We start from the raw sequence: 115,343 nt of genomic DNA on the forward strand, positions 1-115,343 counted from the left end.
GTAATGTTGCACTTGACACAAATAACTAAGTGGCACTTCTTCTCCTTCCCATTCTTTGCTAAAAAATTGATTCGCTGTTTTACATTCAAGAATGGCATTTTCTCCTACTACATCACGATCGATATTTGCTCTTAAGAATGGATGTAACGGATGTTCAAACACTTGGTTTCTTCTACGGACCTTTTTGCCTGTTCGTTCTTGAAATTCTTTGGCAACAACTTCTTCTAAAACATTGCCCCAATAAGCTGGTTCGCTCTCTGAATCTTTTAATTCAATTTGACCCGTTTTCTCAAGCCATAATTGATAAGGGGATTTGTATTTATTCAATCCAAGTACTGTTGCGACATCAGAACCACCAATACCTCTTTTGCGGTCTTCGAGCCATTCTTGATGGCTCATGTCTAAAGTTGATTTACTCATCTTAATCCTCCTCAGTTTGTGGTCTTCCCCAATCTGGAGTATTTAGGTATTGATCTAACGATGAGGCAAAGTCATTCATTAAACATCATCTCCTTTGTAGCCTTACATGCAGGACAATCGCAATCATTAGTTCGTATACATTCTTTAAACTTATCGTTCATTAGTGTTAGTACAATTGTTTGCAAAGCAAATGTTCCACCAAATACAACAGTTGCTTCATCTACACTTGGATCAATCGCCCCAAGAGTGATGGCTACATCACTTTCGTTACACTCATGTATTAGTTCTTCAATTAAATTTTTAATTTTTGGATTCATATGGTAAAATCTCCTTAGTTATGTTTTTTTATGTTACCGATTAGCGACGGCCATCGCTGGTCGGTCTTTTTTGTGTTGGCATTTTGAAACTTTCTCTTACAGCAGTAACAACTACTAAAGTTCCCCAATAAATCAGCGCATATGCCGGGTTGATACTTGTCAGTATGATTGCTACAAGACACATAAGCAAAGCGCTTTTGACAGTCATTTTAAAAACCGTTCTCATTGCTTCACATTCCTTTCTAATTAGTATTGCGTTCTTCCCATTCCTTCACTAACTCGAAGTCATACTGCAAAACACCTCGAACCCTTCGAGAAGGTAACGGATCATTTTTTGAATTCGTCCATTTAGAAATAGTAGCTAATGAGACACCGAAATATTCAGCAATATCTTTAGCTTTCTTCCAAACTCTTTCTTTTGGTTGCTTTTTTTGAACTAAAGGGACCACTCTTTCCATTTGTGAAATCTTCATTTTAATTCTCCTTTCATGTATCCTTGACTGATCCAATAAGTTAAACGCTGCTCGCTTAGTTGACGAATATCAATTCCAAGAATTTCGCATAGTACACTGATCAGAGTCATTTCAATCATGATCTCGTCTAAAAACTCATATGCATATGAAATGATTTGCTGACGATCCTCAGCGGTTAAATAATCCTCATTTTTGAGAAGAATTTTCTCAACTTCTTGTTTCTTTTGTTTTCGCTCATCGGATTCTATCATTTGAAGCTTATCTAGTGACGAGGGGTCTCTTCTATAAACATCTCCATCAATTGATTTAAATAATCCAAAAAATTTATGGATTACATGGAGAGTAAAATCTGAATCTCGAAAATGATCAGTTAAAGCTTGAGCATTTTCTAACGTCACAGGCTTAGTATTATGTGGCGTTGTCCAATCACTCAATGACTGTTGAGATACATTAACTTGCTTTGCTATTTCTTTCTTCGTTTTGCCACTCTTATTTATCACCTTGATTAATGATTCTCGAATGACAGCTGATTGTTTTAACAGTTTAAACACCTCAATTTCTTATTCGCCCATATATCAATACGAGCAATTTTTTTATACTATTAATTTAAAGAATCAAACAAAAGCTGTTTCGTCTAATTCACGTTCAAGCTCTTTTTGAACTTCTTCAACTAAAAGATCAAGTTGAACATCTGTAGCACATTTGATGATGTGTACTAGTCTAGGTCTTGCATCAAGTACGATGTTTATTTTTTCTTGGTGTGACATAAAAAGCACTCCTTTTTTAGTTAACTAATATTTGGTAAACAATTGAAACAATAATAGAAAGTAATATTGACAAAACTATCGTACAAAATTTACCTTCAAGAAAATCTTTATTGTTCTTTTTTATTTGATCGCCTCGTTATGTGTCATTTTGTTACTTTGATAGTTAAAAAAAATAGTCCAATCAAAGGATAAAACAGTAGCAATTTTCATAGCTACATATGGACTAGGACTTCTCTTGCCACTCTCAATCATACTATAATAAGAACGCTGAATTCCTGATCTTTTAGCTACTTTTTCTTGAGTTAGATTTTGTTGCTCTCTTTTTTCAATTAGCCATTTCCTCATCATATACCTCCTATTTACGTGTCATTTCGTTACAAACACATTATAAGTAACATATGGTTACTTGTCAATGAAATAAGTAACAAAAAGTTACTTGTTTTTCGATTCATTTATACGTAACAGCATGTTACCCTTTATATAGAAAGTGGGTGTCTAAATGTTTCCAGAAAAAATCAAAGAATTGAGGCTTTCAAAGAAAATGACACAACAAGAAGTTGCTGATAAGTTAGGAATTACTCGCCCTGCTTATACAGCCTATGAAAGTGGAAAGAGAGAGCCTGACTTTTCTATTCTTCAATCTTTAGCTAATATTTTTGATGTTACTACTGATTATTTATTAGGAAGAAATAAAACGCCAAAATGGGCCGATGAAAATGATTTAATTGAGTTAGATAAAATGCTCGATTCCAACGTTAACATGGCTTATGGTGGTGAAACATTAACAGATGAAGAGAAACAACGGGTAAAAGATGTTTTAACTGGTCTATTTTGGGAATTTAGAAAAGAAGACAAAAGTAAAGAGAAGTGATTTTCTATGGAGATGGACGTAATTAGTCTAGTCGGTAGACTAAAACAAAAATATAATTCTGCTAATCCCTTTACTATTTGTGAAAAAATGGATATTCAAATTAGATACGTTCCCTTTTTGAATAACCCAAAGGGGCAATTTCAAGAATTATTAGGACGCTCAATTATTCTTCTAAATCACGAACTGAAGTATTCTGAAGAACGGTTCTATATTTGCGCTCACGAACTTGGTCACGCTATATTTCATCGTGGGTTATCTAGCTATTACGTATCAACCAAAACATCCAGAAGTAAATCAGAGAGCGAAGCGAATTGCTTTGCCGCTAATCTCATTGTTTCTCTTTATAAAGAAGACAACGATAAATACCCTAGAAAAGTCGAGGAATTAACAAATTTGTATGGGCTTCCTGAAAGCGTGTATAGATTTTTAATTTAATTGGTGGCTACTACTTCCTGCCCTAAGTGGGAGTGAAAAAAATACCGGAGGAAAACTATGGAGTTAGAAAAATTTCAAGATACATTAAAACAATTAGGAAAACGAGTTGTTGAGCTTAAAGATAGCATCGGAACCGAGGAAGCTACTAAAACTTCTCTAATTATGCCTTTTTTCGCAGCATTAGGCTATGATTTATTTAATCCAACCGAATTCGTACCAGAATTTACTGCAGATGTTGGAATAAAGAAAGGTGAAAAAGTTGATTATGCAATTGTTCTTGAAGGTCAACCAACTATACTTATAGAAGCAAAATCAATTAATGAACAATTAACAAAACATGATTCTCAATTATTCAGATATTTCGGCACTACAGTATCGAAATTTGGAATATTAACTAACGGAGAAGAGTATAAATTTTTTACTGATTTAGATGAACCAAATAAAATGGATCTTACACCATTTTTGACTGTTAATATTACTAAAATTAAAGACAGCCAAATCCCAGAATTAGCTAAATTTCACAAAGATAATTTTGACGTAGATAAAATTACGAGCTCTGCAGCTGAGCTTAAATATTTAAATTCATTAAAAAATTATCTTTCTTCTGAACTCAATGATCCAACTGAAGATTTCGTAAAATATTTACTTACTGAAATTTATGATGGTATGAAAACTAAACAAACCGTTGAAAAATTTAAACCTATTATAAAAAAAGGGCTAAACCAATTTATTGCTGAAAGAGTAAATGATAAACTGAGTGCTGCTTTAAAGACATCCGTCACTGTTGAGGACAATGAAACTAAATCAGAATCTAATACTACAGATGAAACAGATAGTGAAATTGTTACGACCCCTGAAGAATTAGAAGCTTATACTATTTGTAAAGTAGTCTTAAAAGATACGATTCCTTTGGATCGATTATTCTATCGTGACAATAGAAGTTATTTCAATATTTTGTTAGATGATAATATAAGAAAATGGATTTTACGTGTCCGATTTAATACAAACGGAATGAAAATTGAGCTGAATGATGAAAATCATACAGTTTATGAATTAAAAGAACCAATAGATATCTATAACTATTCAAACCAAATTATTGATGTTGTAAATAAATTTTTATAATAAAGCCTTCGGGCTTTTCTTTTTAGATACAAAAGAACATAAGTTCATATTTTATTTTTATTAGTACGAATCTTATCTAAATACACATTTTAATAAATATACCCAACTTGAAATATCTTACTATTGGGCATGAATTACGAAAGGATTGATTTTAATGGCCTCCATTAAAAAGTACTATTTAAAAAAATCAAAAGGTTACCGTTATGAAGTCTATGTATCAAATGGGATTGATCCCGGGACAAAGTTACAAAGAAAAATTCATAAAAAAGGATTTAAAAGTTTTGAAGAAGCTGAAAAATTCGCAAAAATCATTGAAGGACAAATAGCTTCTGAAGAATATATACAAAATAATCCTAAGAAATTAACTATAGAAAAATTCATGGACGATTGGATTAATAACTATAAAATGAATGTTAAAGAAGGAACAAGAATAGTTCATAGGGCAAATATAAAAATGTACATCAATCCTTATATTGGAAAATATAAACTAGATAAATATACTAGAGCTGATCATCAAAGATTCATCAATCAGTTACTTACTAAAAAGGGTTTAGGTAGAACTAAGGAAGGTCTCTCAGTAACAACAGCCAAAAGTATCAATGCCACTCTTAGCAATGCTTTCAAAAAAGCTATTCAGTTAGGATATATAAAGAATAACCCTACTAGTTTTGTTGAGTTTCCAAGAAATCTATCTGATAAAAAGAAAGTTAAATATTATACTTTTGATCAATCTGAACTATTTCTCGAATTTGCCAAAAAAGAGAAATCATTTATATGGTATCCCTTTTTTCTTATTATATTTGATCAAGGATTGCGAAAATCAGAAGCTTTAGGGCTACAATGGGCTGATATTGATTTTTCTCAGAATACACTTAATATCAATCGTGAACGACTTGGGGCTGCTGAAAAAGGACCTAACAAAGGTTTAATTATTACAGATGACACAAAAACCCCATCTGGTACACGATCATTGCCTATGACAAAACGATTAAAGAAAGCCTTATTGACTTTAAGAAATCAAGTAATAAAAGAATTTGGTTTTTTACCTGAAACAGATGACCACGAAGCATTTATTTTTATAAATACTTACGGTAAAAATAAAGGTATTCCAATAAGAGATCGAACCGTTAACGGTGCTTCTCATAGAATTGAAAAACGTGCCAATCTCCCCCACATAACTGTGCATGATGGTAGACATACTTTTGCAGCTAGAACGAGACAAGCAGGAATACCTTTAGAAGATATCAAAGATTTTTTAGGACATAAAGATGTTTCTACTACACAAGTCTATGCCCATATTTCTCCCGAAGTGAAAAAAAGATCAATGAACCAATTAGAAAACTATATAGAAGAGCAAATAAAAAAGCACTCAAATTGAGCGCTTTTTTACTTTCACTATCACTAAAACTATCACTAGTTTTATTTTCAAGCGAACATGTTTCTATCACTATTTTTTTAAATCTGACTAAAAACCTTATATTACAAACGTTCGTTCAATTCTTTGGCAAGGTCTTCAAAGCCTGGTTTACCTAGAAGTGCGAACATGTTTTTCTTATATGCTTCAACACCAGGTTGGTCAAATGGGTTAATTCCATTTAAGTAACCTGAAATACCTACAGCAATTTCAAAGAAGTACATTGTATAACCTAATGTGTAAGCATCCATTTCTGGAATTTTAACTAATAAGTTTGGTACGTCGCCATCTGTATGAGCCAATAAAGTTCCTTCAAAAGCTTTTGTATTGACGAAATCTACTTCTTTTCCTTCCAAGTAACCTAAACCATCTAGGTCTTCAGCTTGTTCTGGAATTGTAATTGATTTACGTGGTTTTTCAACTTTAACGATCGTTTCAAAGATGTTACGGCGTCCTTCTTGAATATATTGACCTAGTGAATGTAAGTCAGTTGAGAAGTTCGCACTTGAAGGGTAGATTCCTTTTTGGTCTTTACCTTCTGATTCACCGTATAATTGTTTCCACCATTCAGAGAAATATTGCATTCCTGGTTCATAGTTGATCAATAATTCAGTTACTTTCCCTTTACGGTAAAGGATGTTACGCATTGCTGCATATTGATAAGCTTCGTTTTCTTCTAGTTTATCACTTGAATAAGCTTTGCTTGCATCTGCAGCTCCTTGCATCAACGCATCGATATCTGCTCCACTAACAGCAATTGGTAGTAATCCTACTGCCGTTAAGACAGAGAAACGTCCACCGATGTCATCAGGAATCACGAATGTTTCCCAACCTTCTGCGTCGGCTTCTACTTTAACTGCACCTTTTGCTTTATCAGTTGTTGCATAGATACGTTTATTCGCTTCTTCTTGACCATATTTTTTAACAAGTAATTCTTTGAAGACACGGAATGCGATAGCTGGTTCAGTCGTTGTACCTGATTTTGAAATCACGTTTACTGAGAAGTCACGATCTCCGATTACTTCAATCAAATCAGCGATATAAGTTGAGCTGATTGAGTTTCCTGCAAAGAAAATTTGTGGTGCTTTACGTTGTTCACTATCTAATAAATTGAAGAAAGTGTGGTTTAAGAAATCGATTGCTGCACGAGCGCCTAGGTAAGAACCACCGATTCCGATAACTACTAAAACTTCAGAATCAGATTGGATTTTTTTCGCTGCTTCTTTGATACGAGCAAATTCTTCTTTGTCGTAATTAGTAGGTAGATCGATCCAACCACGGAAATCACTTCCTGCGCCTGTACCTTCACGTAATACTTTATCTGCCATTGATACTTGGCTTTGCATGTAACCTAACTCATGTTCATTAACAAATGGTGCTACTTTTGAATAATCAAAATGAATATGTGCCATTTTTTATTCCTCCTTTAAAAGATCAATATACAGCTTATACTTTACGTTTTTTTTTACAATTTTTCAAGCAAATAAATGAATTGAAGCTAATATTTACAAGAAAATTTCAAACACTAAACTAATCCTTGCGCATACATCACTTTCGCTACTTTTTCAAAACCTGCAACATTTGCTCCTAGCAATAGATTTTTTTCATTGCCATAAGCTGCTGCCGTTTGGCGACACGTTTGATAAATATTTTTCATGATTTCATCTAATTGGCGATCCACTTGTTCACTTTCCCAAGACAATCGTTGAGCATTTTGACTCATTTCTAATGCTGAGACAGCGACACCGCCGGCATTAGCTGCTTTCCCAGGACAATACCACACATTGGCTTTTTCAAAAACATTGACAGCTTCAAGAGTACATGGCATGTTTGCGCCTTCTGCGATGATTTTCACACCACATTCAACCAAGTTGTTAGCAAGCGTTTCGTCTATCTCGTTTTGAGTAGCGCAAGGAAGAGCGATATCTGCAGTTTCTTTCAAAGTCCAGACAGATTGACCAGCATGATAGACAGCAGAATCACGTTTTTCTGCATAAGCGGTCAACCGTTCCCTTTTTTCTTCTTTGACTTCTTTTAATAGTGCCAGGTCGATTCCTTCTGGATCATAGATAAACCCACTGGAATCAGAACATGTGATGACTTTCCCACCTAATTCTTGAACTTTTTCAATGGCATAGATGGCAACGTTTCCGCTACCAGATACCAGAACTGTTTTTCCTTCAAAAGAGTCTTTTTCTGCTTGTAAAAGATGTTTGACATAATAAACCAATCCGTATCCAGTTGCTTCCGTACGAATCTTACTTCCCCAAAAATCTAATGGTTTTCCAGTAAGGACACCGGCATCATATTGTTTTAATCGTTTATATTCTCCAAACAAATAACCGATTTCTCTGGCACCGACTCCGATATCTCCAGCAGGTACATCGATGGATGGACCGATATGCTTGGATAGCTCCAGCATGAAACTTTGACAAAAACGCATGATTTCATCGTCTGATTTTCCTTTTGGATCAAAGTCACTTCCGCCTTTTCCTCCACCGATTGGTAGACCAGTTAGACTATTTTTGAAAATTTGTTCAAAAGCTAGAAATTTAAGAATACTTAAATTCACACTCGGATGGAATCTCAACCCGCCTTTATAAGGGCCGATTGCTGAATTGTACTGAATGCGGTATCCACGATTGACTTGCCAGTTTCCTTCGTCATCTTGCCACGGCACGCGAAATTGAATGATTCTTTCTGGCTCTGACAACAATCCTAAAATATTGCGTTTGATGTATTCAGGATGTTTTTCTAAAAATTGAGTAGCTGAAGGCATAAATTCATCAATGGCTTGTAAAAATTCGACTTGTCCTGTGTCTTTTTGATGAATATTATTTTGAATTCGTTGGACGTATTCTGTTGCGTTTGTCATTGTTTCACACTCCTTTTATAATCTTCTTTTATTTTAGCCTATTTTTATTAGATGCTCAAAACATTTCCTGCTTTCTTTTCATAAATATGCTACACTTTCTCTGAGGTGAGGAAATGGAAACAACCTATGATGTGATTGTAGTCGGTGCTGGAACTAGTGGTATGATGGCTGCAATTAGTGCGGCTGAATATGGCGCAAGGGTTCTCTTAATTGAAAAAAATAAAAAAGCTGGAAAAAAATTATTAATGACAGGTGGCGGAAGATGTAATGTCACGAATAACCGTCCAGTTGATGATTTGATTGCTCATATTCCTGGAAATGGCAAATTTTTATACAGTACATTTTCCCAATGGAATAATTTTGATATCATGGAATTTTTCGAATCTCAAGGTGTTCATCTAAAAGAAGAAGATCATGGTCGGATGTTCCCTGTGACGAATAAGTCAAAAACGATTATCGAAGCCTTGATCCATCGTTTAAATGAATTAAATGTTACGATGCTCTTTGGCACCCGAGTCGAAAAATTAGTGCATAGCGACGGAAAAATCTATGGTGTACGAACGGAATTTGAAGAATTTCAATCCTCTTGTGTCGTATTAACTACTGGGGGGCGAACCTATCCGTCGACTGGTTCTACAGGTGATGGCTATAAAATCGTTAAAAAAGTCGGTCACACTGTCACTCCCTTGTATGCAACAGAATCTCCACTGGTTTCTGAAGAAACTTTTATCAAGGATAAAACCTTGCAAGGATTATCTTTACAAGATATTTCTTTAAGCGTACTAAACAAGAAAGGTAAAGTCATCACCGAACATGTTATGGACTTGCTTTTCACTCATTTTGGGATTTCTGGACCTGCGGCATTGAGATGTTCAAGTTTCATCAATCAAGAGTTGCAAACGACTGGAGAACCTGTCACGGTCGTCTTAGACTGTTTTCCGAATCGTTCGCTTCAAGAATTGATCAACGAATTGACTGCTAAAAGCCTACAATCGAAGAAAACATTGAGTAATGCTTGGCATGGCTTTTTACCTGAACGCTTGCTTCTCTTTTTCCTTGAAAAAAGTGGATTAACGGAACAAACTGGTAGTCAAACGACAGAAAAAGAGATCCAACAATTTGCGGAGCTTTGCAAAAATTTTTCTTTCAAAATAACCAAAACTTTTGCCATCGAAAAGTCTTTTGTGACTGGTGGTGGCGTTTCACTAAAAGAGATCAATCCGAAAACATTAGAAAGCAAATTGGTCAATGGATTATTTTTTGCTGGTGAATTGCTAGATGTTAATGGATATACTGGTGGGTTCAATATTACTGCGGCTTTTGCAACTGGACATGTAGCAGGAATGAATGCCGCTTTTCTTAGCTGATTAAACGAAAACAGTAACGAAGGGAGTAGAAGATGTCTGACTCTTTTCGTTACTGTTTTTTCTTTTTTTAGTTGATAAACTGATGAATTGCCGACTGCATCACAGTACAAGATCAGCAAAAGTCCCTTTAGTTAAATCACAAATGGCTTGAGGTGCTAGCTCCATTTGGTGTCCTCTTTTTCCTGCTGATACAATGATCGTTTCTTGTGATTGTGCTGTTTGTTCTAAATAAGTAGGAAATAATTTCTTCATCCCAATTGGCGAGCAACCACCACGAATATAACCAGTGGTAGCTTCTAAGTCTTTCAGATGTAACATTTCTACTTTTTTGTTTCCAGATACTCTTGCTAATTTTTTTAGATCTAACTCTCGATTACCAGGAATGACCGCTACGATCGTTCCTGTTTTGTTTCCAACCGCTACGAGTGTTTTATAAATGCGGTGTTCACTTTCAGAAAGTTGCTCAGCGACAGAAGATGCACTTAAATGTGCTTCATCCCAAGCATACTCATGTTCAGTATACTTGATTTTCTTTTGCTCCACTAAGCGGATCGCATTTGTTTTCACTTGTTTTTTCTTTCCCAACATTTTCACCTTCAAATTAGATTGTTTCAATTTAATAATTTGATTATTGATTTTAGTTCCTTTACAGTGATTTGTCCAGGTGCTGATGCTTTTTCAGAGGTTAACGCACCAAAGGTCATGACCGAACCAGTCAAATTTCCCGATAAGCGCGAAATCATTCCGAGCTGTCCCATTGACATTGTAATCAGAGGCATGGACACAAACGCTCCTGCCCGTCTCGTTAGCTCCATCAAACGTAACACATCTCGTTCGTTATGGGGCATTACCGCTATTTTACCGATATCTGCACCAAGATGTTCCATCATATTCAATTGATACAATAAGACTGGATCAGCTGGGGTCTCTTTAAAATTATGACTGCTGATAATCAGCGGGATGTTGCGCTGTTTGATTTCTGCTAACAACTCTTTTTCAAGGCTTTCAATTTTGTCTAATCCTAAATCAACCATATCGACTAAACCAGAGCGGATCATCTGTAGGTACAACTCGTGATATGCTCGGATCGTTATATCTCGTTTGCCACCTTCTGCTATTGTTCTAAAAGTGAAAAGCACCGGTAACCCGTCGAGCATCTCATGGATCAGTACCAACGTTTCTGTGACTTTTTCATATTGAAAGACATCTTCATAATAATCAATTCGCCACTCCACTAAATCAGCACCAGCTTCTTTGGCTAAAATCGCTTCTCGCAAAAGTTCTTCACGAGTGTCTCCGATCATTGGCGCACAAATTTTAGGATGTCCTTTTCCTAAGTTTAGTCCTTTCACTTGCACCATCTGTCCTCCCCCCTTATTTCCTAATTTGATAGATAAATACTTTTAAATAATCCCCTTCTGGAAAGGCTTCAATGGTTTGGAAATCTTGTGGTAATCGAAAACGAGTGATTTCTTCATATTCAACATTGGCTAGCATTAGTTCATTTTCGATCATTTTTTTGAACTGATCGGTACTCACGTTAGCTGCGTTCGTTGAAGCGATAAGCGTTCCCTCGTCCGATAAAATAGCCAAGCTATCTTTAACCAATTCGCCATAATCTTTGGCTACTCGGAACACTTTCTTTTTGTTTCTCGCAAAACTTGGAGGGTCAAGCACAATGAGATCATAAGTCAGCTGCTTTCTTTTAGCATATTTAAAATAGGCAAAAACATCCATCACAATGATTTTTTGTGTCTGAAGATCCAAACCGTTGATTTCAAATTGTTCCTGTGTTTTTTTCAAACTTCGCTTTGCTAAGTCAACACTCGTGGTCTCCAAAGCACCACCCATTGCTGCCGCAACTGAAAAAGCCCCAGTATAGCTAAACATATTCAAAACAGACTTTCCTAGACCAAGTCCATCGATCAAAGCTCCTCGGACTTCTTTTTGATCTAAAAAGATGCCTGTCATCAGCCCTTCATTCAAATAAGTGGCGTAAGAGACGCCATTTTCTTTGATGATTAAAGGTTCAGGAGCTGTTTCTCCATAAACATACTGACTTTCAGGAAATTCATTTGTTTCAAAACGGATTTTTTCGTAAGCACCCTTTATCTCAGGATAAACTTGTTGAAACGCTGAGAAGAGCAAATGTCGGTAAGTATAAAGAGTTTCATTATACCAAGAAAATACTGCATAGTGTTCATAATAATCAATGATCAGACCACCGATGCCATCCCCTTCTCCGTTAAATAAACGAAATGCTGTTGTTTGTTCATCTATGAAAAAAGCTTGTCTTTTTGCTTTAGCTTCAGAAAACTTTTTCTCAAAAAATGCCTGGTCAAACGTTTCATTTTGTTGACTCAAAACCCAACCGATTCCTTTGTTTTGTTTACCTAAATAGCCCTTAGCTAAGAAATTATCTTGTTGATCAACCAATTCGATCCACTGCGTGGTTTCATTGTACGACTGGACCAAATCTTCCTTTTGAATCAATGGATAACCGTTCTTGATACGATTTCCTGCTTTTTTCTTAATTTGTACTTTCATTGACTCACCTACTTTACCTTTATCATTAATCAGTATACCAAATATTAAGCAGGCTGTCTTAGTGCTAGCGTTCACAAAAGAATAAGAAATCCTTAATCACCGGTGTAAGCGTTTGGTTTCGATTGACACTGGATTTGCGTACTAGTAAAATAGGATGGAATATGTAGTTTGAGCAATCATAACTTCATAACACTCTGTAAATGAGAAGAGTGGGGAAAGGGAGATTACATTGAGACGAATAAAAACACCCGCCTTTTTGAATAAAAGGCTCGGATTTTTTTCTTTATTAGCTGTTTTACTTTGGCTAAAAACAATTTTTGCCTATTTGTTTGATTTCAATTTAGGCATCGAAAGTGGCATACAATACTTTATACTGTTTATCAATCCGATCGCTACCACGTTGTTGTTAATGGGGATTGCGTTATATGTGAGACGGACGAAGGCGTCTTATATTACAATGATGGTCATTTATTTCCTATTGACTTTACTGGTGTTCTCTAACGTAACTTATTATCGTGAGTTTACGGATTTTATTACGATCAATACCATCTTGGGAGCAGGAAAAGTAGCTAGCGGACTTGGAGAAAGTGCTATTCGCTTATTTAGACCATATGACGTCCTTTATTGGATCGACTTTATCATTGTCGCTGCATTATTGATAACCAAAAAAATCAAAATGGATCCACAACCGATTCGTGCACGAATGGCTTTTGCGATCTCGACTTTGTCAGTCATGATTTTTTCTGGAAATTTATTTTTAGCAGAAGCCGATCGCCCAGAGTTATTGACTCGTACTTTTTCTAGAGATTATTTAGTCAAATATTTAGGTATCAACGCGTTTACCGTCTATGATGGTATCCAGACTTACCAAACGAACCAAGTACGAGCAGAAGCAAGTCCTAATGATCTGAAAGAAGTAGAAAGTTATATCAAAGATCACTATGCTGAACCAAATGATGAAACATTTGGTATTGCTAAAGGAAAAAATGTGATTTATATCCATTTAGAAAGTTTCCAACAATTCTTGATCGACTATAAACTAAAAGATGCCAATGGTGTAGAACATGAAGTAACGCCATTTCTGAATAGTTTATATCATAGTAACAGTACATTTAGCTTTGACAATTTCTTCCATCAAGTTAAAGCAGGTAAAACCAGTGATGCTGAAACCTTATTTGAAAATTCACTATTTGGTTTAAATCAAGGATCGTTATTCACTCAATTAGGTGGAAAGAATACCTTCCAAGCTGCTCCTGATATTTTGAGTCAGACACAAGGTTATACGAGTGCCGCCTTCCATGGTAACGCTGGTACATTCTGGAATCGTAATGAGACCTATAAAAAATTAGGTTACAACTATTTCTTTGATGCTTCTTATTATGATGTCAATGACGACAATTCATTCCAATATGGATTGCATGATAAACCTTTCTTCCAACAATCAGTACAATATTTAGAACATTTACAACAACCTTTTTATTCTAAATTTATTGCGGTATCTAATCATTATCCTTATTCTAAGTTTACAAACGAAGAAGCAGGCTTCCCGCTAGCTACGACAAATGATGAAACGATCAACGGATACTTTGCAACAGCGAATTATCTCGATACAGCAGTTGAAGAATTTTTCAACTATTTGAAAGCTAGTGGTCTTTATGATAATTCTGTCATCGTCCTTTATGGTGATCACTACGGAATTTCTAACTCTAGAAATAAATCGTTAGCGGAACTAGTGGGTAAAACCAGTGATACATGGACCAACTTTGACAATGCACAAATGCAACGAGTTCCCTACATGATCCATCTTCCTGGACAAACAAATGGTGGAATCAATCATACCTATGGCGGACAAGTGGATGCATTACCTACTCTACTCCATCTGTTAGGAGTAGATACCAAAAATTACAATCAGCTAGGACAAGATCTCTTTTCTAAGCAACATGATCAACTTGTTACTTTCCGTGATGGTGATTTTATTACTCCTAAATACACTTATTATGGTGGAACGATTTACGATAACAAAACTGGACAAGCCATTACAGAACCGACTCAAGAAGTTCAAAATGAGATTGATGCATTGAAAGAAAAAGCGAATAAACAGCTAGCTGTTTCTGATCAAATCAACAATGGTGACTTACTCCGCTTTTCTACAGATACTGGGTTAGACCCAATTGAAGCAAGTCAATTTGATTACAAAAACGGCATGAAACAGTTGCTTGAAAAAGAAAAAGAACTAGGTGACAAATCAACAAGTGTCTTTAGTCAAAACAATAACCAATCAACAAAAGATCTATATGAAACCAAAACTTACCAACAAATAAATGGGACACAGACGAGTGATTCAGTTCCTTCTTCTGAATCTGATAAGTAGCTAGCCTTTCTTTCAAAAGGATTACGTGCCCATAGAAGTAATGATTATAAAAGCTAAGATTGACGAAAACCAATTCTTGTTTTTCGTTAATTCTTAGCTTTTTTCATGCACTTTAATTTGAGTTACTCTGGCGTTTTTCTAGAAAATAGAGCTTAAACTCACGTATTAGAACCATCCATGAACATTGGATTTTATTCACAAAATATAGCGGAACAGTTGATTTATCGTCATTTTCGTTTATTAAAAAATAGGGATTTCCTGATTTTACTATATGAATTTCATACTTTATTCATATTCATTTTCTATAATTTAAAATGAGGTGAAAGTGATGAGAATACTCCGCTATTCAGTTGCAAGAATGCGTTATTATAAAAAACAGACACTCTTTAGTTGCTTATTTACAAGTGTCACTGCTTTTTTATTGATGCTTGTGTGTAACTTATATCATTTACAATCAACACTTTATGCACAAATTGAAGATCGTCTTAGTTTCTTGGACACGACGTCCTTAAAAGTACACTTTCCGTCTTTTCTATCAGTGAAACAATTTTATGTCGAGCTGATCTTGTTGTTACTGTTCTTGTTTGTTGGCGCATTTATCTTTTTCTTTCAGCGAACATTAAAACAAGACCAACGTGAATTGATCAACTGGCGTTTAGCTGGTTTATCGAAAACTAGAATTTTTCTTTTGATCATCTGGCAAATGATCTTACCATTACTGATCTGTTGCATACTCTTATTTATTGGAATTGTGCTTTTTCAAAACATTTATCAAGCACTGTTACAACATCTTAATTTTTGGAGTCTAAGATTATTTGAATTACCTGACACGCATTCACTTATATCGACTACTCGACCATTAGCCATACCGATGGATCAACAAACTTTTTTTAAAATTGATTTTGTAAACGATGCTTTTTTCTTCGATACGTTTAAGAGTTTCCTACAAACGGTTGGCCTTCTTATCTCCATCAGTCTATGTATTAGTCTCTTACAATTTACGATTTTCTATCAACGTCTAAAAAAAGGTAAGGTGATCTTTCATGAATACATGTAAGCCAAGAATGTCTTTAGGAGAATTAGCTGTTATTCTTTGCCCAAAAGCAAAACAAGAAGAACTATTAACAGCGCTAAAAGAACAAGCGATTGTATCGAGTCCCAAACAATTACTTATCGTCCAAAAAGATTGGCCTCTCTTCCCTTATTTAAAAACTAAAGATCAAGTACTACTGAATTTATCTGAAAATAAAAAAGAACGTTTATCTTTTCAAGAAATGCTCAAGATTGATCCAGCACTTCTTAACAGAGAACCTGATCAACTCTCTCTTTTTGATAAAATCAAACTTCAATTGTTGCATGCGTTACTTGCTAAAAAAGACAAACTCATCATTGAAGAAGTGCTGGATGAACTTAAAGTAATTGAAGCACAAGAAATTCTTGATCTATTTGATTATCTAGTCAAAAACAAAAAAATTGCCATTCTTTTACTGACTCATGATGAAACGATTGCTCATAGTCAGTATGTCGACCAAATCTATGATGAACGATAAAAAGAGGTCGTGGAAAGAGCAACTTGACCTATGTAATAAGGATGAAATTCACAGCTTCCTATGTTTTGAGAGTTTCATCCTTATTGCCGAAGATCAGTTCTTTGAACACTATTTAGCTCCTCTCTTAATTGTTGAGGAATTGCTTCTTGAACGCCGTTTATTCGTTTTTAGAGATACTAAAAGAGACTGAACCAATTTTTGGATCAGTCTCTTTGTTTATTTTATTTCTACATCTGGTAATTTAACTGTAAATGTTGTTCCTGTCCCCAGTTCGCTTTCTACTTCCAGTTTTCCTTTATGAAGCCGAACTAGCTGTTGAACGATTGGAAGTCCTAGACCTGATTCCCCGTATTTTGTATTCTTTCTTGAGGGATCAACTTTATAATAACGGTCCCAAATACTCTTCATTTGTTGTTCAGTCATTCCGATACCTGTATCCTTAATTCGGATAATCGTTTCTAGATAACCTTTTTCTAAAGAGATCGTGATCGTTCCATTTTCTGTAAATTGAATCGCATTTTGGATGATATTCACCATGATTTGCACAAATCGGTCATAGTCTGCATACACTTCCACATCATCTTCTGCTTGTAAAACTAAAACATTCCCTGCAGCTTCTGCTTTTGTTTCAAGCTGTGCCACAATATTTTTCAATGTTTCTGTACCATTGAATCTTTTAATAACCATACTGATTTGATTGGTTCTGATTTTTTCATAGTCTAGATTTTCGTTAACTAAGCGTATCAGTCGTTCTGTTTCATTTTTCATCAAGTTGATCGCATTTTCTCTTTGGTCTTCAGGAATTGCATTATATTTTAGACCTTCAAGTAATCCGTTGATTGTGGTTAGCGGCGTACGCATTTCATGAGAAGCATCTGCCATAAATTGTCTTCGGCGGTTTTCTTGCTCTTCGATTTCAGCCTGAGATTCTTTTAAAGAATTCGTCATTTTGTTGAAGTCATCCGCTAATTCATCAAATTCATCTTTATCATGAACTGGCAATTGGACATCAAAATTTCCATTCGTGACTTCTTTCGTTGCATTACGTAAACGATTGATCCTTTTAACCTGAAAAGCAGCAAACGCATAACTCGCTAATATAGCAACAATACTTGAAAAAATAAAACCTTTAAACAGATTCAATGTGACCGATCGAACACTATTATCGATATTTTTAGCCGGTTGACTAACAACCAAGCCACCATAAAATTCATGATTTAAATTAAAAGGTACTAAGGCATAAGACGTCGCTTGATTTTGTCCTAGTATATTTTTGTTGGAGGTAAATTTTACTTGTCTTCCATGACGCAGATTATCCCATTGTTCCGCTTTAATCGTAAAGTTCAATACCACATTATCAGTAGGATAAATGACCCGTTCGTTCTTATCGATAAAAATAAAATTGACATTTTGTTCTGATAAGACTTGTTCCGTTAATAATAATGCATTTTGAAACGCTTGATCTTGGCTTAATTGAGGAAACGTGTCTGTGTATGTCTGTGTTGTCTTCTCGACAGATTCTGCATAGCCAAAAAGTTGTTGATAATTATTTTCTTCAATGGTTTGCTTAGTCAGTTGCGTAAAAGAAACACCTACGATCAAAATGATCATCGCGATCATTCCGCAAAAGGCTAATAACTGCTGGTAAAGATAGCGCATTAGGCCACACCAGAATCATCAAATTTATAACCTACGCCCCAAACCGTTTGAATGACTTGTGGTCCAACCTTTTCGATTTTTTGTCGAAGCTTTTTGATATGCGCATCAACCGTTCGTTCATCACCAAAGTATTGATAATCCCACACTAATTCCAGTAATTGTTCCCGAGAAAATACTTGGCGTGGTTTTTTAGCTAGTGTAAATAGTAGATCAAACTCTTTCGGTGTCAAACCTTCGATTGGTGCTTTATTTAAATAAGCTTCACGTGTTTTTGTATTCATCTTAAAGTGATCTGTTTCGATATCGAAGTGATCGTCCGAGTTGTTTGTTTCTTCTTTTACCTCTACCAATTCACTACGACGGTGTAAAGCTTTCATTCGGGCAATCAAAGTTAGTGGACTAAAAGGTTTGGTCACATAGTCATCTGCACCCATCTCTAATCCAATAACCTGGTCACTTTCAGAATCACGAGCTGTTAACATAATGATCGGAACTGTACTAGAGACTTTCCGAATTTCTCTTCCAACAAGCATACCATCCATCGTTGGCAAGTTCAGGTCTAAAGTGATCATGTCCCAGTAATTCGGTCTTTCTAAAAAAGCATCTAGACCTTCTTTTCCGTCATATTTAAAGGTTGCTTCCCATCCTTCATTCAAAAAAAACATCTGCATCATTTCAGATACGGATTGATTATCTTCTATCATTAAAATATTCATTTTTTATTTCCTCCAATACTATCATCGAGTTCTTGTAATTTTTTTTCAGTTAAGATAAAAATCGGCATAATTGGAAAAACTAAAACCAACATCTCGATTATAAAATAGTTTGTCTGTCCAGTTAATTTTAGTAAATAGCCGATCAAGGCCATCAATAAACCGAAAATAAAAAAATATTTTCCACTTGTTTTTTGTGCTAACCGCCAGTGAACATCGGATTTTGTGGCTCGCGGTGAGTGGTAACCATAAAAAGGCAGATTCCCTTTAGAAGGGATAAAAAGAAACAAGCAACCTAGGATAGTCAAAAATACTCCGACAACTAAAAAAATCATATGATCCCTCCTAAATTTCTCTTTCTAGTATACTCTAAAAATCAACTTGAACCAATATATTCGGGAATTCTTCACGAAAGGTTTGTCTTTTGTTCATTCTTTGTTAAGATAAGGGTAATCGAATAAAAAAGGGGTTTTTTTTGTGTCAAATTATCGTGCAATTACTTTTTTTGATCTTGATGGAACACTGTTAGATGCTCAATCAAAAATCACACCAGAAGTGGCCGAAGCAATGCAAGCACTACAGGCAAATAACGTCCTGCCAGTCATAGCAACTGGACGAACTGAAGCTGAAATCAAACATATCATGTCAGATGCTGGTATTTCCTCTGCAGTTACGATGAATGGTTCTTACATCAGCGTGGATGGTCAAGAAGTTCATTCTGAAATAATCGCAACTGAAGACTGTCAAAAGATGCTCGAACATGTCCAAATACAAGGGCACCAGCTCTCATTTTATAACCATCAACATATTTGGTGTACCGCACACACACAAACGATGATTGATGCCTATAACTTTATCCATTCAAATGTACCAGAAATCAATCCGCAAGCTTATTTGGATCATCCAATCAATATGTTACTTATCCTCTCTCAATCTGGGGATGAATATTATCATGAACAATTTCCTGATCTAACTTTTTATCGAAATGGTCCTTACTCGATTGACACGGTCAAAAAAGGAATCTCGAAAGGTGCAGGAGTGAAACGTTTAAAACAAGAATTAAACCTTGTTGATGTGCCTACATTTGGATTTGGTGATGGACCAAATGACTTTGCACTGTTAGAAGCATGCGACAACAAGATCGCGATGGGCAATGCTTATAATGATCTCAAAGAACTATCCACTTTTATTACAAAGAAAAACACTGAGGGCGGAATCGTTCATGCGCTCAAACATTTTGACTTGATTTGATTTTTAATCGAAAAACGATGAAATTCTGCTGATAAGGATGCTAGCTAGTAGAAAGGTGATTCATCTAGCCAATATCAGGTGAATGTTGAAAGCTTTTTAACTAGATACGATGTATATTTCCGAGTAACTGAGAGATGATTTTTTACAGTATTAGCTATTGAGAATCATCTCTTGATACTTCGGACGATTTGCTTTTTCCGTGATCGTTTCTCATTGAAAAAATTCAATTTTGTGCTATAATATTAATTGTATGAAAAATACACGTAACCCTTGTTTATAACGGGGACGTTACGGATTCGACAGGCACAGTTTGAGCTTGAATTGCGTTTCGTAGGTTACGTCTACGTTAAAACGTTACAGTTAAATATAACTGCTAAAAACGAAAACAACTCTTACGCTTTAGCTGCCTAAAAACAGTTAGCGTAGATCCTCTCGGCATCGCCCATGTGCTCGAGTAAGGGTCTCAAATTTAGTGGGATACGTGACAACTTTCTGTCTGTAAGTTGTTAAAGAGATCATCAGACTAGCGATACAGAATGCCTGTCACTCGGCAAGCTGTAAAGCGAAACCACAAATGAGTTGACTATGAACGTAGATTTTTAAGTGGCGATGTGTTTGGACGCGGGTTCGACTCCCGCCGTCTCCATTGTGAGATTTCGGTAGATTTCACTAAATGCTTAAATCCTTATTTTAAAAGGATTTAGGCATTTTTTATTTTCGGTAGTTTTCGTTAAATGAAATTTATTCAAGCTCATTTTCAAGTCCGAAAGATTCATCTCTCACGCTGATTTTTCATTGGGTCCCACTCAACTATTTTTTGATTCATGCTAAAATTATATGGAAACAAAAAGACACGACCTAAATCGTGTCCGAACATTCATATATGAAATGAAAAATATTTGAATCCACTATTCTGTTTTTTCTTCTAGTCGAATACTGTTTACTCCCCAATATGCAGCAACGCTTCTATTTCTCTCGTTATTCTTATCCATAGTAATATCACCATCATTGTGAACTGGATAAATTGTTTGTGTCTTATAATTTAATGGTGGAACAACTATATCCATTTCGCCACTCTTCATTTGCTTTTTAATGGATTCAGTTTGGCGACTATAACTTACATAATTTTTATAGATGTCTGCAGTTCCATTGAAAAACAATAATAAAAAACTAACTAGTAAATAACTGAAAATCATAGAAAAAACAACTTTATTGCTTCTATCAAAATTTGTTAATAATTCAAAAAGACTAATTACTATAGATATGAAAAGAAAAATAACTCCTCCAAAATAAGATCTAGACCAAGATAATGCAGTTGGAGAAATTGCAAGCACTCCTATTGTCAATATACCTCCCACGAAAAATAACGAACTTAGAATATTACTAAGTGTAAAACTACTATTTAAGTATGATAAAACAAGCAAAGCTAATCCTATCGTTAGAGGGAACATGGCATTATCCTGTAACGCATGACTGATTGCAGGGATTGCATCAAGAATTTTCCAAGCAGTTGAAAGCGTACTTCTATGAAAATAAGTCGCTCTGATATCGTTCCCAGGTGCCATAACCATAAAAAGAAAACCTACAATATTTCCAACAATACCTGCGATCATCCATTTTTCAATTTTTTTCTTCTTATAAAAATAGGAAAGAACAGTATATGCTATAACAATGAACAACGTTCCTCCGGAGGTATTTTCGTTACACCAACCAGCTACTATACCTAAAAGAAGCATGCCTATTGTTTTAAAAAGACTATTATTTTGTTCTTCAGATTCTGCTATATATCGATGATAAACCAGAATAAAAGATAACATAATCACCATTGCAGTGAGATAATTTACAGAACCAGCCAACCATAAGTAAACATTATTGAAAGCTGGGGTAAATGTCCACATTAATGCAAAGATGATAAACGCTTTTAGATAAACATTCTTAGTAGTTCGCTCTTTTACTATGGAAGAAAACATAATAATTTGATAAACCAATAGGGAAAACATGCAAGAATTATACACATTAAAATATATTTTTGGAAGTTTAGTAAAAAAACGAAAAATAATATGGACTACCGATCTCCCAGTCCAAGTCATATATTGTTGATACTCATCAAACAAAATTGTTTTTATGCTTGAAGTCTTTACAAAATAGTAATAATCGTCGTGTACCAAAGGAGACATACTATTTAAAAGAAGCATAAAACCAAAAATACAAAATAAAACAATAAATAAATGTCTGTTGCTCTTAATTTTTTTAATCATACCACCCAATTAACTCCTCTTTATCTCGAAATATAACTTAGTATAACACAGATTTAATAGTGGTTGTGCCAAATTAAGAGATACAGAATTAATATCCTAACCAATCATTTATCCTACTGCTCAAATCAAGTAGCGCTATCCTTCAAATGACTTTCAACAGCTAAATGTTCTGTTTCCCCGACTCTCTTCTCATTTTTACTACAGTGCATTTGATTGTCTCTACGTCGCTCATAACATTTATTGATTTGTCGATAATACCTTGATGCTTCTCCTGTACATTGTTCTGACTCATTACAAATCATCAGTCCGATGAACAGAACTACAAAATGATTTGTTTAGAATTTGCAAATACAACATCCAATATATTTTCATTGCATACAATCCTTCATCGTTTTAAATAACACAATTCCTTAAATGGATATAGTAAAAACTATATCTGCTACAAAAATTTTACTAGTCGTTTGATAAAGTAATAAACGACATGCTGCGAATGTAAATGCACTATCTCTTGTACCCTCTCAATAAAAAAACTTACTTAATCGATTAATGATTTAGCAAGTTTTTTTATTGTTCTAGAAAGTTGACCAGAATTCGAACTGTTGATAAAAGTTGACTCTATACTTTTGATGTTAGTAAGATTCACCGCTATCAAAACATATACACAACAATTTTTTATTCAATTACTTGAAAAATCTAGTCCTATTTTTTCCATAGCACAGAAAAAGATTACGTTACTGCTAGTCGTATAAAGATTGTAATAAAATACTGGATTAATCAAAGTAATTAAAATATTGCTCTGGTGATTCACCTACACTTTTTATGACAGTCTCATACTCGCTGTCATCATCAATTACACGTAACACTTTACACTGAAATCTCCAGTCATCGCCAAAATCAAATACAAACTTAAAAGCATCCCCTTTTTTTAGTCCAAATTGATAGAGTCTACAATCACAAGTATGGAGATATTCGTTATCCTCATCCATTTCTTTCATATAATAGCAATTATTAGAACTCCACGCGTAATTGTCCATAAAGAAGGCATGTGCATGATCGTTTACAAAATCAAACGCACTTAAAATAAACTCAGCAAAATCATCAAGTGTCTCATTAGTTGATACACAAAGGTGACGATAACAACCTGTTCCTGCTGAAATGCTAAATATAATTGCTTGATTATTTCTTTTGATTGTTATTTTATTTCATTCTTTCTAAAAAATAATATCTGTCTAATACTTCAGCCAAATCATCTGCGCTTTTTCACACTACCGCTTTGATTCAGAGGAATAGCTACTAATAGTATATCGTTGGTAATGCTAAAAATTCCACTGCATTTTATGATTATCTCATCAATCGTCAATTTCAAAAATATCATCATCTAATTGATTGAAAGACGTTTTGCTTCCCAAATCCAGTTCGTCTAGTACATCTTTAGCCACGTTGAAGAAACAATAAGTTCCCAAAAAAAGTAGCAGAAAAAATGGAACAGTGACTTTGCGACTTTTAATTACGCCATACATCAAGAGTAAGAATGCGGAAATAAAAAAGATAAACATAAATATTAGAAACATACATACCCCTCCTCATTTAATAATTGATTATAAAAGATAGGAACTGGCCTACTACCAAAGAAAATCAGCGATATTAAAAATCAACTCCTCAATGCTAACCCACGACTTTCTAACTAAAAGATATTTTGAAACTTGTTTACGTCATTTCAGCGCTCACTACATCATTTAATACCTTTTTATTTTCCAATAGTTTAACCAAAAATATACAAATTTTTTTCCTTTTTTTATAATTATTTCTTTGAATGAATCATTTTTTTGTTTTCAGAAATTGAAATACGCTTTACATTATCTTCTCAAGTTTGGTTTGGATTGGTCACTGAGCAAGATCAATTCTCTTTCTTCAATTTCTGATTGTCATGAAATCAGATAAGCTTTAAACTTAACTTAGAGATATTCACAACGAGAAACATGTTTCATCATTGAATGGTTGCGTTATTTCTGATAAGAGAAGAATAATTTGATCCTGAACGAAAGGAGCCCACGTTTTCAATTTTTATAAATTATCTAAAAAGCGGGAGATTATTTATCTAATTTAAGCACTCGCAACTCTTTATTTGCTTAGAGGGCAAGTCTTCTTCTCTTGAACACTAAAGAAAATAGAAAGGAGGAAAGCAAGTGAAAAAAAAGAGCGTTCGTTTATTGGTTTTATTCACATTGTTGTTACTTAGCGCATGTGGGTGTCAAAGGAAAAAAGACGAGCAAGCAAATCGTTTAGTTAAGGATCTAAAAGCAAATGTGTGGGTAATTGAAGGGACGGACTCTACTGATGATCCCAAAATGACCCTTACCTTTTCTAACCGTAAAGCTAGTTTTAACTTAGATTTTTCAAGTATCGATTACTCTGTAGACGATGAATCCAATAGTGTACATATGAAGAAATTTATCAAACAATTCAGTAAGCATATAAAAGAAGAGTTTCGTTATACGATTAAAGGAGATATAATGACTTGGAAGGAACTTTGGTCTACAAGTGACATCATGTCTTACAAAGTCAGTAAGAAGAATGAAACGATTATTCTCACTCCTTTAAGCGAGGAAGAAACTACGGAGACAAAAAATCTCGTGCTTATCCCTTACAAAAAAAATACCAAGTAATGAAAGATAAAATTTTATTATCTAGTCTCATTATAAAATTGAATGATTCTGAACATTTTCCTATACTAACGATTGAATCTAAGCATTCCCTGCTGACTGATACATATAAATCGCATAATTTGAACAATAAGCAACCTTGAACTAGTTAGATTTTGGTTATTTCTCAGTCATTATGACAAAGTTTACTCACATAGATCAATAAAGAATTAACAGTTTTATCCGATCCCGAAAAAATAAGTATCCTGTCCGCTATCACTGCCAGTAAATAGGAAGCGAGAACAAAAACACAGGCCCCCGGAAGTATCTAGATACTTCTGGAGGTCTGTGTTTTTTTAGTTATTTTTCATTGAATGATTTTTAATCTTGTTTTATTCTATTTTTTCTCTTTAATATGTAACTGATCCCCATTACCGTTACTAAAAGTGCCATTCCTAAACTGCGCAATAAGCGATTTTGTTGCTCTCCTGTTTTTGGTAAAGTAGCTTTTCCAGATACGGTGGTTTTGGTCGTACCTGTAGAATTATTTTTTGTGGTGCTACCATTTTTTGAAGTTGACGTTTGATTTGATTCTTTCTTTTCGGTACTTTCTTTATTTTTATTCGTTTCAGTTGTGGTATCCACTTTACTTTGATCTTGTTTGTTGTCGTCATTCTCAGTTGGTTTATTTGGTTTATTTGTTTGATCCGTCTTTTCTTGGCGTGTAATTTCTGAGATGACTGATTTTTCTCCGGCTTCATTTTCTGTATAGTATTGAACTGTTTCCCCATTTGCTACAGCTTTAGATAAATAAATCGTCGTCGGTTCTTCTACTTTTACATCTACTAAACGAGAAGAATTGACCTTTTCTTGTTTGGCTTTTCCGATGATTTCCCCGTTCAAAACAACATACATCGTTGTTCCTCCTGGAATAACCGCCGTCATTTGTTTTCCTTCTGTACCATAAATGAAAGCAACGTTTTCTGCTAACGCTACTGTTGTTTTGATTTTCTTATAGATAAACGTGATCGTGTTTGTTCCCTTTTCAATCATGACTTCTTGTATCGCTAACTTCGGATTAACTAGTTCATATCCTTTGATTAGCAACGCTTCTTCTTTGTGAATCTTCCCAATCTCTAAATCAGTTATTACTTTTTTCTCCGCAATTGATTGACCTTGCTCATCGATATATTTGACAGTCAGATCGGCTTTTTCATTTTCTGACGGTGATGTTTCTTTGGCTTTATATATAAATGTAATGGTGTTGCCATCACTTTGTACTTCTATCGTTTGGACTTTGGCACTCAGCAATTCGTATCCTTCGATAAGTAACGCTTCTTCCGTATATGTAGAGCCAACCTCTAAGTCTTGGATTATTTTATCATTAGCAATCGATTGACCATGCTCATCAATATATTTCACAGTCAAATCGGCTTTTTCATTTTCTGGCGGCGTTGTTTCCTTAGTTTCATATATAAATGTAATGATATTGCCTTCGCTTTGTATTTCTATCGTTTGGACTTTGGTACTCAGCAATTCGTATCCTTCGATAAGTAACGCTTCTTCTGTATGTGTAGAGCCGACTTCCAGGTCACTTATTATTTTATCTTCAGCAATCGATTCCCCCTTCTCATTAATATACTTAACAGTTACAGCTGCTTTTTCTTTAGTCACTGGATTTTCATCATAACGGAAAGTAATGATATTGCTATTTGGATCCTCGGAAACATTGATTGTATAAGTTTCAGGCCCTACGATCGTGTAGCCATCAATCACCAGTGCATTTCCTATGTATTCTGTTCCAATCTCTAAATCATTAATTACCGTAGGTTCGGCAATCGGTTGACCAGTTTCATTATGTAAATACTGCACAGTGACTGATGAGAAGCTTTCTTCAGGACTATCTTCAATTTTTTTATAATAAAAATTGTGATACATCTCTGGCGTTTCCATATAAATAGTCACTCTATCTGGAGAGATCAATTCATACCCTTCTACAATTTCAGCGAATAAGGATACATCATTTCCGACAAAACTGACTTCCTCTGAAAACCAAAGTACTTTTTGTGTATCTACATCTATCCCATTGACATATACCCGTCCTACTTCCGGTTCAGGCATGGATAGGTCCAATGTTCCTGAATCATGTGATGGTTGTTGCATCTCATCAATCATTTCGATTTCGCTTATGACATTGGTTGCTGCTAATACATTCGGTGCTAACAAACCCACTACAGTAGTCATCAACAATGCTGAGTTCATAATTGTTTTCATTTTTTTTATTTTTTTATTTTGCTTTCTTTTCGTCATTTAATTTATCTGCTCCCCCAGTTATATTTGAAATTTGGCTAACCTAGCTTTTTCTTACTTTATTCTAAGGTTGGTTACTTTTATTTATGTACTTGAATCCGATTATCCGCCTCCTTAAAAAACGTTATTTAAAATAAACAGTAGTAGTTTAACCTACATATTAATGTTACCTGTAACATATAAGATTCGCAAGATTATTTTATTATTAAACCAAGGTTTTCTGTGTGTTAAAATAAAAAAATATCTAGTTAAGAAATTAAAATTATGATTTTTACATTCTTAAAAAAATTCACAAACGTTATTTAAAATCCGATTCTGTTTATTTAGTAAAAATGATTGATTAACAAAAAAAGCCCGTCACGGTAAATGATTAATCATTTTACCATGACGAACTGGAAATTATTTAGTTACATTTTATAAAATAGATTTAACACATAACTTCTTTAATCAAAAAATTAGTTTACTGTTTGAGAAACATTTATTTCTGTCTTCTTACTACTATACTGACTCATATTTTTAAATAATTGTTGAAGTAACGGACTTTGATTGTGTCCTTCAATCGCTGCTTGATCACGCCAATTTTCAACCATGACAAATTCATTTTCAATATCGATTGATTCGTACAATTGATAGCTTAAGCACCCGTCTTCTTTTCTTGTACTTGCAACAAGTTCACTGACTTCCGCAAGAAATTCATTTCTTTTTTCTGGTTTGATTGAAAATTTTGCATTGATAACGATCATTTTTCCACACTCGCTTTATTTAAAAGTTGTAATTTTTTCTGGAGCCAATCGAACAGATTCATACCCTTCTTCTACTGCTTTCCCAACAGATAAGATCATCACTGGAACGTAACGTTCCTTGTCGAGATCAAAAGCTTCAGCCAATTGGTCTGCTTCGAATCCCCCGATTGGATTTGTTTCATAGCCGTGACTACGAGCAACTAGCATGAATTGCATTGCAGCTAAACTAGCATCAATTTTCACAACGTCATTCATTTGTTCACGTGTAAAGTTTTGGTAATAAGGAAGGATCGCAGCAAGTTGTTGGTCTCGGACTTCTGCCGGCATCTTACCTTCTGCTACTGCTTGATCATAGATTTCTTCCCCATATTCGTAGCAGTTCATGTCCCCAAAGATCATAACCATTGCAGATGAAGTATCATTTTGTCTCGTGTTAAAACGGATCAATGGTTTCAATTTTGCTTTTGCTTCTTCACTTTCTACCACCACAAAACGCCATGGTTGCATATTAACTGAAGATGGTGCTGTTGTTGTTTCTTGTATCATTTCTAACATTTCTTCATGAGAAATCTTAACCGTTTCATCATATACACGAACGGATTTTCTTCCAAATACAACACTTGAAAAATCATTGTTTACTAATTCTTTGCTCATTTCTCTCTCTTCTTTCTCCTAATGTAGTTAATAAAGTTTATTCAATAATTTTGTTAGTTCGGTGATTTCTTCATCGGTCAACGAAATGCACAAAGAGTCAGCGGACTGTTGATGATTATTTTCACACTTAGCCAGTTCTCGTTTGGCTGTATCCGTCAGTAGAACAAATACTTCACGATTATTCGCTGGATTGCGTTTTCGTGAAACATAGCCTTTTTCTTCCAATATCTTCAAATGTCTAGAGATAGCTGCATTGTCTATTTTTAGATCCGTTTGAATTTGATTTTGTAAGCATTTGCCTTTTTCCCATAAAAACATCAGCATTTCATATCTCGTCAAACTGAATCCAGTTTCTTTCTCGAACAAAGCTGATCCTTCTTGACTGATAATTTTGATTTTATAGAGTAACTGACTGAGTTTTCTTAAATCCATCTCCATCCTCCTTCCGTTGACTTGTCAATTATTGACTTATCAATAATATAAATGTTTTAGTGAGACTTGTAAAGCATAAAAGTTTGAATAACAAAAAAAAAGAGAAAGCTATTCCTCTTTCTCTTTTAAACTATTTTTTATTTATGAGACAAGCGCTGGTTCATAAATTTTTGAAGAAGTTTCAAAAATGGCTTCTATAGTAGTTAAATCATATACATCCGTATATTTCGCAACCACTTTCCCACATTTTTCTAATATTTCTTCATGATCACTTTCTTGGTATTTTTCCACACATAACACGATACAATTTTCTAATTTATTAATGACTTCACCTACTACTACATGCTTTAAACCGATTGGCTTACACGCATATTTTTGTCCCAAAATGATTTCTTCGTTATTCATATCTCATCCACCTTTAATCGTTCTAACATTTTATAAAATGATAATAACATTAAAATTAGATTATGAAAACCAAAAACCATTATAATTTTAGAAAAAAATCAAAAGAACGACTATTTCGAGCGTTCTTTTGATTTCACTTGTTAAAGTTATTGAATTTTTTAAGAAATAACATCTAAAGGCACGATATCAATAAGCATTTCTACGTATTTCTCAAGATATTCTTGATCAATATGATCATACCCGCCTGTTACACCACAATCAATATCTAGAACGCCAATCAGATGTCCTTCTTTGATCATGGGCACAACGATTTCAGATTGAGCTGCAGAATCACAAGAAATATAGTTTTCATGTTTCTTGACATCATCAACGATCAATGTAGTTTTTGTTTGTGCTGACTCACCACAAACCCCTTTTCCCATTGTGATCCTAGTACAAGAAACACGACCTTGAAATGGACCTAAAATCAATTCTTCGCCATTATATAGGTAATAACCTGCAAAAACTGTTTCTGGTAATGTCTCGTTCAACAGAGCAGAAGAATTCGCTAAATTTGCTAGCCAATGATCTTCCGCCTCTAATAATCCTTTTTGCTGTAATAATAAAATTTGATAGGCATCTTCTTTTTGCTTTTCTGTCCACAACATCTCAACCACTCCTTCTATGAAAAAATTATAGCTTAGAAATGATTTGCTGACTAGTCATTGAGAAAAAACTGACCTTACTAGACAGAAAGACGGGAAAAGAACATCCTTCAAATATAAAATACTTTCATTATTAATTTTTAGCACGGACTCATTAGAAAATTATTCTGCTTGCTGGATCTCTTGTTCCAAGTTTGCATAATCTATTGTCGTTCCAATAAACGTTGGATCATCGCTGGGAAAATGTTGAACAAGTGTTTCGATTTTACTGATTTCGACAGTGCCTTTTGTTAGCTCAAAATCAATGACATGCCCTCCGAATTGTTTAGCTTCATCGATATAGTGCAAATGAAATCCAGCAGCTGCTACTCCTTGAAACAGTTCTGGCGTATAAAATCCAACTAACGTTCCTTGACTATTTGTTTCATGAAATTCAGGTTGAGACTCTGATATTTTTGCTAATCTTCGGTAAGGCTTTTCTTGTTTTGGCATAATACGTGTGTGGACTGTTTTAAACAGCCCAGTAATTTTTATCGCTAAGAATAAGTTGTTTCCTGCTTGACTGGCTAAAATTGATTGTTTTAATTCTTCGTCTTTTGTTTGATTTTCGACTTCAAAACGTTCATCTGTAATGAATGGGGTGATTGCTGCATAAGGAGTGGTTTCTTTTCCTGTCAGCTTAACAATTACGCCATCGGAACGTCCTTGATAAGCTTCACCATCTAGGAAGATGACTTCCCCATCTAATCCATGTAGCGTTCCCAAACCTAAAGTCCCGTGTTTGAGTATCTGTTCAATCGTCTCAGTACCATCCATTAGTCCTGCCATCAATGCTCCTAGTGTTCCATGTTGAAAAAGTATTCTTTCACTCATCTTAGCATCTCCTTAATAGAATTGATCTGGTAAAATCGTTTCACCAAGTTTTTCATTGTCACGGTAGTCGATTGGAATATCGATGATAACTGGACCTTGCGTTTTAAATCCTTCTTCTATTGCTTGTTCCAACTCAGCGACAGAGGTCACACGAAGCCCCTTAGCACCAAAAGCTTCTGCATATTTTACAAAATCAACCGGGCCAAAATCCACACCGGAAGCTCGTTGGTATTTCATGATTTCTTGAAATTCTACCATATTGTAACGACCATCGTTCCAAATCAAATGAATGATCTTCAAATTTTTACGAACAGCTGTTTCTAGATCTTGAGCAGAAAATAAGAAACCACCATCACCAGATACCGAAATGATTTGTGTCTTAGGACGTACTAATGCAGCAGAGATTGCCCATGGTAAAGCAACGCCTAGTGTCTGCATCCCATTGCTAAATAATAGATGTCTTGCTTCATAACTTCTAAAATGACGTGCCATCCAAATGTAGTGACTACCTACATCTACAGTAACAGTCATCTCATCTGTCACTTTATTTTGGAGTGTATTAATGACTTCTAGAGGATGCAAAATTCCTTCGCGGTCTTTTGTTGGCACAATATCACGCTCAGTTAATTTGTTTTGCAAAAAGGCTAAGTATTCTTTCGCATCACGTGACACTTGATGCGGTGTTAAAGAATCCGTCAACAGATCCAATGTTTCAGAGATATCCCCGATTAATTCTCTTTCTGGCTGCATGTAAGAATCAATCTCAGCTGGTGTTTCATCAATAACGATTACTCGAGCATCTTTTTCAGCATTCCAGTTTCTTGCTTCATATTCGATTGGATCATAACCAATCGCAATCACTAGATCACTTCGTTTCAATAACATATCTCCTGGTTGATTTCTAAACAAACCGACTCTGCCAAAGAAATAGTTTTCTAATTTTCTAGAGATCACACCAGCGGCTTGGAAAGTTTCTACCACCGGCAAGCCTGTTTTTGCTACTAATCTACGGATCGCTGCTGTTTCTTTTTTACTTGAACCTCGCATCCCGATTAATAAAACAGGTAATTTCGCTTCTTGAATACGTTCCGCTAAATAATCGATATCGCCAGCAGAAGCAGAACCTAATTGTGGATCTTTTAGAGGTTTGATGACTTCATTTTTTACAGTCGCATCTACCACATCTTGTGGGATACTAATAAAGCTTGCTCCTTTTTTCGAACTTTTAGCCATTCGATAAGCATTGGCAATCACTTCTGAAATTGTTTCTGGATCTTGAATTTCTGCACTATATTTAGTGATTGGCTGAAATAAAGCAGCATTGTCCATGCTTTGATGAGTTAATTTAAGTAGATCGCTTCGTTTGACTTGTCCTGCAATTGCAAGAACCGGATCACCTTCAGCCGTAGCGGTCACTAGCCCAGTTGCTAAATTACTAGCTCCAGGACCACTAGTAGCAATGACGACACCTGGCTCGCCTGTGATCCGTCCAATTGCTTGAGCCATAAAAGCGGCATTTTGTTCATGTCTCGTAACGATTAATTCTGGTCCTTGATCTTCTAACTCATTAAACACCCCATCGATTTTTGCTCCTGGAATCCCAAAAACATATTCGACTTGGTGATTTGCTAAACTTTCTACTACAGCTCTAGAACCTTGTTTCATTTCATCATCCATTACAATATTACTCCCTTTTCATTAAACATTCTCTCGAAAAACGCTTTTTTATTAGTACAGTTTTACAAACTGTTTCACAAAAAGAGTGTAACACAAATTTTTTCATTTGTGTAGTAATATGAAAAATAAGCTGTAGTTTCAGAAAAATTCATGAAACTACAGCTTATTTGATTAGCGATACGATTTTCCCCAAATAGCTAATCCAAGCAATCTCTCATCGATTTGAGCAACTTCAGGCAGTAGCCCCCATAAACAATAACCATTTTTTTCAAATAAACGTTGACTCGCTTGATTACTATCAAAAATAAAAGCTAGCACTGTTTCAATGTTTAAATGAGGGAGCTGTTTTTCTACAAAGTCCATAGCATACTGCCCAATGCCTCTATGTTGATAGGTCTCATCAATATAAATACTGATTTCTACCGTTTGATCATATGCTGGTCGTCCATAAAAATCACTCAAACTGATCCAGCCAATGATTTCCCCTGCTTCTTGCATGATCCATAGTGGGCGTTTCTTAGGATCATGGGCTTCAAACCATGCCAATTTATCCTCGATAGTTACGGGCGCTACATCGGCAGTTGATTGTTTTGTTAGAATCGATTGATTGTAAATTGCCACGATACGAGGTAAATCTTCTATAGTTGCTATAGAATAATGGATCATATAGTACACACCTTTTTTCGTTTAAAAACCATTATACCAGTTAAAATTTTGAAGACAAGAATTGACTGATAGAATTATCACGTTCTTTCACCAAAACAAACCCATTTAATCATCTATACGTTTACACTGCCCAATCAAATACGTTTTGTTTTGACAAATGGCAGTTTTTACTTATTTTTATTACGTTTGTATTGATGAATGATTTTTAACGCTCTTTTTTTCGTTTTGATATTGGGGCTCTTTAGCCGACGATAGGCACTCGCTAAGTCTTGTTTTTCCATTGCTTTCTCCCTTTTTCAAGTCTATTTTTATCAAATAAACCGTTCACGAACTTAAATAGTAATGATTACGATTTATACAAACAATATAACTTCCCCCAAAAAATTTGTCAATAAAAAATAAAATGAAATAACGATTATTTTATAATGTAAACAGCAAACAAAGATGGTATTATAAAGTAACAAAAAATTATCAAGGTGAGAAAATGAATAACACTCAATTAACGCTATATATATCCCTGGTCAAATTCCTCGGACAAGCTTTAGGGGAAAACTATGAAGTGGTTCTTCATCATCTGGAAGAAGGTCATTTTCATATCGCTGCCATTGAAAACAATCATATAAGTGGACGAGATATCCATTCTCCTGTTACTGGTTTCGCTTTAGAAATGGTGCGCTCAAAGAAATATCTTAAACAAGATTATTTAGTCAACTATGATGCACAAACAATCAATGGGAAAAAATTAAGAGGTGCCACTTTTTTTATACGCAATGATCAGCAGAAGATAGTCGGATTACTTTGCATTAATCAAGATATCAGCAAATATCAGTCACTCTCAAAGGAGATACTCGCATTAGCTGGCTTATCAACAGAAAAACAACCACTTGCAGTGTTTGATACGAATCACCTCCCCGAATCCGTTGAGATCTTGGAAGAAACCATTGAAGGGATTATCTACTCTATCGTCCCCTCCGATCTCTTGGACAAACAAACTCCTTTAAATAAAGAGTTGAAAATTAAAATCATTCGCCAATTAAATGAAAAAGGAATCTTCCAAATCAAAGGCGCTGTTTCACAAGTGGCTAAGATTCTCAACATATCAGATCCCAGCGTTTATCGTTACCTGAAGATTGCTGAAGGAGAAAAGTAAAGAGATTGCGAAAGCATCGGTTACCTCCAATGACAATAAGCAAGCATTTTTTTAACAGCTTCTCAGACATGATGGGCTTTGAAACTAAAGACGGCACTCCTCTTCACTAAGGCGTGCCGTCTTATTTCTTGGTTGTTTCACTTTTGAAACAGATGAAGGCTATTGTAAAAACGATCCAATCAGCGAGTTGGTATCAACTCATTACCTAGATATCATTTGATTACTAATTGAACACATAACTTTTCCCATTGTCTATTACTCTTCTTCATTTTTTTTATTCAATGGTGCCAAAAACGCTTGTTTATCAAATGTTCCTTCCCACTTATCTACCATAATCGCAGAAACCATTGAGCCTGCGACGTTCAACATGGTACGTCCCATATCAACAATCGGATCGATACCAAATATCGCTCCAATACTTGTGATCGTGTGTCCAAACCCTAAGCCATTAAGAGTAACTGTCGCAGCAACGGTCGCCGTACCAGGTACACCAGCAATTCCGATGGATCCTACCGTAACGACAACGACCACCAAGAAATAAAAGGATAGATCCATTTCCGCGCCAACAGCTGATCCCATTAAAACACCAAGCATAGCAGGGAATACACCAGCACAACCATTCATACCAATCGAAGTTCCTAAAGTAGCAACAAAATTTGCCGTTTCTTGAGACACACCTAGATCTTCTTCCAGATTTTTCAAAGTATAAGGTAAGGTCCCTACGCTTGAACGGGAAGAAAAAGCAAACAATAGTGTCGTAAATGCTTTTTTGTAAAAAACAATTGGATTCACACCCATGAATAGTAATAAAATGACATAAACGATCAACATCAAAAGAACACCAGTATATAGAGCTGCAATAAATCCCATCATTCCCATAATTGCTTGAATCCCTCTAGAAATAATTGTATTACTTACTAAGGCAACAACCCCATACGGCATCAACTTGATCACGTTAGTTAAAACGGAAATGACGGTTACTTTTAATGAGTCCAACAACGTAACAAAAGGTGCCACTTGATCCGGTTTTTTGAATTGTAAGAAGCGAATAGCTCCAGCAAACATAGCCGCTATGATCACAACCGATACAATACTCCCATTATCCCCCATCACACTAACAATATTGTTAGGTATCAGTTTCAAGAAAAATTCCGGGAAACTTTGCGAAGCAATATTACTAATACTTTCTGCTTTGTCTGCTGCCAAGTCTCCAGCAAACTCTGCACCGTTAAGCCGATAGAGTTTGACAACCGCAATCCCCAATGCCGCAGAGATAGCTGTAGTCCCTAGTAATGTTGCAAAAGTTTTTCCCGTCAAATATTTTAACCGTTCTCCTTTGACATCAATCACTACTTTGATAATCGATAAGAACACGACAGGAATAGCTAGCAACTGGATCATCTTCAAGAATCCTGAACCAACTAGGGCATACCAGGCATTGATTTCCGTTCGAGCAAATTCGGTATAAATTTCGCTATCGGAACCAATCAAATCAATGACAACCCCTAAAAGCAAACCAAGAATAAGAGCATAAATCATTCGTTTAGAGAAACTAATCCGTTTGTCTTTCAGGTACTTCATTACCCCGAGGGATAGAATCAGCAAAGCGATTCCTCCCGCAGTATAATAATTACTTACTTTCAGAAATTGAGTAAAAAAAGGTGCATCGATCAATTTATTCATCCCCTTTATTTTGCAGTATTTGCTACAACATTTAGTGCTTCCCACGTAGAAGAAAAAGGTGGTGCATAAGCAAAATCAACAAATCCTAATTCTTCAGTCGTTATTTGAGCGTGTATCGCAACAGCTAAGCCAGTCGCACGAAGAACTGTTTCATTTTTCCCGAATAGTTGGGCGCCATACAACACTTTTGTTTGTCGGTCATAAACCAGTTTGATCATGATTTTTTCTTGAGTTCCATAATAATTTGAGTGATTCATCGTCTCAATACAAGTCGTTTTGATATCTAATCCTTTTTCTCTTGCCATTTTTTCAGTGATACCAGTCGCTGCTGCCTCATACTCTCCTACTTTGATCGCACTGCTGCCTAATGTCCCTGAATATTCCTGCATCTGTACACCGCTAAGATTGATCCCAACGATCCGTCCCATTTTATTCGCTGTAGTCGCTAAAGGAAGGTAAATATCCCCTAAGATTCGATGGGGAATCGAAGCACAGTCACCTGCCGCAAATACATCTTTTTGAGACGTTCTCCCATATGTATCGATTTTAATTGCACCATTTCCTAACAATTCCAATTGATCATTCAAAAAGCTGTTATTAGGAACAAATCCAGCAGCAACGATCACCGCATCCGCCTGATAACTTCCTCTATTCGTTTTGACAGCTACCACTTGTTCATGATTTTTTTCGATCTCTAGAACAGACTCCTCTAAGGAAACCCTTACATTTTCTTCTTCAATAGCTTCTTTAATTTTAGTAGAAAATTCCGGATCAAATGAACGATTCATCAAGTGAGGAGCCATCTCGATCAAATGAATATTTTTTCCTGCTTTCGTTAACTGATCAGCTACTTCAATGCCAATAAATCCACCACCTAGGATGACAATATTTTGATAATTTGATAATTCTTGCTGTAGTCGTTTGACTTCATTAAGTTTTGTAATCGTATATACATCACTGGAATCAATACCAGCAATGTTAGGAACAAACGGCTTTGCACCGACAGCCAGCATCAGATGATCATAAGTTTCATGACTCACTTCATTTGTACTTAAATTTTTTACAGCTAACGTTTTAGTGGCAAATTCGATTGATTCTACTCGATGGCGCAACAATAATTTAATTCCTAAACGTTCGATTTGTTCAGGCGTTCGAGCAAACATCTCTTGTTCATCATTAAATTCTTCACCTAAATAATAAGGAAGCCCACAAGCGCCGAAAGAGATATAATCCTCTTGTTCAATCACGATGATTTCTGCATCTGGATTGACTCTCTTTGCTTTGGCCGCTGCGCTCATTCCTGCAGCAATTCCACCAATGATTATTATTTTCATTCTTTCTTCCTCTTTTCTTATGCTTTAGATAAAACCCATTCGATTTCTATTAAAGCATCTTTTGGTAAGGCAACGACTTGAAAAGCTGATCGTGCTGGGAAACGTTCACCAAAGTGTTCTGCGTACACTTGATTAAATGCTTCAAAATGATTCATATCAGTTAGAAAACAAGTCGTTTTAACCACTTGATTCATGGTCAAGTCTAGCTCCTCCAACACTTGTGATATATTGATCATGATTTGGTTCGTTTGTGCTTTAATCTCTTCAGAAACGATTACACCAGTGGTTGGATCGATTGGTAACTGTCCAGAAACAAAGATCAAGTCTCCCGCCACGCGATATTTTTCATATGGTAATTTGTTGCTACTCATTCTTTTCCTCCTTTAATAATTTTTTATCATAGAATACAATTACACTAAAAAATTATCATATATTTTTAAGGCAGTCAACCACTTTCAGAGTTTTTAAAAACCGCAAAAATTCTTTTATTTAAAATAAAATTATAAAAACTAATGTTATTTAAAATCTAACGCAAGCAATTAATTTCATTGATAATTTTTTATCAAGAAAGCGTTGACATAACGGAAATGAATGTGTTATTTTTGAGATACATGAAGTAGGTTTGGAGGAAACCCATATGAATATCAATACAAAAATTCTACACGATTACCCAGTCATCGACCCAGTTACAGGCGCATCGTCGATACCTAAATATCAAACTTCCACGTTTCATCAAAAAAATGTCTTCACTCACACAGGTTTTAGTTACACTCGTTTTGGTAACCCTACTGTCGAAGCGGCGGAAAAATGTATTGCTTCATTAGAAAACGCGCAGTTCGGTTTAGCCTTTTCATCAGGAATGGCTGCTATTAACGCTGTCCTGTTCCTTTTATCCAAAGGAGATCATTTAGTACTAGGTAAAAATATTTATGGTGGAACCTTCCAAAGCATCCATCTTTTCTTAGCTCGTTTCGGGATCGATTGCACTTTTGTTGATGAAACGGATATTGATTCTTGGCAAAAAGCGATTAAAAAAGAAACAAAAATGTTTTACATTGAAACTCCTTCCAATCCATTATTAACAATCACTGATATAAAGAAAGTGACTGAATTGGCTAACGAGTATCAGATCTTAACAGTTGCAGATAATACATTTATGACACCCATTTCACAACATCCTTTAGATTTAGGTGTTGATATCGTGATACATAGTGCAACAAAGTTTATCAATGGACATAGTGACGTTGTTGCAGGTTTGGTCGCTACAAATAACGAGGAGCTGTATCAGCAATTAAAGGAACATCAAAAAGCACTGGGCGGGATTTTAGGTCCTGAAGATGCTTGGCTACTATTGCGCGGCGTTAAAACGCTGGGGTTAAGAATGGAAAAATCAGTTCGAAACGCTAGTGAATTAGCTAACTTTCTCGTCAATCATCCGAAAGTAACAAACGTTTATTATCCTGGTCTTGAACAGCATGCTGGACATTCGATCCATCAAAAACAATGCGAAGACTGTGGTGCTATTTTGTCATTTGAAGTAGATTCAGTTAAGCAAATTGAAACCTTATTCACACACTGTCGTGTACCAATCGTAGCTGTCAGTCTCGGAGGTGTGGAATCCATCCTTTCTTATCCTTGGGCGATGTCTCATGCCAGTATGCCTGAAAAGGATCGATTAGCGATGGGTGTCACTGAAACTTTAGTTCGGCTTTCATGCGGGATCGAAGATGTAGAAGATTTGATCGCTGATCTTGATGATGCGTTAAATGCTATGTAGTTTCACTCACTATCTGATATTCATGGTGAATTCTATCATCGAAAATAAGCCGGATAGTCCCAAAATAGTTCCTCCTATTTGGGATTATCCGGCTTATTTCTTAGAGTTAGACACTTCCGACAGGCCTTCTTTTTCATCAAAATTTTTTATTTCATCATTGGTAAAAATTTCAGAACTGTTGTATTTGGGCTATAAAAGTTCTCTTAACCAACTGTTGGCTAACATGGACTAATATCTTATTGTTCTAATAAATACCGATCGTAATTCTCGATTTTCTTATGTAATCGTGTTAAACACTCTTGCATCTCATCGATCTTTTGAATCAAATGCTGTCTTTCTGTCATCAATAATTGCTTCCTAGCAGCAATTGTCTGGTCTCCTTGCTTACACAATTTATTGTATTCGATCAACGACTCAATGGATAGACCAGCATTTCTCATACAAATTGTAAAATCTACCCAGTTGAGGTCTTCTTCTGTATAATCACGGATTCCGCCTTTCGTGCGATGTACAGGCGGAATGAGACCAATTTTCTCATAATAACGCAATGTATCGGGCGAGATCCCTTTCGTTTCACTCACTTGTTTGATGTTCATAGGTGATATCTCCTTTTTTCTGCTCCATCTCGTTCATAAACGACTATCCTAACATTTATCTGCTTGGCCAAAACCAATAAACGAATGGAGATTTATGCATGATCATCGTCGCTTTTGAAACAACGTACAAAAAATGATCTAGTCTTTCGGCTTTCACTATAAGGGATTTTTCTCAAAAAAGCTAGCAGACCTCAAAGAAATTCGTAGAAGTAACGAACCATACAGCTCCTGTTACTTCTACGAATTTTCTCTTACCATTCACTCATACATCAAGATGTAGATTTTATTCTTTGTACACGAAATGCTTGATTCTTTGCTAAATAAAAAGGGCGTAAGTATGCAACCGTATTGGAAAGCGGCAAAATGTCTTTACTTAAATCAATGTTTAGCACTTCTTTCAAATACGTTTGACGAATCATAATGCGTTGCCATAATTCTGGATACTTTTCTTTGATTTTTCCTTGCAGTGCCTCATCAGCTAATACCACACATTCTTCCGCACTAACACCTGTATAACCCGGAACTGAAGGAATGATATCTAGTTGAAAAATCATCCCACTTTCAAGTATTTCTTGCGACTCTTGATAAATAGGTGAAGCTAACCACTCTTCATCTGCTGTCAAGTGACCAGGATTTAAATGCCAATGGAACTGTTTTTTTGGTAAAATAGTCTCAACTAGTTGATAAACTTCTTCGCCTCTCATCCCCACTTTGATTGTTTCTAACCAATGAACAATTGCTTGAAAATAAGGTTTAGCCACTTTTTCTAAATAATCCGCTTGCTCTGACGGAAGTTGTTTTTCATGTTCGATGACAAACCCTGTTCTGCTAGATAGACCACCTTTAAACCCGGTAGTTAATGACAACGCATCGCCAAGCTTAATTGTTTTATCGGTTGGGTAAAGATTAGCATATTCGAAACGTTGCCCTGTCGCAGCAATTGTCACTACCGTGTTCGGTTGTCCTTTTCCATTTAACAATGCTCCAATTTCAGACTCTTTTACACCTACTTCAATCTTGTTTAGTGCTTGTAACATGCAACTAGAAGCTAGATTGGCACCAAATTCATAATGAGCGATCTCATTGGCGTTATTTGTTCTCCGTATTCCTTTTTCCCCGATCAACAGCGAACTAGCATTTAGTAGTTCAGTCGTTTCACCTTTTGCTTTTTCGATTGCTTCAATAATAAAGTGAGGAACATCGAATAGCTTGGTCGCTTCTTTCTTCCGTGTAGTAAACATTTTCCAACCAACTACCCCGATTTTTTTCTTTTCAACGAACCCTAACGAGGTAAATAATTGTTCTAAAGGTTGTTCGTGATCCATTGGTTGATTCGGCAATGAAAAAGGTGGATAATGAACCAATTCTGATTGGATTCGTGCATGTTTACATAGTTTCAGATTTTCATTTCCCAAAATCAAGGTACTTTTTCCACTATTTTCCATAACAAATAATCCTTCTTCAAACCGTGGAATAAATCCCGTAAAATATTCAAAATTGCTACCATGCTCACGATCTGCATAAATGATTAGTGTGTCAATCGCTTCTTCTCTCATCCTTTGTATCATTCGTTTTTTTCTCATCTCAATCGTTTCATCTGTTAAGAAAACCGGTGAGACATCTGCAAATGTTTTCGGCTCAGTCAACACATCTAAAATTATATTTTTCTTTTCCATACTTACTCCTTTATTGATCTAATATAAGACATTCCACCTGATTATTTATCAAAGCTTGTTGTAACTGCTTGCTGGGAGGTTGATCTGTTACTAGAAAATCAATCTCTTTTAAATCACAAACCTTAAAAAAACCGGTTTTATCCATTTTTGTATGATCTGCTAAAGCAACCACCGTTTTTGCCTGTTTGACCATTTGGCGTTTGACAAGTCCTTCTTCTTCCGTATGAATGAATATTCCTTCAGACGATAAAGCAAAAACACCTAAAAATGTATAGTCTACACTGTATTGTTTTAATTTCTCAATAGTATCTGCGCCATGTAAAAAAAGTTGTGTTTTGTGCAATTTTCCCGGCAATAGCGTAATCGTAGTTGCTGACCTTTTTGCCAACAGCATCGCATGAGTCAAAGAATTAGTGATAGCTGTCAAAGGTTTCATCCCTATTTGATTGATCACACTTTCTACAGTAGTGGAGGAATCGAAAATAACCGATGAATTGTCTTTAATGATAGCTGCAGCGGTTTTTCCTAACTGAAGTTTCACTCCATTTAATTTAGTTGAACGTTGCTCATAATCAAAAATAGTTGCTTCTCTTTCTAATAAAATCGCTCCGCCGTGTGTTCTGCGAACTATATTTTTTTCTTCTAACTTCATTAAATCACGTCTGATCGTGTCTTTAGATACTTCCAGCTGTTCTGCTAAGTCATCAATCGCAGCATTTTGTTTTTCTTTCATGATTTTGATTATTTTTTTCAAACGAATTTCCCTCAGCATGAAACCGCCTCCCTTAAGTCACTTTACTACAGTTTGCAACTCTTTGCAATATTTTGCGATATATCGCATTTTGTCGCAAAAAAATTGCCAAATGTAATCAAATGATTTGTGCTATAATAAGCAGACAGCGATGATTCCGTTACTGATATGGAAAAATCTTATATAGGAAAGTAGATGAATCTATGAAAATCGTTCCTCCAAAAATTTCTCCCACATTACCACTTAAGCCCTTTTCTACAATCTATTCCGAAGAGGAACCAATGCTTGAAATGTGCAAAGTAGCCAATGACGAAGCAATCGAAGCATTTTTCGATCGTCCCCGTTTTTACAATATGGAATTTGATCACTGTCAATTTACAAATAGCGATTTTAGTCAGGTCGAGTTCGTAGATGTTCGCTTTAAAAATTGTGATCTTTCCAACGTCAATATGACAAAAGCCTCTATCCACCGAGTAGAATTTATCAATTGCAAACTACTTGGGACAACCTTTCAAGAATCAACGATTAAAAACGTTACTTTTAAAGATTGTCTAATCAATCTAGCTGCTTTTGGCTATGCTAAAATGGAGAATAATCAATTTTGCCATTGTTCACTGGAAAACGCCGATCTTTATCATTGTCACTTCAAAGGAATCGTTTTTGACAATTGTGAATTGAACGAAGCGAATTTTCAGCAAACCTCTTTAAAAGGCGTTGATTTAAGCTCCTCTAATTTTGAAACATTAAGCATTACGATCAATGAATTAAAAGGTTGCCAGGTCTCAACCTACCAGGCCTTAAAATTCTCTACATTGTTAGGTCTAATTATAAAAGAGTAAGTGAATAACCTAGGTTTAATTCCCTAGAAGTAATACGATGAACACCATAAAAAGGTCATGAAAGATACAGTAAGCTCTGGTTTGTTCGGAGCTATTTGTTTCTTTCATGACCTTTTTGAACTATCTTTCTTGGATCTAATACTTATTAAACAGACTTCACTGTTTCATCTTTATGTTTACGAGCGGTAATCACGTAAACGATAACCAACACCAATTTCAGTAATGATATATTCAGGCTTCAACGTATTTGTTTCAATTTTTTTGCGGATATTTGACATATTGACTCGCAAAATTTGGGAATCTTCGCTGTATGGTCCCCATACTTGGGTCATTAATGTTTGGTAAGTGACTACTTTACCAATCTGCTCAAATAAACATTTAAGTAATCGATATTCATTTTTTGTTAAATGGATTTCTTGGTCATTTTTATAAACCAACTGCTTATCAAAATCGATTTTCAATGCATTATTTACTACGATCAACGTCTGTTCTTCTTTGGTTTTCTTATGGCGTAAAGCTGTTCTTATACGAGCTAGAAGTTCGTTAGTCCCGAAAGGTTTGGTGACGTAATCATCTGCTCCTAAATCAAGGGCGGCTACTTTTTCATTTTCGTCCTTTCGTGCAGAAATCACCACGATCGGAAGATCCATCCGTTTCCTCAATATTTTCAAGAGATCCATTCCATCAATATCCGGTAAACCTAGATCAAGTAAAATGACATCAAATGTTTCTGCCTGTAAAGCAGTTAAAGCTTCCATCCCATTTGCTGCTACCGTTAATCTATATTGTTCTCGCTCAAAAACCACTTCCATGAAGTCGGTAATATTGGGATCATCTTCAATCAATAAGATCATCTTATTCATAAAAAACTCCTTACTTTAAATAGATTCGGACAATCGTTTCCCCATTATCGGCAATCATCTCCATTTGTCCGTTATGAGCACGAATGATCGTGTTGACAATACTTAACCCAATTCCCAATCCGTTTTTAGAATCAACAGGCACCTCATTTGGTTGAGTCAGATTATTTTGGATTTTTTGAAATTGTTCGATAGGAATCACACCCTTATTTCTAATCTCAATCCTCGTTTCTTCTCCATTTTGGCTCACAGTCAATCGTACAGGTTGCTGTTTTTCACCGTGTCTCAAAGCATTCTCAATCAAATTGAACAAAGCTTGTTCAATTAAAATAGGATCTGCTTGGATGAATAGCATGTTTTCTGGTAATACGACATCTAATTGGCTATCTGGATACACTTTTTTCAAATGACTATACACAGCTTCGATAATTTCTTCAATCGGTTCCGCTGATTTATTCACTTTCATTGTATTCATATTGATCCGTGTAATCGATAATAAATTTTCCACCATTCGAATCAACCATTGGGACTCATCTTGAATATCTTGCAATAATTTTTGTTGGGTTTCTTTCGACACACTTTTTTCATTGTTTAACGTCTCCGCAATCCCTGAAATTGCCGTTAATGGTGTCCGCAAATCATGCGAGACCGCTCGGAGCAAATTGCTGCGGACTCTTTCTCGTTCATTCTCAAGTTCGATTTGCTCTTTCTCATTTTTCAATTGATTTTGTTCCAGAATCGTTGCCAGTTGTGTAATGAGCAACTTTAAATAGTTTAGTTGATCGTTTTGTAGGTCGTGGGAATGACTTCGTTCCATTCCTAAAACAGCTACGACTTTTCCATTAGTAAGGATCGGTAAATAGAATCCTTTTGCTCCTCCGAGGGTATCGGTTCCATTTCCTGCTTCTTGTTGATTTTTTGCTGTCCAAACAGCTACTGCAATTTCTTCACTGATATTAAGTCTTGATTTTTTCCGATCGACACGATGCACACTTTTCACTTGTCCTTCAGAATCAAAGAGAACCACTTCCCGATCTAACAAACGTGAAAGATACGTCGCAGTAATATCAAAAATTTGTTGTTGATCTTGTGCCAACACATATTGTTTATTCAATTCATAAAGAATTTCCATTTGATGCTCTTTTTCCATAGAATAAACTGCTTGTTTTTTTAACCGCACCATTAAGTTACTAATCATCAGAGCAACTAAAAACATGATCAAAAGAGTGAACGGATAGCCTTGTTTATAGACTGTCAATGAATAAAGCGGCTCAACAAAAAACCAATTGAACGATAGTACACTAAGGATTGATGCTAAAGCGCTCCAAAAATAACCGGAAGTCATCCGAGCGACTAATAAGACGAAAAAGAGATAGATCAACATCAGATTTTGATCACCGACGTTCAAATACTGCATCAACTCAGTAATTAAAGTGGCACAAAAAACAGCACCTAATGCATACCCTAGATCTTTCCCGCCGCCTTCAATGATTTTTCTTGTATGAAATAAAAAAGACGGTCTAGTTTCTTGAAATGGGATCAAATGGATCTCTGTATCATTCAATCGCTTCAGCAATCGGTTTTCAAACGATTCTAAAAATAATCGTTCATACCATGGTTGTCGTAGATTCTTTCCCATGATGATATCTGTGATACCAGTCATTTTAGCGTATTCAACGATCGTTTCAAAGCTTCCTTCTTCTTCCATACTGATCACTTCTCCACCAAGTTTGTCAGCAAGTGGTAAGTTTGTCGGCGTGTCTTCATGTGAACGAATCTGAATCACGACCCATTGCGCACCTAAGCCCTGCGCTAATCTTGCAGTCCAACGAATACACTTTTCTGCCATTTTAGGAAAATCGTCATTAACAATAGTCAACAACTTGCTTTGGATTCGATTGGTTTGACTACTGACTTGATTGATATGATCGGAAGCTCTTTGGATCGCTAAACCTCTCAGATGGTTCAACTTTTGTGGGGTAAAAAAATTTTTTAAGGCTCGTTTTGCATTTTCGTTGGTATAGATCTTTCCTTCTTCTAACCGTAAGATCAATTCTTCCGGCTCAACATCGATCACTTTCAAAGATGCTTGTTGAAAGAAAGTGTCTGGCACGGTTTCTTTTACTTCCACACCTGTTACATTAACAACAACATCATTCAAACTTTCGATATGTTGCACATTAATCGTTGTAAAAACGTTGATTCCAGCATTCAGTAACTCTGCCACGTCTTGGTAACGTTTCTTATTTCTTGAACCATGCGCATTGGTGTGTGCTAATTCATCGATCAAAACTACTTCGGGCTTTCGCTTGATCAAGCGATCAATATCAGGTTCAAATAAAGTGATTGATTTGTAATTGATTTCTTTGGGTGGGATCTGAGGCATACCTTCGAGTAGTTGATTCGTTTCTGGTCGATCATGAGGCTCAATATAGCCAATCACGACATCTTTACCTAAGGCAAATAATTCTCTAGCTTCTAAGAGCATCGCATACGTTTTACCGACACCAGCCGCAAAACCAAAGAATACTCTTAGTTTGCCCTTCTTCTCTTGCTGTCTTTGCATAAAATCTTCTGATACACTCGATAACGACATCCTTTCCCCCTCCAACTTATCCTTTATGTAAGTCTGAGCCATTTTCCGATTGGTTAAGACCAATCAAGAAAATGGCTAGAACCGATTATGAATCAGACATCTGATCTAACGAAAGATTCAATTGTAATACATTAACGTATTTGCGGTCTGAAAACCAATCCTTATGGCTGTTTTTTTCTATTATAGCATAGATATCCGCTTCTTTAAGACCTCGCTCTTGAGCGATTTTTGACACTTGAAAATTGGCTGCTTCCACACTGATATCCGGGTCTACACCACTTGCCGAAGCAGTCACTAGATCCACCGGAACTTCTTTTTGCGCTGGGTTTTCTTGAAGTTGTTTTTTCGTTCTCTGTTCCACACGTGAAGCCTGTTCCTTGGATACCGGTGACAGTTGGCTAACTTTTTCATTCCGTCCAGAAAAATAGCGAGTTGATTCAAAAGGTTGCCCAATCAACTTCGAACCTATGACTTTCCCATCATTGGTAACTTGGCTACCATTAGCTTGTTCATTGAAAAATAGTTGACCGACCCCGGTAACTAGTAATGTATACCCCCCTCCAAAAACAAGTAAACTTAACAATAAAAAACGAATACTTCCCATAACTGTTTTTCGCATCACTTTTCTCCTTTACAAAATCACGAATGATAAAATGACATCAATCAGTTTGATAAAAATAAATGGTGCAATGACTCCTCCTAATCCATAGACAAGTAGATTATGTCGCAGGATTTGACTAGCTGGTTTTTCCTGGTAAGCAACACCTTTCAACGCTAACGGGATCAATGCCACAATCACCACCGCGTTATAAATGACCGCAGATAAAATAGCTGTTAAAGGCGTACTAAGTCCCATGATGTTCAATTGATCTAATTGTGGATAGATGCTATAGAACAAGACTGGGATCACCGCAAAATATTTAGCAACATCATTGGCAATACTAAAGGTCGTTAACGCTCCACGAGTCATCAATAGTTGTTTGCCGATTTGAACTACTTGCAGGAGTTTCGTAGGACTTGAATCTAAGTCGATCATGTTCCCTGCTTCTTTGGCAGCCTGGGTTCCTGTATTCATTGCCATCGCTACATCAGCTTGTGCTAATGCCGGAGCATCATTCGTTCCATCACCGGTCATTGCTACAAGGTGACCTTTTTCTTGGTACTCACGGATTAATTCCATTTTGTTTTCTGGTGTTGCTTCTGCCAAAAAATCATCAACGCCCGCTTCTGCCGCAATCGCTGCAGCTGTCAAAGGATTATCCCCTGTGATCATGATCGTTTTGATCCCCATTTTCCGCATATCTGCAAATTTTTCTTTCACACCATTTTTTACAATGTCTTTGAGATAAACGACACCTAAAACTTGGTAATTTTTGACAACTACTAATGGGGTTCCCCCTGCACGTGCGATTTGAGCCACTAATTGATCGCATTCTTCAGGATAGGTATGTCCATTTGCTTCCACGTATTTTTTCATAGTGTCAGCCGCACCTTTACGAATTTCGTCCCCGCGATAATCAATCCCGCTCATTCTTGTTTTTGCACTAAAATCAATAAATTTCACCTCAGATTGCTGAAATTCACGTTCCCGTAGATTGAATCGTTCTTTGGCTAAAATCACAATGCTTCTGCCTTCCGCTGTTTCATCTGCCAAAGAGGAAAGTTGGGCAGCATCCGCCAGTTCTCGTTCACTCACTTGATGAACTGGTAAAAATTCACTTGCACGTCGATTGCCCAGCGTAATCGTTCCTGTTTTATCCAATAATAAGACATCGACGTCTCCTGCCGCTTCGATTGCTCGACCACTCATGGCAATGACATTTTCTTTTGTCAATCGACTCATACCAGCAATACCGATCGAAGAGATCAATGCACCAATTGTCGTGGGTGCTAAACAAATCAATAACGCAATCACAATGATTAAAGAAAGCGAGCCACCTTTTCCTGCCAGCAGACTACTAAAGTGAGTAAACGGGATCAGCGTAATCGAAACTGTTAAGAAAATGATCGTCAAAGTGATCAAAAAGATTTGCAGCCCGATTTCATTCGGTGTTTTTTTTCGTTGGGTGCCTTCCACCATCGCAATCATTTTGTCTAAAAATGATTGACCGTTTTCAGAAGTGACCCGTATCACTAAATAATCAGAGACGACTGTCGTTCCTCCTGTCACAGCGCTTCGATCCCCTCCGGATTCCCGAATGACTGGTGCTGATTCTCCAGTAATGGCACTTTCATCGACAGAGGCAGCCCCTTCAATAACGTCCCCGTCTGCTGGGATTTGTTCACCTGCTTGAACATAAACCAGATCGCCTTTTTTTAAATCAGAAGAACGGATCTCAATAAAGTTTTTATCTTGTACATCTTCTAAACGGGTGATCTTATAGGTCATTACTTCTTTCTTCGCTTGCTTCAAACTATCCGCTTGTGCCTTCCCACGACCTTCAGCAACGGCTTCAGCAAAATTGGCAAATAATAGAGTCAACCATAAGAAAACCGTAATTGCAAGACTAAACCATAACGGTACATCCATCGGGTAAAAACACAAAATGGTTGTCAAAATCGCGCCTAAATAGACAACAAACATGACTGGATTTCTTAATTGCTGTCGTGGGTCCAACTTCTTGAACGATTGACCCACAGCCCATAAATAGATTTTTTTCATTTTTCTCACTCACTTTACTGTAAAATACTCAGCAATTGGTCCTAAGGCTAATGCTGGTAAGAAACTCAAGGCGCCGATCACTAAAATGACAATAATCAACATCGTAACAAACGTTGGACTGACGGTTGATAATGTCCCTGGACTCAACGCTGCTTTTTTCTTATTCCCCATGTTTTCTGCTAGGAATAAAATCGCAACGATCGGTAGATATCTGGAAAGCAGCATCAAGAAACTGCCTAAATAGTTAATAAACGGCGTATCTGCTAATAGACCTCCAAATGAACTCCCATTATTATTCGCTAAGGAAGTTGCACCATATAATAATTCACTAAATCCATGAGGTCCTTCATTAGTTAACCAAGTGAAGACTTCACTGTGGCTGATCAAGGCCATAGCTCCAAAGAGGGTCAACATTAAAGGAGTCAAAATAACTAAACTAGCCATCTTGATGTCAAACGCTTCAATTTTTTTCCCTAAATATTCGGGCGTACGACCAACTAATAAACCAGCAATAAAAACGGCTAACAAAAGAAAAGCAAGCATGCCGTATAGTCCACTACCAATCCCACCAAAAATAATCTCTCCTAATTGCATCAAAAAGAGTGGGATCGCTCCACCTAAGGGCGTAAAACTATCTAACATCGCATTGACCGAACCATTAGAAGCAGCAGTCGTGCTGACAGCCCATAAACTTGACCATCCCACACCGAAACGAACTTCTTTTCCTTCCATGTTGGCCGAACCTAACACTTGAGGAAAGTTTGGTCCATAATATTCACTAACTGTTACCCCGATAAACGCTAATAGAACAAAAGTGGTTGCAACGATCAAGATCGTCCGTCCTTGTTTCCATTCTTTTACCCAAAAACCTAGTGTAAAAATCAATGCAGCAGGAATGAGCAAAATGGCAATATTTTCCAAAAAATTCGCTAAAATCGTTGGATTCTCAAAAGGATAAGCTGAATTTGCACCAAAAAAACCACCACCGTTCGTTCCTAACTGCTTGATAGCTACTTGGCTTGCTACTGGTCCTAGATACAACCACAAATCTTTTCCTTCTAATCCTTGATAAGCTAGCCCTGATTGCAACGTTTGGATCGTTCCTTGAGAGATCAATAAGATGGCTAAAACGATGGAAAGCGGCAATAAGATATAGACTAGACCTCTGGTTAAATCTTGCCAAAAATTCCCTAGTCGTTTATTTTTCACTTGAGTCAAACCTCTTAATAAGGCAATCAAAACTGCTAAACCAACACCTGCAGATACAAAATTTTGAACTGTTAAGCCAAACATTTGCGAAAAATTCGATAAGGTAGTTTCCCCAGCATAGGCTTGCCAATTAGTATTCGTTACAAAGCTAACTGCCGTATTGAGGGCTAATGGGAAAGAAAGATTTTTAACTGTATTCCCTCCCGGCAACCATTCTTGTGTCATTAACAGACCAATCAGTAAAATGAGCGAAAAAAGGCTTAATGACAATACACTAAAAATGTAGCGTTTCGCCGTCATTTCTTTCTGACTGACTGGTCCGATTATTTTATAAAATAGTTTTTCAACGGGTTGCAAAAATCGTACGCCTTTAGGTATGTTATTTTGCATGATTTGTTTAATATACCACCCAAGAGGTAACGCTAGAATTAGTAACACAAATAAAAAAAACAATCCTTGATAAATGATACTACTCATAACTCTTCCCCCTTAAATAAAAACCAGAAAAGATAAATCATTAATAAAGCACTAATCAAACCAAATATAATCATCATTTTTCCTCTCTCCTTTATGATTTGATCATACAAAAAAAGATATAAAGATAGTGTGAAACTTTAAATCGTTTCTTTACACTATCTTTATATCTCTTGATTATTTATTCTTATCTATTTTTCTCCATTATAAAAAATAGAAGAAGCGTTTCAAAAAATGTTCATTCAGTAAAGTTGCCCGCTATGTTTATACCCTCCGAACAAATGGTATTCATAGCCTTTTTTATAACGCTACTGGTGTTGCAGTTTCTTTCAGCACTTGGTTGAGTTGTTGGATTTTTTTACTTCCTTCTTCGTTCATCCACGTCATTGCCGCTTCTTTTCCGTGTTTGACAAAAGTTTCTACCCCAGCACTCCACGTTGCCCGACCACAAAGAACCCCATTGAAGGTCGATCCTGCTGCCTTGGCAAAACGTAGTGTTTCATAAAATAATTCTGCTTCGACACCGGCACTTAAAAAGATATATGGCAAATGGGTAGCAGCAGCTTGTTCTTGGAAAAATTTCGCTGCTTCTTCTTTCGTATGTACGAAATCTGTTTGACTATATCCTTCTACATAGTGCATGTTGACAGGAACTTCCACTTTCAAGACATCGACATTGAATCGCTCTTCAGAAAACTTCTCCATCATTTTTATGACTTTGCCAGGTTTTTTCATCGCATATTCTTTTGATTGACTATCAGAAATGTTTTGATCATATGAAACTAATTCTAAAAAGAATGGTAAATTTTCTGCCTGACATTCTGAGCCGATCCGTTCAATAAATACCTGTTTTCGCTCATTGATTTCGTCACTTTCATCAACATCATAATAAAGTAAGAATTTACAAGCATCTGCACCTGCCTCTTTTAGATTCTTAACTGAACAAGTAGGTAAAAGATCAGGAAGTCTTCCAGGCACGGTACTATCATATCCCGTTTTTTCATAGGCAAGAAGTAAGCCAGCTTCTTGCGCTTTCGCTTTCGCTGCAGGCAAGCCATACTCTGGGTCTAACAAAATCGCTGACGCATCTTTTGTTAGTTGCGAAGACACGATCATCTTAAATTCTTCCAGCTCTTTAGCACTTGCTTCTTCTCCTTTTGCTTTGGTAAGCATTTTACGTAATGCACCTCGTTGATCAATTGCTAAAGCGGCAAAGATTTGTTCTTTATTCCAGAGTTTTTTTAAATGTTTCATTTTTCCATCCATTGCTTTTATGTCACGCTCCTTTTAGTCTTCGTATTCGCCCATTTCCCATTTTTTAAGAAATTTTGCAAAAAATTCCGGCTTCTCTTGCGAAGCATTTGTGCTTTCACACTGGTTGATTTTTTCGATCAACTGTTTGTTTTTATCTGTTTCTTGATATTCTGCCTGAATAAAGGCTTCGATGACATCACAAATCAAAAATTCTCCTGTGATTCTGGCACCAAAACCAATGACGTTCGCATTTAGTTGCTCTTTTGCATAGATGGCACTGGTCATATCACGAACCAACGCACCTCTTACTCCAGGTACTTTATTGACTGCATTGGTAATCCCGGACACCTGTTCCACATAAACATACGCCTAAATCAACTTCTTTTTTAACTACTGCTTCTCCAATTTTTTTCCCATATATCGGGTAATGTGTGCGGGTAAAATCATAGGTCCCTACATCCACTACTTCATGCCCTTTTGATTTCAAAAAATCCGCAACTGCTATTTTTGTATCTGTTACGATGTGGTCACATCCAATTGCTATTCTCATTATCTGCTCCTTTCTTAACCCATTTCATTTAACATATCTACACGAATCTGATGACGACCACCACTATAAGATGCGGTCAAAAATCCCTTAACGATATTTAACGCAAGCTCTTTACCAACAATCGCTGCGCCTAAGGTAATCATTCGGGCATCATTATGATCTCTAGTCATATAAGCACTTCTTTCATCCGACACTTCAGCTGCCACGATTCCTTTTATTTTTGTTGCGACCATAAAGCTCCCTGCACCATAACCATCAATAGCGATCCCTAGACTTTCCGGGTGTTCTTTTAAATCTGTTGTGATAGCTAATGTAGATGCAATAAAATCTTCTGCTGGTTGAATACTTTTATCTTCTACTTCAAATCCCTCTTGCACGAGCTTATCTTTTAACCATTCTTTTAATTCCATTCCGTCGCTATCCGCACCAATGACTACTCGCATACTCATTTTTCCTCCTGTTTAGTTTTCTCATTTCTCGCTAGTTTCATTTTTAATCGGTTGATCCAATACTTTTTCTTTGCTGATTTTTTGGTACCAATAAGCACTCTTTTTAGGAAATCGTTGCTGCGTATCAAAATCTACGTAAAATAATCCATAACGTTTATTGTAACCATTCGTCCAAGAAAACATATCCATCAACGACCAAATAAAGTATCCCTCAATTCTCACACCTTGGTCGATCGCCCGTAAAATAGCGGCTAGATGAAGACGAACATAATCGATCCGCTCCTCATCATTGATTTGTCCCGCTTCAAAATGATCCTTACTCCCTAAACCATTTTCTGTTACATAGATTTTTCCGTAGTTCGGATAATTCTGTTTGATCAAGAGAAGCATATCTTCCAACCCTTGTGGATAGATCGGCCAATCCCAGTCAGTCGTCGGGATTACAGGATTTGTCACCCTTTCTCCTACACCTTGCAAGGCAAAGATACTACTTCCTTTTTCACCAGTTCCGTTATGTTGGATTTTTGATGTTCCTGTATAGTCTTTTAAAAAATGACTCGCATAATAATTGACTCCTAAAAAATCAATCATTTTTGCTGCTTCTTTTAGATGATCAAAATCTTCTATTTTGAGTTCAAGCTTCGCCCCATTTGCAGATAAGATCTCATTGATCACACGCATCGTTTCTGCTGAGTATTCCCCTTTAAACGTCGCATCCAATAGAAATTGATTCGCCAAGATATGTTCTTTCTTCGCTGACAGGCTATCTTCTCTCAGATCAGTTATCCCGTACTTTGATTCTAAAATATGAACGATCCCGATCTCACCTTGGTAATTAGCTTCCTTGTATTTTTTGACTACGCGAGCGTGGGCAACCATCATGTTGTGCATCGATTGGATCGCTTTACCCAGCTCATATTGATTGTTCGGCGGAAAATGACCGATGATGTATTGACCGGCAACCACTGACCAGGGTTCATTGATCGTGATCCAATGTTTCACTTTGTCCCCGTATTCTTCGAAACAAAATTGCGCAAAGTCAACATAATCATCCACCATATTTGCAGACAACCAATCACCATCTTTAAATTGCTTCTCTGGTGTATCAAAATGGTGCAAAGTCACAAACGGCGTGACTCCATTTTTGATACAAGAATCGATCAAACGATGATAAAATTGGACACCGATCGGATCGACCTTCTCTCTCCCACTAGGAAAGATCCTAGACCAGGCAATCGAAATCCGAATGCCATTGATGCCAAACTGATGACATGCTTGTAAGTCTTCTGCATAACGATTATAGAAATCACTTGCTTGACTAGGGTCAAATGTCCCTGTCTTTTTAAGGTAATCATCCCAATAATTTTTCCCACGGTTTCCTATTGAAAGGGCACCCTCAGCTTGATAAGCAGCCGTTGCCGCTCCAAAAATAAAATGTTCTGGAAATTTATTCATCGCATCCTCCACATCATGTTAGATTTTCAAAAACAAAGTTGACCGCATCAGTAGGTGCTTTTGCAAGTTTGACGTACTCGATTCCCGTAGTAGAAACAGTTTGTGTTTTATGGTCCTTCGCACTTTCTCTCAGTTCCTCAAGCATCGAAGCCATTTGCGGAGCTAAGATAATCAAGTCAAACTCGCCAATCTGATCTTTATGTTGCCCATAAGCCATTGCCGTCGCATCCACACCGATACTCAATTCCTTCGCACCCTTTTTAATTGCATTGGCTAACATCGAACTAGTTGCTCCATTGGCACAAAGTACAAGAACATTAGTCTGATCATTCTTTTGTTTAGCAAATGCCGGTGAAACGACTGCTGGTTTGACAGTTGTACTTTCCAACTGATCGCCGTGCCCTATTTCTTTTTCTTTCACTAATAATTCATTGTCATAGGCTTTGAAAAATGGATAGTAAATCGCAAAATCAACGGTTAATAAAACAATCATCAAAACGATCGATAGTCCAGCAAAACCTGTCCCTAAGATCAACCCTACTGGTCCAGGAGTTGTCCATGGCAGATTGTAGATGAATCCATTCATATCTAACACCTCAACAAAAAATTTAAAGATCCAGACATTGAGGATCGGTGCAAGAATAAAAGGAATAAAAAAGATAGGATTCAATACAATTGGTGCACCAAACAGCATGGGTTCATTCACACCAAACAAAACGGGAATCGCTGAGGCACGTCCCATTGTTTTTAACTGCTTTGACTTTGCTAGAAAAGCAAACATCAACGTAATGACCAATGTCGCACCCGTCCCACCTAGTGTGGCAACAAAGTATTGTAAGCCTTGAGATAAAATTTTCGGTGCATGGTCCCCACTTTGATACAGTTGAAAATTCATCTCTACATTTGTTATGTAGATGGCAGCAACAGCTGGCTCAACAATAGAGGGACCGTGGATACCGACAAACCAGAAAAACGCCATTGCCCCAAAAATGAGTGCTAACCCAAAATAGCCATCGGCCGCTGAGAAAATTGGTTGGAACAGCTCAATCAATTTTTCTGAAAACCCACTACCGACAAGGTTACGAAAACCCAAATCAAATCCCCAAAAAAAGACGGTCGACAGTGTAATCGGGATCAAATCCTTAAATGTCTGTGAGATATTACCAGGAACTTCCTCTGGCATTTTCACTGTCAAATTCTTGCTAACACAGAATCGATAGATATTAGGAACAATAAAACCAACAATGAACGCTGTCATCAATCCTTTGGTCCCCATGTAATCAGAAGCAAATCCACCTTCTAACGAATCAACCCCAACAATCAAGAAACCAATAAAAGCAGCGATCATGGTTGAAGTACTATTGATTTGATTCGTTTTTGGCAATTTAGTATTAAAGTTTTCTGTCAAACTCTTGGTCACTGTAGCAGCCATTAAGATCCCTAATATCCCCATGGAACCGTTATACGCTTTCATTAGAATGGACTCTATTTCTTCTCCCCAATGAAAATTGAATGCGTTGGGAACATATGCTACCAATAAAAAAAAGCTTGAAAAAAGAATGACAGGGATAAGACTGATAAAACCATCCCTAATTGCTCTTAAATAAGAATTATTAGAAATTTTCTCAAAAAACGGTTTCATTTTTTCGATACGTTTGATCATTGCATTCATACCCAGGCTCCTCTATGATTTTTTATAAATATTAAAGAGATGTTGAATGACATCTTTCAATAGCAACGTGGTCATTAGATGATCTTGGGCGTGAACCATAATAAACCCTACTTCAATTGTTTCACCACTCGCTTCAGCAGCTAACATTTTAGTTTGAGAATTGTGCGCTTCAACCAAACTCTGATTGGCTTCTTCAACTAATCCATTGGCTTCTTCAAATTCCCCCTTCTCTGCTTTAGCTAACGCTTCGATCAATTTCGATCTTGCTTCACCAGCAAAAGCTACCACTTCAAATCCAATCATTGCTACTGTTTCTTTATCCATTTTTCTTCCTCCATTCTCTTACAAGAACATTATATTTGTTCCAGTTTATGTTTATTTGTGTTCGTTTTTGTCCTTTACAAACAAATAGTAACCGAATGTTTTTAACATGTCAATCTATTTTCTTATACAAACCTTTAATATTTGACAACCTCCTCTGAATGTTTTATGTTTATTTCAAACAAAAAAATAAGAACCACGAAATATCAGGGAGTTTATATCATGTTAAAAGAAGAACGACAAAAATACTTATTAGCACAACTAGAGAAGAACGGCATCGTGAAAGTGGCCGATATTGTTCAAGAATTGAAAGTAGCTGATATGACTGTTCGTAGAGATTTGCAGGAATTGGAGGATAAGGGGTTAATCATTCGCATTCATGGTGGTGCCAAACTATTAAATCCTAAAACTTCCGTGATCGAACTAAGTCATCGGGAAAAAAAGGATCTTCATTTGTCAGAAAAAATAGAAATTGCCACAATCATTGCGAATCATATCCACGAAGGCGATACTGTCTTTTTAGGACCTGGAACAACGATTGAATTAGCTTATGATTTCTTGACGATTAACCACGCTAAAATCATTACCAATTCGATCCATGTGTTTAACAAATTCAAAAGTGATCCTCGATTTGAGATCATCCTGATCGGCGGCTCCTATCGAAATAAGACCGGCGCTTTCGTTGGGACGATCGCCAATGATTTTATTGCAAATATCCATGTAAAAAAAAGTTTCATCGGGGTAAATGGATTAGATAAAACATCCGTTTTCACTTCAAATGAAGATGAAGGATTGACTCAACGTTACGCATTGAACAGCGCTGAAACACGATATATCGTAGCAGATCATCATAAACTTGATAAAAAAGACTTCTATGGCTTTTATCCACTCCAAGAAGTCGACTATTTGATTACCGATTCTGCTATACCCGATAGTCAAAAAGAAGCTTTTGGCAAACATGTTCAATTATTAATCGATTAAAACTCTTTTAAGTAGTTAAAGAAACGAAAAATTAAAGGAAGACAGCGCCCAAATGGCCCTTTCATCGGGTCAATCCAAACGCTGCCTTTTTCGTTTTCTTCATTCCCTTGATCAATCAAGGCTCTTTATGTATTTCGATTAGAATCAATATTTCATGTGCTTTCTTTGATACACCAATTTTTTTCAAGAAATTTTATCCTTTATCATGATCCAACTCAATTTTTCCGTTATCGATCTAGCTCATTCGCTAATATTGTTTCAACAATCAACTGAACCACTAAGTCAAAACCTTCTGTCTGGATTGGCACATCCGTTTGTTGTCTAAGCTTCACAATCTCTATCTTTCTCAACGGAACAGCTGCTTTATTTTCTGTAAGAGCTCTGTTCACCGCACTGCTCAAGCCACCAATAACTGCATAATTTTCGATAGTAACCACTTGTGTTTTCCCTTTCAACTCGTTAAGGATCAACTGTTTATCGATTGGTTTGATCGTAAACATATCAATGACTTCGCAACTAATTTGACAGGACTTTAACCGCTTAGCAACATTGAGAGCTTCGTAAACTAATCTGCCAGCGACAATAATTAAAATATCTGTACCATGCCAAACAATGTTTCCTTTGCCTAATTGAAAAGTCGTTTCTTTTTTATAGATATTAGGTATCCTTTTATTTTCTCCGCGTACATAGTGAATACCGCTCAATTGGCTAAATTCTTTGATGATCCATGCCATTTGCACCTCATCTGTTGCTTCACAAATAATTGAATTTGGGATCATTGTCATCAACGCTAAATCTTCCCCTAGTTCATTGACGCGTTCCTTTCCATTTCGATTAGAAGCGAAATATTCCCCAAAAATATTGATGGTATTTCCACCGTATCCTTCGGAAATAAATAATTGATCAAAAATTTTTCGAATCGCATGAGAATCAAAAAGATGGATAAAAGGTTGGTAGCCAGCTAAACTTAACCCCGCTGCAATACCTACCATGTTCTCTTCATCCACAGGCATGCTGAGATATCTCTTTGGGTGTTCATTTTTTAAATCAACCCAATTACTAAATGATTCAAACTTATTTTCTAACGCAACGATATTGTGGTTTTTTTTCATTAATTCATTTAATGTATCAACTATGCAAGTACGAAGTTCTTTCCTTACAGATAACGAGTTACTTAACTGAACCATTTAGCTCATCCTTTCAAGCTTTTCTTGTAATTTCAAAATCGTTTTTTCAATCTCTTGATGGAATGTTTTAGGAATTTTTTTACTTGAATCCTCATGATCGTCCATTGTTAAGTCTGATAGCACTCGCTCTGGATAACTTTCTAAAACAATACAGAAGGCTTGTGTCGTCCTCATTTTATACTCTTCAATCGCCTCATTGATTGCTTTGATATTTGTCCCATCAACGAGCAACGTATAAAACCCAGCCTTCTCTGCTTTTCTTTTCAATAGATAAGATTTCTCATACCTTTTGCTTAACTGTTCTCGTTTTCTATAACCACTATCAATAATTACCAAGCAATGATCTAATTTAAAATGAGCAATACACTGAAATACTTGCCAGCAACGTTCATCTTTTAATTCGTCTTCATCCATCACTAAATAAACATCATTTTCCTTATTTGCTATTTTTAATCCCATCGCAAGACCTGCAGCTATTGCAACACCGTTATTTAAGTCCCCGATTGTCACATCGATTCCAGGAGTCTTTGAACGATCTAACTTTTTAGGGAGTCTGTCCCCTTGATGACTCATCGTCCATAGCCACTTCTTATCAAAATACCCTAGATTAGATAAAGTACTATATAATTCCAATACCGCATGACTTTTAGCTAAAACTAATTGATCACGATTTCCCCAATCTGGTTTTTTCGGGTCAATCTTCATCTGTTTACCGTATAAAACAGCTAACAATTTGATCATAGAAAAAGAACAATCCATTGATTCTTCTCCTCTTTGTTTAACACTTATCAAAATATCTAGTTGAATGTTTAATGCTAATTTTTCCAATTGAGTCACTTGTTTATGATCAATAGCCATAACGATTCCTCCTATAAATGAATTAGAGAATAATTCATGATGCCATACAGATTTTTCACATGATATGTATACTTGCTCTTTTATGATCTGATCAAAATAAGATGATACTCCTTAATCTACAACCTCACTGGACACTTCCCTCCTTTTGAACTGAGTGTAAAGCCATTTTATGTCATCTTATGTCCCCTTTTCCTTCCCTACCCCTTCATATATAACATAAGTACACATCTCATAATATATTCAGTATATTCATTTATAAAATAAAAAAATAGAAAATATTTAATAAGATAAATTTGTTACAATAAAAACAAAAAGTCTGTTATCATAAAAAAATATTACAACAAAAAAATTACATTATCAACATTAAGAATAAAGATACATATAATAAACGAGATACACCTTCCTATTAAAAACGTTATTTTAAAATAACGATAAAAAATATTTCTCTTATTCCATTACCAAACTACCTCACTGAAACCGGAGTAAATTGTTTTGTTAAAAATGAAAATGACTCACCCTATAAAAACTCTTTCGGTATTTCCCATCTGAATATTCCGATCCCTCTTCAATCTCACTGCTCCTAATTATTTTAGGCTTTTTGATTTCCGGCTGTACTAGGACATACTGGTGCGTTGGTTTACTCATTGAATCTTCTATTTTCAAAATAATTTGCAGTTGTTCGTATAGCTAAATGAAATTTCTTACTAATGTTCATTCAATCGTTGCTTGAACAATTAGTAAAAACATAGAAAAACAATCAGGTATCTAATTGACATTCCGTCGTTTTCATTTACGTGGAAAACAGGATCCATTAATTAAGCACCTTCGCACTCATGGTACTTAATTGAAGAGAATTCGTGAAAGATCGTGCCTAGAACAGAAAAAATAAGCCTGACTTTGACGTAATGAATCAAAATCAGGCTTACTTTCTTTTTAGGTTAATGATTGTTTCAGACCTTTCATTTTACAAAAGAATACGCTACGCTCTCAACTACTATCCCAGTTACTAATCAATGTGTGATAGTTAAACAATTCGTGCACAATACTGAAAATGGCTTCTGTTTTTTTGAACAAAGCGATGAGCTATTTATAGCCAGTAGATCTATGGGAACAAATAAACGAACACCAAGCGTTTTTTGTGTTTCTCTTGAGGTCGTGAAAAGAGTGTCTTGACCTGAGCGCTCACCAAGTAAAAACTGCGACGAGTAATCGCAGGAGCATTAAGGATGAAAATCTCGAAACAGCTCCTCTTGTTTTGAGATTTTTTGACTTATCGCCGAAGGTCAGCTCTTTGAACACCGTGAATCAGAGGTCGTGAAAACATCCGGTAGCTCTGATGACAATAAGAAAGAATTTTTGAAACAGCTTCTCATGTTTTGAAAAATTCAGGCTTATTTCAAGGAGCTGATGTTTGAACACCGTTTAGCAAGAGGCTGTGAAAGAAGCGTTTAGCTCCGAGCGAATAAGCGATGATTTTTTAAAATAGCTCCTCATATTTTAGAAAATCATCGCTTATTGTTGAGGAGTTGCTTCTTGAACACCGTTTATTCGTTTTTAGAGATACTAGAAGATACTGAGAGAACTTTTGTCCCAGTCCCGATGCTTATTTGAACAATCCCATTGAATGAATAACTCTATGATTTCTAGATAAAAGATTTTCAAACAAAAATACAAGTTTTTCCACTCATTTTTTGCTATACCAATCGATCAATATCATACTCAAACCCATTTTGATTGCTTAACTGTTTGTAGAACTCACCACTTTTCTTGATCGTCCGTTTTTGGGTTGGCAGATCAAGAGAAATTAGTCCATAACGGTTCTTATATGCATTGATCCAGGACCAGCAGTCAATAAAGGTCCAAAGATGATACCCTTTGATATTACAGCCGTCATTGATTGCTTTCCAAAGATAAGCGAGGTGATCTTGGATATATTCGATCCGGTAATCATCAATCACTTGCCCACTTTCATCCATAAAGCGTTCCTCATCTGCTACGCCCATCCCATTTTCAGAGATAAAGGATTCAATATTCCCATAGTTTTCTTTGATATCCATGCATAAATCATGGATACCTTTTTCATAAATTTCCCAACCACGATATTCATTCATCCGTCGTCCCGGCATCACATGATTCTCAAAAAACCAATCCGGTAAGAACGGACCCTCTTGATTGATTGCAGTTAAACGAGACTTCACACGACGTGGTTCATAATAGTTCAATCCTAAGATTTGTGCCGTGTTCTCTTTGATACAGCGCAGGTCTTCCTCGGTATAATCCGTTGGCAATTGATCATATTCACGTAAAAGGTTAATTAATTTTTCTGGATAAACACCCTTGACCATTGGATCTAAAAAGCTGCGAACATAAAAAAGATCCGCAATTTCAGCTGCCTTCACATCAGCGGGGGTTTGACTCCTTGGAAACGTCGGGCTTAAATTCAAGATAACACCTATTTTACTGTTCAAATTCAACTCTTTATGTGCTGCAATTGCTTTCGCGTGAGCCAAAATAGTAAAGTGAGTCGCTTGCGCTCCTCGTTTGAAATCAATCAAATTTGGATAATGGAAGTCTTCCAAATATGACCCTAAGATCGGCCCCAACGGTTCATTGAAAGTGAACCAGTGGTAGACGAGATCGCCAAACTCCTTGAAACAAGTAACTGCAAATTGCACATATGCATCGACAACTTCCCGTGATTCCCAACCGCCTTTATCCTGTTGGGCTGCTGGCATATCAAAATGATAAAGATTGGCGAATACTTTAATACCATTGTTATTCATTTCAGTAAATAAATCCCGATAAAATTCAACCGCTTTTGGATTTACCTCCCCTACTCCATCATTTGGGAACATCCGCGCCCAAGAGATCGAGACCCGAAAGGAATTATGTCCGGTTTGCTTCATCAGTTGAACGTCTTCTTTATAACGATGAATGTGATCTGTCGTAATTTCTGAACTAATCCTTTGATAAAAACGGTATGGTTGTTCTTTGTACCAACGTTCCCAAACCGTTTCGGCTTTTCCAGTTTCACCACGACCTTCTGCTTGCTCAGCTGACCAAGCAGAACCCCACCAAAAGTTTTCTGGAAATGTTAATTGTTGTTTGTTCATTGTATCCTCCTAAAATGACATTCTCTTGAGTACTACTCCATCATAACACCGCTTCCAATAAATTGGAATATTTTTTTATTAAAAAATATATACTTTTTATAAATGTTAATTGTTTTACCCTTTAAAGATTGCTAAAATTAAAGAAAGGTATATAATTATTTATATCTTTACGTGGTAACTATAGGAGGGAAAAAATGAAGAAGAATGCGAAATATATGGAAGTTTATTCTGATGTAAAAAAGAAAATTGAAAACGGTACTTACGCAATCGGTGAAAAATTACCAACTGGTTCCGAATTGGCAAAACAATATCATACGAGTAAATTGACAGTAAAAAAAGGATTAGACTTGTTAGTTTCTGAAGGAGTTTTACATAGTCGAAGTGGATTTGGAACCGAAGTTTTGCGCAAACCGATCCATAATTCGAAAGTTTTCGGTCCAAGCGAAGGTTTTATGAGCGTAGTTGGCGAAGAACATGTAGACTCTGAAATTCATATGTTTTCAATTGAATTACCGTCAAAAAAAATAGCAGAGCGATTACAGATTAACGACAAGGAATACATTTATAATATTGTTCGCAGTCGTTTTGTCGATCAACAACCCTATTCATTGGAACAAACTTTTATGCCGCTATCAATTATTCCTGGTTTGGAACCTAAACACTTGAAAAAATCGGTTTATTCCTATATTCGCAATGAACTGCAGTTAGAGATCAATGCTTCTCACGTTTGGATGAAGGGCGTACTGGCAACCGAGTTTGATGCAACTATATTAGGAATTGATGCCGGAGACTTTATGATCGAAGTTGAAAAAAGTGTTTCTTTGGCAAACGGGACTCCTTTTGAATACTCCATTACAAGGCATTTGTATCAAGATTTTGTTTTTGAAGCCGTTTTTGTTGAAAAATGATTGAAAGAGCTGAGGAAATCAGCTCTTTTTTTTGCCCTTTTTCATTAAAGTATATAATTTTAAAAAAAGTTATTTACTTTTATCAAATTCCGTTCTATTATTGAACTACGGTAAGTGCTTACAAATAAAAAACAAGGAGAATATACCATGAAGAAAACAAATAAGAAGGAACAGGTGTTTGAACGATTTGGTATGATCGCATCGAAGCTAGGAAATCAAATTCATATGCGTACATTACGCGATGCATTTGCAACATTCATGCCATTTATGATGTTAGCTGGATTCGTGACTTTGATTAATTACGTTATCTTAGAACCAACTGGTTTTATGGGTAAAATTGTTAAACCCGAAACATTAATGAAAGTTCAAGAAATTGGCATGTCGATCGCCAATGGAACATTGAGTATTACGACGCTATTAGTTGTAGCTGCAGTTTCTTATCATATGTGTGTTAGCAGAAATTATACAAATCATATCGCAGCGGTTTTAGTTTCGATCTCAACTTTCATCGTTTTAACACCAATGAAAATGATGTTCACTCCGGAAAATGCAAAAAAAGCGATTGAAGTAACCGGAGTTATTCCAGGTTCCCATACAGGTGCATCAGGAATGTTTGTCGGAATCTTTGTTGGATTAGTAGCTACTGAGCTATTCATTAAATTATCTACAAATGAAAAATTGCAAATCAAACTATCTGGAAATATCCCGCCCGCAGTGTTGAAGTCATTCAATGTATTGATCCCGATCATGATTACTGTTACTGGTTTTGCGATTCTATCTTTCGCTGTCAATCAGTTATTCAACATGGACGTAAATGGTGTGATCACTAAAGCGATCACGGGACCTTTAAGTCACATCACAACTGGTTTACCTGGCTTTATCTTAATCACATCAATCGCCAATTTATTCTTTGGTTTTGGAATTCATCAAGCTGTAATTTCAGGTTCTTTACTTGATCCGTTCTTATTACAAAACATGCAAGAAAATATGGCAGCTTATGCAAACCATGAACACATCCCACATATTATCAACATGGCTTTCAAGGATACTTTTGCTGTTATGGGTGGTTCAGGAAATACGATCGCCTTATTGATTGCGATTTTCATCTTCAGTCGTCGAAAAGATTATAAAGACTTTGCTAAACTATCGGTAACACCAGCGATGTTTAATATCAGTGAGCCGATCATCTTTGGATTACCGATCGTATTTAACTTGAGTCTAATTATTCCGTTTGTGTTAGCACCAATCTTCTCATTAGTAACTGCCTACTTTGCGACTGCAGCCGGCTTAATCAATCATGTGGTAGTTCAGATACCGTGGACCACACCACCAGTTATTTCAGGATTCCTTGCGACAGGTGGGGATTGGCGAGCAGCAGTATTGCAAGTTCTAATCATTGCGGTTAGCGTATTTATCTATCTACCATTCCTACGAATTGATGAACACGTAACGGCAAAAATGGCTCAAAAGGAAGCTGAAATCACTAATCAATAATTGACACCTCCACTCCTAAAAAAGTGGCCTTTCTCGTTTAGTAAATATGTAAAAAAACGTCCTCAATTCTCTTAACAACCGACATTTGGGATCATCGTTGCATTTTGAATAAGTTGAAATTATGAGACTGATGAATCAGAACAGATTTTTCAGTCTCATTTTCAGTTAACTTGCCAATGACAAAATGATTGTTAGTAAAAACATTCAAAAAAAGTTCTTATTATTCAAGGACTGTCGCAATTTATATTTTTAGACACTCTCTAGCAGGATTTTTTTCTGATCTCTTTAATACGCATAGCGTTTGCGTGTAGTACATATAAACTTGATAAGCTGATTACGTTCACCTACCAGATCTGTCGCCCCTTTGGTATGAATAGGACTGTCATCGTGTCATCTGATTGACGTATATTTAAGATATACCAAAGTGACTCGACTTTTTGCTCCTTGTTTGCCACTCTTGCAAATCTATAATGTCAAACAATCTAGACTTACTGCTTATAAAAATAATCAAAAAAAGAACCCTTGAAAATCAAGGGTTCTTCCACTATCAGATAACGATAGATTAACGACGGATTTCTTTGATACGAGCAGCTTTTCCGTGTAATGCACGTAAGTAGTACAATTTTGCACGACGTACTTTACCGTAGCGAACGACTTCGATCTTTGCAACACGTGGTGTATGCAATGGGAATGTACGTTCAACGCCTACTCCGTTAGAAACTTTACGTACTGTATAAGTTTCGCTGATTCCAGCTCCGCGGCGTTTGATTACAACACCTTCAAATAACTGGATACGTTCACGTGTACCTTCGACAACTTTCGCATGAACACGTACAGTGTCACCAGGGCGGAAAGCTGGGATGTCAGAACGTAGTTGTTCTTTTGTTAATTCTTCGATTAATGGATTCATTGATCTTTTCTCCTTATTCCAAACATTCTTATGAGTTTTCCCTCACAGCGGAACATCGTAATAGTTAAGTGCTTTTGCACTCACCATAAGATACTATCATACTATCAATTTAGTGTAAAGAGTCATATTGATATTTCTTATTCTATTTCGTCTGATTCTTCTTTTTTGACTTCTTCTAACAATTTCAGCATTTGTGAGGTCATTGTTAATTGTTCCAATAAGTCAGGTCGGCGTTGATAGGTTCTTCTTAAGGATTCTTTCAGTTGCCATTCTTCAATCAATTTATGGTTTCCATTTGTTAAAACTTCTGGGACTTTCATCCCGTTAAATTCTGCTGGCCGTGTATATTGAGGATGTTCCAATAATCCCGTTGAATAAGAATCTGTTTGAGCGGATGTTTGATTTCCTAAAACATCCGGTAGTAAGCGGACTGTTGCATCAATCATCACCATTGCGCCAAGTTCGCCACCAGTCAAGACATAATCACCTAAAGAGACTTCATCCGTAACTAGCGAACGGATTCGTTCATCATAGCCTTCGTAATGTCCACAAATAAATACTAAATGTTCTTCATTCGAAAATTCTTCCGCCATCGCTTGATCAAATCGTTTACCAGCTGGATCCAATAAAATCACACGTTTTTTTGTTTCAGGATTTGCTTGTTCAATTGCTTTGATATTGTCATAGATAGGTTGGACTTTTAACAACATCCCTGCCCCGCCACCATATGGATAATCATCGACCGTTTGGTGTTTATTATCGGAATAGTCTCTAAAATTAGAAACATTGATCTCTAACAATCCTTTATTGACCGCTTTACCGATGATCGATTCACCCATTGGTCCTTCAAACATTCGTGGGAAGAGTGTTAAGACATCAATTTTCATCATCGATCAATCCTTCTGGAATCTCGACGTAAATGACCCCATTTTCTAAATCAACTGTTTTAACCACTGAGTCAATATAAGGAAGCAAAACATCCTTTTTCTTTGGTCGTTGGACTACCCAAACATCGTTAGCACCTGGTGAAAGAATTTCTTTGATTTTACCTAATTCATTTCCATTTTCCTCAACGACCTTTGCTCCAATGATCTCATGATAATAAAATTCATTTTCTGGCAACTCGATCGTTTCTTCTTTTGAAACTTTTAAAATACCGTCTCGATATTTTTCAACATCATTGATTGAAGGATGTCCTTCAAAACTTAACAAGTCAAAATTTTTATGTTTACGATGACTTTTGACGGTTAATTCAATTGGCGCTTTCTTCTCTTGAAACAAGGTAAGTACAGCACCTTTTTTATATCGTTCTTCTGGAAAATCTGTGGTAGAAATGACGCGCACTTCTCCTTTGATCCCTTGAGTATTTACGATTTTTCCAACATTTAAATATTCAGTCAACTTGTATCCCCTTTTCCTTTTCACACATGTTTCAACCAAACAATGGTTTTTAAATGGCTGAACGTGTTTTTGACGTATCTGCCTTATTTTAGCATGTGTGCATATGCAATTCTACTTTCTTTTCGCTTTTCTATATCATTTTCCAATCATTTATTGGTTCATAGAAACAGCCATTTTCAATGCGGAAAGAGTATCTTTGTGGGTAACAGTATAAACATTTTTAGGCTCTTGCCAGCTTACTTGTGTAGCTTGTTGGGAAGAATCATTCATTTCAACCGTAATTTTCCCGTACTTCTCAGGCGCAGGCAAACTTGCTTTTTCTAAGTAAGCAACGATTTCTTTGGCTAACGGTACAGGATCTTGTCCTTCAATATTACTTGCCCGGACACGAATACTCCAATTTCCTTCTTGCCATTCTAGAATACTAGATCCCGCCGCTCCTTGTTGATAGCCAGTGATATTGTAGCCCAAATCGACTTGTCGGCCATTTGTATCAACTGTAACTGGTCTCAAGGCATCAATTGCTTCTTGACTAGAAGCAAAGCCATACTGGTAAAGATAAGAAGCCATCGGGGTTTCTTGGTTTAACTCTTTGGCATTTAAGACATAGGCTTTCGGCAGGTCATAGTATAAGATCGAAAAGCCCTGTTTGGTTTCGGCAGCAGCGATGTTTAATTTCCCTGTTGTAATCGGAATCTCTTGTGGCATCGGTGTTGTTGGGTATTTTTCTTTCAGTTCTTCAAATGCGGTTTGTGCTTGTTTATTCTGTGTAGATGTTTCTGTTTTTGTAGTCGCCGTTTCCGTTGTATTTCCAGACATCTCAGAGCTTTCACTCTTTTTGGTTGTTGATTGAGTATCTGTTTCTTTGGAAGTACTATGACTCGTTGAATGAGTCTCTGGTGTCGCCGTATCAGTTGTTTCAGTTGAATTATTTGTCCCTTGACAGGCACTTAAAAGTAAAAGAGCTGGTATCAATAATGCAACTTTTTTCATAGGTATCTACTCCTTTCTATACTTTAAGGATACGCTTTCTATAATCATTTGCCAAGTAGTCCCCTCAAAAAGAAAAAAGCTGTCTCGTCAAGACGAAACAGCTTTTTTTATTCCTTATGATCGATGATATTTAAACGCACTTTTTTCGGTGCATTTGTTCGTACCCCGTAAACGATCGTACGAATTGCTTTCGCAACACGCCCTTGTTTACCGATGATACGACCAATATCTTCAGGAGCCACAGTTAGGTTATATTCATAGAAGTCTTTTGACTCAGTGACTTCTAACTGGACTTGTTCAGGATAAGTGACTAACGGACGAACGATTGTTAAGACTAATTCGCTTAAATCTTTCATATCCGATCACCTTATTTCTTTGAGAATTTAGCTTCGTGGTGTTTTTGCATAACGCCTTCTCTTGAAAGGATGTTACGTACAGTATCAGAAGGTTGCGCACCTTTAGATAACCAGTTAAGAACTAAATCTTCTTTTAAAACTACTTCTGCAGGGTCTTTCAAAGGATTGTAAGTACCTACAGTTTCGATGAAACGTCCATCACGAGGAGAACGTGAATCAGCTACGACGATACGGTAAAAAGGACTCTTTTTAGAACCCATACGTTTTAAACGGATTTTAACTGCCATTATATATTTCCACCTCCATTGTTTTATTCACAAGTTGTAGTGTAACAGTTTTTTTTTACCCTGTAAAGCTTTTTTTCTTTACAGCTAATAAAAAATTTTTTCAACTCTCTTTTTTATTGAAAAAAAGAATTCCTGTCACTAAAAAGGCAGCAATCATCAAACCTGTTACCATTAAAGAAAAAGTATAGTTACTCGAATCAATCCTTTCCCCTAATGCGTTCGAAGCTGTCGTTAAATAAAAAGGAGAATACTCAGCAACTTTTGTAAACATAGATAACAGATAACAGCCAGCCACACAAATCCCTCCACAAGCTAGCACAAAATAGCCAGAAGAAATAAAGGAGGACAACCATAGAAATAAAGTATATAACCACACACCCCATAAATAATAATAAAAACTTCTTGTCCCTAATTGAACAACCAGCTCATTATCCCAATAAATAGCAGTATAAAAGTAAGTAATGAAGGAGCAACCCCAAAAACCAACTGCCCAAAAAAACTGTCCCATGATCCATTTAGTAAAATAAATTTTCCAGCGAACCATCCCTTTGGTTAAAAGATTAATCAATGTTCCTTTTTGATATTCATTCGTCAAGGTCGAGCTAAACAATAACAAAAACAATAAAAGAAACATAGGCATGTTTTTATAAAATTGTCCCCAAGAAGTCAGCGCATCTACATTGACTTCCCCGATTTTCATACCAGATGCTGCTAAATTTTCTGACATCGATTGAACGATGTAGGGTGTTAATTTGGCTATCAGTGGATTCATGATCCCAAAAATGATCGTTAATGAAAGCAACAGTAATAATCTACCTGTACGCCAATTTTCCTTCCATTCTTTTTTTGAAAACGCGAGTAATTGCTTCATTTGTCCACCACTTCCATAAAAATTTGTTCTAAGGAAGGTTCTAAACGATGAATCGATTGAATCGGTAATTTGTGATCAACAATTAAAGATAGTGCACGAAGCAAGTCTTCGTTAGTTCTGCCAGGATAAATAAGGGTTTCATTTTTCATGATTGCTCCCGGCAAAAGCGATAAAAATTCTTGAGAATGTTTCACAGTTGGAAATTGGATTTCAAATCCTTCATTTTTAGGATGGGTTTTCAATTCTGCTACCGTGCCCGATAAAACGATTTCTCCTTTATTTAAGAAAGCCACTTCATCACAAATTTGTTCCACGTCTGATAGAATATGTGTGGAAAAAAGGATCGTTGTTTGCTCTTTGACACGTAATAAGATATCCAAAATTTCTTTACGCCCCAATGGATCCAACGCCGAAGTCGGCTCATCACAAATAAACAGTTTTGGTTCATTCAGTAACCCCTGGGCAATCCCCAAACGTTGCTTCATCCCTCTTGAAAAAGTCCTAATCCTTTTTTTCTCGTGAGCCAATCCGACTAACGCTAATAACTCTTGCGTTTTTTGTTGGATTTTATGTTTAGGCATCTCGGTGATTTCCCCGCATAATTGCAAATACTCTTCGGCGGTAAGGTAGTCATAAAACATCGGAATATCTGGCAAATAGCCGATCCAACGATTCGTTTTTGTTTGACCATAGTGAACCGTTTCATCATTAACCTTGATTGTTCCAGCATCTTTTTTTAGCAACCCCAAAATCAATTTCATCGTCGTCGTTTTCCCTGCACCATTTTTTCCAATAAACCCAAAGATCGTCTTTTCCTTGACGGTAAGGGAAAGATGGTTCAACACTTTTTTTTCACCAAAAGATTTTGATACATCGATTAGTTCAAGGATCGCCATTATTCCTCCTCCTTACCGAACACGAAATACAAGATTGGACCAACAAATTGAAATCCTATGAGAATTACGATGATCCAGAGTGTTCGACTGCCAAATCGATAATGCGTATGAGTCAAAATATGATAAAGGGCATAAAAAAATAACCCAAGTTGTATGATCACTAATGGGATCAAAAATGGTAAAAACTCGTTAATATGCATTTGTTCCACCTACCAATTTCATCTTTTTATTTGATGCTGCGTTACCCCAAGTCATGCGATGATGTGTACCGATGTTTCAATGAGAAACATTCTTTATCAAAAGTTCATGTACTACACTCTTTTCTAAAAAAATCACACAAACTCCTTCAGACAAGACTTCTATTCACTAATTATAAAAGATCCATGTCAAGTGAAGCAAATATATATACGTAATAACTACTATAAGTAGTCGAAAAAAGTAGTTAAGTTAGTCGCTATGTTCCTCAAGTGTTTTTATTTGCTGAGTTTACTTATTTTTTGTAAGATAAATATAGAAAGTTTGAAGGAGGAATTGTTTTATGACTAAAAAAATTGGATTTTTTGTAGGTAGTTTGCGTAAGGATTCGTACAATAGAAAAGTAGCAGAGGCTTTCGCTAACTTGCTACCTGAAGGATATGAAGGTGTTTTTGTAAAGATCGATGATCTGCCTTTTTATAACGAAGATCTTGAAACTCCAGAGAATGCTCCTGCTGAATGGAGTCGTTTCCGTGATGAGGTCAAGGAATTAGCAGGTGTTGTTTTTGTTTCTCCAGAATACAATCGTTCGGTTCCTGCTGTACTTAAAAATGCACTAGATGTAGGCTCTCGCCCTTACGGTCAAAGCGCATGGGACGGCAAACCTGGGTTAGTTGTCACTGCTTCCCCTGGCGGTATCGGTGGATTTGGCGCGAACCATCACCTACGTCAATCACTTGTATTCTTAAATGTTCCTACCTTACAACAACCTGAAGCTTATATTGGCAATATTGCAAATTTAGTTGATGAAGAAGGTCATATTGTGGAAGGAACACTCAGCTTCTTCCAAACGATTCTAGATGCTTATCTTGATTTTTTAAATAAATTAACTAAGTAAAAATTAGCTTTGATAAGCGTTGGGTCGAATCAAATAGATCATATATGAAGGAAACAATCGAAAAAAGGTTGTAACCTGTCTAGCTCTGAAAAACAAGCCGAAGAATCCGAAAATAGCTTCTCCTATTTTTGGAATTCTTCGGCTTGTTTTCCTATTTATGGTCAAAGTACTATCACTACTAGAATCTGTCATACTAGCATAGCCCCCGCGATCTAATTATTTACTTATTTGTTCAGTTTTGAGCTGAGTAAATTGTTTCATTCTATTTTCTATCTCATTATAGGCCTTATTTCCATGAAGTACTTTGACAATTTTACCACCTTCCATAAAGATGACTGCTGGCACGCTAACCACACCAAGTTCATTATAAAACTTTTTAAAATTAGATACTTCTTCTTCATTTCCAGTAGTATTCAGGTAATTGATTCTCAGACCTTCTTTACTTAAAAATGAACTTAATTTTGGCTTAAAAATGATACATTCTGGACAATTGTCTCTTCCCACATAAATAACTGTATCTTCATTACTTTTAATTAATTCCTTGATTTCATTTATAGATGTTTCCTTAAACGGTTCTTTATTTAATACAATACTATTCATTAAGAGAACTTGTAGCAAAATGGCAAACAATGAAATTATCAAATATATCATTTTCTTATAGCGTTTTGTATATGTAATTCCTAATATTACAAAAGTGAAACAAAAATAAAATAATAGAATTTGTATCCCAAAATTCTGATTAAAATTAAATTCAATTGCGTTTCCTAAATCATTCGTATTCCCTATGACAGTAAATAAATTATAAGGTGCGTGAAAATTTGTTCCATAAAAAAAACTGATCAAGCAAATAGGGATAATTGACATGATTAACATCAAAAATGTAATAAAAAATGATATACCGCTACATTTTAAAAGATCAACGAATATTTTTCTCATAGACTTTCCTTCTCCCATCTAAAATTAATAATAGAAATAGTTACTAATATACCGATTAATAATAATAGTACTATCAGAAAGAGATGGATAGAAATTGAAAAAACATTAATCCAATCAAATCTCCTTAATTTATCATTTTATAGAAAGTAAAGTAATCGTTTACTTTTATATATGTAAATCGTATACCCTTGTATTATTTTAGTAAAGGGGAAAATTTCCCCACACAACACCTTTTAAATACAATATGTTACCTATATAATTCAAAGTGAAGCGCTTTATATTAAGGGGTGATTTGTATTTTCTATGCAAGGTGGTTAAAACGAAAAAGATTAAAGGCAAATTATACTCAAACATTTGTTGCAAATTATCTCAATGTAAGTCGAGAAACCGTTTCTTGTTGGGAAAGAGGAAAAGGAAGACCTAATTACGAATGTTTGCGCAATATTTTTAATCTTTATCGTTGTAGTGATAAAGAAATCGCTCAATTTATTAACATGAGAGACGATTAAGACTTAAGTTAGTTATAATATACATCATACTAACTTAAGTCTTAATCGCCTTCTCTCTTGATTTAATCAAACTATTTTTAAACAATAATACTTGCCATCACAACATAATCTTTCCCATCATATTCCACGATTACTTACATAATGCAATTCAATGAACTCTCCAAAATAATTAGTATCAACTAGTTTCAATCGTTCTTCGTATGCGCCTTCTTGAAACAATCGAATACCTTCTCCTAAAAGCACAGGTGCGATTTGGATCCACCATTCATCAATTAAATGATTTTCGATCAAAGGTTTCAATAAATTCCCACCACCAACGACCCAGACTGTTTGGTTAGAATGTTCTTTTATGTTTTTCACGAATGAAACGGGATCTTCATGAACAACTGTTGCATCATTTAATACCAGCTCTTTATTAGAAGAAAATACAAAATTCTTTTTTTCAGGATACAGATGGTCAGTTGCTAACAATTTTTTTGCTTCCTGATAAGTTTTTCTTCCCATAATCGTTTGATCAATTGTTTGATAAAAAGCCTCGTAAGTTGTTTTTTCTCCAGTTGGTGTGTCAAATAACCACTGTAAACTATCCTCTTTTGTTGCTAAGTAGCCATCTAAACTAATGGCTCCATAAAAGACGATTTTCCCCATCATGTTCACTCTCCTTTTCCCATCTGGCTGACTTCTTGTTTGCGAAAGCAATGATCTAAATGGTCATTGACAATTCCCACAGCTTCTAAAAAAGCATATATGGTTGTGCTTCCGATGAATTTAAAACCGCGTTGTTTTAGATCTTTGGCGATTTGATCAGATAACGGGCTCGTTGTTGGTACCTCATTTTGTTCTTTATACGAGTGATTGATCACTTGATGATCCGAAAATGACCACAAATAATCCGCAAAACTACCAAATTCATGTTGGATTTTTTGGACACCCTGAGCATTGGCTACCGCTGCTTCAATTTTACGACGGTTACGAATGATCCCTTTATTTTCCATCAACTCATTGATTTTTGCTTCTGTATATTCGGCTACTTTACCGATCGAAAAAAAGTCATAAGCTTCATCAAAGGAGGCACTTTTATTCAAAATCGTTTGCCAGCTTAATCCCGCTTGATTGATATCTAACATCAATTTACGAAAAAGTAATTGATCATCATATTCTGGAACACCCCAAACTGTGTCATGATAATGTTTCATACTTGCTGTTTGCTCACCCCAAGGACATCTTCGTTTCATTCTCTTCACCTCTTAGCTTTATTGTACCATTCCTTTGTTTCTCTATCTAAAAAGAGGAACGCTATGGCAGGTAGTTTTTGAATTGGGTTTATCTATTATGCAAAAAAAGAATCGCAAAGCCAGCAGAAGCTAACTCAACGATTCTTTCGATGGATGAAACGGTAAACAAAATTCTACTATTATAATAGAAGTACGATAGACGTACGATAGAAGCTTTATTTCCGTTTTTTCTTTTTCTTTTTGTTTTTCTTGATCATGCGATTCATCGCCATTTTTCCAAGTTTTCCTTTGACACCTGTGCCAAACATTTGGTCCATTCCAGGAATATTCATATCTCCCTTAGACATTTGTTGCATCATTTTACGTGATTCTTTAAATTGCTTAATCATGCGGTTAACTTCAACCACGCTGTTACCAGAACCTGCGGCAATCCTTCTACGACGACTTGGATTCAATAAATCAGGATTTTCTCTTTCGGCAGGCGTCATGGAGTAAACCATTGCTTTTTTACGTTCAACATCTTTCGGATCTACTTTGACATTTTCAATCCCTGGTACTTGGTTCATCCCAGGAATCATTTTGATCAGATCCTCTAACGGTCCCATGCCCATCACTTGATCCAATTGTTCAATGAAATCATTGAAATCAAATGAATTTTCCCGCATTTTTTTCGCTAATTCTTCTGCTTTTTTCTCATCATAGTCTTGTTGCGCTTTTTCGATCAACGTCAACATATCGCCCATACCAAGAATACGGCTTGCCATACGGTCTGGGTGGAAAACTTCAAGATCTGTTAATTTTTCCCCTGACCCGATGAATTTGATTGGTGCGCCAGTCACAGAACGGATCGAAAGTGCTGCACCACCACGTGTATCACCATCTAATTTAGTAATAACTACCCCAGTGATCCCTAGTTGTTGGTTAAAACTATCTGCCACATTGACAGCATCTTGACCGGTCATCGCATCGACAACCAACAAGATTTCATTTGGTTGTGTTAATTCTTTGATTTGTTTCAATTCATCCATCAGGGTTTCATCGATATGCAGACGCCCCGCCGTATCGATCAGAACATAATCATTTTTCTTTTCTTTTGCTAATTCCATCCCTTGACGAACGATCTCAACTGGACTAACATCTGTTCCCATATCAAAAACAGGGACATCTAATTGTTGCCCTAGAACTTTCAATTGATCGATCGCAGCTGGACGATACACGTCACCTGCGATTAGTAAAGGACGTGCATTTTCATTTTTCTTTAAATAGTTGGCTAGTTTACCAGTAAACGTCGTCTTACCTGCCCCTTGCAAACCTGCCATCATGATGACTGTTGGAATTTTTGGTGATTTATTCAATTCAACAGTTTCTGCTCCTAAAGTGATCGTCAATTCTTCATCAACGATCTTAACGATTTGTTGTGCAGGTGTTAAACTTTCTAATACTTCTACACCAATCGCCCGTTCTCGAACACGCTTCGTAAAGTCTTTTACTACTTGTAAGTTTACATCGGCTTCTAGTAATGCAAGGCGGATCTCCCGCATCATTTCTTTGACGTCAGCTTCTGAAACTTTCCCTTTTTTTCTTAACTTGCTCATTGCCTGTTGAAGGCGCTCAGTTAAATTTTCAAATGCCATGATTTCTTCATTCCTTTATTCTTCAATTTCTTGGATCTGTTTCACATAATCAAGGAGAACTTCATCTTTAGGATAAGTTTCCTTTACATAAGTTTTCATTTTTTCTAATAACTGTTCCCGAACAATATAATTAGAGAAAAGATGGAGTTTCTTTTCATAATCTTCTAAAATCTTACTGGTTCGTTTGATATTATCGTATACTGCTTGGCGACTTACTTCATACTCTTCTGCTATTTCTCCTAATGAAAAATCGTCTGCATAATACAACTCCATATAATTCATCTGTTTTTCGGTTAAAAGCGTAGAATAAAATTCAAAAAGTGCGTTCATTCGGTTCGTTTTCTCGATTTCCATTCTGTTCACCTCGCAATTTCAACCATTCTTCATCAGAGAGTACGGTCATCTTTTGTTGGATAAAATAAGCAGTTGCTACACCAGTTCCAGACTTCAAGGTTCCTGAAAAACTCCCATCATAAATAAGAGAGGAACCACAAGAAGGACTTTTCGCTTTTAATATCACTAAATCTATTTCTTGCTCTTTTAATTTTTGATAAGCATGGATTGCCCCTTCTTGGTAGGCTTTTGTGACGTCTTCACCATTTGTAGTGATCACTTTTGCCTGACCATTCCAAACGTCAAATCCATCGCCACCAACGATTTCTGCTGGGGCTCTAGGAGTTGAAAGCCCGCCCATTACTTCAGGACAAACCATGATCGCTTTACCTTCAGCGACCAGTTTCTTTAATTCCGGCACAGCTTTTTCTTGTCCATCATACCGACATAAGACACCGCCTAAACAAGCGCTAATTCCGATCAATTGCCACTCACTCCTTTATCCAACAAAGTGCCTTCCTATTATACCATTTATTTAGTTGGTAAAATAGTCCTTCTACTGGATTCTATGCTAAAATAAGAAATGTCTATTCATGACACTTAATTAAAAAAACCAGGCATTAGTTGATAGCTGTTTTTAAATAAACAAAAAGAATGAACGCAAGAAAAGGGAGAAGTTATGAAAAAAGTATTAGTGGTAGATGATGAACCTTCAATCGTCACATTGTTGACATTCAATCTGGAAAAAGAAGGGTATCAAGTAACAAGTGCTTTAGACGGACAAAAAGGACTGGAATTAGCACTGGAAGAACCTTTTGATTTTATGATTTTAGATGTGATGTTGCCTTCTATAGATGGTATGGCAATCACCCAAAAGTTGAGACAAGAAAAAATTGATACTCCAATTTTAATGCTAACAGCCAAAGATGACCAGGTCGATCGGATCATCGGTTTGGAAATTGGGGCTGATGATTATTTAACAAAGCCTTTCAGCCCTAGAGAAGTACTTGCTCGAATGAAAGCTATTTTTCGCCGCATCGAACCACGCCATGTCCAACAAGAAGAAGCAGAACCTGCTTACCTAACGATTGGACAGATCAAAGCAGATTTAACGAATTTCCAAGTAACCGTAGAGGAACGACCGATCGAATTAACGCCAAAAGAATTTGAACTGCTCGTTTATTTTATGAAACGAAAAGATCGTGTAATTGATCGTGATACGCTGCTAAATCGCATCTGGAATTTTGATTTTGCAGGTCAAAGTCGAATCGTTGATGTCCATGTCAGTCACTTAAGAGAAAAAATCGAAAGAGACCCTAAACATCCAAAATATTTAGTGACAGTTCGCGGTTTTGGCTATAAATTTCAGGAACCAAAACGATGAATTGGAAAAAAATTTCTGAGCGTGTCTTCTTTTTCATTCTCTTAGTGGGACTCTTTTTCGGTGGCTGGCAAATGATTTCTCAATATTTCAAACAACAAATCATCGAGCAACAAGAAAGCTATCTTTCAAAAAAAGGGCAATTGCTGATCCAGCAATTGACTATTGATGATTTATCTTCGAAGCATAATCAATCAGTTTTAACAGACTTTGTTCATCAATCAAATGAACGACTAACCTTATTAGCTCCAAATGGTACAATCCTATTCGATACGACCGATCACTCACTACGAGGGCAGCGAAATACTCGTCCAGAAATCAAAGCAGTCCTTGATGGCGGCTCACTAGGTACTTCTTTAAGAATGAGCAGTACGTTAAAGGAAGAACTATTATATGTAGCACTACCGATCAAGAAGAATGGGCAGTTGGAAGCCATTATTCGAATCGCAGAACCAACAAATGGCTTTTTGCCAAGAACAGAAAATTTTCGTCGTTGGGTCTTTTTCTTCTTTTTGGTTTTCTTCGTTGTTTTGTCCAGTATGAGCTATTATTTGGTTTATCAACGTAACCGTCCCTTGAAAACCGTGCTGCCCGTCTTAAAGAAAATGGTCAAAAACCCTGATAAAACCGAGACCATCATGCAAACTTCTGATCAATGGGAAGAACTTTACCAAACGATCAATGCTTTGAGTGAACAAATGAGTAAAGTCTATCGTGCCTATACGACCACTGAAGAACAATTGTACACTCTATTGAATGAATTAATGATTGGTGTCTTTTTGATCGATTCAGAGTCACATCTGCGGCTATTGAATCCAAAAATGCAGGCACATTTAGGGGTACATGATTATCAGCCTAATCAACGGTATACTGAGATCATTCAAGAGCCAAAATTAATCCAATTGATTCATCAAGTTACACCAAATGAACCATTGATCCATCAAGAAATTACTATTTCAGAGGGACAACAAACATTAGACATCAGCTTACGTTACTTCAATAGTTCTGAAGAGACTGGACAGATTCTAGGCGTGGCTTATGATCTCACAAAAGTAAGACGATTAGAAAAACTGCAAAAAGACTTCGTAGGAAATGTTTCTCATGAACTTAAAACACCGGTTACTTCATTGATCGGATTTACTGAAACACTGCTGGATGGAGCCAAAGATGACCCAAAAATATTGAATGAGTTCCTATTGATCATGCAAAAAGATGCGATTCGTTTAGATAAGCTGATCCGAGAAATCATTCAGCTATCAAAAGATGAAGAAACGGCACACGAAACGCAAACCATCCATTTAGCAACTTACTTTGAACAAATCATTCAAAGTTACCAACCAATGATCGAAAAGAAACACTTAACCCTGGAAATGCAACAGAAAGAACAATCATTTACAACTCAAACTGAACTCTTATACCCGATCATCAAAAATTTGATCGAAAATGCAATCCAATATTCTAAAGAATCAGAGAAAATAATCATCCGTTACGAGGTTGACAACCAATTGACATTCTCTGTCCAAGACTTTGGTATTGGGATTGATCGTGAAGATCAAGAAAGAATCTTTGAGCGCTTCTATCGAGTGGATAAAGCACGTAGTCGACACTCAGGTGGTACTGGTCTAGGTCTGGCTATTGTGAAAGATTACGTCAATCTCTTGGGTGGTACGATCAAAGTGGAAAGTCATCCAGGAATGGGGTCGACTTTTACCGTCACCATCCCTCCAGCATGATCACCTTTAAATCTTCAAAAAAATGAATGAACAAGTGAAATAGCGGAACAGAAAAAAATAGGCGGTTGGCATAACCGCCTATTTTTGTTTTGTCTATCTGTTAATCGTGTTTATTGTCTACTGAAAACAGCACTTTGAGCCAGAACCAAATAGACCGTTTTTTCTTTCCATCCTTCAACTGGCTGTAATTTTCAATCATTCGCGAATACTGCCGAAAAATCGAGTCCGCCGCAAAAAATAGAATCAAAAGCAACAGAATCGAAACGGGTGAAATAGCGGAGATAGAAAATAATTTATGCAGAAAGACGACTGAAAATAAGATACCTGCTGCACAAAATAAAATGATCCGCCCTCTGAATTGGTTCAATGGGTGACAAATTTTATAGAGTACGAGAAAACCAACCGCTGTCAGTAGCATCGTTGAAGCCGTGGAAACATCTGTCTTATTCAAATGCAAGATGACACCGCCTACCACTAAAGTCCCCACGACAGTCATATCTGTTAGCCCACCAGGAATGGCTTTTTCTAAGACATTCACAATAAACTTTCCTTCAATTCGATTTTTATTTTCTTCAAGAGCAAGTAAAAACGATGGCAAACCAATCGTAAACAGACTAATCAACGTAATTTGAGAAGGCTCCAACGGATAAGTCAATGCGAACAAGACAGAAAAGACAGAAAGTAAGAAAGAAAAAATATTTTTTACTAAAAACAAACTAGCAGATCGTTCAATATTATTAACAACTCGCCGACCTTCTGCTACGATCTCAGGCATTCTAGAAAAATCAGAATCTAATAAAGCAACTTGCGCAGCTTGGATCGTTGCTTCGTTGCCAGAAGCCATAGCGATACTACAATCAGCTTCTTTCATTGCTAAAATATCATTGACACCATCACCAGTCATCGCGACTGTATTTTTTTGTTTAAGAAGCTGAACGAACTGCATTTTTTGTTCAGGTTTTACCCGTCCAAATACGGTGTATTTTTCCACTGCTGAGAGATAATCTTCTTCAGCAAGTTGAGAAACATCAATATATTGGTCTGCATTAGCAATGCCCGCCTGTAATGCGACAGTTGAAACGGTCTGCGGATTATCCCCTGAAATCACTTTGATTGCTACCCCTTGTTCCTTAAAATAAGCAAATGTGTCAGGTGCTTCTTTACGAATTGGGTTGGCAATCAAAAGATAAGCAAGCGGAATCACTTCTGCTTCTAAAAGTGCTTCGCTCAATATTCCTTGGTAACTACCGAAAACCAACACACGGTAGCCTTGATCAGCATATTGACTAAATTCATTTTTAACTGTTTCGAAACGTTCACGTAAAACCATTTCTGGCGCTCCTAATACATAGACCCCATCCGCAAATGTTACGCTACTGAATTTTTGTACCGACGAAAAAGGCAAGATAGATAAAGGTTCTTGATCTGTAGGCTTATTAAAGTACGTTTTGATTGCTTGCATCGTCGCATTGTCATTTGCCATAGCTTTAGCATAATCTGAAATGAGTTCTTGAATCCTAGTTGCCTGTTGCTCCGCTTGCTCATTTTTAGCAATCACTAGTTTTTGTACAGACATCTGATTTTCAGTAATAGTTCCCGTTTTATCTACACATAGTACATTAACCCTTGCTAAAGTCTCTATGCTTTTCATATCATGTAATAATACTCGTTGCTTAGCTAAACGAGCGGCACTCATTGCTAGAGCGATCGTTGTCAATAAGTACAAGCCTTCTGGTATCATCCCGATTAAAGCTGCTTCCATGGCTACCACACTTTCTTTGATCGTGTTGCCATTAAAAAAGTAACTTTGTGAAAACAAAGTGATGCCGATGGGAATAATAATGATCCCGATCCATTTGATTAATTTATTCAGCGAAGCAATCATTTCTGATTGTTCGCCTCCTCCCATTTTTTTTGCTTTTGCTGTTAATTGGGAAATGTAAGAGTCATAGCCAACCTTGTCTAATCGTACATAAGCCTTACCAGAAACGACAAAGCTCCCTGACATCAAATAATCATCTACTTCTTTCACGATCTCATCTGCTTCACCTGTCAAAAGTGCTTCGTTGACTTGTAATTTACCGTCTAAGACATAACCGTCTGCAGGAATCTGTTGACCCGTTTCGAGCAAGATGACATCATCTAAAACTAATTCCTCCATATCGATCTTATTGGCTACGCCGTTTCTTACGACTGTGACTTTTGCTGCATTCAGTACACTCAAATTATCTAATATCTTTTTTGAGCGAATCTCTTGATAGATAGCAATTCCCGTGTTTGCAAGAATCACTGGCAAAAAAGTCAAATTTTTATAGGAACTAACTAGACATAATAAAACTGCTAAGACGATAAAAATCAAATTAAAATAAGTAAATATATTTTGCAAAACGATTTGTTTGTTCGTTTTAAATGATGGGTCGATCGTTTCATTTGTTGCTTGAGCATGCACTCGTTCTGCAACTTGCTCATCTGTTAGCCCCTCTCGATAATCGGGAGCATATCTTGTAATATTTTTAACTGAAGTTTGATCTTTTTCAACTTCCGTTTGATGACTAAATATTCTCATTTACCGTTTACCTCGATTATTAGTATTATATTTACCTTAATACATTTGTAAAAAAAAAGCCTATGAAATGACTAATAAATATCTTTCATTACTGTCATATTCATTTGCAGGAAATAGCTAAAAAAAAAGCATGCCCGTTAAAGGCACACTTTTAGGGGTAGCAGATTTGAGTACATGATTGCTTATTTTAAGTTTCCTTCAGCATCACGTTCTACTTTCATCGCAGTAATTGGTAAGTAACCGAGTTCTTTCACCGGTCCTTGTTGGATTTCGTCTGTCATCATATAATCTAAAAATTTTTGAACTTCCGGGGAAGGCTCACCATTTGTATACATGTGTTCATAAGACCAAATTTTCCAACTGTTGTCAGCAACATTTTCTTCTTTTGGTTCTACACCATCAATACTTAAAGCCTGTGTTTTATCATCCAAATAAGAAAAAGCAAGGTAGCTGATTGCGCCAGGAGTTTGGCTAACAATTTGTCGAACAGTTCCTGATGAATCCTGTTCTTGTGATTGTACTGGAGTAGCACCATCTAATCCCCACTTTTCAAAAGTAGCTCGTGTACCACTACCATTTGCCCGATTGATGACATTGATTTTTTCATCTTTCCCACCTAGTTCTTGCCAATTGGTAATTTTTCCAGTGAATATATCAATTAATTCCTGTTTTGTAATATTTTTGACGTTCGTGTCTTTATTGACGATTGGCGCCATACCTACCACCGCAACTTTATGATCCTTTATTTTACTTGCATCTACGCCTTCTTTTTCCTCAGCAAAGACATCGGAGTTTCCGATCGTCACTGCCCCAGACTCGACCTGACTTAACCCAGTACCACTTCCGCCACCTTGGACAGAGATTTGATAGTTGGGATTTTTTTGGACAAAACTTTCTTGTGCCGCATCGACTAGAGGTTGGAGCGCAGTAGATCCGACAGCCACGATTTTGACTTGATCGCCAGAAGTTGCAGAATTATTTTGTGCTGCGGAGCCATCCGTGCTACCAGAACCGGAACCACAGCCAGCTAACATAAGACCTAAAACACCTAAAGAAAATAATACTTTTTTCATTGATATACCCCTTTCTTATTTACAAGTAAATTGTAGCAATCCACTGTAAATCCTGCATATTGAAGGTGTAAATATCCAGTTAATTTATGTAAAGTTATCGTAAATCGAAGCCAAATAAAAAGGCTTCGTACTTTTTGATGTTGGTGAAATTCACCGACAAATTTTTTATGATGTAAAAACAGAGAGAAGAGCCCCCTGAAATCCTTTAAACCATGATCCGTCACGTAAAACTATTTTAACCAAAAAAAACACAGAAAGAAGTTTTCTTCTTTCTGTCCAAATGATTCTAGACTTTCTCTTTACCAACGTCATTTGACAAAAAGCCCAAAAATAAAGGTTAATTTATATCAAAACTAACCTTTAATCCTTTTCTTTCTTCTCTATCTACGATATACTATAATTAAATAAAGGAGCTATGCGCTAACATAGCCCTTAATGTGTAGTCCGTTCAAAGCGGATGGCATTTTTTAACAAGTTTAGAGCCTGTCTACTCTGCCAAAAGTTGAGACGGCTCTATTTTTTTTGTTCTTTTTTGAACTTTAACCATGCTAAAATCGAATCACTAGCTTTCGCTATGAGGTTGAGACAAAAGTGTTTAGCATCGAGAAATAAGAAGGAATTTCCGAAAATTGCTTCTCAAATTTTTGGTAAATTTCGGCTTATTTCTGAAGATGCTGCTTTTGTCTCACCGTTTATTCGTTTTTAGAGATACTAGAAGAGACTGAGACAACTTTTGTCCCAGTCTCGCTCCGATAATAGCAATGATTTGATCCAATGAGAACAAATCAGGCATTTCCTTTCTAAAGAGTACGTCCAACAAGCTAATAAGCCCATAGGCATCACGCCCCCTCAATTGGATTTGCCAAACCGCCACAAACTTTCTACAATCATCATTTGACAAAAAGCCCTATTCAAGTAATAGAATAGCAATTGGGATTAATGATTCTACTATGATTGAAGAAGTAGCAATATGCTATATTTAATGTCATGCAGAACAACACTTCGCAAACAAAGTTACTTTTCAAATTTAGATAAATGGGTTATAATAAAAATGAAAGGGCATGCTGTAACATGCCCAGTGTAGTCCGTTCAAAGCGGATGGCATATATACAAAGCTTTAGAGCCTGTCTACTTCGCCAAAAGTTGAGACGGCTCTATTTTTTTTGTTCTTTTTTGAACTTTAACCAAGCTAAAATCGAATCGCTAGCTTTCGCTACGGCAGTAATTACTACTGCTGCTGCTCCGATAATAGCAATGATTTGATCCAATGAGAACAAATCAGGCATTTCCTTTCTAAAGAGTACGTCCAACAAGCTAATAAGCCTATAGGCACCACGCCCCCTCAATTGGATTTGCCAAACCGCCACAAACTTTCTACAATAATATTATATCATAGAATGAAGATCTTTAGCTTGCTTAAAAAAGGTTGATTATTACATGAAAAGAAATATTTCATTTGCAGAATATTAGTGCATTCAGTTATTTATTCTTTTATATTTGATTTTCTTCAGGCAACCTTGCTTCTTCCATCCTTTCAGGTATTTTTGTACAGTGTTTTCAAAACGTCGAATCCTGCCAACGCCTGTTTTGGGATCAAAAATCTTTGACAAAGAGCAAAAAAACACTGTTCGCTACTATCATTTGCTCACAATGTTTCCTCTTTATTGAACCTATTTATTAACTTCGCCGGACAGCTTTTCTTCTATTCTTAATTTTGCTATAGAATAAAAAATGACTGCTAATAAAAACGAAAGAATCGCTAGATAAAAACTTGGTTTAATGGTCAAAAAGTACATCGAAGTTTCCCCTGTATCTTTCAATCCACTTTCACTTAAGCCATTCGGTCCAACAATGATTCGTGGCAGAATAGAAAAAAAGGAAGTAAAAACCAACATACAAGAAAAATGAATCAAATGCCAATTATAACTATTCATAAATTTATTTGTCAAAATCAAGCTCATACTCACTAAAAAATAGAATAGTGTTAAAATTGGAAAATTTTTCGATACTACAATCCCAGTTCCATGAATTAGCCCCAAAATTTCTGCTCCCTGAACAACGGCATTCACCCAAGTAAACGGCAACAGCAGAATTGGAAAAAACCAAAAAAATAAATACAATTGTTCAAGTTTTATTTTCTTTTTCATCACTTTACTCCTACGCGATTTTTTCTTTCACCTACTATAAGCGTTTTCTCTAAAAAAATTAGGGGGAAAATCTTTTTTTTTAGAGATAAGGCTATGAGAGTTTATTCATTTAATCTACAAATTTCAAAAAAGTGTTTGATTATTAGCTGGTTGATTTTAGAATGAAAGTAGAAGAAATCGGATTCACCTGATTGGGGGAACACACCATGAAAAATCATGGAAAAAAATTAATTTTGCTCTTACTTTTCATTCCGTATGTGTACTTCTCTTTACTACTAGATTATCGGTATCATTCTGTTTTTGGCTTGATTTTTTTGATTTTTCTGTCTTTTTACGCTGGCTTTAGCTTCCAGAAAAAGCAACAGTTACTCTTTCTCTTCTTTATTAATATTAGTTCAACATTCATTTCTTATTTGATTTGTCACTATTACTCTGATTGGCATTTCTTTTACCAGCCATTCAAACCAACCCAACTGATTTTACTGCTTTCGGTTTTGTATTTGATCCCTCAAATTCTTGGGGCTTTTTGGGCAAGAATTTTCACTCGTTAAATCAGTGAATCGAAAAAATATGACTAGCAAAGGATCGGTAACCACCCAATTTTTATAGAAAATCAGCTATGATTTCTCATTGATCCTTGTAAAAAAGTCTGAAAAATCATAGCACCGAAAGAAGCAAAAAATAAAAATTTACGCTATTCATTAAAGTTCATGTAGATAAATTTTTTTTATAATAATTTTATCAAATAATTGTGATTGACTGTCTTGTTCACCAATAATCTCAGCAATTACTGTACGACTGTTTGGTTTTCTACGTAACTGATAATTGATCTTTCCAGTTGCGGTCAATTCGTTTAACATATCGACCACTCCTCCAAAGCCCGTCTTTTTCGTAATGAAACCTAGTGTAACCATTCGTTCATCTAAATTTTTAGCAGAAATCGTTACACCAGTAATCAAATAACGTTTCAGTGTTTGTACCAACTCATCTAGACCATCAGAAGTCGAAACGACAGCAGCTGTTTGGTCAGTGTAGTTTCCAAGTAGTTCATTACTTTCTATAGGTGCCTGTACTTCTTCATTTGCCTTCTGACGTAAATCTGCTAATTCTTGTAACAGTGTTTCATATTGCTCTTGTGTCAACATCACTCCTGCAACTTTTTCACGATTAAATATATATACACCGGTTTCAGCTTTTCTTGCCTGATCAAATACATCCATCGGTGATCGTTTTACTTCAGTGATTGAAGATGTAGGAACTTCTAATTTCTTTAAATCCAAAAGACATCCTCCTTTACTCATCTTCTTTATTATAACACACCCTTTTCATATGATAAAAATCAATTTTTCGTATCAATCCAATAATCAATATCTGATAGTAGACGATCTACCCCAAAAGAAGGTTGGTAGAAATAAGTCTTTTGATGTTTACTATTATTTAATGGAAAAAAATGGTCCGTAATAATCAATTGTGCATAACTTGGAGGGATTGATCGAGTACAAACATGTATGGAGGTCCGTTTTCGATGTCGCAAGGTCTTATCCAGAACAGAAGCTAGGCGGCGCGCTTCCTCATGATCGTAACGAAAAAAAAAGACGATTTTTACTTCTGGTGGATAGATTTCCAAGTATCCTCTTTCTTGCAAAACTTTAAGTAAAAGTAGGCCCCATTCATACGATGGATATGTAAGTGCTTGTTGTAAAGCCATCCGGTATTGATAAAGTTTTTCATTAACATTCGGCACCAAACGCAAGCTTTCCTGATACTCATGAAATTCCTCTTTGACTACTCTTTCGTGTAGTCCAATTGAGTAACGGAGCCACTCTTGATAGATAACTCGCGTAATCGTTGTTTTATTCGTACTTTCAAATTCACTAGCCAACCAAAACAACGAATCCAATTTCTCTGTTAAGGTCATTAATTTTCGGTAGATTTTCGTTTCTTCAATTTTTTTCCAGTATTTTTCGATAATGATGTTGCAACTTAAACGAACGATACAGCGGTAATTTTTTTCGCGGACAGATAACCGTTGTTCGTGTCGGAATAATAACTCTGGAAAAAGTTCAAAAAAAAGCGTGCGATGTTCGTCTAATATTTTGATTTCGGCATTTTGGGCACGTGTCTCCAACAAATGGATAAATAATTCGGAAAAAGACTGTTCTGTATCCCCAATAAAAAAGAGGGGAAAATCTTTAAGAAAACAGAAAAAAAGATAGCGTATCTTTCTTTCAGAACCATAAAGTTGTTGTTTTCGATAAGAAAAAGACAAATGATATTCACCCAGCCATTTTCTTAGACGCTCTTGTGAGGAGCGATCATACTCTTGTTGATACTCCGTGTTCAAAATCAAATCCTTCAATAAGCAAAAGGACGAAGAGTGGATCAGAAAATCAAACAACAAATAGGGCTCACTGTAGCCTTTATTATAAATCAGCTTTACGCTTTTTTTATGTTGAATCAGTTGGATCGGAAAATCTCCTTCTTCTAATCTTTTTAAATACCGATCGATCGTTTTCACATCAACTAATAGTTTTTCTGCTAGATCTGTTTTTTTCCACGATAAATCTTTCATTTGATGGATCAATATAAATAGATTTTGTACATTTTTTGACAATAATCTTTGCCACTTCATTGGCGTTCCCTCACTTATTTTTTACTGTGTGTTTCAGGAGTACGATCAACTATAGATTAATACATCTCCCTATATATAAATTACGAAAAAAAACATTTTTTCTTCTTTGATTCAAACGAAATTCATTAAATTCTAATTTAACAGATCGAAAAAGTTAACTACTGCTATTTTTTTCTTACCGTCACACATTGAACTGTGCAAAATTTCGTACAATGAAAACAACTATGGTTACTGATTATTTCTTGAATCCCTCTCTCAACTTTTCTCCTGCCATTTTTTCTTTTCATTTTGTCTACATAAATAAAAAAGACAATCTTTAACGACCTTTGCTAAAATTGATTCGCTGAAAAATAGCTGCTTGCCAGTTTTCATTTGAATAAATTTGCTGGTGTTTGTCCTTAAAGATTGTCTTTTTTCTATTCTTACACTCACTCGTTAATCAAGTAACGTTAACAACTTATTTTAAAGTTAGGGCGTTGAGTGCAACGACCACTGTACTTAGTGACATCAAGACTGCTCCCACTGCTGGGCTTAAAATAAGTCCGATCGGTGCTAAGATTCCTGCTGCTAAAGGAATAGCAATAATATTATAACCAGCGCCCCACCAAAGATTTTGGATCATTTTTCTTCTCGTTTCTTTTGCTAATTCTAAGAAATGCAAGATATCTTTGGGGTCACTGTTCGTTAAGACAACATCTGCAGAATCAATCGCAATATCAGTTCCTGCTCCGATTGCCATACCTATCGTTGCCCGTGCTAAGCTTGGCGCATCATTGATACCGTCACCAACCATGATCACTTTTTTTCCTTGATCAAGATATCTTTGAACGATCGCCTCTTTGTCATCTGGCAGTAGACCGCCGTAATATTCATTGATTCCAAGATATTCGGCTACTGCTTGGGCTGCTTTGGGGTTATCCCCAGTCAACATGACTGGGATAATATTTTTTTCTTTGATCGCTTGGATAAACTCTTTTGCTTCTGGTTTAATGACATCTCCTAGAGCAATTACAGCCACTAATTTATCTGAAACTACTAAAAAGCTGACAGTGTTTCCTTGAGCTTCATAGTTTTTTAATCGTTCAGGGTCGATTTTTAGTCCTAAACGTTTTGCTTCTTTTTCATTAATAATTTTAACATCTTTGTCTTCCACAGTTGCTTCTAAACCAACACCTGCTAAATTTTTTTGTTCCTGTGCTTGATAAGGAGTAATCTTTTTTTCTTTTAAATAATTCATTATCCCAATCGCTAAAGGATGATTTGCATGTGCTTCTAAAGCACCGATATATTTCAAGATTTCTTCTTCTTGATAAGCTTCATCTAAAATCTCAATACCAGTTACAGTAAATTTTCCTTGGGTCAACGTGCCTGTTTTATCTAACATGATCACATCTAGATCATTGGCTTGTTCCATCGCATTCCGATTTTTCAAAAGCAACCCATTTTTAGCTGCGATCGAAGTCGAACGAGCAACGACTAATGGAATCGCAAGTCCCAGTGCATGCGGACAAGCAATGATGAACACGGTGACCATTCGTTCTAGTGCATCTGGTAGATTTGCTAGGAAGAGCCAAGCAATAAAGGCGATGATCCCAACTACTAAAGCCACATAAAATAACCATTTTGCTACTTTATCTGATAGAAACTCTAATTTAGATTTTTCTCCTTGGGCTTTTCGTACCATCTCCATTACTTTTGCAAGGTAACCATTTTCGCCAGTACCTGTTACAGTAATTTCAATTGTTCCATCGCCATTAATTGATCCACCAATGACCGAATCGCCCACTTGCTTTTTAACCCCTTTGGATTCACCCGTAACAGCAGATTCATCAACAATGGTATGTCCTTTGTCGATCGTCCCATCCGTTGGCATCTTGTCTCCAGCACGAACAATTAGACGATCACCTTCATGGACTTCTTTTAAAGAGACGGTTTCTTCAGTCCCGTCTTTTTTCAATCGTTTTACCGATTCAGGTAATAATTCTGCTAATTTTTGTAAAGCATCGCTGGCATTAGAGACTGCATTCATTTCGATCCAATGTCCCAATAACATGATTACGATTAACGTTGCTAATTCCCAGAAAAAATCCATGACATGTGTATGGGGGTTGATGAGGTTGGCTATAAAAGAATACACACTATAAACATATGCGACGGTAATCCCCATAGCAATCAGTGTCATCATTGCTGGACTTTTTTGTTTCAATTCCATTTTGGCTCCGCTTAAGAATGGTTGTCCGCCATAAATAAATAAAATCGTTGCCAGAACCAACACCACCCAATTAGAGCCAGGAAACGTCACTTGAAAAGGAAAGGACATCCCCATCATCGGTGAAAAAAGAATAATCGGAATCGCTAAAATCAGAGAAAGCCAAAATTTTTGCTTAAAGTTCCCCATGTGCATAGAATGATCCATTCCACCCATATTTTCATGACCCATGTGGCTATGATTCATTCCACTCATATCTTCATGATCCATATGGCTATGATCCATTCCGCTCATGTGTCCATGGTCCATCTGTTGGTGCCGTTCCATGTGTCCATGCGTATGGTGTTGATCCATATTTTCCATTTTTCCATGTTCCTGTAAATTATTCTTGGTATTCGTTTGTTCTACAGTTATTTTTTCCTCAGGATTCTTTCCAATAGCGCCCTTTTTATTTGTTTCATTCTCAGGATCTATTCCATTATTCATCTTTTTCCTTCCTTTCCTCTGAAACGATTTATTTGATCGTTTTTCGATTTAAGCTTAAAGAATTCAATAATACACTGATTGAACTAAAGGCCATTGCGCCACCAGCAATGATTGGGTTTAAAAAACCAAAGGCAGCAAAAGGAATCCCGATCGTATTATAAATGAATGCCCAAAACAAATTTTGTTTGATTTTTTTTAATGTGGCAGCTGATAAAGAAATCATTTGATTGATAGAAGTTAAATGACTATTCATTAATGTCACATCGGCTGTTTCCATCGCAATATCGGTTCCACTTCCCATTGCAATCCCAACATCTGCTAAAGCTAGCGCTGGGGCATCATTGATTCCATCACCGACCATGCCAACTTTCTTTCCAGCTTTCTGTAGTTTTTCTACATAGTTGGCTTTTTCTTCAGGTAAAACTTCTGCAAAGATATGGTCAGAATCAATTCCTACTTGTTTGCCGATTGCTTGAGCGGCTCGTTGATTATCTCCCGTAACCATAAACACATCGACACCTTTTTGTTGTAGTTGCTCGATTGCTTGTTTTGCATCTTCTTTGATTTGATCAGCAACGGCAATCATTCCAAGAACCTGTTCTTCGTTGGCTAAAAACATCACTGTTTTTCCTGCCTGTTCTAATTCTAACGCCTGTTCTTGAAATTCATCAAATGAAAGGTTCATTTCAGCTAGTCTCTTTCTAGTCCCAGCAAAATAATGAACACCGTTGATCGTTCCACTGATTCCTGCACCAGGATGAGCAACAAAATCAGTGATTGGCTGAGTTTTTGCACCGACTTTTGCACCATAAGCAACAATAGCTTTTCCTAAAGGATGTTCAGAAGCATGTTCAAGGGAATAGAAAAGGGAAATGATCTCTTTGGGACCGATGACATCTGTTACTTCTGGTCGGCCTTGTGTAATCGTTCCAGTTTTATCCAAAATAATACTATTTAGATGAGCGGCTCCTTCTAACGCTTCGCCACCTTTGATCAATATCCCATTATGAGCACCGACTCCTGTTCCTACCATGATGGCAGTTGGTGTTGCTAAACCAAGCGCACAGGGGCAAGCAATGACCAAAACGGACACACTATGAAGTAATGCTAACTGCCAATCCTTCGTGAGCCATCCTGTAACTAATAGTGTCACCAATGCTAAAAACAAAACGATCGGTACGAAAATCCCTGAAATCTTGTCAGCAATTTGTTGGATCGGTGCTTTACTTCCTTGAGCATCTTCCACCATTTGGATGATTTGTGCCAACACCGTATCTTTTCCTATCTGAGAAACTTGTATTTGGATCAATCCATTGGTATTGATCGTTCCACCAAAAACCATATCTTTTTCTTTTTTCTCAACAGGTACACTTTCTCCTGTCAACATGCTTTCATCCAATGCACTAGCGCCAGCAATGATCCGTCCATCTGTAGGTACTTGTTCACCAGGACGAATCACTAAGATGTCATCGATCATGACCTCATCAATTGCAATCGTCTCTTCTTTGCCCTCTCTTAAAACTTGTGCTGTTTTTGTCTGAAGGGACATCAACTGTTTGATGGCATCGCCTGTTTTACTTTTTGCTGTATGTTCTAAATACTTTCCAAGTAAAATCAAGGTAATGATCATACTGCTACTTTCAAAATAAAGATCATGGGAATGGCTAGGGAAAAAACCATTATAAATGCTTAATGCGAAGGCTGCAGATGTTCCAATCGCAACTAAGACATCCATATTCGGCGCTTTAGTTTTTAATGCATGATAGGCTCCTTTATAAAAGCGCCAACCTACATAAAATTGCACAGGCAAAGCAAAGAGCAACTGCACAAGAGGCAGATGGAAGAACGACACAATTGGTCCATGACTTCCAAGCATCATGGCAATCATTGCTAACATCAAGGGTAAAGTCAAGATCGCACTAAAGATAAGATCAAACTTCATTTTTCTTAAATAGGTTTGTTTCTCCTCAGCAATTTTTTGTTTATGCGCTTCGTCATATAAAATTGCCCCATAGCCGATATTTTCGACACTTTTGATCAATCTTTCTGTAGTAGTGTCGGTATATTTCACACTTGCCTTTTCAGTGGCTAAATTGACAGTAGCGGACATGACACCAGGTTGTTCATTTAGTTCTTTTTCGATTCGAGCAGAACAATTCGCACATGTCATTCCAGTAATGACAAATGTTTCCATTTTAGTATTCGTTGCCATCAAATCACCTCTGCTTGATAGCCTAATTCATTGATTGCTTGACAAATCTCTGTCGCTTGAACATTTGCTTCATCAAATTTCACAACGGCTTTTTCTTTTTTCAGCTGAACTTTTACTTTTTTGACACCACTGATTCTTCCGACCGCTTCTTCAATCCGAGCCACACAATGGTTGCAACTCATCCCTTTAACTGAAAATTCTTGTTTCATTCTTGTTTCCTCCTTATTACTGTTTCTTACATTCACATTGGCCAGGTATACAATTACATTCAATCGTTTCGACTGGCTCTTTTTTATTGAGTTGTTTCATGATCTGCTGAATATCTTCTTGGGTCAATGTCGCTTCTTCAACCAAATCAGCAATCGTCGCACCGACTCTTTTTGCACAAATATGTGAAAAGAGATTTTCAGTAGCACTTCGAACGGTTTCCATCTCGGAAACAGCTGGATGATAAATAAATTTCTTTCCCTCTTGTTCAGTCCAAAGCGCTTCTTTTTTCACCAAACGCCCTAGAAGGGTTTTAACAGTTGCTACTTTCCAATCCATCGAATCAGCTAATATCTGAGTGATTTGTTGGGCATTTGCTTGACCTAAAGTCCAGATAACTCGCATGACTTCCCATTCAGAATCACTGATTTTAATTAATACTCTCTTTTCTTCCATTAGTTTTCCACCTCCATCGATTACATTTGTAAACTTAACTTCGATAATAGATTACAACTGTAATCGTAAATTGTCAACCAATGGGCTTATTTTTTTTCAACTGGTTAATATACTTTTGTCGATCACGTTTATTATCTAAAATGAGTAACTTATTTTTTACTTGCAATGTATCAATCAGTTGGAAGATTCGAGGTTCATTCTTTCGCTTAAAACGCCAAACAAAACACAAAAAATCCAAGTATTCTTTATCCAACTTTTCAGTAAAGTCATTAGGCATGTCTGGTCTGGTCGCACGATCTCGCTTTCTTTTTAAAGTTCGTTTGATGACACGAGCCATTGCAAGATACGTTGGCACTCGTAATAAGATGATTTGATCTGCTTCTTGCAGTCTCTTCCTAGCAGTAGCAAGATAGTTTCCTTCGATGATCCAGTTCTCATGTTTAGCCATAAAGTTTTCTTGCTCTAGTTGAAACCAAACTTGTGCCTTTTCACTATAATCTGTACCATGCCATAAAAAATCTAAGGGTAAAAGAGGAATCTTTGCCGTTTCTTGAATAGTTCTTGCCAGTGTCGATTTTCCAGAGCCACTTTGTCCTAAAATTACTATCTTCATCTTATTCCTCCTCCACTCAAAACTTTTTCTTTTTTTATTTATGATAACATGAGGCACAAAAAAAGAGAGAAACGATCGTTTCTCTCTCAGCTCATTATGTTTCAATCAATGTTTCTTTTACATTTTTATTTTTATCACGACGGGCAATCGCTGGTAAGATCATTCCCAACATGATCAAAATAATTGGTGTAACGACATTTGAGATCAACTGGAACCACCAAGCTTTAGGATCAGCCGCATACTCGACTTTGGGAACCATTCCCAGAATACAAGCAAAAGCGGTAAAGGCAAAACACCAAGCACCGAAAATAAAACCAACCTTTGGATTCTTCACGAATTTATACTCAGAAGTAAATTTCTTGTAAGCTTTGTTCAACATCATATACGCTAAGAATACCCATAAATAACGCATAGGCATTACTACTGAATTTAGATTAGTCAACCATTTCACTAATTCGTTCATGTCTTTGATTCCAAAAATAGGTAGTAAAATGATGATGCTAACTAAAATCCCAGTCAATAAATAGCCATTGACGAGTGTTCCTTTATTGCTTCGTTTACGTAACCATGAAGGAACAAATTCTGGATCTGCATCTGCTAATAAAATTTTCAGCGGTGCATCAATTGAGAAGGCTAATGCGGAAATTTGACCAACCATATTTGTCAAAGCATAGATGATCATCAACGAATTACCAATGCCATAATAGTTGCCTAGGATTTGGAAAGCACTGTAAGCACCATTTGCCATTAAGTCTTTCGGAATATTGTCACTCGCAAATAACATTCCCATCGCTACAGAACCTAAAACCGCACAAACACCAACCATTGCAGCCAAGAAAATCATTCCTTTTGGAAATTCTTTGGCTGGATTTCTTGTGGAATTAACATAAGGAGAGATTTTTTCTGCCCCACCTACTGCAAATACAAGCATCGAAACGGTCGTAAAATAGCTAAAGTCAAATGTCGGGATGTATGTTTTGACCTGATTCATTCCTGTAGTAGCAAATTCCATATCAGTAGTAATAAATGGAGCTGTTACTGCCATCAAAATAAATAAAAGTGACATGACAAACATCGCAGTTCCTGCTAATCCACCAATGACCTTCAATGTGGATAATCCTTTTGTAGAAAGATACAAGAAGGCTAAGAAAATTACTAAGGAAATCACTGCTACCATTTGAACAGTCATTGTGTTAACAATATTTCCATTTCCTTGAACTGCCCATCCAGCAGCAATCAAAATTGCCTGAGGTTTTTGTGCAAGATAAGGAATATGGACGACCCAATAAGTCCATGCAGCATAGTATGCCAACCGTTTATTTGATGTCGTATTTTCGACCCAAGAGCTGACGCCACCTTTACTGTCTTTAAATGCGGAACCAAGTTGCCCTACGATCAAGGCATAAGGGATAAAATAAATAGCAAGAATCAATAGCCAAGAAGTAACAACTGAGATTCCTTGTTGCGCATAGTTGTTTACTACATTCCCCATGCCCCAAACCATGTTGAAAGCAATGAGTGCTACGGTAAACCAACGTAGTTGTTTATCGTTCATCTGTTTTCTCCTTTTAAATTTTTTTAAATAAAATATTTATCTATTTACAATCATAAACAAATTCTTATCTATTTACAATAGTTCGTTATTTTATGTGTGTATATTTTTAATTTTCCCACACTATTCTTCCATCTTTTTATCATTTTACACAAGATAACACCTTATATAAATTAGTTAATCCCTTTCAAACTGAAGGATGTAAAAGAATTTTCAAAAAATTAGATCAAACAGTTATTTTAATATGCTTACTTTCTAATCAAAAAACAACAATAGGTAGTACAATTCAAAAATCGTCGCTTTTACATAAAAAAAGAAATTCCCCTTTCATCCGAACAGTCATCAAGCTGACGAATAAAGGAAAATTTCTTTTCTATTAATCAATAACAAACAAGATACACCTATAGAACTTCATTTTAAACACGCATATAAATAGTTTGGTTAAAGATTTTCACTTATTTTCTGATAATCCTACTCCGTAGGCAAGAAAAGTTCACTTTAACGATGCTTGTGTTTAGATCAACAGTCGATCGTTAGAGTTTTAAACATCTCATAGCGTTTAAGACTGCTAGTACAGTGACACCTACATCAGCAAATACGGCATCTCCCATTGTGGCAATCCCGAATGCGCCTAAAATTAAGACAACACTTTTGATCCCGATCGCAAAGATAATATTTTGTTTAACGATTTTCAACGTTTTTCTTGATAAGCGAATAGCATCTGCGATTTTTCCAGGTTCATCATTCATGATCACTACATCAGCCGCTTCGATTGCTGCATCACTTCCAAGACCTCCCATCGCTATTCCGACATCAGCTCTAGCTAGCACAGGTGCATCATTGATTCCGTCACCAACAAACGCAGTCTTTTGCGATGCGTTCGTGAGGATTTGCTCTAATTTAGCCACTTTGTCTTGCGGTAAGAGCTCGCTATAGACCGTGTCGATTCCTAATTCATTTCCAATATGTGTCGCAATTGCTTGTGCGTCCCCGGTAAGCATCACAGTTTGTTTAACTCCAAGTTTTTTTAGTTTTTGTAAAGCTGCTTTTGCATCTTCTTTGATGGAATCTGCAATCACTATGCTTCCAACATACTGTTGATCAATTGCCACATATACTAAGGTACCAACTGCTTGATTGACTGGAAAGGCTATATTGTATCGAGTGAAAAGTTTATGATTTCCTACTAAGACTACTTTCCCATCCACAACTGCCTTGATTCCTTCGCCTAAAACTTCTTCCATTTGATCCGTGGGTAATAATGCTCCTTCATAATCAGCTAAAATCGCTTGTGCAATCGGATGTGTCGAATATTGTTCTACACTTGCAACATATTGCATGAATAAAGGTTCAACCATAGTAGTTTCAATTGATTGAACAGAAAAATCACCTTTTGTCAGAGTTCCTGTTTTGTCAAAAACCATGGTGTCTGTATGAGCTAATAATTCAAGGTAATTACTACCCTTCACTAATACACCCATTTTACTAGCTCCACCAATCCCTCCAAAAAAGCTTAAAGGTACCGAAATTACTAAAGCACAAGGACACGAAATCACTAAGAACGTCAAAGCTCGGTAAATCCATTCATCAAATCCTGTATTTGATAACACAAGTGGTGGTAAAATGGCTAATAAAACAGCTAATACTACTACCACTGGCGTGTAGTAACGAGCAAATTTAGTGATGAAATTTTCTGCTGGTGCCTTTTTACTACTTGCATTTTCTACTAATTCGAGCAATTTACTAATGGTTGAGTTTTGATAATTTTTTTCTACTTCAACAACTAATGGTTGATTGATATTGATAAAACCACTTAATACTGACTCTCCTTCAAAAACTTCTTTTGGAACCGATTCTCCCGTTAATGCAGAAGTGTCAACTAATGACTGCCCACTGATGACTTTCCCATCTAATGGTACTCGTTCTCCTGGTTTGACAAAAACATGCTCCCCAATCATTACTCTTTCTGGCTGGGTTGTCACCAATCCAGCTTCTGTTTCAACATGAGCCACTTCTGGTCGAATCTCCATCAATGCACGTATCGATTTTCTTGATTGGTTGACTGCAAAGCCTTGGAAATATTCACCTACTTGATAAAACAACATGACCGCTACTGCCTCTGGATATTCACCAATCAACATCGCACCGATCGTTGCGATTGCCATCAAAAAATTTTCATCAAACAATTGACCTCTCGTAATGTTTAATGCAGCTTGTTTAATAACATCAAAACCAATAAATAAATAGACAAGTAAAAATCCAATAAAACGAATCGGTTCAGCTGGAGCCCAAATAAACAAGCCTAATAAGCCAATAGCTGATAGGACAATACGAATCAGATCCTTTTTTTCTTCATTTAATGTTGAAGTCACTTCTTCCATCTCTTTTACCTCAACTTCTGGTTCTAATTCCTTGATCACTTTTCTAGTTTCAGTTTCGATTTCACCTATCTTATCCTGATCTGCGTCAATCGTTAATTTACCTACAGCAAAGTTAACATTTGCTTGCTTTACCCCATTGATTTCGTTGATTCTTTTTTCGATTTTCATTGCACAGTTTGCGCAATCCAATCCTTCTAATCGATAGCTTTTCATGCTCTGACCTCCTCACTTTAAACATGAACGTTTATTCATGTATAATTATATATGAGTGGTCACTCATTTGTCAAACTAATACTTCTTCTATTTTTTATCAATCAAAAAAGCATTACCTTTACAATAAAAAAAGCGACTCATAAAGTGAAAACCATATCATCCATTGTAAGAGTACAGGAGTGTCACAAATAAAAAAGAACTGAACAACGGAATCTACACTTGTCCTTACCCGAACTAATCCATACCTAATAGCTATCTTATCAGCAATTAAAAAAATAAGCATTTCTCCTATTTGATTAAAACTCCCCCACTAGCCAAACGAGTGAGGGAGTTTTTTTATTGTTGTCGTATCTCTTCATCCTAAGCGATATCTATTTTACTGGGATTATTCCACTTCTATAGTCGCTAGTAGTTGTTGGAAACTATTCGTAGTACTTGTTCCTGGTCGATTACCTACTAATTTAACTGAAATGATATCGCCAGCAACCACGCCTTTACTGTAAGTCACCCGAACAGTCTCATTCATTTTTTTGACTGATGAATAGTAAGCTTTTCCTTTATAAGTTTCCGCGATATATGCATCATTTTTATAAAGTACGATTCGATTGTCTTGCTCAAATATTTCTCGATCAATATCCATCACTACTTTATTTCCAACTACTTGAATATCTTTCACGATCTGATCATATTCAGTCGCTGCTGATTCCAATTTTTTCTCGACTACATAGGTTTCTAACAATACTTTACCTGCAGAGCTTTGACCAGGTGAACCAGGTGCTAAATAAACTTCAATTTTTTCGCCTTTGTTGCCTTCAAACGCACGACGTATCTTTACTAGTTCGTCTGTTATATCTTTATAAGAATAGTATGCTTTACCATTATACGTTTCAAAATAATAGTTACCATCCAAATAAACCATCAGGCGTTGTTTGCTATTAAATTGTTCTGGCGTTAAGTTTAAGTAGATATATGGTTGGTGACTTTCTACTCCAACAGATAACAAAGTATTTTGGGATGTGTCATCTTCTGATTGGACATCGATATTTTTAAAAGTTGCCCAACCATTTCCCGTAGAAGAAAAACGGATAATATATGTATTGTCTTTTTCTGGTGTCGTAAAAGTAAACGAATGTCTTTCCCATTGTTCATTATTATGTGCCGATTCTTGTAAAGAAACAAATTCTTCTCCGTGATTCAATGTACCAAACTCGACTTTACTCGGAAAATTTTTGCTTCCCGCAGCGTCATAAGAAAATGTGTAGGTCGTATTGAGTTGTAATTTCACATATTGATGGATATTTTCGCCCAACATTGCTTTCACATAAGAAACCCCATTTTCGGTTACCAGTGTTGGATTGTTCGATTCTGGGTTTGACACGATCCAATGATCTAAACCAGCGTTAAAATCCCCGTTACTGATAATCGAATCCTCAACCACTTCTTTCAAGTTATCACTGATAGCAATAGCTTCCTTGCCTATGGTTGTTGCATGTACGCCTATAGAAGTTCCTAAAGACAGACAGGCAATGCTTGCGACAAATACCTTGTTCATGTTATTTTTCATTCTATTTTCCCCCACTAATTGATTTCTGCTGTTACGATTAGGTAACGAGACTCATTCTATATTATCTCTGGAGATACTCTTTTATTTGCCTTATATTTTCATGAACATTTTATTTTAAAAACTCTTTTTTTCACAAAAAAAGAAATAAATCGCCGAATCCCCGTTTTTCATCTCTCTATTTAGCAATCCTGCTAATGTTTACTAATTTTTTGGAATTGTCCATAATTTTTTTTTCCAAAAAAAGAAATTATCATTGCCGATAGCAGCTATTTCATTAGTACAATCCTTATAACGAGTAAGGAGGTTCCAACCAAGATGAAAGCGATATTATCCAAAAAACATTATATCCAATTAATTATTTTAGAAACATATTTAGCAAATGGACAAGTGACCGTTCAACAACTAGAAGAAACAACCCAAGCAACCAAGCAAACGATTCTTAAACAATTGAATGAGCTGGAAAATCGTGGCTTTTTTCAAGTGGAAAAGAAAAAAGATCATTTATTGCTGAGAAAAAATAAACCAATCAGCTATAGTGAAGTATACAGTTATATTTATCAAGATTCTGTACAGATTCAATTTATTTCTCTGGTTTTTTCTTGTCCGTTTATAACAACTTCGGAAATTTTAAAAAAACTAAAAATCAGTAAATCTCAATTTCGCCGTATCAAAAAACAAGTAGCTGATTTTTTGAACTGCCATGATATTTGTCTGACTGACTCTCCTTTCTACTTTACAGGAGATTCATCTAAACTATATCAGTTTTTTTATGTCTTTTTCTCAGAAAAATATCACGCTAATACTCAATATATTCTTCCGAAAGAACAATTAATTCTTGATCAACTGTTGCAAGCATTTACCGAATTGCCCAACTTCTCTACTTCTCAAGAACAACAACGATTAAGTAGCTGGATCTGGGTGATTATTAAGCTTAGTGTCCATATCCAAAAATCAACGACTTATTATAAATCAGCGGATAAAAATGCAATATCCTCAGCAACTTCACCATTTGATGATTCACGAATCGTCATTGATTATGCACACTTCAAAGAAGTATTCAAGCTTTCATATACGGGTGTCGTCCAATCAAATCTCTTAACATTTCAGTCAATGATGAAAGAACCAAAGCTTTCACTAGAAATGCAAGGGAAAAAGCAATCCTTGATTCAGTTGACAACTGAACTCTACAAGCTATTTGGAGAAAATAAAGAAATTGAGCTCCATTATTCGATCGATCAATCACTAACTTTGTCTGGAAAAATCAAATATTTGTTAAATGATCAAAAAAAACGATTTGTGATTGAATTTTTTAAGCAAAATGGGCGCTTTTCTGCCCATACTGCTAACCGACTGTTACAAAAATTGATCACTTTCAGAAATGAAATAAATGATGATCCTTTATTTTATGAATGGCTCTATCTTACAATTATCTATGATAAACACTTAAAGGAACTTATTAGAAAAAATCAACAGAAGAAAAAAATTGGTCTTGCTTTTACCTACGACCAAGTACATAGTGAATTACTGATTACGCTTCTTAAAACGAAATTGAATGAGTACGCAGTTTTTGAAATCATTGATGTCCAAGATTCTGTAATGAACGATCAAAATGCAGATTCCATCGATTACTGGATTTCTAATCTTCCAATAGCTCCTCAGAAAAACTGGCTACTTTTAGACAATTATCCTTCGCTAAAAGAGATTCGTACCTTAGAATTGCTTCTTCAGCAATCAACGATCCAACCATTAATCGAAGCTTTAAAAGAACCATTACAAACTGACTAAGTTATAAAAAAAATGCAGAAAGTTAACCTCCTAAGAGGCCACTTTCTGCATTTTTTTGTGGTTGAACCAGCTATTTCATTTTTATGGATAGATACGGTTTAACAAACGTGGGAATGGAATTGCTTCACGCACATGGTCGATACCTGCGATCCAAGTAACTGTTCGCTCTAAGCCCAATCCAAATCCAGAATGTGGCACTGAACCATATTTACGCAAATCAAGATACCAAGAATATTCATTTTCGTCTAAACCATGATTTTTGATTTGTTCTAATAAGAATTCATAATCCGTTGCCCGTTCACTACCTCCAATGATCTCACCGTATCCTTCTGGTGCGATCATATCGGCACAGATCACTACATCTTCACGAGTTGGATGTGGTTTCATATAGAAAGGTTTGATTGCTTTTGGATAATTCAAGATAAATACGGGTTGTTCAAATGAATTGGCAATGAATGTCTCATGCGGAGAACCAAAATCATCGCCCCACTCAATATCATCAAACCCATTTTTCTTCAATAATTCAATCGCATCATCATAAGAGATACGTGGGAATGGTAACTTCGTATAAGTTTTCAATACTTCTTTGTCTCGTTCCAAGACATCTAATGCGTAATCACAGTGATCCAATACATTTTGTACTAAGAAAGCAACATATTGTTCTTGGACCTCTAGACTTTCTTCTTGATGTGTAAATGCCATCTCAGGTTCAATCATCCAAAATTCGATCAAATGACGACGTGTTTTTGATTTTTCTGCACGGAATGTTGGACCAAAGGAGAATACTTTACCAAAAGCCATCGCTGCAGCTTCCATATATAATTGACCACTTTGTGATAAGTACGCTTTTTGGTCAAAATAGTTCGTTTCAAATAAGTCAGTCGTTCCTTCTGGTGCAGAACCAGTTAAAATTGGAGGATCGATTTTGACAAAGTTATGGTTATTAAAGAACTCATATGTTGCACGAATAATTTCATTTCTGATTTGCATGATTGCATGTTGTCTGGAAGAACGTAACCATAAATGACGGTGATCCATCAAAAAATCAGTTCCATGTTCTTTAGGTGTGATGGGATAATCATGACTTTCACTGACAACTTCGATTGTCTTAATCCCGATTTCGTAGCCAAATTTTGAACGGCTATCTTCACGGATTTCTCCGGTCAAGATAATTGATGTTTCTTGGTGAAGATTTTTCGCTAATTGAAATACTTCTTCTGGAACTTCACTTTTCACAACTACTCCTTGAAAATAAGCTGTTCCATCTCTTAGTTGTAGAAAAGCAATTTTTCCGCTTGAACGTTTATTTGCTACCCAAGCGCCAATCTTTACTGTTTCTCCTACATGATTTTTCGAATCAATGATTTGAATTGTTTCCACTTATGACTCTCCTTCGCTCTACCTTAATTATTAGGATTATATTTGACTTTTACTCTCAATAAATTGCGCAATACGTCGGACTGCTTCTTCCAAAGTTCCAAGATCCGTTGCATAACTTAATCGCACATTTTCTGGCGCACCAAACCCTTCACCAGTTACTAAAGCAACACCCGTTTCCTCTAATAGATCTTCTACCCACTTCGTGACATTCTCATAACCGCACATAGCCAACGTTTCTTTTACATTCGGAAACAAATAAAAAGCACCTTGTGGTTTATTAAGTGTCACTCCAGGTAAGTTTGAAACAAGTGGATATAAGATATTTAGGCGTTCTTCAAATGCCAGGCGCATTTCTTCCACTGGATCTTGCTCACCAGTCAACGCTTCAATCGCAGCATATTGACTGACTGCTGTTGAATTACTTGTTGATTGAGAAGCAATTGCAATCATCCCATCGATGATTTCTTGGTTCCCCAAAGCATAGCCGATTCTCCATCCCGTCATTGCATAAGTTTTTGAGACCCCATTGATGATGATCGTTTGCTTACGAATAGCTTCAGAGATTGTTGCAATTGGAGTAAACTCATTGCCATTATAAACTAAACGTCCATAAATATCATCTGCAACTATCAAAATATCATGTTTGACAGCCCATTCTCCGATTGCTTGCAGCTCTTTTTGATCATAGATCATTCCTGTCGGATTCGAAGGAGAATTGATGATCAATGCTTTCGTTTTAGGGGTTCGTGATGCTTCTAGCTGGGAAACAGTTATTTTAAATCCATTGTTTTCCTCGCCTTTAACAAATACCGGTCGACCTTCTGCTAATTTTACTTGCTCTCCATAACTTACCCAATAAGGTACTGGGATAATCACTTCATCTTCAGGATCTAAAATCGTCTGAAAAAGGGCATATAACGCAAATTTTGCACCATCCGTTACAATTGTTTGAGAAGGTTCATAGGTGATCCCATAGTACTCCTTGATATAATCGACAATTGCTTGGCGTAGTTCAGGAATCCCTGCGCTCGGCGTATAGTAACTTGCTTTGCCGTTTCTAATTGCCTGAACCGCCACTTCTTGGATATTTTCGGGCGTTGCAAAGTCAGGTTCTCCGACCGTTAGACTTAAGATATCTTTTCCTTGTGCTTTCAAAGCTTTTGCTTTTGCTGCTGCAGCAAGCGTCACAGAAGGTTCTAATTGTTGTACTCTTTTTGACAGCTTCATCCTACTCATCCTTTACAAATTATATTCCAGTGATAGTTTTTATTTCTTTCCCTGACTCGAAAGAAAGCAAATAATAATTGAATTGATCCTTTGAATTTTTTCCAACAACTTCCCAGACAGCTTGATTATCGTACATTCCTAGTGAAGCTTTTTCGATTTTGACTTCTGGATGAGCTTGAGCAATTTTTTCTTTTGCTTCTTGTTCAGTTATCCCATCTTTTTGAGCTAATACTTTGACCTTTTCGCCCGATTTAGGAATAATGACCGCAATTTCTTGCCCTTTATCGTTTTTACCAGTCAAAGAAAAGTAAGTATGATTCCGAGTAAACCAATAAAAGTGATCTGCTTCTTCAAGTCCTGCGTATTTTTTAGCAATCTCAATTGCTTCTTGTTTGGCTTGCATCCTTGGGCGGCTCGCACGTAAATAAAAAATCGAACTAAATACGATGATCGCTAATAAAGCGATAATCAACCCTAGTAATACATGATTAATTGTTTTTTCTTTCGGAGATTCTTGCTTTTGTTTTGATTGTTTCTTCAAGGATCGTCGCTCCTTTTATATTCGCTAAGTTTTATTATAGCAGATTTTTCATGCGAAAATAGATTGTCTGAAGAAGTTTATTCTTCGTTTTTCTTTAAGAATTTTGGGATATCTTTGCAAATATCGTCCAATGTTTCTTCTTTGATCGTAATATTCTTCGGTAAGGCCTGCAAGATCCGATTACTGTATTTCGCAGACAGTAATCGACGATCCAGAATCAATAAAACGCCTCGATCTTCTTCACCACGAATCAATCTTCCTAAGGCTTGTCTCAATTTTAAAGCAGCTTTAGGGATCGATTCTTGATAGAATGGGTTGATTCCTTCTGATTCAAGATAGGTATTCCTTGCCTTCACCATCGGTCGTAACGGATTGTCAAAAGGTAAGCGGGTAACCACGACAATCTGTAAAGCATCCCCCGGTAAATCCACACCTTCCCAAAAACTATCAGCTCCAAATAAAACACTCATTTCAGACAGCATGAATCGTTTCAACAATTTCTGTCGGCTACCGCCGATCCCTTGGGCTAAGATTTCCCGTCCTTGCTCTAACATGGATAAATGAATCGCCTGATAAACTTTTTGTAAAATATCATGTGACGTAAACAAAACCAAGATTGGTCGCTTTTCTTGTAAGATCAATTGAGACAACGTCTGAGACAAATAGTCCACGTATTGTTGCTGATCAACTTGACTAATTGACGGTGCTTCTTTGGGTACATAGATACGGGCTTGTTTTTCGTAATCATAAGGAGATGCGATCACTTTCAATGGTGTACCTTCAATTCCTAAACGTTTCGCAAGATACTGACGATTCGGTCCCACTTTAAGCGTGCCGCCAATATATAAAATATGCGTGTAGCGCGGATACCAAACTGTTCTTTTCAGTGAGGCTGCCTTGAAATCGTGAAGATGAAAAATCGTTTGTTGCGCCGTTTTGTTGGGAACAAACCAATGGATCAAATTTTCATGCCAATCTTCCAGCCACTGTTCCATCAAAGTTGCTTGCTTTTCCATTTGATCGAATAATTGATAAAGAGTGGCTAAATCAATGCGCATTTGTTTCGTCCAGCTTTCTTGAATGATTGTCAAACTTAAGCGCATTTGGTCTTGTAGTTGTTTGATTTCACGATAAAACACATGGAGATGGTCAATTGCAAGGCTCGACTCAAATGGTAACTGCGAAAGCATTTCTTGAGTAACCATCATTTCTTCTGGATACTGACCGTTTGTTTGCTTTGCCGCAAATTGATTCAGTCCTTCTGCCAGAAAAATTTGCGCTTCGTTAAGTGCGTTTAACTCCTCTTGGTAAATCTCTAACCAACGTTGAACTTCGTGGTTTTCTGGTAAATACGCTTTGATCCGGTCAAACAAATGATCCGATTCGTTAAACTGTTGGATTTGTTTGAAAAAATACGCAATACTTAAGCGGCGATCATTGACTTTCTCTGCAATATCAGGCAAATGATGCGCCTCATCGATCAATAAATATGGACTCTCTGGTAACAATGGTCGCTTTCTTTGGGTTTCTTGGACTAAAAAGGCATGATTCACAATCAAAAAATTGCTTTGCTGGATCTTTCTCTCTAAAAAACGAACAAAATCTTGTGCATAAAACGGTTGATTTTTAGCTAAAAATGAAGTCCCCCGATGGGCAATCTCACTAAAGAGAAGATGATTCAAGTTGGTCAAATGCAATTCGTCTAAATCACCGGTTTTCGTTTGAGTCAACCAAACAAGGATTGCCATTTGGTAAAGTAAATATTGTTTTTGTTCTTTTGGCGCTTCAAGGGTCGCTTTGAACCTTTGCAAATCGATATAATGGCGATAACTTTTAATCACTGTTGCTTGAATCGGCTGATCCAACAATTGATTTAACAGTGGGATATCTTTTTCCAAGATCTGTTGCTGGAGTACCAGTGAGACAGTACTGATGATCGCCGGCTTTTCAGGAGTGGCTAAATAACTGAGTGGGAGTAGATACCCGATCGTTTTTCCCATTCCAGTAGCGGCTTCAATCATCAAATCTTTGGACTCATCTTTGGTAAAATGGTCGTATACTGCATTCATCAAGCGATTTTGTTCCTTACGATACATCAATGTTTTCCCAAATATCTTTTCTTTAGCTTGTTTCTTTCTAGGATAAACTTGCTCGTTGTAATGAATGCTGGTATAAAGATCTACTTCTTTTTTTTGCAAAGCTAACCCATCGATTATCTCTAATTCTTCGTTTAACGGCTGAGGTTGTTCTCTCATCTCTTCCATCACACTTTGAATAAATCGACTTGTATCCATTCCAGTTTGCCCACTTAATGCATAAATGGCTTCTAATGTGACTAATGGTAAACGGCGCATCCGTTCTTCAATCAATAGAAGAAGTTGGGCAGTCACTTCGGCATCACTATCAGCTTGGTGTGGGTTTTCATGAATAAAGCCTAGACTCTCTGACAGATCAGCCAATCGAAAGCTTGGCTCACTTGGCAAGAAGATTTGAGCTAATTCAACAGTATCGATGCCAGGAATCTTTAATCCCGGTGTTTGGCACCTTAATAGCTCCTGATTAAGAAAGTTATAATCAAAATAAATATTATGAGCAACAAAAATCGTATCCGCCAACAGATTATAGATGGTTGCGGCCACATCTTCAAAATAAGGTGCTTGTTGGACACGACGATTGGTAATTCCTGTCAGATGTTGGATTTGTTTGGAAATCTTGCGTCCGGGATTAATATCAATCGAAAAACGAGAAGTGATTCGACCACCTTCAATCATGACACATCCAAATTGGATAATGCGATCTTCTTTTGGATTTGTCCCAGTCGTTTCAATATCGACAACTGCATAAGTTTTTGATTTCAAATTTACTTCCTCTTCTCTTGCCTTTAAATGTTCTCTTGCGATTATACTACAATCACAAGAAAATTTCTTAATCTCTCTTTCCATTTGTGAAAAAAACCTTTATATTATTGGTTTACTTTCTAAATCATCTGATCACCTTAACTGCCGGCTGATTACTCAACTATCTGTTGATGCAGAATCAATTCTACTTATCTGAAGAACGTATTTAACTTTGTGATTGATCCAAAACAAAAAAGCTCGACAACTACAAAGTAGTTATCGAGCTTTTATTCAAATCAATTAATTAAGCTTTAACAACGTTAGTTGCTTGAGGGCCACGTTGACCTTCTTCAACGTCAAAGTTTACTGTTTGACCTTCTTCAAGAGTTTTGAATCCGTCGCCTTGGATAGCTGAGAAATGAACGAATACATCGTTACCGTTTTCTGCTGTAATGAATCCAAAACCTTTTTCTGAGTTAAACCATTTTACTGTACCTGTTTCCATAATAAAAATCCTCCTTGTGTTTCAACACATATTTTGCAATTACTTGAATGGTGTATATCTGGAAGATGTTTATTTGAAACATGCCACAGATTACCGAACAAAAACTACACTCTTAATATATCATATCGGTTACAAAATAGCCACTATTTTCCCTTCTTTTTTTCCTTTTCATCTGGTGTTTTCTGACAAAAACGAGAAAAAGAGTGATATCTCTGTATTCCGTCCTAACAAATATGGAATCGTTTCCTTATAATTCAGACTTTCTCTAACGATTTTTTTTGATAAGATTCCCCATAAGAACGATAGTTGATAGTAAAATAACACCAGTTGAATTGATTTCTTCTACTTTTTATTTTTTAACCATAAACAAGACTGAGGAAAAAATTTCCCCAGTCGTGCTCTTTCATTTCTTTATTCAAAATGCAAAATCTCATGGCACTCTATTAGTAACGAAGGATTGCTACTAAACTTTTCTCATCTGGTGCCTCTTTTTGTTCAAGAATGACTACTTGTCCTCCGTTCATGATGACATTATCTGCCAATTCATTTAAAACTTGACGGCGATCATACTCTGTTTCTGGATCTTCTCCAAATCCATCCACTAAGTTAGACGTAGCAATAAACAAGTGAGAAATTTTCCCTTCTTTAGCAGCTGGAACGATATCCACTAGTTGATCGATAAATTTCTTATCTAACAAACGATTATACCCTTCTGCTTCTTTCGCAGCTAATTCCTCAGAGAGTTTTTTAGCTCCTGCTTCGATTTCTTTTAACGATAATTGTGCAGGTGAGGCAGAGATCGCCACATCAGAACAATAGTACGGATTTTTAGCAATTTTTTTGAACATCGTTTGGTTTTCCGGTAATGCAAAGAGATAAATTGGGCGTTTTTCAGGATTGTCAAAGGTATCCTTAAGATAATCATCAACTGCTTGATAATAATTGACCCAGTCGATCTCTACTTCCTCATCTTTTGGATTGACACCATGAAACGTAGCTCCCTCACTACCATTTGAAGTATAGTTTAATCCGCCACCTGTTAACTCAGAACCTAAAGCTGTTACTACATCTTTCGGTGCATCTTCCGGTAATTTTACTTCAGTTACTTGCTTATTGTTTACTTCGTACAACTTCATTGAATCACGATTCAATCCTAGTAGATAATAAGCGTAGTTAAAGTGACTATTTTTGATAATCGCTAGAAGATATGGCAGATCACTCACATAATATTGGTCATCTACAGGAATACCTAAGCGATGGATATACGTATGTTCTGGAGATAAGATGACAGCAACGCTTGTTGTAGCGCTTCGCCAAAATGAAGCATCTTCTAACAAACTAGTGATTTTTTCTTGGAACAAGGACCAGTCATGTTCAGCATATTTTTTTTCAAACCGTTTTTTTGCTTCTTTCGCAAAATTTTTGAACTTGATTTGATCTTTTTCTACATCTTGATGTGCGACATGGGTGTTCAACATAATCGTGACGAATGGGCCTGTAGCACCTTCTGAAGTCAGCTGTGACAATAATTCTTTCGCCATTTTTGTCATAATCGTATCCCTCCTAAAAAAAGTCATTCCTTTACTATAAGTAAAGTCTACCACAACAAATTTTTTCGAGATAATAAAACGAATTTTAATAAAACGACTTATTTCTATTTTTGTTTTATTTAATTAATTTCATAATTATTTCATACTTTACTCAATCATTCTTTTGATTTCTTAAAAAGAAATTCAATTCTTTTTGCTATACTAATAGAAAATAAATGAATGAGGTGATCACATGCACATATTCATGATCTTCAGTTTATTAACCCTAACTGCTGTTACTATTTTTGTTGCTTCTCGATTGAATGAACCAGAAGTGCAACCGGTAAAAATTCGTAGCAAAGATCAAGAGAAGTAACCACTTTTCTCCTTTTTCTATAAATATCTTTTATTATGTTTTTATCAGAAATATTGAAACTACTCTATCTCTTTGATAAAATTTTAATTTATAGGAAAACTATTAGAAAACAAGGAGAAAATAAATGCCTCAAAAAAAATTACGATTGTTCATGTTATTAACAAGTTTGATCTTGTGCCTCACTGCGATTTTACCAATCACAGCAGTTCACGCTGACGAATCATTCAAAGTCAATGCAAAAGCCGCTTTTGCTGTTGATGCAGGGAGTGGTAAGATCCTTTATGATCAAGATGGAGAAAAACCAATGGGAATTGCTTCAATCACCAAAATAATTGGTCTTTATATCGTTCTTGATCAAGTAAAAGAAGGAAAACTGACTTGGGATGAAAAAGTGCCAATTTCAGATTATGCTGAAAAATTGAGCGTTGTTCCTGACTTGTCAAACGTACCTTTGCACAAAGAGAACAGCTATACGGTCAAAGAACTTTTTGATTCAGCCTTTATTCAATCTGCTAACGCCTCAATGGTAGCTTTAGCCGAAAAAATAGCTGGCAGTGAAACAAAGTTTCTTGAATTGATGAAAAAACAATTAAAAGATTGGGGTATTAACGACGCAACGATTGTGAACGCCTCTGGATTAAATAATTCCTATCTCGGTGAGAATCGTCCTGAAGGTACCTCGGAAACAGAAGAAAACCAAATGTCAGCCAAAGATGTTGCGATTGTTGCCAGACACTTGATCTTAGATTTCCCTGAGGTATTAAAAGTGACAAATACTACTAATGAAACGTTTGGTGAAGGGACTCAGTCACCTGTCGAAATGGTGAATTGGAATTGGATGCTTTCTGGGTTTGTTAACTACAAAGAAGGCGTAGATGGTTTAAAAACTGGTACAACTGAATTTGCTGGTGCTTGTTTTGTTGGAACGATCAATAAAGAGGGTAGACGAGTCATTACGGTTGTTTTAAATGCCGATGACCATGCAACAAATCCAAGTGCCCGCTTCAACGAAACCGGACGTTTAATGGATTACTGCTATGATAATTGGTCAATTAAAGAACTTGGAAAGTCCAATGCAAGTATTCCAGATTTAAAAAACTTAGCAGTGAAAGATGGCAAAGAAACTTCAGTAGCTGTTGCCTTAAAAAATCCTGTAAAAGTTTGGGTAAGAAATGGTATGGATACTGGTAAATTAAAAATTACTCCTACCCTTGATAAAAAAGTCGTAACAAATGATCAAGTAGCAGCCCCCGTCAATAAAGGTATGAAGGTAGGGACAGCAACGATTACCTTAGCCGATGATTCACTGGGCTATTTGGAGGACAATAAAGAACCAACCACAGATATTATTACTGCTAAATCAGTTGAAAAAGCAAATATCTTTGTGATTGGTTGGCGACATGTTACTGATTTTTTTAGTAATTTGTTCTAATCCAGCTAAAATACCAACAAGTAGAACGTAGAATTTTAAGTACACCTCTTAAGTCAGAATGTCATTGTCTAACTTAGGAGGTGTACTTTTATCTAACAATCCTTGCTACATGCCCCAAGTTTTCCTTTTTTTAGTTTTTAATTTTTCAGAACAGCTTTTTTTTCTAATTTTAGCTATAATAGTAAAGGCTGTGTCAATTTTATTGATTTTATCTTTCAATCAATCGTTTTTGCGTAAATTGGTATCAACCTAAACAAAACACGTTTTATTTCGTGTTCATTAAACGAAAGGAGTTAATTCTATGAATTTGACAAGAGACCTGACTTTCTTGGTTCTCTATGTTTTAGGGTTTACCGGTATTCTTTATTGGCGCCGTCGTCAAAGTGATCCTGCTCTGTTCTTTTATTGTGGATCTTGGACATTTATGATGATGGTCACTTACTTCATTGTTTTGGAAATTTTTTATTCCACCTTTTACTTTTTGATCCCACTTGTTTTTTTCAGTATTTTTGCATTCTCCTATTTTACTGAAAAACGCAAACTATTGAACGGGGTATTGTTCAATTTCTTTTTAATTAGTTTTGGTGGCTACTTAGTCACCTTGCTGCTTGAAACACAAAATATTTTTATTGGTGGTTTATTTGCAATAATTGCTATCCCCGTTTTGTTGATTTTGTTATTTGGCGTCTACATTTTGATCGTCTTTTTATTTTGGAACGGGTTATTAGTTTTAAAAAGAGAATCTCGCTCATTAGCCAATCTCTTAACTTTATTATTAGCAATCTTTTTGACGTTATATACTATATTTCAAATCTTCTTTATCCAATATTTCCCACAATGGTTCAATGTATTATTCACGGCTGTCCCATTGATTCTGTTTTATCTTTTTGTGGTTTTCTATAACTTTATAACCGTTTCTTTTTTGTATCAGTTCAACCGTCCACGATACAACCAAAATTACATTATCGTTTTAGGGGCTGGTCTACTCAATGGCGAAACGGTATCCCCTCTTTTAGCAAAAAGAATCGACAAAGCGATCGCCTTTTATTGGGCACAAAGTAAAGCAACCTTGAACCCGCCTATTCTATTGATGTCTGGTGGTCAAGGATCAGATGAAAAAGTGCCGGAAGCAATTGCGATGAAGCAATATGCTTTAGCTAAAGGCATTCCTGAGAGAGATATCTTGGTGGAAGCCAATTCAAAGACAACTTTAGAAAATATGCGTTTTTCTAAAGAACTCATGGATCAACAAACTGGTGGGCCATATCGAGCGATTTTCACTTCTAATAATTACCACATCTTCCGTGCAGGTCTTTATGCAAAGCAAGCTGGTTTAAAAGCGGATGGAATCGGAGCGAAAACTGCCTTTTACTACTTGCCGAATGCATTTTTGCGAGAATATATCGCCATCTTGGTTCTGCACAAAAAAAGACACTTGATCGTTGGTGGCTTAATCGTGCTATTTACCGTATTATTCGCAGCTTTGAGCATCTTTATTTAAATAAGGCATTTGGGTGCCCCCCAAATGCCTTTTACTTTTTGTAATCTTTCCTTTTGCAACAACTATTTTCGTGTTTTCGTTCTCCCCTTAGATCGCTCAGACTGTTTCTGACTTCCCATCATTGGCAGGAAAAGAATTCCCTTTTTCACTACTACTTTTTGTGCTGAATAAATTCCACTATTACCAGAACACATGAAGCTCACCAGACAGATCATAAAGAAATAACTGGCTGCTTGTCCACCGAACAATTCGATTCCCATAACAAAACAAGCAATGGGTGTATTTGTTGCTCCTGAAAAGACGCCAATGAATCCCAAAGCTGCTAAAAAAGGAATGGACACATGTAAGATTGGTGCTAGAGCAGCACCTAATGTCGCTCCGATTTCAAATAAAGGAGTTACCTCTCCACCTTGATAACCAGCACCTAAAGACAAGACAGTAAATCCAAGCTTTCCAAGAAAATCATAGAAATGGGCGGTACCATTAAAGGCATCAGTTAACAAAGGCAAACTGAGCCCCAAATATCTTTGGGTTTGCAATAAGAGCGCTGCGATGACGACCACAGCTCCGCCAATAAAATTACGTAGAACTGGACTAGCCATTCTTTTGGCATACCAAGTTTTCAAAAAAACGATCGAACGACTAAATACCCAACCAATCAGACCAAAAGCAATGCCTGCAACGAATAATTTAAAGAAAAGAGATACATCCCAATTTGGAATCGTCCCCATAGGGTAATGGATATGTTTCACCCCAAAGCTTTCAGTCACAAAGTTAGCAAACAGTGCTGCAAAAAAACTTGGAAATAAGGCTTCTGTTCTAACTTTTCCAATTGCTAAAACTTCTAACCCAAATAGTGTTCCAGCCAGAGGCGTACCAAAAACGGAACTAAAACCAGCACTGATCCCGCTGATCACCAATAACTCCCGTTCAACTTTATTTAACCGAAAGAGACGGGCTAAATTTTCTGCTAAAGCGCCTCCCATTTGCACAGCTGTTCCTTCTCGTCCGACAGAACCACCAAATAAATGGGTGGTAATCGTTCCAAATAACGTTAAAGGAATCAGACGTAAAGGAATTTTTTCCTCCCCACCATTTCCTTGATCAATCACTAAGTTATTTCCTCTACCAGAATTTCCTCCGTACTTACTATATAAAAAAGCAAAAATTCCACCACTTACTGGTAAAAGAAACAACAACCAGGGTGAAGCAAGGCGTATATTAGTAACCCATGTTAAACTATTGAGAAAAAAGGCTGATAAACTCCCCATAAAGATTCCCAATAACAATGTGATTAATAGCCACTTGACCATGTATACGACGACCCTAATTGGATCAGGTAATCGATTTTCCATCTCTTTTCCTCCTCAAAAAAAACGCCTACTAAAAAAAGGGGTATCCCGATTCTTAGTAGGCGTCATTAGTTATCTTAAGATTAACGTTTAAAGGCGAACACCATCACCTATTCACTTCATCAATTAAAATAGCATATATTTATGAAAAATACAATGAAATTATCCTTCTTTTTTTACAATCTCAGTAAATTCATAAAAAGGAGTCAATTGGACTAAATTGTGGTTACAATGCTCACTATCATGGCAAATATAGTTTCCTTTTTTCGTATAGGTGCCATCTGAATTCGATTTTGTTGTTGCTAAAAAGAGTGACACACTCGAAGTTTTTTTACAAATCGTACAAATCCCTTTCGTGATGGTCGGGGATAAAGTCCCGCGAATACCGTTTAACTTCCCTGATTCATCATAATAAACAAGAAATTTTTTCTGGATACCAGGATCATTCCATCCAATATAGGTGTGTTCTCTTAAATCCAAATGATTCCAATCAGGTTGTTTTAGCTTTTTCACTTTTCGGAATAATTTTTCGATTTGAGCTTTCGAAGGTTGCTCAAAAGGTTGAACTGATTCTTTTAATTCTTCTAATAAGCGTTCAGCAGTTTCTTTGGTCAAAGAAGTATCTAAGATGTTTTCTAAGAAAAGGTTCATCCTTTGTGAGGGTTCTACTAGTTCCTCTATTCTCTCCACAGCT

The 115,343-nt window shown here is 36.3% G+C and carries 108 protein-coding genes, 1 other RNA gene, 2 pseudogenes and 1 riboswitch (1 of these 112 running past the window's edge); of the genes and pseudogenes, 26 read left to right on the plus strand and 85 right to left on the minus strand.

The features are described from left to right. From AB5M32_RS03820 to AB5M32_RS03850, 7 genes are all read right to left on the minus strand, one after another. On the minus strand, positions 1 to 420 hold a 420-nt coding region (locus tag AB5M32_RS03820), incomplete at its 3' end, for a YqaJ viral recombinase family protein (RefSeq protein ID WP_368014328.1). 71 nt (positions 421 to 491) lie between these two features. Continuing rightward, positions 492 to 737 carry a hypothetical protein gene (locus AB5M32_RS03825; protein WP_096710164.1) on the minus strand — a complete coding sequence of 82 codons (246 nt, stop codon included), beginning with the start codon at positions 735 to 737 and terminating at the stop codon, positions 492 to 494. Between the two features lie 40 nt (positions 738 to 777). After that, positions 778 to 963, minus strand: coding sequence for a hypothetical protein (locus tag AB5M32_RS03830; RefSeq protein WP_010718398.1), 186 nt, complete (start codon positions 961 to 963; stop codon positions 778 to 780). A gap of 16 nt (positions 964 to 979) precedes the next feature. After that, complete coding sequence (locus AB5M32_RS03835; protein ID WP_010718399.1) at positions 980 to 1,210, minus strand: DNA-binding protein; 231 nt, start codon at positions 1,208 to 1,210, stop codon at positions 980 to 982. Further along, the gene (locus tag AB5M32_RS03840) at positions 1,207 to 1,761 is read right to left on the minus strand and encodes a hypothetical protein (protein WP_096710163.1); all 555 of its coding nucleotides are present in this window, start codon (positions 1,759 to 1,761) and stop codon (positions 1,207 to 1,209) included. Before AB5M32_RS03840 ends, AB5M32_RS03835 begins: the two co-directional genes overlap by 4 nt. A 63-nt stretch (positions 1,762 to 1,824) precedes the next feature. Continuing rightward, on the minus strand, positions 1,825 to 1,977 hold the full coding sequence (locus AB5M32_RS03845) for a hypothetical protein (RefSeq protein WP_164445110.1): 153 nt from the start codon (positions 1,975 to 1,977) through the stop codon (positions 1,825 to 1,827). A gap of 120 nt (positions 1,978 to 2,097) precedes the next feature. Then, entirely contained in the window at positions 2,098 to 2,322 is a 225-nt protein-coding gene (locus tag AB5M32_RS03850; RefSeq protein WP_164445109.1) for a helix-turn-helix transcriptional regulator, read from the minus strand. Positions 2,323 to 2,476: 154 nt separating this feature from the next. Between AB5M32_RS03850 and AB5M32_RS03855 the strand changes: the two genes are divergently transcribed. The 4 genes from AB5M32_RS03855 (at position 2,477) to AB5M32_RS03870 (ending at position 5,783) form a co-directional block, all read left to right on the plus strand. Continuing rightward, on the plus strand, positions 2,477 to 2,848 hold the full coding sequence (locus AB5M32_RS03855; protein WP_002320147.1) for a helix-turn-helix domain-containing protein: 372 nt from the start codon (positions 2,477 to 2,479) through the stop codon (positions 2,846 to 2,848). 6 nt (positions 2,849 to 2,854) lie between these two features. Next, positions 2,855 to 3,283 (plus strand): ImmA/IrrE family metallo-endopeptidase, encoded by a 429-nt coding sequence (locus tag AB5M32_RS03860; protein WP_010718404.1) that lies wholly within the window; start codon positions 2,855 to 2,857, stop codon positions 3,281 to 3,283. A gap of 57 nt (positions 3,284 to 3,340) precedes the next feature. After that, positions 3,341 to 4,405, plus strand: a complete 1,065-nt coding sequence (locus tag AB5M32_RS03865) for a type I restriction endonuclease (RefSeq protein ID WP_053766638.1) — start codon at positions 3,341 to 3,343, stop codon at positions 4,403 to 4,405. A gap of 154 nt (positions 4,406 to 4,559) precedes the next feature. Then, the gene (locus AB5M32_RS03870; protein WP_178305833.1) at positions 4,560 to 5,783 is read left to right on the plus strand and encodes a site-specific integrase; all 1,224 of its coding nucleotides are present in this window, start codon (positions 4,560 to 4,562) and stop codon (positions 5,781 to 5,783) included. Between the two features lie 101 nt (positions 5,784 to 5,884). On the opposite strand, the gene AB5M32_RS03875 is transcribed toward AB5M32_RS03870, so the two are convergent. Then, positions 5,885 to 7,231 (minus strand): glucose-6-phosphate isomerase, encoded by a 1,347-nt coding sequence (locus tag AB5M32_RS03875; RefSeq protein ID WP_178285920.1) that lies wholly within the window; start codon positions 7,229 to 7,231, stop codon positions 5,885 to 5,887. Positions 7,232 to 7,344: 113 nt separating this feature from the next. Next, positions 7,345 to 8,694, minus strand: coding sequence for an NADP-specific glutamate dehydrogenase (gdhA, locus tag AB5M32_RS03880; protein ID WP_010718408.1), 1,350 nt, complete (start codon positions 8,692 to 8,694; stop codon positions 7,345 to 7,347). Positions 8,695 to 8,807: 113 nt separating this feature from the next. On the opposite strand from gdhA, the gene AB5M32_RS03885 reads away from it, so the two are divergent. Further along, positions 8,808 to 10,061 carry an NAD(P)/FAD-dependent oxidoreductase gene (locus tag AB5M32_RS03885; RefSeq protein WP_178285918.1) on the plus strand — a complete coding sequence of 418 codons (1,254 nt, stop codon included), beginning with the start codon at positions 8,808 to 8,810 and terminating at the stop codon, positions 10,059 to 10,061. A 99-nt stretch (positions 10,062 to 10,160) separates the two neighbouring features. On the opposite strand, the gene ybaK is transcribed toward AB5M32_RS03885, so the two are convergent. The 3 genes from ybaK to AB5M32_RS03900 are packed head-to-tail and all read right to left on the minus strand — an operon-like array spanning position 10,161 to position 12,608. Beyond that, positions 10,161 to 10,646 (minus strand): Cys-tRNA(Pro) deacylase, encoded by a 486-nt coding sequence (ybaK, locus tag AB5M32_RS03890; protein WP_063627716.1) that lies wholly within the window; start codon positions 10,644 to 10,646, stop codon positions 10,161 to 10,163. 26 nt (positions 10,647 to 10,672) lie between these two features. Continuing rightward, positions 10,673 to 11,422 (minus strand): type I 3-dehydroquinate dehydratase, encoded by a 750-nt coding sequence (aroD, locus tag AB5M32_RS03895; RefSeq protein ID WP_178285916.1) that lies wholly within the window; start codon positions 11,420 to 11,422, stop codon positions 10,673 to 10,675. A 13-nt stretch (positions 11,423 to 11,435) separates the two neighbouring features. Then, positions 11,436 to 12,608, minus strand: coding sequence for a class I SAM-dependent rRNA methyltransferase (locus tag AB5M32_RS03900; protein ID WP_010737846.1), 1,173 nt, complete (start codon positions 12,606 to 12,608; stop codon positions 11,436 to 11,438). Between the two features lie 229 nt (positions 12,609 to 12,837). Here AB5M32_RS03900 and AB5M32_RS03905 point away from each other — a divergent pair, with 229 nt between their 5' ends. The 3 genes from AB5M32_RS03905 to AB5M32_RS03915 all read left to right on the plus strand — a co-directional run bounded on the left by AB5M32_RS03905 (position 12,838) and on the right by AB5M32_RS03915 (position 16,529). Beyond that, positions 12,838 to 14,979: an LTA synthase family protein gene (locus tag AB5M32_RS03905; RefSeq protein ID WP_010718413.1), complete on the plus strand. Its 2,142-nt coding sequence runs from the start codon at positions 12,838 to 12,840 to the stop codon at positions 14,977 to 14,979. A gap of 328 nt (positions 14,980 to 15,307) precedes the next feature. After that, positions 15,308 to 16,036: a hypothetical protein gene (locus AB5M32_RS03910; RefSeq protein WP_178285914.1), complete on the plus strand. Its 729-nt coding sequence runs from the start codon at positions 15,308 to 15,310 to the stop codon at positions 16,034 to 16,036. Then, positions 16,023 to 16,529 carry a hypothetical protein gene (locus AB5M32_RS03915; RefSeq protein ID WP_178285912.1) on the plus strand — a complete coding sequence of 169 codons (507 nt, stop codon included), beginning with the start codon at positions 16,023 to 16,025 and terminating at the stop codon, positions 16,527 to 16,529. The genes AB5M32_RS03910 and AB5M32_RS03915 overlap by 14 nt, the downstream gene beginning before the upstream one ends. A gap of 216 nt (positions 16,530 to 16,745) precedes the next feature. On the opposite strand, the gene AB5M32_RS03920 is transcribed toward AB5M32_RS03915, so the two are convergent. The 3 genes and pseudogenes from AB5M32_RS03920 to AB5M32_RS03930 form a co-directional block, all read right to left on the minus strand. Then, complete coding sequence (locus AB5M32_RS03920; protein WP_010718416.1) at positions 16,746 to 18,188, minus strand: HAMP domain-containing sensor histidine kinase; 1,443 nt, start codon at positions 18,186 to 18,188, stop codon at positions 16,746 to 16,748. After that, positions 18,188 to 18,904 carry a response regulator transcription factor gene (locus tag AB5M32_RS03925; protein ID WP_010718417.1) on the minus strand — a complete coding sequence of 239 codons (717 nt, stop codon included), beginning with the start codon at positions 18,902 to 18,904 and terminating at the stop codon, positions 18,188 to 18,190. Before AB5M32_RS03925 ends, AB5M32_RS03920 begins: the two co-directional genes overlap by 1 nt. After that, positions 18,879 to 19,236, minus strand: a pseudogene (locus AB5M32_RS03930) (SdpI family protein). The gene AB5M32_RS03925 and the pseudogene AB5M32_RS03930 overlap by 26 nt, the downstream one beginning before the upstream one ends. 142 nt (positions 19,237 to 19,378) lie before the next feature. Here AB5M32_RS03930 and AB5M32_RS03935 point away from each other — a divergent pair. Beyond that, on the plus strand, positions 19,379 to 20,152 hold the full coding sequence (locus AB5M32_RS03935; protein WP_010737850.1) for a Cof-type HAD-IIB family hydrolase: 774 nt from the start codon (positions 19,379 to 19,381) through the stop codon (positions 20,150 to 20,152). 281 nt (positions 20,153 to 20,433) lie between these two features. Then, positions 20,434 to 20,801: a transfer-messenger RNA gene (gene ssrA / locus AB5M32_RS03940) on the plus strand. A gap of 259 nt (positions 20,802 to 21,060) precedes the next feature. Here the strand turns inward: ssrA and AB5M32_RS03945 are convergent. The 3 genes from AB5M32_RS03945 to AB5M32_RS03955 all read right to left on the minus strand — a co-directional run bounded on the left by AB5M32_RS03945 (position 21,061) and on the right by AB5M32_RS03955 (position 23,981). Beyond that, on the minus strand, positions 21,061 to 22,410 hold the full coding sequence (locus tag AB5M32_RS03945) for a DUF6056 family protein (RefSeq protein ID WP_034700773.1): 1,350 nt from the start codon (positions 22,408 to 22,410) through the stop codon (positions 21,061 to 21,063). 770 nt (positions 22,411 to 23,180) lie between these two features. Continuing rightward, the gene (locus AB5M32_RS03950) at positions 23,181 to 23,606 is read right to left on the minus strand and encodes a hypothetical protein (RefSeq protein WP_368024361.1); all 426 of its coding nucleotides are present in this window, start codon (positions 23,604 to 23,606) and stop codon (positions 23,181 to 23,183) included. 153 nt (positions 23,607 to 23,759) lie between these two features. Next, the gene (locus AB5M32_RS03955; protein ID WP_053766632.1) at positions 23,760 to 23,981 is read right to left on the minus strand and encodes a hypothetical protein; all 222 of its coding nucleotides are present in this window, start codon (positions 23,979 to 23,981) and stop codon (positions 23,760 to 23,762) included. Between the two features lie 615 nt (positions 23,982 to 24,596). Between AB5M32_RS03955 and AB5M32_RS03960 the strand changes: the two genes are divergently transcribed. Next, positions 24,597 to 25,076 carry a hypothetical protein gene (locus AB5M32_RS03960; protein WP_063627326.1) on the plus strand — a complete coding sequence of 160 codons (480 nt, stop codon included), beginning with the start codon at positions 24,597 to 24,599 and terminating at the stop codon, positions 25,074 to 25,076. 357 nt (positions 25,077 to 25,433) lie between these two features. Here the strand turns inward: AB5M32_RS03960 and AB5M32_RS03965 are convergent, their stop codons facing one another. From AB5M32_RS03965 to AB5M32_RS04010, 10 genes are all read right to left on the minus strand, one after another. Next, entirely contained in the window at positions 25,434 to 27,362 is a 1,929-nt protein-coding gene (locus tag AB5M32_RS03965; RefSeq protein WP_368024340.1) for a MucBP domain-containing protein, read from the minus strand. A gap of 455 nt (positions 27,363 to 27,817) precedes the next feature. Beyond that, positions 27,818 to 28,105 carry a putative quinol monooxygenase gene (locus AB5M32_RS03970; protein ID WP_063627329.1) on the minus strand — a complete coding sequence of 96 codons (288 nt, stop codon included), beginning with the start codon at positions 28,103 to 28,105 and terminating at the stop codon, positions 27,818 to 27,820. Between the two features lie 15 nt (positions 28,106 to 28,120). Further along, positions 28,121 to 28,759, minus strand: a complete 639-nt coding sequence (locus AB5M32_RS03975; protein ID WP_088745752.1) for a nitroreductase family protein — start codon at positions 28,757 to 28,759, stop codon at positions 28,121 to 28,123. A gap of 27 nt (positions 28,760 to 28,786) precedes the next feature. Continuing rightward, positions 28,787 to 29,191, minus strand: a complete 405-nt coding sequence (locus AB5M32_RS03980; RefSeq protein ID WP_010737892.1) for a MarR family winged helix-turn-helix transcriptional regulator — start codon at positions 29,189 to 29,191, stop codon at positions 28,787 to 28,789. 141 nt (positions 29,192 to 29,332) lie between these two features. Continuing rightward, positions 29,333 to 29,596: a hypothetical protein gene (locus AB5M32_RS03985; RefSeq protein WP_010718428.1), complete on the minus strand. Its 264-nt coding sequence runs from the start codon at positions 29,594 to 29,596 to the stop codon at positions 29,333 to 29,335. Positions 29,597 to 29,754: 158 nt separating this feature from the next. Further along, entirely contained in the window at positions 29,755 to 30,240 is a 486-nt protein-coding gene (locus AB5M32_RS03990) for a GAF domain-containing protein (RefSeq protein WP_025480112.1), read from the minus strand. A gap of 162 nt (positions 30,241 to 30,402) precedes the next feature. Then, a complete protein-coding gene (gene budA / locus AB5M32_RS03995) occupies positions 30,403 to 31,113 on the minus strand; it encodes an acetolactate decarboxylase (protein ID WP_178285906.1) in 711 nt (236 codons plus the stop codon). A gap of 12 nt (positions 31,114 to 31,125) precedes the next feature. Beyond that, complete coding sequence (alsS, locus tag AB5M32_RS04000; RefSeq protein ID WP_034866860.1) at positions 31,126 to 32,790, minus strand: acetolactate synthase AlsS; 1,665 nt, start codon at positions 32,788 to 32,790, stop codon at positions 31,126 to 31,128. Between the two features lie 171 nt (positions 32,791 to 32,961). Further along, positions 32,962 to 33,456 (minus strand): GNAT family N-acetyltransferase, encoded by a 495-nt coding sequence (locus tag AB5M32_RS04005; protein WP_178285904.1) that lies wholly within the window; start codon positions 33,454 to 33,456, stop codon positions 32,962 to 32,964. A gap of 167 nt (positions 33,457 to 33,623) precedes the next feature. Then, the gene (locus AB5M32_RS04010; protein ID WP_010718433.1) at positions 33,624 to 33,737 is read right to left on the minus strand and encodes a putative metal homeostasis protein; all 114 of its coding nucleotides are present in this window, start codon (positions 33,735 to 33,737) and stop codon (positions 33,624 to 33,626) included. Between the two features lie 203 nt (positions 33,738 to 33,940). Here AB5M32_RS04010 and AB5M32_RS04015 point away from each other — a divergent pair, with 203 nt between their 5' ends. Then, a complete protein-coding gene (locus tag AB5M32_RS04015) occupies positions 33,941 to 34,606 on the plus strand; it encodes a transcriptional regulator (RefSeq protein ID WP_010737898.1) in 666 nt (221 codons plus the stop codon). 255 nt (positions 34,607 to 34,861) lie between these two features. On the opposite strand, the gene AB5M32_RS04020 is transcribed toward AB5M32_RS04015, so the two are convergent. The 3 genes from AB5M32_RS04020 to AB5M32_RS04030 are packed head-to-tail and all read right to left on the minus strand — an operon-like array spanning position 34,862 to position 37,994. Beyond that, on the minus strand, positions 34,862 to 36,289 hold the full coding sequence (locus AB5M32_RS04020; protein WP_368024341.1) for a cation:dicarboxylase symporter family transporter: 1,428 nt from the start codon (positions 36,287 to 36,289) through the stop codon (positions 34,862 to 34,864). A gap of 5 nt (positions 36,290 to 36,294) precedes the next feature. Further along, positions 36,295 to 37,623: a CoA-disulfide reductase gene (locus AB5M32_RS04025; RefSeq protein ID WP_368024342.1), complete on the minus strand. Its 1,329-nt coding sequence runs from the start codon at positions 37,621 to 37,623 to the stop codon at positions 36,295 to 36,297. A gap of 17 nt (positions 37,624 to 37,640) precedes the next feature. Further along, positions 37,641 to 37,994 (minus strand): RidA family protein, encoded by a 354-nt coding sequence (locus tag AB5M32_RS04030; protein ID WP_178285898.1) that lies wholly within the window; start codon positions 37,992 to 37,994, stop codon positions 37,641 to 37,643. A 266-nt stretch (positions 37,995 to 38,260) separates the two neighbouring features. On the opposite strand from AB5M32_RS04030, the gene AB5M32_RS04035 reads away from it, so the two are divergent. Then, entirely contained in the window at positions 38,261 to 39,400 is a 1,140-nt protein-coding gene (locus AB5M32_RS04035) for a PLP-dependent aspartate aminotransferase family protein (RefSeq protein ID WP_034700797.1), read from the plus strand. A 236-nt stretch (positions 39,401 to 39,636) separates the two neighbouring features. On the opposite strand, the gene AB5M32_RS04040 is transcribed toward AB5M32_RS04035, so the two are convergent. The 3 genes from AB5M32_RS04040 to AB5M32_RS04050 form a co-directional block, all read right to left on the minus strand. After that, positions 39,637 to 39,996 carry a MerR family transcriptional regulator gene (locus tag AB5M32_RS04040; RefSeq protein ID WP_010737903.1) on the minus strand — a complete coding sequence of 120 codons (360 nt, stop codon included), beginning with the start codon at positions 39,994 to 39,996 and terminating at the stop codon, positions 39,637 to 39,639. A 269-nt stretch (positions 39,997 to 40,265) separates the two neighbouring features. Continuing rightward, the gene (locus AB5M32_RS04045; RefSeq protein ID WP_178285894.1) at positions 40,266 to 41,672 is read right to left on the minus strand and encodes a Xaa-Pro peptidase family protein; all 1,407 of its coding nucleotides are present in this window, start codon (positions 41,670 to 41,672) and stop codon (positions 40,266 to 40,268) included. A 10-nt stretch (positions 41,673 to 41,682) separates the two neighbouring features. Further along, positions 41,683 to 42,444 (minus strand): DeoR/GlpR family DNA-binding transcription regulator, encoded by a 762-nt coding sequence (locus AB5M32_RS04050; RefSeq protein WP_034700802.1) that lies wholly within the window; start codon positions 42,442 to 42,444, stop codon positions 41,683 to 41,685. A gap of 260 nt (positions 42,445 to 42,704) precedes the next feature. Between AB5M32_RS04050 and AB5M32_RS04055 the strand changes: the two genes are divergently transcribed. Continuing rightward, positions 42,705 to 43,262, plus strand: coding sequence for a pentapeptide repeat-containing protein (locus AB5M32_RS04055; protein ID WP_256736357.1), 558 nt, complete (start codon positions 42,705 to 42,707; stop codon positions 43,260 to 43,262). Positions 43,263 to 43,438: 176 nt separating this feature from the next. Here AB5M32_RS04055 and AB5M32_RS04060 read toward each other — a convergent pair whose 3' ends face one another. The 11 genes and pseudogenes from AB5M32_RS04060 to AB5M32_RS04110 form a co-directional block, all read right to left on the minus strand. Continuing rightward, the gene (locus AB5M32_RS04060; protein WP_010718443.1) at positions 43,439 to 44,125 is read right to left on the minus strand and encodes a response regulator transcription factor; all 687 of its coding nucleotides are present in this window, start codon (positions 44,123 to 44,125) and stop codon (positions 43,439 to 43,441) included. Positions 44,126 to 44,135: 10 nt separating this feature from the next. Then, positions 44,136 to 46,688: a sensor histidine kinase KdpD gene (locus tag AB5M32_RS04065; RefSeq protein ID WP_178287259.1), complete on the minus strand. Its 2,553-nt coding sequence runs from the start codon at positions 46,686 to 46,688 to the stop codon at positions 44,136 to 44,138. Positions 46,689 to 46,803: 115 nt separating this feature from the next. Further along, positions 46,804 to 47,337 (minus strand): potassium-transporting ATPase subunit C, encoded by a 534-nt coding sequence (locus AB5M32_RS04070; protein WP_034700806.1) that lies wholly within the window; start codon positions 47,335 to 47,337, stop codon positions 46,804 to 46,806. A 12-nt stretch (positions 47,338 to 47,349) separates the two neighbouring features. Further along, positions 47,350 to 49,380, minus strand: coding sequence for a potassium-transporting ATPase subunit KdpB (kdpB, locus tag AB5M32_RS04075; protein ID WP_178285888.1), 2,031 nt, complete (start codon positions 49,378 to 49,380; stop codon positions 47,350 to 47,352). Between the two features lie 9 nt (positions 49,381 to 49,389). Beyond that, positions 49,390 to 51,066 carry a potassium-transporting ATPase subunit KdpA gene (kdpA, locus tag AB5M32_RS04080; protein WP_368024343.1) on the minus strand — a complete coding sequence of 559 codons (1,677 nt, stop codon included), beginning with the start codon at positions 51,064 to 51,066 and terminating at the stop codon, positions 49,390 to 49,392. A 297-nt stretch (positions 51,067 to 51,363) separates the two neighbouring features. Then, on the minus strand, positions 51,364 to 52,329 hold the full coding sequence (gene lacD / locus AB5M32_RS04085) for a tagatose-bisphosphate aldolase (RefSeq protein WP_113821119.1): 966 nt from the start codon (positions 52,327 to 52,329) through the stop codon (positions 51,364 to 51,366). Positions 52,330 to 52,350: 21 nt separating this feature from the next. Continuing rightward, positions 52,351 to 52,867 (minus strand): annotated as a pseudogene (gene lacB / locus AB5M32_RS04090) (galactose-6-phosphate isomerase subunit LacB). 14 nt (positions 52,868 to 52,881) lie between these two features. Next, the gene (lacA, locus tag AB5M32_RS04095; RefSeq protein WP_010718450.1) at positions 52,882 to 53,310 is read right to left on the minus strand and encodes a galactose-6-phosphate isomerase subunit LacA; all 429 of its coding nucleotides are present in this window, start codon (positions 53,308 to 53,310) and stop codon (positions 52,882 to 52,884) included. Positions 53,311 to 53,337: 27 nt separating this feature from the next. Next, on the minus strand, positions 53,338 to 54,771 hold the full coding sequence (lacG, locus tag AB5M32_RS04100) for a 6-phospho-beta-galactosidase (RefSeq protein ID WP_178285884.1): 1,434 nt from the start codon (positions 54,769 to 54,771) through the stop codon (positions 53,338 to 53,340). Between the two features lie 13 nt (positions 54,772 to 54,784). After that, positions 54,785 to 56,443, minus strand: a complete 1,659-nt coding sequence (locus AB5M32_RS04105) for a PTS transporter subunit EIIC (RefSeq protein WP_178285882.1) — start codon at positions 56,441 to 56,443, stop codon at positions 54,785 to 54,787. A 12-nt stretch (positions 56,444 to 56,455) separates the two neighbouring features. Beyond that, positions 56,456 to 56,767, minus strand: a complete 312-nt coding sequence (locus AB5M32_RS04110; RefSeq protein ID WP_034700819.1) for a PTS lactose/cellobiose transporter subunit IIA — start codon at positions 56,765 to 56,767, stop codon at positions 56,456 to 56,458. 219 nt (positions 56,768 to 56,986) lie between these two features. On the opposite strand from AB5M32_RS04110, the gene AB5M32_RS04115 reads away from it, so the two are divergent. Beyond that, positions 56,987 to 57,745: a DeoR/GlpR family DNA-binding transcription regulator gene (locus tag AB5M32_RS04115; RefSeq protein WP_178285881.1), complete on the plus strand. Its 759-nt coding sequence runs from the start codon at positions 56,987 to 56,989 to the stop codon at positions 57,743 to 57,745. A gap of 227 nt (positions 57,746 to 57,972) precedes the next feature. On the opposite strand, the gene AB5M32_RS04120 is transcribed toward AB5M32_RS04115, so the two are convergent. The 3 genes from AB5M32_RS04120 to AB5M32_RS04130 form a co-directional block, all read right to left on the minus strand. Next, the gene (locus tag AB5M32_RS04120) at positions 57,973 to 58,932 is read right to left on the minus strand and encodes a transketolase family protein (protein ID WP_178285879.1); all 960 of its coding nucleotides are present in this window, start codon (positions 58,930 to 58,932) and stop codon (positions 57,973 to 57,975) included. Continuing rightward, a complete protein-coding gene (locus AB5M32_RS04125; protein WP_034700825.1) occupies positions 58,933 to 59,790 on the minus strand; it encodes a hypothetical protein in 858 nt (285 codons plus the stop codon). A 1,694-nt stretch (positions 59,791 to 61,484) separates the two neighbouring features. Then, on the minus strand, positions 61,485 to 62,903 hold the full coding sequence (locus AB5M32_RS04130; protein WP_178285877.1) for a glycoside hydrolase family 1 protein: 1,419 nt from the start codon (positions 62,901 to 62,903) through the stop codon (positions 61,485 to 61,487). 194 nt (positions 62,904 to 63,097) lie between these two features. On the opposite strand from AB5M32_RS04130, the gene AB5M32_RS04135 reads away from it, so the two are divergent. Next, the gene (locus AB5M32_RS04135) at positions 63,098 to 63,811 is read left to right on the plus strand and encodes a GntR family transcriptional regulator (RefSeq protein ID WP_178285875.1); all 714 of its coding nucleotides are present in this window, start codon (positions 63,098 to 63,100) and stop codon (positions 63,809 to 63,811) included. 147 nt (positions 63,812 to 63,958) lie between these two features. Then, entirely contained in the window at positions 63,959 to 65,305 is a 1,347-nt protein-coding gene (locus tag AB5M32_RS04140) for a PTS sugar transporter subunit IIC (RefSeq protein WP_010737911.1), read from the plus strand. Positions 65,306 to 65,867: 562 nt separating this feature from the next. On the opposite strand, the gene rplS is transcribed toward AB5M32_RS04140, so the two are convergent. The 9 genes from rplS to AB5M32_RS04185 form a co-directional block, all read right to left on the minus strand. Then, positions 65,868 to 66,215, minus strand: coding sequence for a 50S ribosomal protein L19 (gene rplS, locus AB5M32_RS04145; RefSeq protein WP_002286913.1), 348 nt, complete (start codon positions 66,213 to 66,215; stop codon positions 65,868 to 65,870). Between the two features lie 137 nt (positions 66,216 to 66,352). Continuing rightward, positions 66,353 to 67,102 (minus strand): tRNA (guanosine(37)-N1)-methyltransferase TrmD, encoded by a 750-nt coding sequence (gene trmD / locus AB5M32_RS04150; protein WP_094940995.1) that lies wholly within the window; start codon positions 67,100 to 67,102, stop codon positions 66,353 to 66,355. Then, complete coding sequence (gene rimM / locus AB5M32_RS04155) at positions 67,092 to 67,616, minus strand: ribosome maturation factor RimM (RefSeq protein ID WP_010718461.1); 525 nt, start codon at positions 67,614 to 67,616, stop codon at positions 67,092 to 67,094. Before rimM ends, trmD begins: the two co-directional genes overlap by 11 nt. A gap of 150 nt (positions 67,617 to 67,766) precedes the next feature. After that, positions 67,767 to 68,609: a hypothetical protein gene (locus AB5M32_RS04160; RefSeq protein WP_178285873.1), complete on the minus strand. Its 843-nt coding sequence runs from the start codon at positions 68,607 to 68,609 to the stop codon at positions 67,767 to 67,769. 107 nt (positions 68,610 to 68,716) lie between these two features. Next, positions 68,717 to 68,965 carry a KH domain-containing protein gene (locus tag AB5M32_RS04165; RefSeq protein WP_010718463.1) on the minus strand — a complete coding sequence of 83 codons (249 nt, stop codon included), beginning with the start codon at positions 68,963 to 68,965 and terminating at the stop codon, positions 68,717 to 68,719. A gap of 11 nt (positions 68,966 to 68,976) precedes the next feature. Next, the gene (gene rpsP, locus AB5M32_RS04170) at positions 68,977 to 69,252 is read right to left on the minus strand and encodes a 30S ribosomal protein S16 (protein WP_010718464.1); all 276 of its coding nucleotides are present in this window, start codon (positions 69,250 to 69,252) and stop codon (positions 68,977 to 68,979) included. A 100-nt stretch (positions 69,253 to 69,352) separates the two neighbouring features. Further along, positions 69,353 to 70,123, minus strand: coding sequence for an ABC transporter permease subunit (locus AB5M32_RS04175; protein WP_178285871.1), 771 nt, complete (start codon positions 70,121 to 70,123; stop codon positions 69,353 to 69,355). Beyond that, a complete protein-coding gene (locus tag AB5M32_RS04180) occupies positions 70,120 to 71,019 on the minus strand; it encodes an ABC transporter ATP-binding protein (RefSeq protein WP_010737913.1) in 900 nt (299 codons plus the stop codon). Before AB5M32_RS04180 ends, AB5M32_RS04175 begins: the two co-directional genes overlap by 4 nt. Next, positions 71,019 to 71,219, minus strand: a complete 201-nt coding sequence (locus tag AB5M32_RS04185; protein ID WP_178285869.1) for a PLDc N-terminal domain-containing protein — start codon at positions 71,217 to 71,219, stop codon at positions 71,019 to 71,021. The genes AB5M32_RS04180 and AB5M32_RS04185 overlap by 1 nt, the downstream gene beginning before the upstream one ends. 338 nt (positions 71,220 to 71,557) lie before the next feature. Here AB5M32_RS04185 and AB5M32_RS04190 point away from each other — a divergent pair, with 338 nt between their 5' ends. After that, positions 71,558 to 72,112 (plus strand): NADPH-dependent FMN reductase, encoded by a 555-nt coding sequence (locus tag AB5M32_RS04190; RefSeq protein WP_010718468.1) that lies wholly within the window; start codon positions 71,558 to 71,560, stop codon positions 72,110 to 72,112. 216 nt (positions 72,113 to 72,328) lie between these two features. On the opposite strand, the gene AB5M32_RS04195 is transcribed toward AB5M32_RS04190, so the two are convergent. Then, the gene (locus tag AB5M32_RS04195) at positions 72,329 to 73,048 is read right to left on the minus strand and encodes a thioredoxin family protein (protein WP_053766610.1); all 720 of its coding nucleotides are present in this window, start codon (positions 73,046 to 73,048) and stop codon (positions 72,329 to 72,331) included. 287 nt (positions 73,049 to 73,335) lie between these two features. Between AB5M32_RS04195 and AB5M32_RS04200 the strand changes: the two genes are divergently transcribed. Continuing rightward, a complete protein-coding gene (locus AB5M32_RS04200; RefSeq protein WP_228196763.1) occupies positions 73,336 to 73,557 on the plus strand; it encodes a helix-turn-helix domain-containing protein in 222 nt (73 codons plus the stop codon). Between the two features lie 117 nt (positions 73,558 to 73,674). Here AB5M32_RS04200 and AB5M32_RS04205 read toward each other — a convergent pair whose 3' ends face one another. The 5 genes from AB5M32_RS04205 to AB5M32_RS04225 all read right to left on the minus strand — a co-directional run bounded on the left by AB5M32_RS04205 (position 73,675) and on the right by AB5M32_RS04225 (position 77,243). Then, positions 73,675 to 74,205: a dihydrofolate reductase family protein gene (locus tag AB5M32_RS04205; RefSeq protein ID WP_178287258.1), complete on the minus strand. Its 531-nt coding sequence runs from the start codon at positions 74,203 to 74,205 to the stop codon at positions 73,675 to 73,677. A 5-nt stretch (positions 74,206 to 74,210) separates the two neighbouring features. Further along, complete coding sequence (locus tag AB5M32_RS04210; protein ID WP_010737917.1) at positions 74,211 to 74,792, minus strand: DNA-3-methyladenine glycosylase I; 582 nt, start codon at positions 74,790 to 74,792, stop codon at positions 74,211 to 74,213. 215 nt (positions 74,793 to 75,007) lie between these two features. Continuing rightward, positions 75,008 to 76,426, minus strand: a complete 1,419-nt coding sequence (gene ffh, locus AB5M32_RS04215; protein ID WP_010718476.1) for a signal recognition particle protein — start codon at positions 76,424 to 76,426, stop codon at positions 75,008 to 75,010. Positions 76,427 to 76,441: 15 nt separating this feature from the next. Continuing rightward, positions 76,442 to 76,780, minus strand: a complete 339-nt coding sequence (locus tag AB5M32_RS04220) for a putative DNA-binding protein (protein ID WP_010718477.1) — start codon at positions 76,778 to 76,780, stop codon at positions 76,442 to 76,444. Beyond that, positions 76,740 to 77,243 carry a DUF523 domain-containing protein gene (locus AB5M32_RS04225; RefSeq protein ID WP_010718478.1) on the minus strand — a complete coding sequence of 168 codons (504 nt, stop codon included), beginning with the start codon at positions 77,241 to 77,243 and terminating at the stop codon, positions 76,740 to 76,742. Before AB5M32_RS04225 ends, AB5M32_RS04220 begins: the two co-directional genes overlap by 41 nt. Positions 77,244 to 77,438: 195 nt before the next feature. Between AB5M32_RS04225 and AB5M32_RS04230 the strand changes: the two genes are divergently transcribed. Further along, positions 77,439 to 78,143, plus strand: coding sequence for a response regulator transcription factor (locus AB5M32_RS04230; protein WP_010718479.1), 705 nt, complete (start codon positions 77,439 to 77,441; stop codon positions 78,141 to 78,143). Continuing rightward, a complete protein-coding gene (locus AB5M32_RS04235) occupies positions 78,140 to 79,873 on the plus strand; it encodes an ATP-binding protein (RefSeq protein WP_010718480.1) in 1,734 nt (577 codons plus the stop codon). Before AB5M32_RS04230 ends, AB5M32_RS04235 begins: the two co-directional genes overlap by 4 nt. Positions 79,874 to 79,973: 100 nt before the next feature. On the opposite strand, the gene AB5M32_RS04240 is transcribed toward AB5M32_RS04235, so the two are convergent. The 4 genes from AB5M32_RS04240 to AB5M32_RS04255 all read right to left on the minus strand — a co-directional run bounded on the left by AB5M32_RS04240 (position 79,974) and on the right by AB5M32_RS04255 (position 85,659). Beyond that, the gene (locus tag AB5M32_RS04240) at positions 79,974 to 82,439 is read right to left on the minus strand and encodes a cation-translocating P-type ATPase (protein WP_081127995.1); all 2,466 of its coding nucleotides are present in this window, start codon (positions 82,437 to 82,439) and stop codon (positions 79,974 to 79,976) included. A 182-nt stretch (positions 82,440 to 82,621) separates the two neighbouring features. Next, the gene (locus tag AB5M32_RS04245) at positions 82,622 to 83,512 is read right to left on the minus strand and encodes a phosphate ABC transporter substrate-binding protein PstS family protein (RefSeq protein ID WP_034700844.1); all 891 of its coding nucleotides are present in this window, start codon (positions 83,510 to 83,512) and stop codon (positions 82,622 to 82,624) included. Between the two features lie 1,154 nt (positions 83,513 to 84,666). Then, positions 84,667 to 84,879: a hypothetical protein gene (locus AB5M32_RS04250; protein ID WP_178285867.1), complete on the minus strand. Its 213-nt coding sequence runs from the start codon at positions 84,877 to 84,879 to the stop codon at positions 84,667 to 84,669. 303 nt (positions 84,880 to 85,182) lie between these two features. Further along, a complete protein-coding gene (locus AB5M32_RS04255) occupies positions 85,183 to 85,659 on the minus strand; it encodes a hypothetical protein (RefSeq protein WP_010718484.1) in 477 nt (158 codons plus the stop codon). Positions 85,660 to 85,865: 206 nt separating this feature from the next. Between AB5M32_RS04255 and AB5M32_RS04260 the strand changes: the two genes are divergently transcribed. Next, entirely contained in the window at positions 85,866 to 86,210 is a 345-nt protein-coding gene (locus AB5M32_RS04260) for a hypothetical protein (protein ID WP_014834534.1), read from the plus strand. Between the two features lie 150 nt (positions 86,211 to 86,360). Here AB5M32_RS04260 and AB5M32_RS04265 read toward each other — a convergent pair whose 3' ends face one another. The 10 genes from AB5M32_RS04265 to AB5M32_RS04310 form a co-directional block, all read right to left on the minus strand. Further along, positions 86,361 to 86,939, minus strand: coding sequence for a hypothetical protein (locus AB5M32_RS04265; RefSeq protein ID WP_063627365.1), 579 nt, complete (start codon positions 86,937 to 86,939; stop codon positions 86,361 to 86,363). A 59-nt stretch (positions 86,940 to 86,998) separates the two neighbouring features. Then, entirely contained in the window at positions 86,999 to 88,291 is a 1,293-nt protein-coding gene (locus AB5M32_RS04270; RefSeq protein ID WP_010737923.1) for a helix-turn-helix domain-containing protein, read from the minus strand. A gap of 457 nt (positions 88,292 to 88,748) precedes the next feature. After that, positions 88,749 to 90,854 (minus strand): copper/silver-translocating P-type ATPase CopB, encoded by a 2,106-nt coding sequence (gene copB / locus AB5M32_RS04275; protein ID WP_306437018.1) that lies wholly within the window; start codon positions 90,852 to 90,854, stop codon positions 88,749 to 88,751. Positions 90,855 to 91,014: 160 nt separating this feature from the next. Next, positions 91,015 to 93,198 carry a copper-translocating P-type ATPase CopA gene (gene copA, locus AB5M32_RS04280; RefSeq protein WP_096710107.1) on the minus strand — a complete coding sequence of 728 codons (2,184 nt, stop codon included), beginning with the start codon at positions 93,196 to 93,198 and terminating at the stop codon, positions 91,015 to 91,017. Further along, on the minus strand, positions 93,198 to 93,407 hold the full coding sequence (gene copZ / locus AB5M32_RS04285) for a copper chaperone CopZ (RefSeq protein WP_010718490.1): 210 nt from the start codon (positions 93,405 to 93,407) through the stop codon (positions 93,198 to 93,200). The genes copA and copZ overlap by 1 nt, the downstream gene beginning before the upstream one ends. Positions 93,408 to 93,423: 16 nt before the next feature. After that, complete coding sequence (locus tag AB5M32_RS04290) at positions 93,424 to 93,861, minus strand: CopY/TcrY family copper transport repressor (RefSeq protein WP_010718491.1); 438 nt, start codon at positions 93,859 to 93,861, stop codon at positions 93,424 to 93,426. Between the two features lie 73 nt (positions 93,862 to 93,934). Further along, positions 93,935 to 94,474 (minus strand): topology modulation protein, encoded by a 540-nt coding sequence (locus AB5M32_RS04295; protein ID WP_034700862.1) that lies wholly within the window; start codon positions 94,472 to 94,474, stop codon positions 93,935 to 93,937. A 94-nt stretch (positions 94,475 to 94,568) separates the two neighbouring features. Then, positions 94,569 to 96,029, minus strand: a complete 1,461-nt coding sequence (locus AB5M32_RS04300) for an APC family permease (RefSeq protein ID WP_010718493.1) — start codon at positions 96,027 to 96,029, stop codon at positions 94,569 to 94,571. Positions 96,030 to 96,559: 530 nt separating this feature from the next. Continuing rightward, a complete protein-coding gene (locus tag AB5M32_RS04305) occupies positions 96,560 to 98,620 on the minus strand; it encodes a heavy metal translocating P-type ATPase (RefSeq protein WP_178285863.1) in 2,061 nt (686 codons plus the stop codon). Positions 98,621 to 99,005: 385 nt separating this feature from the next. Next, positions 99,006 to 100,184 (minus strand): carbohydrate binding domain-containing protein, encoded by a 1,179-nt coding sequence (locus AB5M32_RS04310; protein WP_178285861.1) that lies wholly within the window; start codon positions 100,182 to 100,184, stop codon positions 99,006 to 99,008. A gap of 315 nt (positions 100,185 to 100,499) precedes the next feature. Here AB5M32_RS04310 and AB5M32_RS04315 point away from each other — a divergent pair, with 315 nt between their 5' ends. Continuing rightward, entirely contained in the window at positions 100,500 to 101,969 is a 1,470-nt protein-coding gene (locus AB5M32_RS04315; RefSeq protein ID WP_256736353.1) for a MarR family transcriptional regulator, read from the plus strand. A gap of 81 nt (positions 101,970 to 102,050) precedes the next feature. On the opposite strand, the gene asnS is transcribed toward AB5M32_RS04315, so the two are convergent. The 6 genes from asnS to AB5M32_RS04345 form a co-directional block, all read right to left on the minus strand. Then, complete coding sequence (gene asnS / locus AB5M32_RS04320; protein WP_010718497.1) at positions 102,051 to 103,349, minus strand: asparagine--tRNA ligase; 1,299 nt, start codon at positions 103,347 to 103,349, stop codon at positions 102,051 to 102,053. Between the two features lie 36 nt (positions 103,350 to 103,385). Beyond that, positions 103,386 to 104,576 carry a pyridoxal phosphate-dependent aminotransferase gene (locus AB5M32_RS04325; RefSeq protein WP_053766602.1) on the minus strand — a complete coding sequence of 397 codons (1,191 nt, stop codon included), beginning with the start codon at positions 104,574 to 104,576 and terminating at the stop codon, positions 103,386 to 103,388. Positions 104,577 to 104,595: 19 nt separating this feature from the next. Next, positions 104,596 to 105,117, minus strand: a complete 522-nt coding sequence (locus tag AB5M32_RS04330) for a DUF5590 domain-containing protein (RefSeq protein ID WP_342081831.1) — start codon at positions 105,115 to 105,117, stop codon at positions 104,596 to 104,598. 77 nt (positions 105,118 to 105,194) lie between these two features. Then, positions 105,195 to 107,975, minus strand: coding sequence for a helicase C-terminal domain-containing protein (locus tag AB5M32_RS04335; protein WP_025480124.1), 2,781 nt, complete (start codon positions 107,973 to 107,975; stop codon positions 105,195 to 105,197). 283 nt (positions 107,976 to 108,258) lie between these two features. Further along, positions 108,259 to 108,459, minus strand: coding sequence for a cold-shock protein (locus AB5M32_RS04340; protein ID WP_005875554.1), 201 nt, complete (start codon positions 108,457 to 108,459; stop codon positions 108,259 to 108,261). Between the two features lie 443 nt (positions 108,460 to 108,902). Next, positions 108,903 to 110,009, minus strand: a complete 1,107-nt coding sequence (locus AB5M32_RS04345) for a hypothetical protein (RefSeq protein WP_010737935.1) — start codon at positions 110,007 to 110,009, stop codon at positions 108,903 to 108,905. Positions 110,010 to 110,241: 232 nt separating this feature from the next. Here AB5M32_RS04345 and AB5M32_RS04350 point away from each other — a divergent pair, with 232 nt between their 5' ends. The 3 genes from AB5M32_RS04350 (at position 110,242) to AB5M32_RS04360 (ending at position 113,297) form a co-directional block, all read left to right on the plus strand. Further along, the gene (locus tag AB5M32_RS04350; protein WP_010718502.1) at positions 110,242 to 110,364 is read left to right on the plus strand and encodes a hypothetical protein; all 123 of its coding nucleotides are present in this window, start codon (positions 110,242 to 110,244) and stop codon (positions 110,362 to 110,364) included. A gap of 124 nt (positions 110,365 to 110,488) precedes the next feature. After that, positions 110,489 to 111,796 (plus strand): serine hydrolase, encoded by a 1,308-nt coding sequence (locus AB5M32_RS04355; protein ID WP_368024344.1) that lies wholly within the window; start codon positions 110,489 to 110,491, stop codon positions 111,794 to 111,796. Between the two features lie 301 nt (positions 111,797 to 112,097). Beyond that, on the plus strand, positions 112,098 to 113,297 hold the full coding sequence (locus AB5M32_RS04360) for a YdcF family protein (RefSeq protein ID WP_010718504.1): 1,200 nt from the start codon (positions 112,098 to 112,100) through the stop codon (positions 113,295 to 113,297). Between the two features lie 62 nt (positions 113,298 to 113,359). On the opposite strand, the gene AB5M32_RS04365 is transcribed toward AB5M32_RS04360, so the two are convergent. Both AB5M32_RS04365 and AB5M32_RS04370 read right to left on the minus strand, forming a co-directional pair. Further along, the gene (locus tag AB5M32_RS04365) at positions 113,360 to 114,652 is read right to left on the minus strand and encodes a voltage-gated chloride channel family protein (protein WP_088745564.1); all 1,293 of its coding nucleotides are present in this window, start codon (positions 114,650 to 114,652) and stop codon (positions 113,360 to 113,362) included. 49 nt (positions 114,653 to 114,701) lie between these two features. Beyond that, a riboswitch (Fluoride riboswitch) is annotated at positions 114,702 to 114,769 on the minus strand. A 42-nt stretch (positions 114,770 to 114,811) separates the two neighbouring features. Beyond that, positions 114,812 to 115,343, minus strand: partial view of a FusB/FusC family EF-G-binding protein gene (locus AB5M32_RS04370; protein WP_178285855.1) — the 3' portion only. The gene runs 116 nt beyond the window's last position; only the last 532 of its 648 coding nucleotides appear in the window; its start codon lies beyond the right edge, outside the window; the stop codon is at positions 114,812 to 114,814.

This window comes from Enterococcus sp. C57 (genome assembly GCF_040887305.1).
Taxonomy (GTDB): Bacteria; Bacillota; Bacilli; order Lactobacillales; family Enterococcaceae; genus Enterococcus_B; species Enterococcus_B hirae.

Excerpts from the sequence above, each read along its gene's own strand:
- AB5M32_RS03825 (WP_096710164.1), bottom strand. The coding sequence starts at position 737 with ATGAATCCAAAAATTAAAAATTTAATTGAAGAACTAATACATGAGTGT.
- AB5M32_RS03830 (WP_010718398.1), bottom strand. The coding sequence starts at position 963 with ATGAGAACGGTTTTTAAAATGACTGTCAAAAGCGCTTTGCTTATGTGT.
- AB5M32_RS03835 (WP_010718399.1), bottom strand. The coding sequence starts at position 1,210 with ATGAAGATTTCACAAATGGAAAGAGTGGTCCCTTTAGTTCAAAAAAAG.
- AB5M32_RS03845 (WP_164445110.1), bottom strand. The coding sequence starts at position 1,977 with ATGTCACACCAAGAAAAAATAAACATCGTACTTGATGCAAGACCTAGA.
- AB5M32_RS03850 (WP_164445109.1), bottom strand. The coding sequence starts at position 2,322 with ATGAGGAAATGGCTAATTGAAAAAAGAGAGCAACAAAATCTAACTCAA.
- AB5M32_RS03855 (WP_002320147.1), top strand. The coding sequence starts at position 2,477 with ATGTTTCCAGAAAAAATCAAAGAATTGAGGCTTTCAAAGAAAATGACA.
- AB5M32_RS03860 (WP_010718404.1), top strand. The coding sequence starts at position 2,855 with ATGGAGATGGACGTAATTAGTCTAGTCGGTAGACTAAAACAAAAATAT.
- AB5M32_RS03865 (WP_053766638.1), top strand. The coding sequence starts at position 3,341 with ATGGAGTTAGAAAAATTTCAAGATACATTAAAACAATTAGGAAAACGA.
- AB5M32_RS03870 (WP_178305833.1), top strand. The coding sequence starts at position 4,560 with ATGGCCTCCATTAAAAAGTACTATTTAAAAAAATCAAAAGGTTACCGT.
- AB5M32_RS03875 (WP_178285920.1), bottom strand. The coding sequence starts at position 7,231 with ATGGCACATATTCATTTTGATTATTCAAAAGTAGCACCATTTGTTAAT.
- gdhA (WP_010718408.1), bottom strand. The coding sequence starts at position 8,694 with ATGACAAACGCAACAGAATACGTCCAACGAATTCAAAATAATATTCAT.
- AB5M32_RS03885 (WP_178285918.1), top strand. The coding sequence starts at position 8,808 with ATGGAAACAACCTATGATGTGATTGTAGTCGGTGCTGGAACTAGTGGT.
- aroD (WP_178285916.1), bottom strand. The coding sequence starts at position 11,422 with ATGGTGCAAGTGAAAGGACTAAACTTAGGAAAAGGACATCCTAAAATT.
- AB5M32_RS03900 (WP_010737846.1), bottom strand. The coding sequence starts at position 12,608 with ATGAAAGTACAAATTAAGAAAAAAGCAGGAAATCGTATCAAGAACGGT.
- AB5M32_RS03910 (WP_178285914.1), top strand. The coding sequence starts at position 15,308 with ATGAGAATACTCCGCTATTCAGTTGCAAGAATGCGTTATTATAAAAAA.
- AB5M32_RS03915 (WP_178285912.1), top strand. The coding sequence starts at position 16,023 with ATGAATACATGTAAGCCAAGAATGTCTTTAGGAGAATTAGCTGTTATT.
- AB5M32_RS03920 (WP_010718416.1), bottom strand. The coding sequence starts at position 18,188 with ATGCGCTATCTTTACCAGCAGTTATTAGCCTTTTGCGGAATGATCGCG.
- AB5M32_RS03925 (WP_010718417.1), bottom strand. The coding sequence starts at position 18,904 with ATGAATATTTTAATGATAGAAGATAATCAATCCGTATCTGAAATGATG.
- AB5M32_RS03945 (WP_034700773.1), bottom strand. The coding sequence starts at position 22,410 with ATGATTAAAAAAATTAAGAGCAACAGACATTTATTTATTGTTTTATTT.
- AB5M32_RS03955 (WP_053766632.1), bottom strand. The coding sequence starts at position 23,981 with ATGTTTCTAATATTTATGTTTATCTTTTTTATTTCCGCATTCTTACTC.
- AB5M32_RS03965 (WP_368024340.1), bottom strand. The coding sequence starts at position 27,362 with ATGACGAAAAGAAAGCAAAATAAAAAAATAAAAAAAATGAAAACAATT.
- AB5M32_RS03970 (WP_063627329.1), bottom strand. The coding sequence starts at position 28,105 with ATGATCGTTATCAATGCAAAATTTTCAATCAAACCAGAAAAAAGAAAT.
- AB5M32_RS03975 (WP_088745752.1), bottom strand. The coding sequence starts at position 28,759 with ATGAGCAAAGAATTAGTAAACAATGATTTTTCAAGTGTTGTATTTGGA.
- AB5M32_RS03980 (WP_010737892.1), bottom strand. The coding sequence starts at position 29,191 with ATGGATTTAAGAAAACTCAGTCAGTTACTCTATAAAATCAAAATTATC.
- AB5M32_RS03985 (WP_010718428.1), bottom strand. The coding sequence starts at position 29,596 with ATGAATAACGAAGAAATCATTTTGGGACAAAAATATGCGTGTAAGCCA.
- budA (WP_178285906.1), bottom strand. The coding sequence starts at position 31,113 with ATGAGTGAAAGAATACTTTTTCAACATGGAACACTAGGAGCATTGATG.
- alsS (WP_034866860.1), bottom strand. The coding sequence starts at position 32,790 with ATGGATGATGAAATGAAACAAGGTTCTAGAGCTGTAGTAGAAAGTTTA.
- AB5M32_RS04005 (WP_178285904.1), bottom strand. The coding sequence starts at position 33,456 with ATGATCCATTATTCTATAGCAACTATAGAAGATTTACCTCGTATCGTG.
- AB5M32_RS04010 (WP_010718433.1), bottom strand. The coding sequence starts at position 33,737 with ATGGAAAAACAAGACTTAGCGAGTGCCTATCGTCGGCTAAAGAGCCCC.
- AB5M32_RS04015 (WP_010737898.1), top strand. The coding sequence starts at position 33,941 with ATGAATAACACTCAATTAACGCTATATATATCCCTGGTCAAATTCCTC.
- AB5M32_RS04020 (WP_368024341.1), bottom strand. The coding sequence starts at position 36,289 with ATGAATAAATTGATCGATGCACCTTTTTTTACTCAATTTCTGAAAGTA.
- AB5M32_RS04025 (WP_368024342.1), bottom strand. The coding sequence starts at position 37,623 with ATGAAAATAATAATCATTGGTGGAATTGCTGCAGGAATGAGCGCAGCG.
- AB5M32_RS04030 (WP_178285898.1), bottom strand. The coding sequence starts at position 37,994 with ATGAGTAGCAACAAATTACCATATGAAAAATATCGCGTGGCGGGAGAC.
- AB5M32_RS04035 (WP_034700797.1), top strand. The coding sequence starts at position 38,261 with ATGAATATCAATACAAAAATTCTACACGATTACCCAGTCATCGACCCA.
- AB5M32_RS04040 (WP_010737903.1), bottom strand. The coding sequence starts at position 39,996 with ATGAACATCAAACAAGTGAGTGAAACGAAAGGGATCTCGCCCGATACA.
- AB5M32_RS04045 (WP_178285894.1), bottom strand. The coding sequence starts at position 41,672 with ATGGAAAAGAAAAATATAATTTTAGATGTGTTGACTGAGCCGAAAACA.
- AB5M32_RS04050 (WP_034700802.1), bottom strand. The coding sequence starts at position 42,444 with ATGCTGAGGGAAATTCGTTTGAAAAAAATAATCAAAATCATGAAAGAA.
- AB5M32_RS04055 (WP_256736357.1), top strand. The coding sequence starts at position 42,705 with ATGCTTGAAATGTGCAAAGTAGCCAATGACGAAGCAATCGAAGCATTT.
- AB5M32_RS04060 (WP_010718443.1), bottom strand. The coding sequence starts at position 44,125 with ATGAATAAGATGATCTTATTGATTGAAGATGATCCCAATATTACCGAC.
- AB5M32_RS04065 (WP_178287259.1), bottom strand. The coding sequence starts at position 46,688 with ATGCAAAGACAGCAAGAGAAGAAGGGCAAACTAAGAGTATTCTTTGGT.
- AB5M32_RS04070 (WP_034700806.1), bottom strand. The coding sequence starts at position 47,337 with ATGCGAAAAACAGTTATGGGAAGTATTCGTTTTTTATTGTTAAGTTTA.
- kdpB (WP_178285888.1), bottom strand. The coding sequence starts at position 49,380 with ATGAAAAAAATCTATTTATGGGCTGTGGGTCAATCGTTCAAGAAGTTG.
- kdpA (WP_368024343.1), bottom strand. The coding sequence starts at position 51,066 with ATGAGTAGTATCATTTATCAAGGATTGTTTTTTTTATTTGTGTTACTA.
- lacD (WP_113821119.1), bottom strand. The coding sequence starts at position 52,329 with ATGGATGGAAAAATGAAACATTTAAAAAAACTCTGGAATAAAGAACAA.
- lacA (WP_010718450.1), bottom strand. The coding sequence starts at position 53,310 with ATGCGAGTAGTCATTGGTGCGGATAGCGACGGAATGGAATTAAAAGAA.
- lacG (WP_178285884.1), bottom strand. The coding sequence starts at position 54,771 with ATGAATAAATTTCCAGAACATTTTATTTTTGGAGCGGCAACGGCTGCT.
- AB5M32_RS04105 (WP_178285882.1), bottom strand. The coding sequence starts at position 56,443 with ATGAATGCAATGATCAAACGTATCGAAAAAATGAAACCGTTTTTTGAG.
- AB5M32_RS04110 (WP_034700819.1), bottom strand. The coding sequence starts at position 56,767 with ATGGATAAAGAAACAGTAGCAATGATTGGATTTGAAGTGGTAGCTTTT.
- AB5M32_RS04115 (WP_178285881.1), top strand. The coding sequence starts at position 56,987 with ATGTTAAAAGAAGAACGACAAAAATACTTATTAGCACAACTAGAGAAG.
- AB5M32_RS04120 (WP_178285879.1), bottom strand. The coding sequence starts at position 58,932 with ATGGTTCAGTTAAGTAACTCGTTATCTGTAAGGAAAGAACTTCGTACT.
- AB5M32_RS04125 (WP_034700825.1), bottom strand. The coding sequence starts at position 59,790 with ATGGCTATTGATCATAAACAAGTGACTCAATTGGAAAAATTAGCATTA.
- AB5M32_RS04130 (WP_178285877.1), bottom strand. The coding sequence starts at position 62,903 with ATGAACAAACAACAATTAACATTTCCAGAAAACTTTTGGTGGGGTTCT.
- AB5M32_RS04135 (WP_178285875.1), top strand. The coding sequence starts at position 63,098 with ATGAAGAAGAATGCGAAATATATGGAAGTTTATTCTGATGTAAAAAAG.
- AB5M32_RS04140 (WP_010737911.1), top strand. The coding sequence starts at position 63,959 with ATGAAGAAAACAAATAAGAAGGAACAGGTGTTTGAACGATTTGGTATG.
- rplS (WP_002286913.1), bottom strand. The coding sequence starts at position 66,215 with ATGAATCCATTAATCGAAGAATTAACAAAAGAACAACTACGTTCTGAC.
- trmD (WP_094940995.1), bottom strand. The coding sequence starts at position 67,102 with ATGAAAATTGATGTCTTAACACTCTTCCCACGAATGTTTGAAGGACCA.
- AB5M32_RS04160 (WP_178285873.1), bottom strand. The coding sequence starts at position 68,609 with ATGAAAAAAGTTGCATTATTGATACCAGCTCTTTTACTTTTAAGTGCC.
- AB5M32_RS04165 (WP_010718463.1), bottom strand. The coding sequence starts at position 68,965 with ATGAAAGATTTAAGCGAATTAGTCTTAACAATCGTTCGTCCGTTAGTC.
- rpsP (WP_010718464.1), bottom strand. The coding sequence starts at position 69,252 with ATGGCAGTTAAAATCCGTTTAAAACGTATGGGTTCTAAAAAGAGTCCT.
- AB5M32_RS04175 (WP_178285871.1), bottom strand. The coding sequence starts at position 70,123 with ATGAAGCAATTACTCGCGTTTTCAAAAAAAGAATGGAAGGAAAATTGG.
- AB5M32_RS04180 (WP_010737913.1), bottom strand. The coding sequence starts at position 71,019 with ATGGCGATCCTTGAACTAATCGATGTATCAAAATCTTTTGGTGAAAAA.
- AB5M32_RS04185 (WP_178285869.1), bottom strand. The coding sequence starts at position 71,219 with ATGCATATTAACGAGTTTTTACCATTTTTGATCCCATTAGTGATCATA.
- AB5M32_RS04190 (WP_010718468.1), top strand. The coding sequence starts at position 71,558 with ATGACTAAAAAAATTGGATTTTTTGTAGGTAGTTTGCGTAAGGATTCG.
- AB5M32_RS04195 (WP_053766610.1), bottom strand. The coding sequence starts at position 73,048 with ATGAGAAAAATATTCGTTGATCTTTTAAAATGTAGCGGTATATCATTT.
- AB5M32_RS04205 (WP_178287258.1), bottom strand. The coding sequence starts at position 74,205 with ATGGGGAAAATCGTCTTTTATGGAGCCATTAGTTTAGATGGCTACTTA.
- AB5M32_RS04210 (WP_010737917.1), bottom strand. The coding sequence starts at position 74,792 with ATGAAACGAAGATGTCCTTGGGGTGAGCAAACAGCAAGTATGAAACAT.
- ffh (WP_010718476.1), bottom strand. The coding sequence starts at position 76,426 with ATGGCATTTGAAAATTTAACTGAGCGCCTTCAACAGGCAATGAGCAAG.
- AB5M32_RS04220 (WP_010718477.1), bottom strand. The coding sequence starts at position 76,780 with ATGGAAATCGAGAAAACGAACCGAATGAACGCACTTTTTGAATTTTAT.
- AB5M32_RS04230 (WP_010718479.1), top strand. The coding sequence starts at position 77,439 with ATGAAAAAAGTATTAGTGGTAGATGATGAACCTTCAATCGTCACATTG.
- AB5M32_RS04235 (WP_010718480.1), top strand. The coding sequence starts at position 78,140 with ATGAATTGGAAAAAAATTTCTGAGCGTGTCTTCTTTTTCATTCTCTTA.
- AB5M32_RS04240 (WP_081127995.1), bottom strand. The coding sequence starts at position 82,439 with ATGAGAATATTTAGTCATCAAACGGAAGTTGAAAAAGATCAAACTTCA.
- AB5M32_RS04245 (WP_034700844.1), bottom strand. The coding sequence starts at position 83,512 with ATGAAAAAAGTATTATTTTCTTTAGGTGTTTTAGGTCTTATGTTAGCT.
- AB5M32_RS04255 (WP_010718484.1), bottom strand. The coding sequence starts at position 85,659 with ATGAAAAAGAAAATAAAACTTGAACAATTGTATTTATTTTTTTGGTTT.
- AB5M32_RS04260 (WP_014834534.1), top strand. The coding sequence starts at position 85,866 with ATGAAAAATCATGGAAAAAAATTAATTTTGCTCTTACTTTTCATTCCG.
- AB5M32_RS04270 (WP_010737923.1), bottom strand. The coding sequence starts at position 88,291 with ATGAAGTGGCAAAGATTATTGTCAAAAAATGTACAAAATCTATTTATA.
- copB (WP_306437018.1), bottom strand. The coding sequence starts at position 90,854 with ATGGATCAACACCATACGCATGGACACATGGAACGGCACCAACAGATG.
- copA (WP_096710107.1), bottom strand. The coding sequence starts at position 93,198 with ATGGCAACGAATACTAAAATGGAAACATTTGTCATTACTGGAATGACA.
- copZ (WP_010718490.1), bottom strand. The coding sequence starts at position 93,407 with ATGAAACAAGAATTTTCAGTTAAAGGGATGAGTTGCAACCATTGTGTG.
- AB5M32_RS04290 (WP_010718491.1), bottom strand. The coding sequence starts at position 93,861 with ATGGAAGAAAAGAGAGTATTAATTAAAATCAGTGATTCTGAATGGGAA.
- AB5M32_RS04295 (WP_034700862.1), bottom strand. The coding sequence starts at position 94,474 with ATGAAGATAGTAATTTTAGGACAAAGTGGCTCTGGAAAATCGACACTG.
- AB5M32_RS04300 (WP_010718493.1), bottom strand. The coding sequence starts at position 96,029 with ATGAACGATAAACAACTACGTTGGTTTACCGTAGCACTCATTGCTTTC.
- AB5M32_RS04305 (WP_178285863.1), bottom strand. The coding sequence starts at position 98,620 with ATGAAAAGCTATCGATTAGAAGGATTGGATTGCGCAAACTGTGCAATG.
- AB5M32_RS04310 (WP_178285861.1), bottom strand. The coding sequence starts at position 100,184 with ATGAAAAATAACATGAACAAGGTATTTGTCGCAAGCATTGCCTGTCTG.
- AB5M32_RS04315 (WP_256736353.1), top strand. The coding sequence starts at position 100,500 with ATGAAAGCGATATTATCCAAAAAACATTATATCCAATTAATTATTTTA.
- AB5M32_RS04325 (WP_053766602.1), bottom strand. The coding sequence starts at position 104,576 with ATGAAGCTGTCAAAAAGAGTACAACAATTAGAACCTTCTGTGACGCTT.
- AB5M32_RS04340 (WP_005875554.1), bottom strand. The coding sequence starts at position 108,459 with ATGGAAACAGGTACAGTAAAATGGTTTAACTCAGAAAAAGGTTTTGGA.
- AB5M32_RS04345 (WP_010737935.1), bottom strand. The coding sequence starts at position 110,009 with ATGACAAAAATGGCGAAAGAATTATTGTCACAGCTGACTTCAGAAGGT.
- AB5M32_RS04350 (WP_010718502.1), top strand. The coding sequence starts at position 110,242 with ATGCACATATTCATGATCTTCAGTTTATTAACCCTAACTGCTGTTACT.
- AB5M32_RS04355 (WP_368024344.1), top strand. The coding sequence starts at position 110,489 with ATGCCTCAAAAAAAATTACGATTGTTCATGTTATTAACAAGTTTGATC.
- AB5M32_RS04360 (WP_010718504.1), top strand. The coding sequence starts at position 112,098 with ATGAATTTGACAAGAGACCTGACTTTCTTGGTTCTCTATGTTTTAGGG.
- AB5M32_RS04365 (WP_088745564.1), bottom strand. The coding sequence starts at position 114,652 with ATGGAAAATCGATTACCTGATCCAATTAGGGTCGTCGTATACATGGTC.